This is a genomic window from Pseudomonas sp. B111 (assembly GCF_026428275.1).
GTDB lineage: Bacteria > Pseudomonadota > Gammaproteobacteria > Pseudomonadales > Pseudomonadaceae > Pseudomonas > Pseudomonas aeruginosa.
Map to the genome: position 1 here is coordinate 2,071,553 of NZ_CP097857.1, position 115,343 is coordinate 2,186,895.

The 115,343-nt window shown below is 67.5% G+C and carries 87 protein-coding genes and 1 tRNA gene (2 of these 88 running past the window's edge); 45 read left to right on the top strand and 43 right to left on the bottom strand.

What is annotated here, in order from left to right:
- Together M6E97_RS09900 and M6E97_RS09905 are read right to left on the bottom strand one after the other, a co-directional pair.
- A protein-coding gene (locus tag M6E97_RS09900; RefSeq protein WP_003113149.1) for a phosphocholine-specific phospholipase C crosses the window boundary here: on the bottom strand, window positions 1-415 show its beginning. 1,664 nt of this gene lie to the left of the window's left edge; only the first 415 of its 2,079 coding nucleotides appear in the window; it begins with the start codon at window positions 413-415; its stop codon lies off the left edge, out of view.
- A gap of 230 nt (window positions 416-645) precedes the next feature.
- The gene (locus tag M6E97_RS09905) at window positions 646-1,101 is read right to left on the bottom strand and encodes a DMT family transporter (protein ID WP_023517851.1); all 456 of its coding nucleotides are present in this window, start codon (window positions 1,099-1,101) and stop codon (window positions 646-648) included.
- An 88-nt stretch (window positions 1,102-1,189) separates the two neighbouring features.
- On the opposite strand from M6E97_RS09905, the gene M6E97_RS09910 reads away from it, so the two are divergent.
- Window positions 1,190-2,104: a LysR substrate-binding domain-containing protein gene (locus M6E97_RS09910; RefSeq protein WP_003110953.1), complete on the top strand. Its 915-nt coding sequence runs from the start codon at window positions 1,190-1,192 to the stop codon at window positions 2,102-2,104.
- Window positions 2,105-2,111: 7 nt separating this feature from the next.
- Here the strand turns inward: M6E97_RS09910 and M6E97_RS09915 are convergent, their stop codons facing one another.
- On the bottom strand, window positions 2,112-2,924 hold the full coding sequence (locus M6E97_RS09915; protein WP_009313699.1) for a MerR family transcriptional regulator: 813 nt from the start codon (window positions 2,922-2,924) through the stop codon (window positions 2,112-2,114).
- Between the two features lie 311 nt (window positions 2,925-3,235).
- Between M6E97_RS09915 and M6E97_RS09920 the strand changes: the two genes are divergently transcribed.
- The 3 genes from M6E97_RS09920 to M6E97_RS09930 are packed head-to-tail and all read left to right on the top strand — an operon-like array spanning window position 3,236 to window position 6,783.
- Window positions 3,236-4,111, top strand: coding sequence for a M24 family metallopeptidase (locus tag M6E97_RS09920; protein WP_003110956.1), 876 nt, complete (start codon window positions 3,236-3,238; stop codon window positions 4,109-4,111).
- Window positions 4,108-5,886: an SDR family oxidoreductase gene (locus tag M6E97_RS09925; RefSeq protein WP_033939278.1), complete on the top strand. Its 1,779-nt coding sequence runs from the start codon at window positions 4,108-4,110 to the stop codon at window positions 5,884-5,886. Before M6E97_RS09920 ends, M6E97_RS09925 begins: the two co-directional genes overlap by 4 nt.
- Window positions 5,887-5,895: 9 nt before the next feature.
- The gene (locus M6E97_RS09930) at window positions 5,896-6,783 is read left to right on the top strand and encodes a metal-dependent hydrolase (protein WP_049310492.1); all 888 of its coding nucleotides are present in this window, start codon (window positions 5,896-5,898) and stop codon (window positions 6,781-6,783) included.
- 341 nt (window positions 6,784-7,124) lie between these two features.
- On the opposite strand, the gene M6E97_RS09935 is transcribed toward M6E97_RS09930, so the two are convergent.
- Window positions 7,125-7,730, bottom strand: a complete 606-nt coding sequence (locus tag M6E97_RS09935) for an ATP-dependent Clp protease proteolytic subunit (RefSeq protein ID WP_003091706.1) — start codon at window positions 7,728-7,730, stop codon at window positions 7,125-7,127.
- A gap of 481 nt (window positions 7,731-8,211) precedes the next feature.
- Between M6E97_RS09935 and M6E97_RS09940 the strand changes: the two genes are divergently transcribed.
- From M6E97_RS09940 to M6E97_RS09985, 10 genes are all read left to right on the top strand, one after another.
- Entirely contained in the window at window positions 8,212-15,270 is a 7,059-nt protein-coding gene (locus tag M6E97_RS09940) for an amino acid adenylation domain-containing protein (protein WP_033939277.1), read from the top strand.
- Window positions 15,267-16,433, top strand: a complete 1,167-nt coding sequence (locus tag M6E97_RS09945) for an FAD-dependent oxidoreductase (protein WP_003091709.1) — start codon at window positions 15,267-15,269, stop codon at window positions 16,431-16,433. Before M6E97_RS09940 ends, M6E97_RS09945 begins: the two co-directional genes overlap by 4 nt.
- Entirely contained in the window at window positions 16,430-17,758 is a 1,329-nt protein-coding gene (locus M6E97_RS09950; protein WP_023443485.1) for a condensation domain-containing protein, read from the top strand. The genes M6E97_RS09945 and M6E97_RS09950 overlap by 4 nt, the downstream gene beginning before the upstream one ends.
- Before the next feature lies 1 nt (window position 17,759).
- Window positions 17,760-18,674 (top strand): SDR family NAD(P)-dependent oxidoreductase, encoded by a 915-nt coding sequence (locus M6E97_RS09955; RefSeq protein WP_003109310.1) that lies wholly within the window; start codon window positions 17,760-17,762, stop codon window positions 18,672-18,674.
- Window positions 18,667-19,923 carry a cytochrome P450 family protein gene (locus tag M6E97_RS09960; RefSeq protein ID WP_003091710.1) on the top strand — a complete coding sequence of 419 codons (1,257 nt, stop codon included), beginning with the start codon at window positions 18,667-18,669 and terminating at the stop codon, window positions 19,921-19,923. Before M6E97_RS09955 ends, M6E97_RS09960 begins: the two co-directional genes overlap by 8 nt.
- On the top strand, window positions 19,920-20,345 hold the full coding sequence (locus M6E97_RS09965; protein ID WP_003091711.1) for a nuclear transport factor 2 family protein: 426 nt from the start codon (window positions 19,920-19,922) through the stop codon (window positions 20,343-20,345). Before M6E97_RS09960 ends, M6E97_RS09965 begins: the two co-directional genes overlap by 4 nt.
- Window positions 20,346-20,348: 3 nt before the next feature.
- Entirely contained in the window at window positions 20,349-21,341 is a 993-nt protein-coding gene (locus tag M6E97_RS09970; RefSeq protein ID WP_003091712.1) for a beta-ketoacyl-ACP synthase III, read from the top strand.
- 13 nt (window positions 21,342-21,354) lie between these two features.
- Window positions 21,355-21,594 carry an acyl carrier protein gene (locus tag M6E97_RS09975; protein ID WP_003106204.1) on the top strand — a complete coding sequence of 80 codons (240 nt, stop codon included), beginning with the start codon at window positions 21,355-21,357 and terminating at the stop codon, window positions 21,592-21,594.
- A 117-nt stretch (window positions 21,595-21,711) separates the two neighbouring features.
- Window positions 21,712-22,464, top strand: coding sequence for an SAM-dependent methyltransferase (locus tag M6E97_RS09980; RefSeq protein ID WP_003130295.1), 753 nt, complete (start codon window positions 21,712-21,714; stop codon window positions 22,462-22,464).
- A gap of 91 nt (window positions 22,465-22,555) precedes the next feature.
- Complete coding sequence (locus tag M6E97_RS09985) at window positions 22,556-23,722, top strand: MFS transporter (RefSeq protein WP_003109309.1); 1,167 nt, start codon at window positions 22,556-22,558, stop codon at window positions 23,720-23,722.
- A 10-nt stretch (window positions 23,723-23,732) separates the two neighbouring features.
- Here the strand turns inward: M6E97_RS09985 and rfaD are convergent, their stop codons facing one another.
- Together rfaD and M6E97_RS09995 are read right to left on the bottom strand one after the other, a co-directional pair.
- Window positions 23,733-24,725, bottom strand: coding sequence for an ADP-glyceromanno-heptose 6-epimerase (gene rfaD, locus M6E97_RS09990; RefSeq protein ID WP_049311285.1), 993 nt, complete (start codon window positions 24,723-24,725; stop codon window positions 23,733-23,735).
- A gap of 95 nt (window positions 24,726-24,820) precedes the next feature.
- Window positions 24,821-25,111, bottom strand: coding sequence for a SelT/SelW/SelH family protein (locus M6E97_RS09995; protein WP_003091717.1), 291 nt, complete (start codon window positions 25,109-25,111; stop codon window positions 24,821-24,823).
- A 68-nt stretch (window positions 25,112-25,179) separates the two neighbouring features.
- Between M6E97_RS09995 and plpD the strand changes: the two genes are divergently transcribed.
- Window positions 25,180-27,366: a patatin-like phospholipase PlpD gene (gene plpD, locus M6E97_RS10000; RefSeq protein ID WP_003091718.1), complete on the top strand. Its 2,187-nt coding sequence runs from the start codon at window positions 25,180-25,182 to the stop codon at window positions 27,364-27,366.
- A gap of 7 nt (window positions 27,367-27,373) precedes the next feature.
- Here plpD and M6E97_RS10005 read toward each other — a convergent pair whose 3' ends face one another.
- From M6E97_RS10005 to M6E97_RS10050, 10 genes are all read right to left on the bottom strand, one after another.
- Window positions 27,374-29,425 (bottom strand): FimV/HubP family polar landmark protein, encoded by a 2,052-nt coding sequence (locus M6E97_RS10005; RefSeq protein ID WP_034005760.1) that lies wholly within the window; start codon window positions 29,423-29,425, stop codon window positions 27,374-27,376.
- Window positions 29,426-29,701: 276 nt separating this feature from the next.
- Window positions 29,702-30,136: a MarR family transcriptional regulator gene (locus M6E97_RS10010; RefSeq protein ID WP_003091721.1), complete on the bottom strand. Its 435-nt coding sequence runs from the start codon at window positions 30,134-30,136 to the stop codon at window positions 29,702-29,704.
- A 117-nt stretch (window positions 30,137-30,253) separates the two neighbouring features.
- Window positions 30,254-31,270, bottom strand: coding sequence for a DUF2804 domain-containing protein (locus tag M6E97_RS10015; protein WP_003109306.1), 1,017 nt, complete (start codon window positions 31,268-31,270; stop codon window positions 30,254-30,256).
- 150 nt (window positions 31,271-31,420) lie between these two features.
- A complete protein-coding gene (locus M6E97_RS10020) occupies window positions 31,421-32,590 on the bottom strand; it encodes a diguanylate cyclase (protein WP_023434615.1) in 1,170 nt (389 codons plus the stop codon).
- 88 nt (window positions 32,591-32,678) lie between these two features.
- On the bottom strand, window positions 32,679-34,817 hold the full coding sequence (gene recQ / locus M6E97_RS10025) for a DNA helicase RecQ (RefSeq protein ID WP_003091724.1): 2,139 nt from the start codon (window positions 34,815-34,817) through the stop codon (window positions 32,679-32,681).
- A gap of 83 nt (window positions 34,818-34,900) precedes the next feature.
- Window positions 34,901-35,251 (bottom strand): two-component system sensor histidine kinase HtpB, encoded by a 351-nt coding sequence (htpB, locus tag M6E97_RS10030; RefSeq protein WP_003091725.1) that lies wholly within the window; start codon window positions 35,249-35,251, stop codon window positions 34,901-34,903.
- 65 nt (window positions 35,252-35,316) lie between these two features.
- Entirely contained in the window at window positions 35,317-37,032 is a 1,716-nt protein-coding gene (gene hsbR / locus M6E97_RS10035; protein WP_003098751.1) for a two-component system response regulator HsbR, read from the bottom strand.
- 1 nt (window position 37,033) lies between these two features.
- A complete protein-coding gene (gene hsbA, locus M6E97_RS10040) occupies window positions 37,034-37,339 on the bottom strand; it encodes an anti-anti sigma factor HsbA (protein WP_003091727.1) in 306 nt (101 codons plus the stop codon).
- Window positions 37,340-37,653: 314 nt separating this feature from the next.
- The gene (gene cheR / locus M6E97_RS10045) at window positions 37,654-38,478 is read right to left on the bottom strand and encodes a protein-glutamate O-methyltransferase CheR (RefSeq protein WP_003091728.1); all 825 of its coding nucleotides are present in this window, start codon (window positions 38,476-38,478) and stop codon (window positions 37,654-37,656) included.
- 76 nt (window positions 38,479-38,554) lie between these two features.
- Window positions 38,555-39,487 (bottom strand): chemotaxis protein CheV, encoded by a 933-nt coding sequence (locus M6E97_RS10050; RefSeq protein ID WP_003091730.1) that lies wholly within the window; start codon window positions 39,485-39,487, stop codon window positions 38,555-38,557.
- Between the two features lie 131 nt (window positions 39,488-39,618).
- Here M6E97_RS10050 and flgA point away from each other — a divergent pair, with 131 nt between their 5' ends.
- From flgA to flgZ, 4 genes are all read left to right on the top strand, one after another.
- Window positions 39,619-40,317, top strand: a complete 699-nt coding sequence (gene flgA, locus M6E97_RS10055; protein WP_003091731.1) for a flagellar basal body P-ring formation chaperone FlgA — start codon at window positions 39,619-39,621, stop codon at window positions 40,315-40,317.
- A 144-nt stretch (window positions 40,318-40,461) separates the two neighbouring features.
- Complete coding sequence (gene flgM / locus M6E97_RS10060; protein WP_003098742.1) at window positions 40,462-40,785, top strand: flagellar biosynthesis anti-sigma factor FlgM; 324 nt, start codon at window positions 40,462-40,464, stop codon at window positions 40,783-40,785.
- A 54-nt stretch (window positions 40,786-40,839) separates the two neighbouring features.
- Window positions 40,840-41,310 carry a flagella synthesis protein FlgN gene (locus M6E97_RS10065; protein WP_003091733.1) on the top strand — a complete coding sequence of 157 codons (471 nt, stop codon included), beginning with the start codon at window positions 40,840-40,842 and terminating at the stop codon, window positions 41,308-41,310.
- A 28-nt stretch (window positions 41,311-41,338) separates the two neighbouring features.
- Window positions 41,339-42,130: a flagellar brake protein FlgZ gene (gene flgZ, locus M6E97_RS10070; RefSeq protein WP_003119635.1), complete on the top strand. Its 792-nt coding sequence runs from the start codon at window positions 41,339-41,341 to the stop codon at window positions 42,128-42,130.
- Between the two features lie 3 nt (window positions 42,131-42,133).
- Here the strand turns inward: flgZ and M6E97_RS10075 are convergent, their stop codons facing one another.
- The 3 genes from M6E97_RS10075 to M6E97_RS10085 form a co-directional block, all read right to left on the bottom strand.
- Complete coding sequence (locus M6E97_RS10075) at window positions 42,134-42,745, bottom strand: TIGR04282 family arsenosugar biosynthesis glycosyltransferase (RefSeq protein WP_003130276.1); 612 nt, start codon at window positions 42,743-42,745, stop codon at window positions 42,134-42,136.
- A 41-nt stretch (window positions 42,746-42,786) separates the two neighbouring features.
- On the bottom strand, window positions 42,787-44,091 hold the full coding sequence (locus M6E97_RS10080) for an MFS transporter (RefSeq protein ID WP_033939275.1): 1,305 nt from the start codon (window positions 44,089-44,091) through the stop codon (window positions 42,787-42,789).
- Between the two features lie 183 nt (window positions 44,092-44,274).
- Entirely contained in the window at window positions 44,275-45,516 is a 1,242-nt protein-coding gene (locus M6E97_RS10085; protein ID WP_003119633.1) for a glutamine synthetase family protein, read from the bottom strand.
- A gap of 325 nt (window positions 45,517-45,841) precedes the next feature.
- Between M6E97_RS10085 and dsdA the strand changes: the two genes are divergently transcribed.
- On the top strand, window positions 45,842-47,188 hold the full coding sequence (gene dsdA, locus M6E97_RS10090; protein WP_023108607.1) for a D-serine ammonia-lyase: 1,347 nt from the start codon (window positions 45,842-45,844) through the stop codon (window positions 47,186-47,188).
- Between the two features lie 56 nt (window positions 47,189-47,244).
- Complete coding sequence (locus M6E97_RS10095; RefSeq protein WP_024914839.1) at window positions 47,245-48,123, top strand: DMT family transporter; 879 nt, start codon at window positions 47,245-47,247, stop codon at window positions 48,121-48,123.
- A 4-nt stretch (window positions 48,124-48,127) separates the two neighbouring features.
- On the opposite strand, the gene M6E97_RS10100 is transcribed toward M6E97_RS10095, so the two are convergent.
- Entirely contained in the window at window positions 48,128-49,138 is a 1,011-nt protein-coding gene (locus tag M6E97_RS10100; RefSeq protein WP_003119630.1) for a DUF2955 domain-containing protein, read from the bottom strand.
- 22 nt (window positions 49,139-49,160) lie between these two features.
- Window positions 49,161-50,219, bottom strand: a complete 1,059-nt coding sequence (locus tag M6E97_RS10105) for an HlyD family secretion protein (protein ID WP_003091742.1) — start codon at window positions 50,217-50,219, stop codon at window positions 49,161-49,163.
- A gap of 465 nt (window positions 50,220-50,684) precedes the next feature.
- Here M6E97_RS10105 and M6E97_RS10110 point away from each other — a divergent pair, with 465 nt between their 5' ends.
- On the top strand, window positions 50,685-51,032 hold the full coding sequence (locus M6E97_RS10110) for a fucose-binding lectin II (protein ID WP_003091745.1): 348 nt from the start codon (window positions 50,685-50,687) through the stop codon (window positions 51,030-51,032).
- Window positions 51,033-51,078: 46 nt separating this feature from the next.
- Here the strand turns inward: M6E97_RS10110 and M6E97_RS10115 are convergent, their stop codons facing one another.
- From M6E97_RS10115 to M6E97_RS10135, 5 genes are all read right to left on the bottom strand, one after another.
- Window positions 51,079-51,753 (bottom strand): DUF3313 domain-containing protein, encoded by a 675-nt coding sequence (locus M6E97_RS10115; RefSeq protein WP_003091746.1) that lies wholly within the window; start codon window positions 51,751-51,753, stop codon window positions 51,079-51,081.
- A gap of 520 nt (window positions 51,754-52,273) precedes the next feature.
- Window positions 52,274-52,864, bottom strand: coding sequence for a transcriptional antitermination factor AmiR (gene amiR, locus M6E97_RS10120; protein WP_003091749.1), 591 nt, complete (start codon window positions 52,862-52,864; stop codon window positions 52,274-52,276).
- Window positions 52,861-54,018: an aliphatic amidase expression-regulating protein AmiC gene (gene amiC / locus M6E97_RS10125; protein ID WP_003091751.1), complete on the bottom strand. Its 1,158-nt coding sequence runs from the start codon at window positions 54,016-54,018 to the stop codon at window positions 52,861-52,863. Before amiC ends, amiR begins: the two co-directional genes overlap by 4 nt.
- A gap of 25 nt (window positions 54,019-54,043) precedes the next feature.
- On the bottom strand, window positions 54,044-55,159 hold the full coding sequence (locus M6E97_RS10130) for an AAA family ATPase (protein WP_003091753.1): 1,116 nt from the start codon (window positions 55,157-55,159) through the stop codon (window positions 54,044-54,046).
- An 83-nt stretch (window positions 55,160-55,242) separates the two neighbouring features.
- Complete coding sequence (locus tag M6E97_RS10135; RefSeq protein ID WP_033939272.1) at window positions 55,243-56,283, bottom strand: aliphatic amidase; 1,041 nt, start codon at window positions 56,281-56,283, stop codon at window positions 55,243-55,245.
- 266 nt (window positions 56,284-56,549) lie between these two features.
- Between M6E97_RS10135 and M6E97_RS10140 the strand changes: the two genes are divergently transcribed.
- On the top strand, window positions 56,550-56,888 hold the full coding sequence (locus M6E97_RS10140; RefSeq protein ID WP_003109297.1) for a hypothetical protein: 339 nt from the start codon (window positions 56,550-56,552) through the stop codon (window positions 56,886-56,888).
- 496 nt (window positions 56,889-57,384) lie between these two features.
- On the opposite strand, the gene M6E97_RS10145 is transcribed toward M6E97_RS10140, so the two are convergent.
- From M6E97_RS10145 to M6E97_RS10180, 8 genes are all read right to left on the bottom strand, one after another.
- A tRNA-Arg gene (locus tag M6E97_RS10145) sits at window positions 57,385-57,459 on the bottom strand.
- Between the two features lie 162 nt (window positions 57,460-57,621).
- The gene (locus tag M6E97_RS10150; protein WP_071534271.1) at window positions 57,622-57,861 is read right to left on the bottom strand and encodes a hypothetical protein; all 240 of its coding nucleotides are present in this window, start codon (window positions 57,859-57,861) and stop codon (window positions 57,622-57,624) included.
- An 8-nt stretch (window positions 57,862-57,869) separates the two neighbouring features.
- Window positions 57,870-60,611: an RHS repeat domain-containing protein gene (locus tag M6E97_RS10155; protein ID WP_267262541.1), complete on the bottom strand. Its 2,742-nt coding sequence runs from the start codon at window positions 60,609-60,611 to the stop codon at window positions 57,870-57,872.
- Between the two features lie 14 nt (window positions 60,612-60,625).
- A complete protein-coding gene (locus M6E97_RS10160) occupies window positions 60,626-62,281 on the bottom strand; it encodes a DUF6531 domain-containing protein (RefSeq protein ID WP_219724810.1) in 1,656 nt (551 codons plus the stop codon).
- A 75-nt stretch (window positions 62,282-62,356) separates the two neighbouring features.
- Window positions 62,357-63,490: a DUF6531 domain-containing protein gene (locus tag M6E97_RS10165; protein WP_369700459.1), complete on the bottom strand. Its 1,134-nt coding sequence runs from the start codon at window positions 63,488-63,490 to the stop codon at window positions 62,357-62,359.
- 513 nt (window positions 63,491-64,003) lie between these two features.
- Window positions 64,004-64,531: a GNAT family N-acetyltransferase gene (locus tag M6E97_RS10170; RefSeq protein ID WP_003136315.1), complete on the bottom strand. Its 528-nt coding sequence runs from the start codon at window positions 64,529-64,531 to the stop codon at window positions 64,004-64,006.
- A complete protein-coding gene (locus tag M6E97_RS10175; RefSeq protein WP_003089732.1) occupies window positions 64,528-65,379 on the bottom strand; it encodes a class I SAM-dependent methyltransferase in 852 nt (283 codons plus the stop codon). The genes M6E97_RS10170 and M6E97_RS10175 overlap by 4 nt, the downstream gene beginning before the upstream one ends.
- A gap of 53 nt (window positions 65,380-65,432) precedes the next feature.
- A complete protein-coding gene (locus tag M6E97_RS10180) occupies window positions 65,433-65,654 on the bottom strand; it encodes a YgdI/YgdR family lipoprotein (protein ID WP_003089729.1) in 222 nt (73 codons plus the stop codon).
- A gap of 156 nt (window positions 65,655-65,810) precedes the next feature.
- Between M6E97_RS10180 and M6E97_RS10185 the strand changes: the two genes are divergently transcribed.
- From M6E97_RS10185 to M6E97_RS10195, 3 genes are all read left to right on the top strand, one after another.
- On the top strand, window positions 65,811-67,391 hold the full coding sequence (locus M6E97_RS10185; protein WP_019681958.1) for an alpha/beta hydrolase: 1,581 nt from the start codon (window positions 65,811-65,813) through the stop codon (window positions 67,389-67,391).
- Between the two features lie 202 nt (window positions 67,392-67,593).
- Window positions 67,594-68,511, top strand: coding sequence for a hypothetical protein (locus M6E97_RS10190; protein WP_033938550.1), 918 nt, complete (start codon window positions 67,594-67,596; stop codon window positions 68,509-68,511).
- Between the two features lie 81 nt (window positions 68,512-68,592).
- Window positions 68,593-70,128, top strand: a complete 1,536-nt coding sequence (locus M6E97_RS10195; protein ID WP_003105794.1) for a sigma-54-dependent transcriptional regulator — start codon at window positions 68,593-68,595, stop codon at window positions 70,126-70,128.
- Window positions 70,129-70,135: 7 nt separating this feature from the next.
- Here the strand turns inward: M6E97_RS10195 and M6E97_RS10200 are convergent, their stop codons facing one another.
- Entirely contained in the window at window positions 70,136-71,878 is a 1,743-nt protein-coding gene (locus M6E97_RS10200) for an amidohydrolase (RefSeq protein ID WP_033938552.1), read from the bottom strand.
- Window positions 71,879-72,000: 122 nt separating this feature from the next.
- Here M6E97_RS10200 and M6E97_RS10205 point away from each other — a divergent pair, with 122 nt between their 5' ends.
- The 6 genes from M6E97_RS10205 (at window position 72,001) to gcvT (ending at window position 80,494) form a co-directional block, all read left to right on the top strand.
- Complete coding sequence (locus tag M6E97_RS10205) at window positions 72,001-72,924, top strand: LysR family transcriptional regulator (protein WP_003089722.1); 924 nt, start codon at window positions 72,001-72,003, stop codon at window positions 72,922-72,924.
- Between the two features lie 258 nt (window positions 72,925-73,182).
- On the top strand, window positions 73,183-73,566 hold the full coding sequence (gene gcvH / locus M6E97_RS10210; protein ID WP_003089718.1) for a glycine cleavage system protein GcvH: 384 nt from the start codon (window positions 73,183-73,185) through the stop codon (window positions 73,564-73,566).
- A 10-nt stretch (window positions 73,567-73,576) separates the two neighbouring features.
- Window positions 73,577-76,456 carry an aminomethyl-transferring glycine dehydrogenase gene (gene gcvP / locus M6E97_RS10215; RefSeq protein ID WP_031760965.1) on the top strand — a complete coding sequence of 960 codons (2,880 nt, stop codon included), beginning with the start codon at window positions 73,577-73,579 and terminating at the stop codon, window positions 76,454-76,456.
- A gap of 142 nt (window positions 76,457-76,598) precedes the next feature.
- The gene (gene glyA / locus M6E97_RS10220) at window positions 76,599-77,855 is read left to right on the top strand and encodes a serine hydroxymethyltransferase (protein ID WP_023094711.1); all 1,257 of its coding nucleotides are present in this window, start codon (window positions 76,599-76,601) and stop codon (window positions 77,853-77,855) included.
- A 47-nt stretch (window positions 77,856-77,902) separates the two neighbouring features.
- Complete coding sequence (locus tag M6E97_RS10225) at window positions 77,903-79,279, top strand: L-serine ammonia-lyase (RefSeq protein ID WP_003125878.1); 1,377 nt, start codon at window positions 77,903-77,905, stop codon at window positions 79,277-79,279.
- A 93-nt stretch (window positions 79,280-79,372) separates the two neighbouring features.
- The gene (gene gcvT / locus M6E97_RS10230; protein ID WP_003136335.1) at window positions 79,373-80,494 is read left to right on the top strand and encodes a glycine cleavage system aminomethyltransferase GcvT; all 1,122 of its coding nucleotides are present in this window, start codon (window positions 79,373-79,375) and stop codon (window positions 80,492-80,494) included.
- Between the two features lie 45 nt (window positions 80,495-80,539).
- Here gcvT and M6E97_RS10235 read toward each other — a convergent pair whose 3' ends face one another.
- Both M6E97_RS10235 and M6E97_RS10240 read right to left on the bottom strand, forming a co-directional pair.
- Window positions 80,540-81,415 (bottom strand): hypothetical protein, encoded by an 876-nt coding sequence (locus M6E97_RS10235; protein WP_003139207.1) that lies wholly within the window; start codon window positions 81,413-81,415, stop codon window positions 80,540-80,542.
- Window positions 81,412-82,383 carry a polysaccharide deacetylase family protein gene (locus tag M6E97_RS10240; protein WP_003139209.1) on the bottom strand — a complete coding sequence of 324 codons (972 nt, stop codon included), beginning with the start codon at window positions 82,381-82,383 and terminating at the stop codon, window positions 81,412-81,414. The genes M6E97_RS10235 and M6E97_RS10240 overlap by 4 nt, the downstream gene beginning before the upstream one ends.
- A 688-nt stretch (window positions 82,384-83,071) precedes the next feature.
- Here M6E97_RS10240 and hflK (M6E97_RS10245) point away from each other — a divergent pair.
- The 6 genes from hflK (M6E97_RS10245) (at window position 83,072) to M6E97_RS10270 (ending at window position 90,299) form a co-directional block, all read left to right on the top strand.
- On the top strand, window positions 83,072-85,072 hold the full coding sequence (gene hflK / locus M6E97_RS10245; RefSeq protein WP_034005097.1) for a protease modulator HflK: 2,001 nt from the start codon (window positions 83,072-83,074) through the stop codon (window positions 85,070-85,072).
- An 11-nt stretch (window positions 85,073-85,083) separates the two neighbouring features.
- On the top strand, window positions 85,084-86,121 hold the full coding sequence (gene hflC / locus M6E97_RS10250; protein ID WP_019484597.1) for a protease modulator HflC: 1,038 nt from the start codon (window positions 85,084-85,086) through the stop codon (window positions 86,119-86,121).
- A complete protein-coding gene (gene hflK, locus M6E97_RS10255) occupies window positions 86,118-87,158 on the top strand; it encodes a protease modulator HflK (protein ID WP_003162246.1) in 1,041 nt (346 codons plus the stop codon). The genes hflC and hflK (M6E97_RS10255) overlap by 4 nt, the downstream gene beginning before the upstream one ends.
- A 153-nt stretch (window positions 87,159-87,311) precedes the next feature.
- Complete coding sequence (locus tag M6E97_RS10260) at window positions 87,312-87,746, top strand: hypothetical protein (RefSeq protein WP_003089693.1); 435 nt, start codon at window positions 87,312-87,314, stop codon at window positions 87,744-87,746.
- A gap of 28 nt (window positions 87,747-87,774) precedes the next feature.
- Window positions 87,775-89,757 (top strand): cation-translocating P-type ATPase, encoded by a 1,983-nt coding sequence (locus M6E97_RS10265; RefSeq protein WP_015502866.1) that lies wholly within the window; start codon window positions 87,775-87,777, stop codon window positions 89,755-89,757.
- Window positions 89,754-90,299, top strand: coding sequence for a DUF4946 domain-containing protein (locus M6E97_RS10270; RefSeq protein WP_003116899.1), 546 nt, complete (start codon window positions 89,754-89,756; stop codon window positions 90,297-90,299). The genes M6E97_RS10265 and M6E97_RS10270 overlap by 4 nt, the downstream gene beginning before the upstream one ends.
- A gap of 134 nt (window positions 90,300-90,433) precedes the next feature.
- Here the strand turns inward: M6E97_RS10270 and M6E97_RS10275 are convergent, their stop codons facing one another.
- Entirely contained in the window at window positions 90,434-90,703 is a 270-nt protein-coding gene (locus tag M6E97_RS10275; protein WP_003089681.1) for a hypothetical protein, read from the bottom strand.
- A gap of 114 nt (window positions 90,704-90,817) precedes the next feature.
- Window positions 90,818-91,732 (bottom strand): LysR family transcriptional regulator, encoded by a 915-nt coding sequence (locus tag M6E97_RS10280; RefSeq protein ID WP_003136351.1) that lies wholly within the window; start codon window positions 91,730-91,732, stop codon window positions 90,818-90,820.
- Window positions 91,733-92,132: 400 nt separating this feature from the next.
- Here M6E97_RS10280 and M6E97_RS10285 point away from each other — a divergent pair, with 400 nt between their 5' ends.
- Genes M6E97_RS10285 through M6E97_RS10295 form a run of 3 tightly spaced genes read left to right on the top strand, consistent with a single transcriptional unit; the run spans window position 92,133 to window position 95,507 of the window.
- Complete coding sequence (locus M6E97_RS10285) at window positions 92,133-94,307, top strand: FUSC family protein (protein ID WP_004355463.1); 2,175 nt, start codon at window positions 92,133-92,135, stop codon at window positions 94,305-94,307.
- Window positions 94,297-94,506, top strand: a complete 210-nt coding sequence (locus M6E97_RS10290) for a DUF1656 domain-containing protein (RefSeq protein WP_003102972.1) — start codon at window positions 94,297-94,299, stop codon at window positions 94,504-94,506. Before M6E97_RS10285 ends, M6E97_RS10290 begins: the two co-directional genes overlap by 11 nt.
- Window positions 94,503-95,507, top strand: coding sequence for an HlyD family secretion protein (locus tag M6E97_RS10295; RefSeq protein WP_004355465.1), 1,005 nt, complete (start codon window positions 94,503-94,505; stop codon window positions 95,505-95,507). The genes M6E97_RS10290 and M6E97_RS10295 overlap by 4 nt, the downstream gene beginning before the upstream one ends.
- A gap of 36 nt (window positions 95,508-95,543) precedes the next feature.
- On the opposite strand, the gene M6E97_RS10300 is transcribed toward M6E97_RS10295, so the two are convergent.
- Window positions 95,544-95,789, bottom strand: a complete 246-nt coding sequence (locus M6E97_RS10300) for a hypothetical protein (RefSeq protein WP_003089668.1) — start codon at window positions 95,787-95,789, stop codon at window positions 95,544-95,546.
- A 261-nt stretch (window positions 95,790-96,050) separates the two neighbouring features.
- Between M6E97_RS10300 and ppk2 the strand changes: the two genes are divergently transcribed.
- Together ppk2 and M6E97_RS10310 are read left to right on the top strand one after the other, a co-directional pair.
- Window positions 96,051-96,965, top strand: coding sequence for a polyphosphate kinase 2 (gene ppk2, locus M6E97_RS10305; RefSeq protein ID WP_003089666.1), 915 nt, complete (start codon window positions 96,051-96,053; stop codon window positions 96,963-96,965).
- Between the two features lie 175 nt (window positions 96,966-97,140).
- Window positions 97,141-98,154, top strand: a complete 1,014-nt coding sequence (locus M6E97_RS10310) for a GNAT family N-acetyltransferase (protein ID WP_003136357.1) — start codon at window positions 97,141-97,143, stop codon at window positions 98,152-98,154.
- Between the two features lie 79 nt (window positions 98,155-98,233).
- Here M6E97_RS10310 and pvdS read toward each other — a convergent pair whose 3' ends face one another.
- The gene (gene pvdS, locus M6E97_RS10315) at window positions 98,234-98,797 is read right to left on the bottom strand and encodes a pyoverdine signaling pathway sigma factor PvdS (RefSeq protein WP_003089661.1); all 564 of its coding nucleotides are present in this window, start codon (window positions 98,795-98,797) and stop codon (window positions 98,234-98,236) included.
- A 408-nt stretch (window positions 98,798-99,205) separates the two neighbouring features.
- A complete protein-coding gene (locus M6E97_RS10320) occupies window positions 99,206-100,186 on the bottom strand; it encodes an IS5-like element ISPst7 family transposase (protein WP_014595514.1) in 981 nt (326 codons plus the stop codon).
- 450 nt (window positions 100,187-100,636) lie between these two features.
- Between M6E97_RS10320 and pvdG the strand changes: the two genes are divergently transcribed.
- Window positions 100,637-101,401, top strand: a complete 765-nt coding sequence (pvdG, locus tag M6E97_RS10325; RefSeq protein ID WP_034005095.1) for a pyoverdine biosynthesis thioesterase PvdG — start codon at window positions 100,637-100,639, stop codon at window positions 101,399-101,401.
- A gap of 73 nt (window positions 101,402-101,474) precedes the next feature.
- Window positions 101,475-114,503, top strand: a complete 13,029-nt coding sequence (gene pvdL, locus M6E97_RS10330) for a pyoverdine non-ribosomal peptide synthetase/polyketide synthase PvdL (protein ID WP_034005094.1) — start codon at window positions 101,475-101,477, stop codon at window positions 114,501-114,503.
- A 485-nt stretch (window positions 114,504-114,988) separates the two neighbouring features.
- Here pvdL and M6E97_RS10335 read toward each other — a convergent pair whose 3' ends face one another.
- A protein-coding gene (locus tag M6E97_RS10335; protein ID WP_004355475.1) for a Bro-N domain-containing protein crosses the window boundary here: on the bottom strand, window positions 114,989-115,343 show its 3' portion. The gene runs 158 nt beyond the window's last position; 355 of the gene's 513 nt are visible here — the last part of the coding sequence; its start codon lies off the right edge, out of view — the gene reads right to left on this strand; the stop codon is at window positions 114,989-114,991.

Genomic DNA, 115,343 nt, shown 5'->3' on the forward strand with positions numbered 1-115,343 from the left:
TGGCCGGCAGCCACTTGTCCATGCGCCCTTCGTTCCAGGCCTGCTGGGCGTCCGGCCAGGTGTGCGGGGTACCGTCGACGCGCTGGGCGCTGGTGGTGCTGGTGTCGAAGTGGTAGGGCAGGATCTCGCCCTTGCTGCCCTTCTGGTGCCAGACCCGCTGGCCATCGGGCAGCGGGATCGCCATGCGGTCGCCGAAGCCGCGGACGCCCTTGAGGGTGCCGAAATAGTGGTCGAAGGAGCGGTTCTCCTGCATCAGGATCACCACGTGCTCGACGTCCTTGAGGTTGCCATGCCGGCGGTGCGCGGGAATCGCCAGGGCCGCCTGGATGCTCGACGGCAGCATGCTGGTGGCGACGGTGGCGCCGACCGTACCGGCGGCCAGGCGGATGAAGCTTCTTCTGCTTTTCGAAATCATCGGGGGACTCACCAGGTCAGGGTGTGGCACAGGGCTGCCGAGCGCATCCATGACGCCCGCAGGCTCACTCGGCAGCAAGCTGTTCGAACCCCGACGACGCTAGTGAGGGAAAAAGACGCTTTGGTTTCAACACGCTTTGCAACAACTATTCATGCCAACTTCATCACAATTTCAGATCAAGATTTTGGTCTAGGCCAGATTCCACTTGACAGCCTTCGCCGGCACTCTCCTCACACTCTTCCCCGCCATTGCAGGAGCAATACCCCCGCCACCACCAGCGCCAGGCCGAGATAGCCCTCCCAGGACAAACGGCGCACCGGGAAACCGGCCCAGCCGAACTGGTCGCAGAGCGCCGAGACCAGCATCTGCCCGGCCACCACGCACGCGATGAAAGTGGCGGCGCCCAGGCGCGGCGCGACCAGGATCGCCACCGTCAGGTAGGCCGCGCCGAACAGCCCGCCGAGCCAGCTCCACCAGGGCGCGCCGCCGAGGCTGGCGGTAGCCGGCAGCGGCACCCGCACCAGCAGCAGGCCCAGGCTGACCACCCCGAGGCTGACGCCCAGCGAAGTCAGGCTGGCGCTCAGCGGATGGCCGAGCAGGCGCCCGAGCAAGGCGTTGCTGCCGGCCTGCAGCACCACCATGCCGCCCACCGAAACTGCCATCAGTACCATCAGATAATTGGGCATGCTGATTCTCCTCCTCCGGCCATTGCCTCTGGAGCGGAGTTTTTGCTATCCACTTCGCGAATGGAAATCGATAGTTGGTACATCCTCCATGCAGCAGATTCATGACCTACGCCGTATCGACCTCAACCTGCTGGTGGTGCTCGACGCGCTCCTCAGCGAGCGCCACGTGTCCCGCGCGGCGCAGCGCCTGGCCATGTCGCAGCCGGCGGTCAGCCACGCCCTCGGGCGTCTCCGCGAACTGTTCGGCGATCCGCTGCTGGTGCGGGTGAAAAGCCGCATGCAGTTGACCAGCCTGGCGCTGGAGCTGGCGCCGAAGCTCCAGGCCAGCCTCGACCAGGTGCGCGGGGTGATCGGCGGGCCGGCCTTCGAGCCGGAGCGCAGCCGGCGCCACTTCCGCCTGGGCATGTCCGACTACGGCGCCTGGGTGGTGCTGCCGGCGCTGCTGCGCCAGCAACAGGCGCTGGCGCCCGGGGTGAGCTTCGGGATAGTCCAGGAACCGCGCCTGGAAACCGCCCGGCAGGTCGCCGAAGGACAACTGGACTGCGCGCTGGGGGTATTCCCCCTGCTTCCGGAGGGCGTGCGCGCCAGGCGCCTGTTCGAGGAGCGTTTCGTCTGCGTCTGTCGGCGCAGCCTGTTCGACCGCCCCGACGGCCTGTCCCTCGACCGCTACCTGGCGGCCCGCCACGTGCGCGTCTCGCTACAGGACAACCCGGCCGAGGAAGTCGACAGCGCCCTGGAAAAGCGCGGCCTGCGCCGGCAGGTGGCGCTGACCCTGCCGCACTTCACCGTGGCCCCGGCGCTGCTGGCCGGCACCGACCTGGTACTGACCATCGCCGAGCGCATCCTCGAACGCCTGCGGCTACCCGAGGAACTGGCGGTCTGCGAGCCGCCGCTGGCGATCCCGCGCTTCGACTACGTGCAGATCTGGCGCGGCGACGCCGAGCGCGAAGCGGCCGGCGCCTGGCTGCGGGAACAGATCCAGGCGGCGGCGCGGAAGATCTGAAGAAGAGTCAGGAAGGCTTTTCCAGCTTGCGCAGCATCTCGCCGACACGCTCGCCGAGCATTTCGTTGGCCGACAGCTTGAGGCCGCGCGCCAGTTCCACCTGGACCACGTGTTCCGCCAGCGGGCGCAGGCGCAGGAACACCTTGGCCAGCTCCTGCAGGTCCGGCGCCCCGGGCAGCAGGTCGGTGCCGCGGCCGTCCACCAGGTGGGTGACGATCAGGCGGACGATCCCCGCCGCCAGGTGCTCGGTGTCGCTACGCAACTCGCCGAGGTGATCGAGCAACGCCTCCAGCGGGATGCCGCTGCGGTACAGCTCCAGCCCGGCCTGGAACAGCCGCGGACTGGGGATCTTCATGCACTCGCCGTCGAACAGCAGCAGGCCCAGCGCCTGGGCCTTGTCGATCACCCGGTCGTTCAGTTCGTCGCCGAAGATCGCCTGGAGTTCGTCGAAGCCGATGCTGCCGGGCGTCTCCAGGTTCCACTCGCCGATGATCGCCTGGTCCAGGCCGAGCACGTGGTCGAGGTCGCGGCCCTGTTCCCAGGCCTCCAGCAATTCCTTGATGTTGGCGCTGGAATAGCCGCGTTCGAGCAACTGGTTGATCAGCCGCAGGCGCTTGAGATGGCTGTCGAAATACACGCCGACCCGGCCGCGCCGCTCCGGCGGCGGCAGCAGGCCGCGGTCCTGGTAGGCGCGTACGTTGCGCACGCTGCTGCCGGCCGCGCGAGCCAGTTCGTCGACGCTGTATTCGCGGGCATCCTCGGCGGACGGCTGCTCGCCACGTTGCAGCAGGCGCTGCAGGAGGGTCAGGGGTGTGCTCATGGAGGCGGATCATAACGAGGCCCGCCGAACGGCCACAACCTCCGGGGGCGCAACGCTCTTTGCCGGCGTCCGGATGCGCGGGCGCCAACCAAAGACTGGACTCGTCGGTCAGCCGCTCCTCCGGCACCGCCGCCACAACCCGGGGGAAACGTCCCGAGCCTTCTGCCCCGGGCCTTCCGGCGCCGGTAGCAAGTGCCGTAACACCGGCGTGAAGAGACTTCCCAGGGCTGGCGCAACGCCTGCTTATGGGCCAGCATCAACCATGACATCAATCAATGTCACAATAACGACAAGCCAGCCTGGAGAGAGCCATGTCCCAAGGCGCCTGGGTACCCACTCCCGACGATCTCGATCACTTCCGCCAGGTCCAGCGACTGGCCTATACCTGCTGCGAAACCATCCACGGCGAACTGCGCCCCGGCATCAGCGAGAAGGAAGCCGCGGCGCTGATGAAGACCTGGCTGCAGGATCACGGCGTCGACGACTGGTTCCACCAGCCCTTCGCCTGGTTCGGCAGCCGTACCTCGTTCAAGGGCTTCGACGGCCTGCGTCATCTCGGTGGGTTCAACCTGGCCTTCTACCCCGGCAAGCAGCGCCTGGAGGAAGGCATGCCGTTCATCCTCGACTGCGCGCCGACCCTCGGCGCCTATACCGCCGATGTCGGCTACTCCGGCGCGCTCGGCCACAACCTGTTGCAGGAGCGGCTGATGGACGACCTGCTGATACACCGACGCACCATCCTCGACCTGGTCCGCGAACGGCGCCCCCTGGCCGAAGTCAGCCAGGCGGTCGACCGGCTCTGCGTGATCCAGGGCACCCTGCCACGGCACAAGGCCTATCCCTTCGAAGTGCTCGCCCATCGCGTGGAAAAGCTCGGCAACCGCCGCGGTCCCTCGGTGGCGCGCTTCGGCGTGCGCAACCTGTACACCCTGACGCGCAACGCGCTGGTCACCGGCAAGCGCGAAGGCTGGTCGCCGCTGTGGTCCAGCGGCAAGCGCTCCGAGCACCCGCCGACGCCCGGTCTCTGGGCGGTGGAACCGCACCTGGGGCTACGCGGGGTGGGCGCCAAGTTCGAGGAACTGCTGGTGGTCACCGAAGACGACGCCTACTGGCTCGACGACGACCTGCCGCACGTCCGCCGCTGGCAGGCGCGCGGCCTGCTGCCGCAAGCACGGGAGGCCGCATGAACGCGCTCCTCGCCCTCCCCGACCTGCAGCCGGAACGGCTGTTCGTGCAGTCCGGCGACGTGCGCCTGGCGGTTCATTGCTGGGGCGCGCCGGACAACGACAAGCCGACGCTGCTGATGGTGCATGGCTACCCGGACAACCACGAGACCTGGCTGCCGCTGATCCGCCAACTGGCTGGGCGCTACCGCATCGTCGCCTACGACGTGCGTGGCGCCGGCGCTTCGGACAAGCCACGCTGGAGCCGCGACTACCACCTGCAACGGCTCAGCGAAGACCTGCAGGCGGTGATCCGCGCCACCAGCCCGGATCGCCCGGTGCACCTGCTGGCCCATGACTGGGGCTCGATCCAGACCTGGGAAAGCGTCACCGATCCGCAGTGCCGCCCGCTGATCGCGTCCTATACCTCGATCTCCGGGCCCTGCCTGGACCATGTCGGCTTCTGGATGCGCGAACACCTCAGGCAGTGCAGTCCGAAGGCCCTGAAAGCGGTATTCGGCCAGTTGCTCCACTCCTGGTACATCGCCTTCTTCCATACCCCCGTCGTACCCGAGCTACTCTGGAGCGTCGGCCTGGCCCGGCTCTGGCCGCAGTTCCTGAAGCGCGCCGAAGGCGTCCGCCATCCGCAGGTCAACCCGACCCAGGCCAGCGACGGCCGGCACGGGGTCAAGCTGTACCGCGGCAACTTCATCCGCAGCCTGTTCCGTCCGCGCAAGCGCCACACCGAAGTGCCGGTGCAACTGATCGTACCGACCCGCGACCGTTACGTCGGCGCCCAGCTGTTTCAGCACCTCAGCCTGTGGGCGCCACGCCTGTGGCGGCGCGAGGCGAGCGTCGGCCATTGGCAACTGCTGGCCGAGCCGGAGCAACTGGCCGGCTGGCTCGGCGAGTTCATCGACGCCCAGGAAACCGGCGAGTCGCCGCCGGCCCTGCAACGCGCACAGGTCCGCCCCGACGCGCGCTCGATGAGCGGCAAGCTGGTGGTGGTCACCGGCGCCGGCGGCGGCATCGGCCGTTCGACCCTGCTCAGCTTCGCCGAGCGCGGCGCCAGCCTGCTCGCCGCCGATCTCGACCTGGAAGCCGCCGAACGCAGCGCCGAACTGGCCCGCGCCCTTGGCGCCACGGCCCATGCCTACCAGGTCGACGTCGGCGATACCCAGGCCATGGAGCGCTTCGCCGAGTGGGTCCGCGACACCCTCGGAGTCCCGGATGTGGTGGTCAGCAATGCCGGCATCGGCATGGCCGGACCGATGCTCGACACCTCGCCCGCGGAATGGGAGCGCCTGCTGCGGGTCAACCTGTGGAGCGTGATCGACGGCTGCCGCCTGTTCGGCCGGCAGATGATCGCGGCGAACAAGCCGGGGCACCTGGTCAATGTCGCCTCCGGCGTGGCCTTCGCGCCGTCGCGCAACTACCCCGCCTACGCCACCAGCAAGGCCGCGGTACTGATGCTCAGCGAATGCCTGCGGGCGGAACTGGCCGGACGTTCGATCGGAGTCACCGCGGTGTGCCCGGGCTTCGTCGATACCGGCATTGTCCAGGCCACCCGCTTCGTCGGCATGGACGCCGAACGCCAGGCGCGGCACCAGGCGAAGATCCAGCGCTTCTACAAGCGACGCCGGCTCAGCCCGGACACCGTTGGGGAAAAGCTGGTGCGCGCCGTGGAGCGCAACAAGGCGGTGGTCTCGGTGGGCAGCGAGGTGCACCTCGGCGCCCTGCAATGGCGCTTCGCGCCCTGGGCCACGCGGTTTCTCGCGCGCTTCGACCTGACTTCCTGAGAGCCTGCCATGAGCGAATTCCACCACAAGCTGGTCCAGCGCAAGGTCCGCTTCGACTTCAGCGATACCCCCCTGCACTGGGTTCCCGGCGAAGCGGAAGCGTCCCAGGTGATGAACGTCCTGCACATGCTCCTGCCTTCGGGCGAACTGTGGTTCTGCCGCCTCTACAACAAGGCCCTGCCGTTGGTTAGCGACGCCCGCCTGCGCGACGACGTGCAGGGTTTCATCCGCCAGGAAGCGATGCATTCGCGGGCCCACGACGGCGCGATCCAGCGCTACCTGAGCAGGTTCGACATCGACTCCAAGCCGTTCACCGACAAGATGGATTTCCTTTCCGAACGCCTGCTCTGCGACTACCCGCTGGGGCAGAACCGCCTGACCCGCGCCCTCGACGGCTGGTGGCTGCGCCAGCGCTGCGCGATCATCGCCGCGGTGGAGCATTTCACCTGCGTGCTCGGCAAGTGGGTGCTGGAGGCCCGGGAGCTGGATCGCCGCGGCAGCGACCCGGTGATGCTCGACCTGCTGCGCTGGCATGGCGCCGAGGAAGTCGAGCACCGCAGCGTCGCCCACGACCTGCACGTGCATCTGGGCGGCAGCTTCGTCACCCGGCAACTGACCATGCTGTTGGTCATCGCGATACTGGTCTACCTGCTCGCCGACGGCACCCGCACCCTCCTCGACCAGGACCCGAGCCTGCGCGGCGCCAAGCGCCAGGGATTCCTACGAACCTGGTGGCGGCTCGGCAAGCAGGGCCTGCTGCCGAACCTCGCGCACACCTTCCGCGACGTCGCCCGCTACTTCAATCCCTGGTACCACCCCGAGCACGAGGCGAATACCCAGGAAGCCCTGGAATACCTGGCCAACTCGCCGGCGGCCCGGCGCGCGGCGAACGCCTGAAAACAATTCACTGGAAATACCGGCAAGCGCCGCGGAAGCTGGAACTTTCCCGGCGCTTGTCCATTGTTACGTCAGGTCGAGTCAAACAAGCCGGCAGACGGAAGGTAATTTCCATAAGCCTGAAAAATGGCGCTCGATAGAATGATTGAAAATAACGGGCGCGCGACGTGAGACTTTGCAAAAGCCAGCCACTCTTGCCGATGGCACTTTGAAAGCAAGCAAAATAAAAGTAAGAAAAGTTACCCTATCGATCGGAAATTAAAGAAAGAAAAGCGAGCGAGAAGAGAATCGAGAAATACGCTCTTCGCGCCCGCCTTCGTATTTATCCGGCCTGCGGAAACTCACTGGCCAGGCAGCGTGATCTCCCGTTCCGAAACGATGATCTTGTTGACCAGGCCGTACTGCACGGCTTCTTCCGCGTTCAGCCAGAAGTCGCGCTCGGTGTCGGCGCTGATCTTCTCCGGCGTCTGCCCGGTGGCTTCGGCGAAGATCCGGTCGAGGCGTTCCTTCATCCGCACGATCTCGCGGCGGTAGATCTCGATGTTGCTCGCCGGCCCCTGGATGCCGCCCGACGGCTGGTGCAGAAGGAAGCGGGTATTGGGCAGCGAATAGCGGTTTTCCTTGTCCGCCGCGGCGTAGATCAGCGCGCCGGCGCTGGCTACGCTGCCGGAACCGATCATGATGACCTTCGGTGTGATGAAGCGGATCGCGTCGAAGATCATGTCGCCGGACTCGACGTGGCCACCCGGGGAATTGACGAACATGTAGATCGGATCGTCGCTGATCGAGGCGAGGATGTGCAGCTGCTGGACGACGTCCTTGGCCATCTTCTCGTCGACCCCGCCGGTGACGAACACCTTCCTGACCTTGAGCGCGTACTCCATCAGCTTGGCGCCGATGGCGCCGTGGGAGTCGCCGCCTTCGCGGTCCTTGTCATCGGTTTTCATGCAACCTCCTGGAACTGTTGGTAATCCATCCGGCAAACCTTTCAGGGCATGCGTTCGTTGTTCGCCAGGGCGCGGATATATATCCGTTAATGCGCCTCTTCCGAGCGGCCCATTATGCATCAGCCAGGCACTTTCGAAAGGCTTGCTTCAACTTCGAAAAGACCGGCGAAGGTAATCTCGTGAAGCATAGTCATGCAGGGCCGCGACGCACGTTTCCCGGAACCTAACAGATTTGTAAGTTGCCTCGTAATTACCTACCAGAATTAACAGTTAACAACGCGGCTACCCTGCAAGAATTAACAGCTATTTCTTCGAGCCTGCCAAAAGTAATAGTACACACCGCTCTTGCTTCGGGTGCCGCCGCTTCCCTGCCAACCACGCTGGCTACGGCGCGCTGAACCGTCGACGGGTGGAACCTGTCCGGCGAGGCGTGCGGTGCCCGTGTTCGACGAATCGATGGATTGTTGAAGAGGACGCAGGGATGGTTCGTTTCGCTCGCTTGCCGCTATCACCCTACCAACGGGACATCTGGGTCGCCGCCGCGCAGTTTCCGGAACTCGACCAGTACACCATCTTCAGCTACGACCGCTTCACCGGCGAGGTCGATACCCAGGCCCTGGAACGGGCGCTGCTGCAGGCGGCGCGAGACACCGAGGCGTTCCGCCTGCGCCTCGGCGAGACGGACGGTACGCCGTACCAGTGGCTGGACACAGATGCCGAGTTCGAGGCGCGCCACGTCGACCTGCGCGCCGACCGCGACCCCGAGGCCGCCGTGCGATCCTGGTTGCGCGACGCCTTCCGGCACGCCTACCCGCTGGACGGCCGCAGCCTGGTGGACCTGGCCCTGCTGCATAGCGACCAGGCGCTCTACGTCTACGTGCGCACCCACCATATCGTCAGCGACGCCTGGGGCCTGCAGCTATTCCTCAGCCGGGTGCGCGCCGGCTACCTGGGCGAGCTAGGCGAGCCACAGGCGCAGATGCCGACGGCTTCCCTCCTGGCGCAACTCGAGACCGACGACTACTCCGGTTCGGAACAGTACCGCGGCGACCGCGCCTATTTCGCCGAGGCCCTGGAGGGCCTGGAGCCGGCCCTCTTCACCCGCAGGCGCCCGGCCGGGCTGCGCCGCACCGCGCGCCACAGGCTGACGCTGGAACGCGCGCTGCTCGACGCGATCCGCGATCGCGGCGAATCGCCCTTCCTGTTCCTCTCCGCCGCCGTGGCGCTGTACCTGGCGCGGATCCACCAGAACGACGACGTGGTCCTCGGCGTACCGGTGCTGAACCGCGCCGACCGCGCGGCCAAGCAAGTGGTCGGGCACTTCGCCAATACCCTGCCGCTACGCATCCGCACCGTGCCGGAACAAACCGTCGACGAGTTCCTGGCGCAGTTGCGCGAGGCGACCCGGACGCTGCTGCGCCACCAGAAGATGCCCCTCGGCGACCTGTTGCGCGGCGCCTCGCCACTGTTCGACACCACCCTTTCCTACATGCGCTGGCCCGCCGCCCAGGCGATCCCGAACGCCAGCGTCGAGACCGTGGCGCAGACCCACGCCCATGACCCGGACGCGTTGGCCATCTGGGTCTCCGAGTTCGACGGGCACAGCGACGCGCAGGTGGATTTCGAATACGCCTGCGATGTGTTCGACGCCGACTTCCCCATGGACGCCGCGGCGCGGCATATCGAAACCTTCCTGCGCGCCCTGGTGGAGGGCGGCGAGCGCCGCCTCGGCGAACTCGATCCGCTGTCGGCCGCCGAGCGCGAGGAACTGATCCACACCCGCAACGCCACCGACCAGGCATTCCCCGAGCAGGCTACCCTGCCCACGCTGTTCGCCGAGCAGGTGGCGCGCACCCCGCAACGCACCGCGCTACTGGAAGCCGACGGCGGCACGCTCAGCTATGCCGAGCTGGACGCCAAGGTCCAGGCCGTGGCCGACGCCCTGCGCGCAGCGGGTGTGAGGACCGACGAGCGGGTAGCGCTACTGGTCGCCCGCGGTCCCCACCTGCTGCCGGCGATCCTTGGCGTGCAGCGCGCCGGCGGCGCCTATGTGCCGATCAATCCCGACCATCCCCTGGAGCGCGTCCGCCTGCTGTTGGAAGACTGCTGTGCCCGCGTGGTGCTGGTGGACGAGCGCGCAGCGACACTCGGCGAGAGCCTCGGCGAGACGCGCGTGCTGCACCTCGAACGCCTGCCGCAGAGCACCGGCGACCTGCCGGCGGCCAACGTGGCGCCCGGCGACCTGGCCTATGTCATCTATACCTCCGGTTCGACCGGCATGCCCAAGGGCGTCATGGTCGAGCACCGCTCGGTGGTCAACCGCCTGAACTGGATGCAGCGTCGTTATCCGATCGGCGAACGCGACGTGCTTCTGCAAAAGACTCCGGTGACGTTCGACGTATCCGTCTGGGAACTGTTCTGGTGGAGCTTCACCGGCGCCCGCCTGTCGCTGTTGCCGCCCGGCGCCGAGAAGGACCCGCGGGAAATGCTGCGGAGCATCCAGCGCGACGCGGTCACGGTCATCCACTTCGTGCCGTCGATGCTGACGCCGTTCCTCGACCTGCTCGACGGCGACCCGACCGCCCGCGCGGCGGCAAGCTCGCTGCGCCTGGTGTTCTGCAGCGGCGAAGCCCTCGCGCCGTTGCAGGTCGCGCGCTTCCGCCGGCTGTTCGGCGACGCCGTGCGACTGGTCAACCTGTACGGACCGACCGAGGCCACCGTCGACGTGTCCGACCATGAATGCGCCAGCGACAACCCCACGCGGGTCCCGATCGGCCGGCCGATCGACAACCTGCGCCTGTACGTCCTCGACCGCGCGCTCAGGCCGCAGCCCCTCGGCGCCGTCGGCGAGCTATATATAGGAGGCGTCGGCGTCGCCCGCGGCTACCTGAACCGGCCGGAGCTGAACGCCGAGCGCTTCCTCGCCGACCCCTTCGTCGCCGGCGGCCGTCTCTACCGTACCGGCGACCTGGCCCGCTGGCTGGCCGACGGCAACCTCGAATACCTCGGCCGCGCCGACGACCAGGTGAAGATCCGCGGCAACCGGGTCGAACCCGACGAAGTACGCGACCGCCTCGCCGCGCTTCCCGGCGTACGCGACGCCGCGGTCGTGGCACGCGATTCGGCGGTACGCGGCACGCACCTGGTCGGCTACTACGTGGCAGCGGCGGAACTCGACGCCGGTCAATTGCGCGCCGGACTTTCGGCGACGCTGCCGGACTTCATGCTGCCAGCCTTCTTCGTGCGCATCGACAGCCTCCCGCTCAGCGCCAACGGCAAGCTCGACCGCCGGCAACTGCCGGCACCGCCGGAACAGGTGGCGGCGGTTGCGCCGCGCACGGCGACCGAGGCCGAACTGGCGGCGGTGTGGGCCGATGTCCTCGGCGTGGCGGAGGTCGGCGTGCACGACGACTTCTACGCCCTCGGCGGCGACTCGATCCTGATGCTGCGCATCCGCGCCGCCGCACAGCGGCGCGGCCTGGGCTTCGAACTCGCCGACCTGATGCGCAACCCGACGGTGGCGGGCCTCGCCGAGCGCCTGGTGCGTCCGCTCGCGGAGCGAAGCTACCAGCCGTTCGAACTGGTTTCCGAAGTCGACAAGCCGCGCCTGGAAGGGCTGGAGGACGCCTTCCCGACCAGCCGGCTGAGTCTCGGCCTGCTCTTCCATAGCCGCCAGCGCCCCGACTCGTCGGTCTACCACGACGTGTTCCACTACCGCTTCGACCTGGCCTGGGACGAAGCCGCGTTCCGCCACGCGCTGGACCGGGTGGTCGCCGCCTATCCCGCGCTGCGTTCGTCGTTCGACCTCAGCGGCGCATCCGAACCGCTGCAACTGGTGCATGCCCAGGCGCGCAGCGAACCGCTGATCCTGGACCTGCGCGGCAACCCGGAGGCCGGGACGGTGCTCGACGAGCACATCCGCCAACGCCGCTTCCATCGCTATTCGCTGCAACAGCCCGGGCTGTTCCTGTTCGCCGCGTTCGTCCGCGAGGACGGCCTGGACCTGGTGTTCAGCTTCCACCATGCGATCCTCGACGGCTGGAGCGTGGCCAACCTGATCGTCGCGCTGGTCGCAGCCTACCGTGGCGAGCCGCTGCCGGGCCCGGCGCCGGCGCTGGCCTGCCATGTCCGCGAAGAGCTGGCCGCGCTGGCTTCGCCGGCCGCCGTGGGGTACTGGACCGGGCTGCTGGAGGGCGCGAGGATGACCCGCCTCGACGGCTTCGGCGCCCACGAGCCGCAAGCCGCGCAAGGTCCGGCCAGCCATCGCGAAGCGCTGCCGGACGGGCTGCTCGAACGACTCAAGGCCACTGCGGCGCAACGCGGACTGCCGTTGAAGTCGCTGCTGCTCGCCGCCCATTGCCTGACCCTGCATCTGTTCTCCCGCAGCGACAGCGTGGTCACCGGCGCGATCAGCAACGGCCGCCCCGAACTGCCCGACGCCGACCGCATGGTCGGCCTGTTCCTGAATACCGTGCCGGTCCGCTCGGAGATTGCCGGGTGTAGCTGGATCGAGGTAGCCGATGCGCTGTTCCGCCAGGAGCGCGACGGACACGCCCACCGCCGCTATCCGCTCAGCGCCATCCAGCAGATCGTCGGCGACGAACTGAGCAGCGCCTTCAACTACGTCAACCTGCATGTCCTCGAACCGCTGTGGCAATTGCGCGACTTCCGCGTCTGGGAAGAAACCAACTTCGCCCTGCTGGTCAACGTGATCGCCACGCCCAGCGACGGCATGTACCTGCGCATCGACAGCGACGGCCGCGGCATCAGCCGCAGCCAGGCCGCGCTGATCGGCGCGACCTTCGTCGAACTCCTGTGGCGCCTCGCCGAGCATCCCGACGAAGCCGCCGACTTCGCCTTCCTCGCCCCTCGCCGCGACGCCGCTTCCCAGCCCGAGCCGCTGGTCGACGTCGTCAGCCTGTTCGAACGCCAGGTCGAGGCGCTGCCGGGCAGCGCCGCGCTGGCCTTCGAGGAGCAACGCTGGACCTATCGCGACCTCGACCATGTGGCGCGCTGCGTGGCCACCCGCCTGGTCCGCGCCGGCGCGCGCCGCGGCGATGCGATCGGAGTGGCGCTGAACCGTTCGCCGGAGATGATCGCGACGATCTGGGGCATCCTGCGCGCCGGCCTGGTCTGCGTGCCGCTGGACGTCAGCTATCCCGCGCAGCGCCTGGCGCTGATCCTGGAGACCGCACAGCCGTTCCGGGTGGTCGCGCATCCCGAGCACGCCCATGTAGCCGCGGCGGAACGGGTGCTGCCGGTAGAGGAACTGGTCACCGACATCGAGCCCGAGACCTTCGCCGCGCCGCAGCTCGACGAGCTGGCCATGCTGCTGTTCACCTCCGGTTCCACCGGGCGGCCGAAGGGCGTCGAGCTTAGCCACCGGATGTGGGCCAACTACACCCAGTGGCAATTGCGCGTCGCCAGCGGCGTACCGGGGCTGCGCACCCTGCAGTTCGCGCCGCTGAGCTTCGACATGGCCTTCCAGGAGATCTTCTCCACGCTGTGCGGCGGCGGCGAGCTGCAACTCATCTCCAACCGCGAGCGGATGGACCCCTCCGCGCTGCTGCATGTCCTCGAACGCCGCCAGGTCCAGCGCGTGCTGTTGCCCTTCGTCGCCCTGCAACGCCTCGCCGAGGCCTCCAACACCCTGGGCGTACGCCCCGGCGCCCTGCGCGTGGTGGTGTCCTCCGGCGAGCAGTTGCGCATCACCGAAGACGTCCGCACGTTCTGCGCGGCGATGCCCGGGCTGCTGCTGGAGAACCAGTACGGTCCCACCGAAACGCACCAGGTCACCTACCACTCGCTGAGCGGCGATCCGGCGCACTACCCGGACCTGCCGCCGATCGGCCGGCCGCTGGACGGGGTCGAGGTGCAGGTGCTCGACGCCGCGCTGCGCCCGGTACCGGTCGGCGTTACCGGCGAGCTGTACTTCGGCGGCGACTGCCTCGCGCGCGGCTACCACCGCGCCCCCGAACTCACCGCCGAGCGCTTCGTCGAACATCCCTGGCGCCCCGGCGCCAGGCTCTACCGCACCGGCGACCTCGGTCGCATCCTCGGCAACGGCGAGATCGTCTGGCTCGGCCGCGCCGATACCCAGGTCAAGGTCCGCGGCTTCCGCATCGAGCCGGCCGAGGTCGAGCTGGCGATCATGCGCCAGGCCGAGCGCCAGCCGGGCCTGCGCGGCGCGGCGGTGGTGGCTCGCGAGCGCCAGGGCAACGATGCATTCCTCGCTGCCTTCCTGCTCGGCGAGCCCGAGGCGGTGGATCTCGCCGAACTGAAGCAGGCGCTGCGCAGCGAACTGCCGGAACACATGGTGCCGGCACACTTCGCCTGGGTCGACGGCTTCGCCCTCACCCCCAGCGGCAAGCGCGACGACGCCGCCCTGCGCGCGCTGCCGCTGGAGCACGGGTCGAACATCGAGTACCTGGCCCCGCGCGATGACTACGAGCGCACCCTGGCCGGACTCCTCGGCGAGTTGCTGGATCGTCCCCGGGTAGGCATCCGCGACAGCTTCTTCGATCTCGGCGGCACCTCGCTCAGCGCGATGCGCTTCATGCTGCTGATCGAGAAGCGCTATGGCGTCGACCTGCCGATGGCCGCGCTGATCGAGACGCCGACCGTGGAGGGCCTGGCCGAACGCCTGCGGGAACGCTCGGCGGTGCGCGCCTTCGACCCGCTGGTACCGATCCGTGCCGGCGGCAGCCGCCCGCCGCTGTTCCTCGTCCACCCGCTCGGCGGCCACGTACTCTGCTACCTGCCGCTGGTCCGCGCACTGCCGCCGGACCAGCCGGTATATGCCCTGCAGGCGGCCGGCACCGGCCAGGGCAGTACGCCGCTGGCGGTCCTCGAGGAAATCGCCGCCAGTTACCTCGCGGCGATCCGCCGGGTGCAGCCGGAAGGCCCCTATTACCTCGGCGGCTGGTCGTTCGGCGGCTTCGTCGCCTACGAGATGGCCCGGCAACTGCGCGCGCTCGACCCGCAGGCGGTCGCCCAACTGATCGTGCTCGACTCCATCACCGTCGACCGCAACCACGCCGGCAGCGCCAGCGACGAAGCCCTGCTGCTGTTCTTCTACTGGGAACTGGTCTGGTTCGAGCGCAGCGACGAGGAGGTCGAGCCGCTGCCTGAAGGCGCGAGCCTGGAGCAGAAACTCGACCACATCGTCGAACGCGCCATCGAGGCCGGCGTACTTCCCGCCGGCACCCCGCGCGCCACCGTGCAGCGGCTCTACGAGCTGTTCCGGGCGAGCTGGCAGGCACTCATCGGCTATCGCCCGGAAGTCAGCGACCAGGACATGACCCTGCTGCGCGCGGACGGCCCGCTGCCGCTGGCGCTGAAGCCGATGCACGACGCCGCCGGCACCCACTACGGCGACCCGAAGAACGGCTGGCAGCACTGGACCAGCGGCCGCCTCGATGTGATCGACGTACCCGGCGACCACCTGGTGCTGATGAAAGAACCCTATGTCGAGACGGTCGCGGCAGAGATCGCCGCGTTGCTCGAACCCTCCACCTCCAGCGAACGGACCCGCCCATGAGCAGACACCCCCTGAAGATCGTCATCGCCGGCGCCGGCATCGGCGGGCTCGCCGCGGCCGCCTGCCTGAAGGCCGCCGGCTTCGAGGTCGAGCTCTACGAGCGGGCCAGGGAGCTGCGCGCGGTCGGCTCGGCGCTGTCGCTGATGCCCAACGCGCTGACCGCCCTGGAGAGGGTCGGCGTGCGCCCTGACCTTACCCGCGCCCAGGCCTTCGACTCGCTACGGTTCCTCACCCGGCGCGGGCGACCGATCCGCGCCATCGACTTCGGCGGCCTGGCCCGTCAGCTCGGCCAGCCGAGCCTGGCGATCCACCGCGCAAGCCTGCAGCAGGCGCTGCTGGAACAGGCCCGCGACTGCCGCATCGAACTGGGCGTGAGCGCCACCGGCTACCTGCGCCACGCCGACGGCGAAGGCGTCACCGTGCTCTGCAGCGACGGCCGCGAAGTGCACGCCGACGTGCTGATCGGCGCGGACGGCTTCAACTCGGCGATCCGCGCCACCATGACCGGCCCGGAGCGTCCCACCGACTGGCACTACGTGATCTGGCGCGCCACGCCGGCGTTCCGCCATCCGAAGGTGACGCCGGGCTACGTCGCCCATTACTGGGGTCGTGGGCAGCGCTTCGGTCTCGCCGACATCGGCGAAGGCAACGTCTATTGGTGGGGCACCCGCAACATGCCGGCCGAACAGGCGAAGGACTGGCGCGGCGGCAAGGCGGGCATCCAGCGCCTCTACGCCGGCTGGGCCGACGAAGTGCAGGCGGTCATCGAGGCGACCCCGGAGGCCGACATCAGCAGCCTGCCGGCCCAGGACCGACCGTTCCTCGAGCGCTGGGGCGACGGCCCGGTGACCCTGCTCGGCGATGCCGCGCATCCGATGCTGACCAGCCTCGGCCAGGGCGCCGCCATCGCCATCGAAGACGCCGCGGTGCTGGCCCACTGCCTGGCCACCATCGACGACCCGCAAGCCGCCCTGCGCGCCTACGAGAACCGCCGTCGCGACCGCGCCAGGGCGATGGTCGAGACCTCGCGGGCGCTGAGCCGCATCGAGCAGTTGGAGCATCCGCTGCGCACCGTCGCCCGCGATCTCTACTTCCGCTTCGCTCCGGAGCGAACCTTCGCCCGGCAGAACGAACTGGCACTGACCTTCCCAGGAGTCGAATGATGGCCGAGATACGACGCCCGCTGTCCGCGGTGGAACGCTGGTACTGGCTCAGCGACCAGTTCTCCGCGCTGAACGTGATTTCCCGGGTGCGGGTCCATGGCCAGTTGTCCATCGACGACCTGCGCCGCGGCCTCGACGCGCTGCAGGCGCGGCATCCGCTGCTGCGCGCGCGGATCGAGCACGATGCCGGGCTCGACCCGCGCTGGGTGCCCTGCGAGCGGCCCATCCCGCTGCGCGAGGTGCGCGGTGGTGGCGAGGAGCAATGGCTGCGGGAAATCAACGAGCGCGAATTGCCGGAACGCATCGATCCGGACAGCGGGCCACTGATCCGTACCGTGGCGATCGCCACCGACGCCGGCGCCCACGACCTGCTGGTCGTGGTACCGCACATCATCGCCGACGGCACTACCGTGCTGACCCTCGCCGAACAATGGCTGACCCTGGCCGCCGACCCCGCCGCGCAACCCTGGACCGCCAGCGCCCTGCCGCCGGCGGAGGATCTGCGTCCGCGCCGCTTCACCGGCGACGAAGGCGCGGCGCGCCTGGCCGAGCAGACCGCCCAGGACGAAGCGCTGGTCGGCCGCCACCGCCCGGGCCGGATCGAGCCGAGCAACCCGGTGCCGCTGGAAGCGCGGCGTACCCGCCTGCTGCACCGGGAGCTGGACGGCGCGCAGCTGGAACAGCTGCAACGACGCGCCCGCGAACACGGCACCACGGTACACGGCGCGCTGACCGCGGCGCTGGCCATCGCCGCCGGCCACGACCACCAGCGCCGCCCGAGCCACATCGCCATCGGCTCGCCGATCGACTTCCGCGACGAACTGGAGCCGCCGGTGCGCCCCGACGAAGTAGGCACCTACGTCGCCACGGTACCGGTGGTGCTGGACATCGCCCGACCGTTCTGGGAGGTCGCCCGCGCGCTCACCGACGACCTCGGCGAACGCCGTCGCCAGGGCCATCATTTCAACCTGGTCACCCTGGTCGCCAGCGCTGCGCCGCGCTGCATGGCCGACGCGCGGCCATTCATGGCCTTCATGGAAGCCGAAGGGCCGATCAACCTGTGCTCCTCCAACATCGGTCGCTATCCGTTCCCCGAGCGGATCGGCGCCTTGCGCCTCTCCGACGCGCAGTTCCTCACCGGCATCTCGGTGAACGGCTATTTCGTGGCCGCCATCAACTCCAGCCATGGCCGGCTGTTCTGGAACTTCACCTACATCGACGAAGCGGTCCCCGGCGAACGCGCCGAACGCCTGGCCGAAGATTGCCTGGGCACCCTGCTGTCGGCGATCCACGCCCCCCAACGATCCGCCCTCGAGGAGCAATGACATGTTTTTCACCAGCAAACCTCTCTCGCCCCAGGGCCGCCACGTGCTGATCACCGGCGCCTCCAGCGGCCTCGGCCGGGAAACCGCGCTGCACCTGGCCGAACAGGGTTTCCAGGTGATCGCCGGGGTGCGCCGCCAGGAGGATGGCGAGCGCCTGGCGAACGCCTGCCCGTCCGGCCGGGTCAGCACGCTGCTGATCGATGTCACCGACGAGGAATCCATTGGCCGGGCCGCCGCGCAGGTGGCGGAGAAAGTCGGCGATACCGGGCTCTGGGGCCTGGTGAACAACGCCGGGATCTGCATTTCCGCGCCGCTGGAATGCGTCTCCAGCGACCTGCTGCGGCGCCAGCTGGAAGTCAACCTGATCGGCCAGCTCGCGGTGACCCGGGCGATCCTGCCGCTGCTGCGCCGTGGCGGCGCGGCGCGCCTGGTGAACGTCACCTCGGGCCTCGGCTCGGTCGCCATTCCCTACCTGGGCGCCTACTCCGCCGCGCAGTTCGCCAAGGAGGGAGTGAGCGACGCCCTGCGCCGCGAGCTGGCGCCCATGGGCATCCAGGTCTCGGTGGTCAGCCCCGGGGCGATCTGGACGCCGATCTGGGGCAAGATCGCCAGCGAGGGCGAGCGCGCCCTGGCCGACGCCCCCGACGCCGTCGCCGACCTCTATCGCGATACCTACCTGCGCTTCCTCCAGGCCAACGAGGACGGCGCGCGCAACAGCGCGACCAAGCCCGCCGACGTCGCCGCCGCGGTGCATGCCGCGCTCACCGCGGCCAAGCCGCGGACCCGCTACCGGGTCGGCGCCGACGTGCGCCGCGGCACCCTGCTGGCGCGGCTGCTGCCCGATAGCGTGATCGACGGGATGTTCCGCCCCATCGTCACCGCCGCCCCGGCGGCGAAGGAGGAGCAACGTGCCTGATCGCAAACTGAGACTGGGCGAGGAACTGATCTCGCCACTGCACGCGCTCTACGACGGCCTGCAGGTGGACGGCGCGCCGCGTCCCGCGCATCGCGCCGCCGAGCATCCGGTGTGGGTGGTGACGCGCTACCGCGACGCGCGCAAGGTCCTCAACCATCCGGGCGTCCGCCGCGACGCCCGGCAGGCCGCCGAACTCTACGCGAAGCGTACCGGCAGCCCGCGCGCGGGGATCGGCGAGGGACTCAGCCACCACATGCTCAACCTCGACCCGCCGGACCATACCCGCCTGCGCTCGCTGGTCGGCCGCGCGTTCACCCCGCGCCAGGTGGAGCGCCTGCAACCGCATATAGAACGGATCACCGAGGAATTGCTGGACGCCATGGCCGGCCGCGAACAGGCCGACCTGATGGCCGACTTCGCGATCCCGCTGACCATCGCGGTGATCTTCGAGCTACTGGGCATTCCCGAGGCCGAGCGCGAACACGCCCGCCAGTCCTGGGAGCGCCAGGCGGAACTGCTGTCGCCGGAGGAGGCCCAGGCCCTGGCCGATGCGCAGGTCGACTACCTGCGCGTGCTGCTCGAGGCCAAGCGCCGGCAGCCGGCCGACGACGTCTACAGCGGGCTGGTGCAGGCCGCCGACGAGAGCGGCCAGCTGAGCGAGGCGGAACTCGTCTCCATGGCCCACCTGCTGATGATGAGCGGCTTCGAGACCACCATGAACATGATCGGCAACGCGCTGGTCACCCTGCTGGTCAACCCGGAGCAACTGGCGTTGCTGCGGGCGCAGCCGGAACTCCTGCCCAACGCCATGGAAGAACTGGTCCGCCACGACAGCCCGGTGCGCGCCTCGATGTTGCGCTTCACCGTGGAAGACGTGGAACTGGACGGGGTCACCATTCCCGCCGGCGAATACATCCTGGTCTCCAACCTGACCGCCAACCACGACGCCGAGCGCTTCGACGATCCCGACCGCCTCGACCTCACCCGCAACACCGATGGCCATCTCGGCTACGGCTTCGGCGTGCACTACTGCGTCGGCGCCTCGCTGGCCCGGCTGGAGGGGCGGATCGCCATCCAGCGCCTGCTCGCGCGCTTCCCCGACCTCCAGTTGGCGGTGCCCCACGCGGAACTGCAATGGCTGCCGATCACCTTCCTCCGCGCCCTGATCAGCGTGCCGGTGCGCACCGGATGCAGCGCCCCGGCGAACACCGCCTCCCACGCCAACCCGATCGAGAGGATCGCCCAATGAATGCCAAGGAAATTCTCGTCCACAGCCTGCGCCTCCTGGAAAACGGCGATGCCCGTGGCTGGTGCGACCTGTTCCATCCGGAAGGCGTACTCGAATTCCCCTACGCCCCGCCAGGCTGGAAGACCCGCTTCGAGGGCCGCGAAACCATCTGGGCGCATATGCGCCTGTTTCCCGAGCACCTGACCGTGCGCTTCACCGACGTGCAGTTCTACGAGACCGCCGACCCCGACCTGGCCATCGGCGAATTCCATGGCGACGGCGTGGCCACCGTTTCCGGCGGCAAGCTGGCGCAGGACTACATCTCGGTGCTGCGCACCCGCGACGGACAGATCCTGCTCTACCGCGACTTCTGGAATCCGCTGCGGCACCTCGAGGCCCTGGGCGGGGTCGAGGCCGCCGCCAAGATCGTCCAGGGAGCCTGAGCCATGCCGCGCGCCGCCGTGGTCTGCGGCCTGGGCAGCTACCTGCCCGAGGCCGTGCTCAGCAACGACATGCTCGCCGCCGAGCTGGACACTTCCGACGCCTGGATCAGCAGCCGCACCGGCGTGCGCCAGCGGCATATCGCCGGCGACCTCGGCAGCGGCGACCTGGCCCTGCGGGCGGCCTCCGCCGCGCTCGCCTCGGCGGGGCTGGAGCGAGTCGACGCGGTGGTGCTGGCAACCAGCACCGGCGACTTCTGCTGCCCGGCCACCGCGCCCAGGGTCGCAGCGCGCCTGGGGTTGGTCGGCGCGCTCGCGTTCGACCTGTCCGCCGCCTGCACCGGCTTCGTCTACGGCCTGGCCAGCGTCGGCTCGCTGATCAGCGCCGGGCTGGCGGACAGCGCGCTGCTGGTCGGGGTGGACACTTTCAGCCATACCCTCGACCCCGCCGATCGCTCGACCCGCGCACTGTTCGGCGACGGCGCCGGAGCGGTGGTGCTGCGTGCCGGCGATGCCGAGGAAGAAGGCGCGCTGCTGGCCTTCGACCTCGGCAGCGACGGCCACCAGTTCGACCTGCTGATGACCCCCGCCGTCAGTCGCGCCGAACGCAGTTCCGGACAGGCCTCCAACTACTTCCGGATGGACGGCAAGGCAGTGTTCGGCCAGGCGGTGACGCAGATGAGCGACTCGGTGCGGCGGGTGCTCGACCGGGTCGGCTGGCAAGCTTCGGACCTCCATCACCTGGTCCCGCACCAGGCCAACACACGCATCCTCGCGGCGGTCGCCGACCAGCTCGACCTTCCCGTCGAGCGGGTGGTGAGCAACATCGCCGAGGTGGGCAATACCGTCGCCGCCTCGATTCCCCTGGCCCTGGCCCACGGCCTGCGCCAAGGCATCCTGCGCGACGGCGGCAACATGGTCCTCACCGGTTTCGGTGCCGGACTGACCTGGGGTTCGGTCGCCCTGCGCTGGCCGAAGATCGTTCCGACAATGGACTGAAGAGGGAAGAACAATGCCCAACGACATGGAAGACCATCTCCTCACCGTGCTCAGCGTCGCCAGCGGCGTGCCGAAGGAGGAAATCAGCCGGGACAGCAGGATGGAAGACCTGGCTTTCGATTCGCTGGTGGTCAGCGAGCTGTCGCTGAAGCTGCGCAAGGAGTTCGGCGTCACCGGGGTCGACGACGAACTCGACCTGCTGGAAACGGTGGACGAACTGTTCCAGCTGGTCGAGAAGCACCGCGCCGCCTGAGGCCAGCGAACGCCGGCGTTCCGTCGCTTCTCTGCCAGGCGAAGGCGGTGCCGGGACATGGGAACGCGCATCGCCTTCGATCAACCAACACCAGAGCGAGATTCGCTGGAGGAAGAGGTGAGTCAGAACATGGATCTCACGATCGGGACGCATCGGGAGTCGGCTTTCTACGAGCTGGAGTTCGGACCGAGGACGATAATGACCCTGGCCAACTTTCCGGACGACGTGCTGCCGTTGTTGCAAATGGAAAGCCTGATGACCTTCGAGGCGATGGCCTACCTGCGCTGCGACGCACTGGTCGAGCTAGGCTGCTACGACGGCCGGGCGCTGGAAATCGCGCGCCTGCTCAATGCCCGCTATCTCGGCGTCGACCTCGACCAACGGGCGATCGAGACGCTGCGCACGCGGATCGAGCGCGAGGGCATGAGCGATCGCGCGGACACGGTGGTCGACGACATCCTCAACCACACCAGGCGCGGTGCCTCGGTCGGCTCGCGCGCACTCTACCTGCTGCCGTTCAACCTGCTGGGCAACTTCCGCGAGCCGAAACGGCTGCTCGACTCCCTCGCCGAGCGCAGCGTGGCGGCGGTGGTCTCGGTGTTCGGCGACAGCGCCGAGGCCACCCGCGTCCGCCAGAGCTACTACCGCCGTTGCGGGGTGCAGGGCCTGGAGCTGCACGCGCGGGACGACGGCACCGTGTTCACCGGCAGCGACGGCTTCTACTCGCGCTCGTATTCGCGCGCCTGCCTCCACGCCCTGCTCGCCGAGTGCGGGCTGACCGTGGTGCGCAGCGCTTCGAACCTGTTCGCCCACTGCGTGACGGTGCTGCCCGAAGGCGCCGACCAGGGCTTCGGTTCGTCGGCGGCATGAGTCGCCGTCGTGCATTCATCGCGCGGCCACGGCACGGGCAGGTCGCCGTGGCTCGCTTCATCGTCGTCTGAACCGCTCGGGAGCTGGAAACATGCCTTTGATTGTCTACGTGCTCGGTGCCGCGATCTTCGCCCTGACCACCAGCGAATACATGGTCGCCGGGCTGATGCCGGCGCTGGCCGCCGAATTCGGCGTGTCCTTCGCCGCGATCGGCTACCTGGTCACCTTCTACGCCGGCGCGATGGCGCTCGGCGGCCCGCTGCTGACCACCGCCCTGCTCCGCGTGCCGCGCAAGAACGCCCTGCTCGGCCTGATCGCGCTGTTCGTGGTCGGCCAGGTCATCGGCGCCCTGGCGCCGGGCTATGCGGTGATGGTGGCGGCGCGACTGGTCACCGCGGTCGCCGCCGCGGCCTTCTTCGGCGTGGCGCTGACCGCCTGCGCCGAACTGGTCGAAGGCAACCAGTTCGGCCGCGCGTCGTCGCTGGTGCTCGGTGGCCTGATGGTCGGCACCGTGCTCGGCCTGCCCGTCGCCACCTGGCTGGGCGAATGGTACGGCTGGCGCGCGAGCTTCTTCGCAGTGGCGCTGGTAGCGGTGCTGGTCGGCCTGCTGGTGTTGCAGCTGATGCCGGCGATCCCGGGGTCGGCGGGCAGCGGTTCGCTGCGCGAGGAACTGAAGGTGTTCAGGAACGCCCATCTATGGTGGGTCTACGCCACCAGCCTGCTGCTGATCGGCGCCACCTTCGCCGGCTTCACCTATTTCGTGCCGATCCTCACCGAGGTCAGCGGCTTCTCCGCCTCGACCGTACCGCTGCTGCTGGTGGTCTACGGCCTGGCGACGCTGGTGGGCAACAACATCGTCGGCCGCCTGGCCGACCGCCATACCATCGCGGTCCTGGCCTTCGGCCTGCTGGCGGCCATCGCCGCGATGGTGGCCTTCGCCCTGTTCGGACAGGTTCCGGCGGTGGCGGTGGCGGCGCTGGTGGTGATCGGCCTGACCGGGGTGTCGATGAACCCGGCGCTGGTGACCCGCGGCGCACGGGTCGGCCATAACAACATGCTGGTCAACTCGGTGCACACTGCCTGCATCATGCTCGGCGTGATGGCCGGTTCCTGGATCGGCGGCCTGGGCATCGCCGGCGGATTCGGCCTGCAGGGCGCGCTCTGGGTCGGCGCGGCCCTCGGGGTGCTGGCGCTGCTGACCCTGCTGCCGGAGCTGCGCTTCGCCCGCGCCCCGGTAGGCGGGGCGCTGGGCCGCTGAGCAGGATCCCTCAGGCGCTGCGCGCCGGCCAGCGGCAGTAGCCGGCGACGCCCTCTTCCAGGCTCTGGAAATCGTCGCGGTAGCCCGCCTCGCGCAGCAGCTCCAGGTCGGCGCAGGTATGGCTCTGGTAGCGCGCCCGCAGCGACTCGGGGAACTCGCGGTAGCCGAGCAGGCCGCTTTCCACCGCCTGCTGCAGCGACAGGGGCGGCTGGTCGGCGTTGGCGCGGACGCTATTGATCACCGCCAGGGCGACCTCGTTGAAGGTCCGCGCCTGGCCGCTGCCGAGGTTGAAGATTCCCGAACGCTGCGGATGATCGAAGAAATGCAGGTTGACCCGCGCCACGTCCTCCACCGCGACGAAGTCGCGCAGGTGGCCGCCGGGCGGGAAGCCGCCGTGTTCGCCGAACAGTTCGACCCGCCCGTCGCGGCGCAATTGCTGGTAGCAGTGGTAGGCCACCGAGGCCATCCGCCCCTTGTGTTCCTCGCGCGGCCCGTAGACGTTGAAGTAACGCAGGCCGACCACCTGGCTGCGCGCCTGCGGCAGCGCCCGCCGCACACGCTGGTCGAAGAGGAACTTGGAATAGCCGTAGACGTTCAGCGGCCGCTCGTACTGGCGCGCCTCGCGGAAGGTCCGGCCGGCTCCGTAGACCGCCGCCGACGAGGCGTAGAGGAACGGCACGCCGAGTTCCAGGCTGCTTTCCAGCAGGCGGCAACTGTAGCGGTAGTTGTTCTCCATCATGTAGCGGCCATTGCTTTCCAGGGTGCTGGCGCAGGCACCCTGGTGGAACAGCGCGCGGACCGTGCCGAAGTCGCCGCGGGCGTAACGCTCGAGGAAGTCGTTCTGGTCCAGGTAGTCGGCGATATCGGCGTCCGCCAGGTTGCGGAACTGCTCGCCGTCGGTGAGATCGTCCACCGCGATGATGTCGGTCTCGCCGCGCCGGTTCAGTGCCTGCAGCAGATTGCTGCCGATGAAGCCGGCGGCGCCGGTGACGATGATGCTCATGGGCACTCCCTTCGACAGGATGAATGCCCCCAGGCTATGCCTATGCGCCGCGCCGCCCGTTGACCTGCAACAAGCCATGGGCGGACGGCAGCGGTTCAGCGGGAAGGACGATCGTTGTGCCCGAGGTCGCGTTGCGGGTCGATGCGGTCGCGAACCCGCTGTTTGAGCGCCTTGGCCTCGGGGAAGCCGCCGTCGGCCTTGCGTTCCCAGACCTGCACGCCGTCGCAGGTGATACGGAAGACGCCACCGGTTCCGGGCTCCAGGCAGACTTTTCCGAGATCGTCGGCGAAGGTGCTGAGCAGTTCCTGGGCCAGCCAGGCGGCACGCAGCAGCCACTGGCACTGGGTGCAATAGGTGATGACGATTTCGGGCTTGGCGGTGGGCATGTCGGCGGCTCAGGGAAAACGGTCGCGCCTATAATAGCCGCCTTTTCACCCGGCTCCGGATCGTTCTCATGCGCCGCCTGCTGCTCGTACTGCTGCTCCTGCTTCCCCTGTCCGCCCTCGCCACGGAGGCCCGGCCGAAGATCGGCCTGGTCCTCTCCGGAGGTGCCGCCCGTGGCCTGGCCCATATCGGCGTGCTCAAGGCCCTCGACGAACAGGGCATCCAGATCGACGCCATCGCCGGCACCAGCATGGGCGCGGTGGTCGGCGGCCTGTACGCCTCCGGCTACACCCCCGCCGAACTGGAGCGCATCGCCCTGGAGATGGACTGGCAGCAGGCACTGTCCGACGCACCGCCGCGCAAGGACGTGCCGTTCCGCCGCAAGCAGGACGACCGCGACTTCCTGGTCAAGCAGAAGATCAGCTTCCGCGACGACGGCACCCTCGGCCTGCCGCTGGGGGTGATCCAGGGCCAGAACCTGGCGATGGTGCTGGAAAGCCTGCTGGTGCACACCAGCGACAACCGCGACTTCGACAAGCTGGCGATCCCCTTCCGCGCCGTCTCCACCGATATCGCAACCGGCGAGAAAGTGGTGTTCCGCAAGGGCCACCTGCCCCAGGCGATCCGCGCCAGCATGTCGATCCCCGCCGTGTTCGCCCCGGTGGAGATCGACGGCAGGCTGCTGGTGGATGGCGGCATGGTCGACAACATCCCGGTGGACGTGGCGCGCGACATGGGCGTGGACGTGGTGATCGTGGTCGACATCGGCAACCCGCTGCGCGACCGCAAGGACCTGAGCACCGTGCTCGACGTGATGAACCAGTCGATCACCCTGATGACCCGGAAGAACTCCGAAGCCCAGCTGGCCACGCTCAAGCCCGGCGACGTGCTGATCCAGCCGCCGCTGTCCGGCTACGGCACCACCGACTTCGGCCGCGTGCCGCAACTGATCGACGCCGGCTACCGCGCCACCACGGTGCTCGCCGCGCGCCTCGCCGAGTTGCGCAAGCCGAAGGACCTCAACAGCGAAGCGCTCGACGTGGCGCGCACGCCGAACCAGCGCAAGCCGGTGATCGACGCGATCCGCGTGGAGAACAACTCGAAGGTCAGCGACGAGGTGATCCGCCACTACATCCGCCAGCCGCTCGGCACGCGCCTCGACCTCGGCCGCCTGCAGGACGACATGAGCACCCTCTACGGCCTCGACTACTTCGACCAGGTGCAGTACCGGGTGGTCAAGGAGAAGAAGCTCAACACCCTGGTGATCCACGCCACCGGCAAGAAAGGCGGCACCGACTTCCTTCGCCTGGGCCTCAACCTGTCCGACGACATGCGCGGCGAAAGCACCTTCAACCTCGGCGGCAGCTACCGCATGAACGGCCTCAACCGGCTCGGCGCCGAGTGGCTGACCCGGGTCCAGCTCGGCGACCGCCAGGAACTCTACAGCGAGTTCTACCAGCCGCTCGACGTCGGCTCACGCTACTTCGTCGCGCCCTTCCTGTTCCACGAGGCACAGAACGTCGACGTCACCGAGAACAACGACCCGCTGCTGCGCTATCGCCTGGAGCGCTACGGCTACGGCCTCAACGTCGGCCGGCAGATCGCCAACAACGGCGAAATCCGCCTGGGCGCGGTGCAGGCCTACGGCAAGGCCGACGTACGCATCGGCGACCCGAGCCTGCCGGACATCGACTTCACCGAGGGCTACTACGAACTGAAGTACTCGTTCGACACCGTCGACGACGTCAATTTCCCCCACGAGGGCGAGGAGATCGGCCTGACCATGCGCCGCTACGACAAGTCCCTCGGCTCGGACGACAGCTACCGGCAGTGGGACCTGCGGCTGAACAAGGCGCTCAGCTTCGGCGCCGACACCTGGGTGTTCGGCGGCGGCTACGGGCGCACCCTGGACGACGCCGAGGTGGTCACCTCCAGCTTCACCCTCGGCGGCGCCCGCGAGCTGTCGGGCTTCCGCCGCGATGCGCTGTCCGGGCAGAACTACAGCCTGGGGCGGATCGTCTATTACCGGCGCCTCACCGAACGTTCCTTCCTGCCGCTGGACTTCCCGCTGTACCTGGGCGGCAGCATCGAGCGCGGACGCATCTGGAACAACGACAACGAATACGACAGCGGCTACATCAACGCCGCCAGCCTGATGATCGGCTTCGATACGCCGCTGGGGCCGCTGACCTTCAGCTACGGGATCAACGACGAGAACTTCAAGGCGTTCTACCTGAACCTCGGGCAGAACTTCTGAGCGAAGTTCAGGCGATCAGCGCCAGCAACTCGCGCGCCTCGGCCTTCTGCCACGGGTCGCCGTGCGCCACCACCAGGCGCAGGATGCGGCTGGCCTGGTCGAGATCGCCGCTGTCGATGCAGGCGCGGGCCCGGTCCAGGCTGGCCGAGGCCTCCTCCGGCGGCACCGTGGCCGGCTCCGGCTGGTCGAGTTCGAGGTGTTCGTACTCGGCGACATCCGGCAGTTCATGGAGATTGCTCTCGAACGCCAGGGGCTCCTCCTCCGCCGGTTCCGCCTTGCCGGCAGCGGCGCGGCGCGGCAGGTCGGGGTTGTCCAGGGGATTCTCCAGGGCGCCCCAGTCGAGATCGAGATCGAGGTTGAGGTCGCCGAAGCCGTCGGCGCCCGAGGTCGCATCCGGTTGCTGCGCGGCGGGCGGCTCGGCCAGCGGCAGGTCGCTCCAGTCGTCGTCCTTGGTTGTTGCCGCCGGCGTCTCGGTCGCCGGCATCTGTAGCAGCGCCGGGTAGCGTCCGCGCAACTCGTCGATGGCCTCCGGGTTGCCGCCAGTGGCCAGGGTTTCCTCGGCCAGCGCGTCGAAGCCGGCCGCATCGCCCAGCTCAGCCAGCACCAGCAACAGCTTCATCCGCGCGCTCAGGCGCTGCGGCTGCTCGGCGAGTACCTGACGCAGCAGGTCGCGGGCCTGTCCGTAGCGACCGTAGGCGATATAGATGTCGGCGCCGTCCAGCTTGTCCGCCGCAGCCATGGCGGCGCGCGGAGCGGCGGCCGGAGCAGGCGGAGGAGACGGCGGCGGGCTGGAGGGAACGGCGACCGGCGGCCTGGCCTGTTCCTCGACCTTTGCCGGCGCCGGTGCGGCCGCCGGGGGGCGCGGCGCACGGCGCAGCGGCAGGTTCAGGGCGACCCGGCGCTTCGGTTCGTTCGCCGGGACAGGAGCCTCTTCGCGGCGGCGACGCAACAGCAACACGCCGAGCAGGGCGAGGACCAGCAGCAGGACGATCATCCAGCGCCAGTACTGCGGGTCCGTCGGCGTTTCAACCGGTTGCGCAACCGAAGGCGCGGCCGCGGCGGGCGGCGGCGCTGCGGGCCGCACCACCTGGCGCCGGGCCAGTTGCTGTTGCAGTTCGGCGACCTGGCGATCGCGCTGCAGCAGTTGTTCCTGCAAGGCCTGCAACTGGCGTTGCAGATCGTCCATCCGCTGGCTCAGTTCCTCCCGTTGCCGGGCCAGCGCCTCGGCCTCGGCATCCGCCTGGCGCTGCGCCTCGACGAGAGCCGCCGGAGCGTTTTCCACCACGGCGGCATCGGCTGGCGGCAGGACTTCCACGGCCGCCTCCTTCACGGCGCCGGGCGCGCCTCGCTCCGGCTGGTAGCCGGCCGGCAGGCGCAGGCGCGCGCCGGCCTTGAGCCGGTGCCGGTCGGCATTGACGAAGGCCTGCGGATTGAGCTGGTACAGGGCCTCCATGAGTTGCGCGCGATCGGCGTTGCCGGCACCACGCAGGCGTCCGCTGATGGCCCAGAGGTTGTCGCTGGGGCGAGTCAGGTAGTCGTCGCCCGGCTCCAGCAGTGCCGGGTCAACGACGACCGCGGTACTACGCGGCGCAGGCACCGGCGTCGAGGATTGCCGCTGCGGCTCGATCCCGCTGCGCGCGGCCGGAAGCATGCGCGGCGTATAACCGAGCGGATCGAGCAGTACGGTGAATTCGCGGACGATGCGGCCGTTGGGGCGGGCCACCTCCACCAGGAAATTCAGGTAGGGCTCCTGCACCGGTCGGCTCGAGGACACATGGATGCGATTGCCACCGCGCCCCTGGAGCACCAGACTGAAACGCAGCTCGTTGAGGAACTGCAAGCGTTCCACCCCGGCCGCGGCGAAGACGTCGGCGCCCGCCAGGCGGACCTCGATCTCGTCCGCGCCGAGATCGCCGACGTCGAGCAGTTCGATATCCGCATCCAGCGGCTGGTTGAGCGCCGAATGCAGGGTGATGTCTCCCACTCCCAGGGCGCTCGCCTGCCCGGCCAACAGGCACGACCAGGCACACAACATGACACGCAAGGCTTTACCGGGCATTCCGTTCTTTTCTCCGCACTTCGAGCACACAGCCGGCCAGCGGTCGACTGCTACATCTATTTCACGTTAGCCCGAATTTCGCCCCGTACAGGGCTGAACGCACCACATGGCGCAAGACATGGCTTTTTGCCATCACTGAATAGAGGAATGCCGTGAAAACGGTCAAGATTTTTCGTCAGAAAACCGACGAAAACCTCTGTAGAGGGCTTTCGGACGAAAGCCCAGGAGGTGATGCCATAAAAATGGCGATTCTAGCGGAATTTCGTGACGCAGTGCTCAGCGCTTTTCCAGGTTCGCCAGGATTCGCAAGAGCACCTGCTGGCACAGCGCCTGCTCGGACTCGTCGATGCCGGTCAGTACGTCGTTGCGAACGCTGGCGGCGATGGCCTCGATATCGGCGATCAGCACATCGGCCTTGGGCGTCAGCACGATGTGCTTGGCCCGCCGGTCCTCCGCCACCGCCAGGCGTCGTACCAGGCCCTGGGACTCGAGGCCGTCGAGCAGTCGCGCCAGGGTCGGGCCTTCGACCCCGACCGATTGGGCCAACTCGCGCTGGGTGGGCGAATCGCGATGGCGCGCCAGATGCAACAACACCAACCAGCGCGCCTGGGACAGGCCGAGGTGACTGAGGCGGCGGTCGAGTTCAGCGCGCCAAGCACGGGAAGTCTGGGCTAGCAAGGTGCCGAAATAGTGCTTGTCTGTCTGAGCCATAGGAAAAAGGAGGTCCGATATTTCATTTGACTAATTATTAGTCGGCTAATAATGCCCGTCCAATTTTCCCTCGTACAATGACAAATTGTCGCACGATATGCCCAGGCCAGGCCCCGTCTACCACTTGGCGTACTGGTCCTCGACGAAGCCCCAGAGCCGCTCGATCCTCACCTCGGCACGACCTCGCGGGCGCAGCACACCGCTGAAACAACCGAAGATCTGCTTGAAGTTGCTCGCCAGCAGACCGAGGTTCAGCCGCTCCTGGTGCATGCCGTGGGCCTCGAAGCGCAGCTCTACCTGGCCATCGTATGAACGGATGGTCCAGGGCCGCAGCGGCTGGTCGCGGTCGAAGTCGAAGCGCACGCTGTCGACCTTCAGCAGTTCGCCGTCCAGCCAGTAGCAGTTCTCGGTGAAGCTGGTCTCGTTGACCCCGCACGACAGGTTCAGGCCGACCCGCAAGCCGTCCGCCTCGCCGGACAGGCAAGCCCAGTTCCAGAAGGTTTCCGGGCGCATGTAGCCCGCCGACCAGTCGTGATGGGCGAAGGCGTCCAGCGCCTGCAGGTCGTGGTCGCCGAGGGCGCTGCGCACGTCGCCGCGACAGCGCACGCCGGCCACCTTCTGCGCATAGACCCAGCCGTTCACCGCGGTCGGCGTACACAGGCACATAGGCTGGAAGCTCGGCGCCTCCTCGCTGAAGCAGGCGTCGATGCGGGTGCCATCGTCGAGTTCCACCAGCAGGCGTTTCTCCCGGGGAGCCGTACGGTTCTCCAGGCGTAGCAGGTTGCGCCCCTGGCGCAGTTCGCAGACGCCGTCGTCCGGGGTCTGGGAAAACCGGGTTCCGAACCCCAGCGGCAGCTTGAAGCGCCGCTCCAGCATGCGTCCGCTGGAAGGCTGGTAGAGGTAGACGAAGCCGACGCCAAGCAAGCTCAGCTGGGCCAGGGCGCAGCCGCCGATCAGCTCCGGGCTGATCAGGCCGAAGTACTGGAACTGATGGAAGCGTCGCCATTTGCCCAGGGCCCCCACGCGCCGGCCCATCGGCGAACGGAAGTCGAAATCGCGGTAATTGATGTGCTGCGGGGCACTCGGGAAGATGCCGTAGTGCGGTTGGCCGTTGGCCTGGATCAAGCGCTGCATGGGGTCCGTCCGGAAGTCGTCTCGCGGCGGGGCCGGCAGCTCTGCGAAGAGCGGCCGTGCCTGCCATTTTTTCCTGTCGAACCTAGCATTCGCCGCTTCGTCCCGCAGTCACCGGCGGCGCCAGCCACAGGGACAAAATCGGCCATGGACTCAGGCCACCACCTGATTGCGGCCGAATGCCTTGGCTTCGTAAAGCGCGCGATCGGCATGCTCGTAGAGATCGTAGAGGCGCTTCAGGTCGTTGCCCGGGGTCGGCCACAGGCAGGACACGCCGACCGACAGGGTCACTTCGCGCGCCGTGTCCGACGCCTCGTGCTCCATGCGCAGCGCCTGCACCTGCGCGCGCAGCGCTTCCGCGCGCAGCCTCGCCTCATGCTCGTTGGCGCCGTACAGCAACAGGGCGAACTCCTCGCCGCCCAGGCGCACCGCCATGTCCAGCGGACGCCTGGCATTCGCCTCGAACACCGCGCCGATACGCTGCAGAACCGCATCGCCGGCCTGGTGGCCGTAGCGGTCGTTATAGGCCTTGAAATGGTCGACATCGCAAAGCAGCAGCGCCAGGGTCTTCTGTTCGCGCTGGGCCTGGCGCCAGAGGCGGTCCAGGTGCTGGTTGAAGCTGCGCCGGTTGTGCAGGCCGGTCAGGCTGTCGTGATCCGCCATCACCCGCAGCAGACGGCTGATGAGGAAATGCTCGCGCGACTTGAACTCCAGCAGGTAGCAGCCGACCGCGCCGATCAGGTTGCCGAACAGCAGGAACAACAGGTTGTAGCCCAGCGGTTCCTGGGCCCCCGCCCACCACTCGAAGCCCAGGTAGGCGAGCAGCACCACCAACGCGCAGCTCAATGCCTGCGACAGACGCAGGCCGGCGAGGAAATAGGCGGCGAAACTGACCAGCAGCAGGCCTTCGTAGGGATAACCGGGATCGGCCCGGTGCGCCAGGCCGACCACCGCCGCCGCACCGACGCCAAGGGCGAGGACGCAGGCGATGCTCAGCGGCACCATCAGCTGGATGTGCCGGCGCAGCATGATCAGGCAGCCGCAGACCAGCAGCAGGACCAGCACGCCGAAGCGCACCGCCAGCACGCCCCACAGCGGGGGGCCAGCGAGGATCAGCAGGTCGATGCCGATGAACGCCAGCCAGACGAGCATGCCGACGCTGAGGGCGATGCGTTTCAGCGCGAAGCTGTCCTCCAGCATGTAGCGCCGGTAGTCACGCTCCAGTTCGGGAAGGAAACGCAGGCCGCGGAAACCGCGGTTCAATTGGTCCGCATAGAGGTTGGAACGGGAGTCGTCCAACCGGTCCTTCTGTGTCACGCACACCTCTTCTCTTGGAGGGCTTGGCGTCACAGTAGACGCTTGCGAAGGACGTCACAAGATTGGCGTCAGAAAATACCGGCAAATGGCCATATCACGACTCCAGTTCCACCTGCAGGGCGGCGCGCACGCAGTGCAGCACGCCACTCGGCACCCGCTTGCCGAAACGCTCCTCCAGCGCCGCCACCGGCGGCAGTTCGCCGTCTTCCTCGAGGAAGGCGTCCTGGATTTCGCCGAGGAGTTCCTCGGGCAGATCCAGCGCCTGCTCCAGGCTCACCTGCTGACCGGCGATGGCCTCGGCGAGCATCGCGTAGACGTTCTTCTCGCTGCAATTGAGCTGGCGGGCGATCTGCGCCGGGGTCATCCCCGCACAGGCCAGGCTGGCCAATTCGTGGCGCAGGTCCTGCGGCGGCGCGGCGGGCGCCGCCGGCGAGTCGGTGAGGACATCGAGGAAGGCCTGGCCGTAGCGCTCCAGCTTGCGCGCGCCGACCCCGCTGACCTGGGCCATGTCGGATAGCGAGCGCGGCTGGCTGCGGAGCATTTCCAGCAGGGTCGCGTCGGGGAAGATCACATAGGGCGGCACCGAATGCTCTTCGGCCAGCTTGCGCCGCAGCGCGCGCAGGGCCTCCCACATTTCCCGCTCTTCGCTGCGCACCAGTTGGCTGGCGGCGCTGGCGCCGCCGCTGGAGGAGCCCTTGGCGCGCTGTGGCTTGAGGTCGCGGCGCAGCTCCAGCCGCACCTCGCCACGCAACAGCGGACGACAGGCCTCGGTCAGGCGCAGGCCGCCGAAGCCGTCTAGGTCGACGTCGGCCAGGCCGCGCGCGACCAACTGGCGAAACAGGGTCCGCCACTCGTCTTCGCCGCGCCCCTTGCCGATCCCGAACACCGCCAGGTGCTGGTGGCCGAGACTGCGGATCTTCTCGGTCTCGCGGCCGAGCAGGATATCCACCAGATGGCCGACGCCGTAGCGCTGGCCGCTGCGGTAGATCGCCGACAGCGCCTGGCGCGCGGATTCGGTGGCATCCCAGGTTTCCACGCCGTCCACGCAGTTGTCGCAATGCCCGCAGGGCTGCGGCATCTCCTCGTCGAAATAGGCCAGCAGCGCCTGGCGCCGGCAGCGGGTTTCCTCGCAGAGCGCCAGCATGGCTTCCAGCTTGTGCCGCTCGACGCGCTTGTGCCGCTCGTCGCCCTCGGAACTCTGCATCATCTGCCGCAGCAGCAGGACGTCCTGCAGGCCGTAGGCCATCCAGGCGTCGGCCGGCAGGCCGTCGCGGCCGGCGCGGCCGGTTTCCTGGTAATAGGCCTCGAGGCTCTTGGGCAGGTCGAGGTGGGCGACGAATCGCACGTTGGGCTTGTCGATGCCCATGCCGAAGGCGATGGTCGCCACCATGATCAAGCCTTCCTCGTTGAGGAAGCGCTTCTGGTGGTGGGCACGCAGTTCGTTGGACAGTCCGGCGTGATACGGCAGCGCGGGGAAGCCCTGGTTGCCGAGGAATTCCGCGACCTCCTCGACCTTCTTCCGCGACAGGCAGTAGACGATGCCGGCATCGCCGCGCCGCTCGGAGAGGAAGCCGAGCAACTGCTTGCGCGGCTGCTCCTTGGGCACGATGCGGTAGAAGATGTTCGGCCGGTCGAAGCTGGAGAGGAACTGCTCGGCGTTCTGCAGGTGCAGGCGCTGGATCATCTCCTCGCGGGTACGCATGTCCGCGGTGGCGGTCAGGGCGATCCGCGGCACCTGCGGGAACAGCTCGGCAAGCTGGCCGAGCTGCAGGTATTCGGGACGGAAGTCATGGCCCCATTGCGACACGCAGTGCGCTTCGTCGATGGCGAACAGGCCGACCGGCAGTCGTTGCAGGAAGGCCAGCATGCGCGGCTGGACCAACCGTTCCGGTGCCAGGTAGAGCAGCTTGATCTCGCCGCGCTGCAGGCGCTCGGCGATGTCCCGCTGCTGCTCGGGGTTGAGGGTGGAGTTCAGCGCCACCGCCGGCACGCCGAGTTCGTCCAGGGTGGCGACCTGGTCCTCCATCAGCGCGATCAGCGGCGACACCACCACCGTCAGGCCTTCGCGCAGCAGCGCCGGGACCTGGAAACACAGGGACTTGCCACCGCCGGTGGGCATCAGTACCAGCGCATCGCCACCCTCGGCCACCCGCTCGATGATCCGTGCCTGGTTGCCACGGAAGGCGTCGTAACCGAAAACGTCTTTGAGGATGCGTAGGGCTTGCTCGCGCATGAAGGACTCCAAATCGAGCGGCGCATTATACGCCAGGGAGGCTCGATCGGGCCGGTACCTTGTCGCCGGAAAGGACGAAAACCTCAGCGATAGCGCTGACGTTCCTGTTTGAAAAGGATGCGGACGATGGCGAATTCGCGCTCCATCTGTTCGATCAGCGCCGGCGCCCGTTGCAGGTCACCGCGCCTGGCGCTTTCTTCCAGCTCCTTGCAGTAGCCGGCGAGGAGTACCGCGCCCATGTTGCTGCTGCCTCCCTTGAAGCTGTGTGCGGTATGCCGCAAAGCCTGGGCATCGCCGGCCTGGAGGGCGGCATGCAGGCTGCGCAGGCGCTCCTCGGAGTCGAGCACGAAGGTATCCAGCAGGACCGGATATTCGTCCTCCATGACCTCCTGCAACGAAGCCAGAACACGATCATCGAGATGCGGCGCGGACATTCGATCGCTCCCTGAAGTCGACTTCCGATGCCCTACCCATTAGGAGCACCGCGACGAAAGCGCGATTATGCCTGAGGCGACCAGAAAAACTCCACGGACACCACCTTTCCGTCGGCCGACCACTGGCAACGATCGGACAATTCGCGGATCAGGCGCAAACCCCTGCCGCAGAGGCGTTCCTGACGCTCCACGGCATTCAGCGCGCGCTCCACGTCGAAACCTTCGCCGCTGTCCTCGACCCGCACCAGCAGACGCCCCCCCGCGCCATGCGGCGCCAGGTCCAGGTGCAGCCGCACGTAGCCGTCGCGCAAGGCCTGCAGGCGGCTGACCCGCTCCTGGTAATAGCGGGCGAATCCCGCCGCGTCGCTCTTCATCGTCGAATCGAGGCCGATGACGCCATGTTCCAGGGCGTTCGAATAGAGTTCGGCGAGTACCGTATACAGCGCACCGCCGCGCGCGCGCAGGTCGTGGACCTCGAGCAGCAGTTGCAGCACATGGGGCAGCGGGTTGAAATGCTTGAGGGTTTCGGCGCGGAATTCGAAGCTCACCGACCAGTCCAGCGGACTGCTCACGCCGCTATCGGAAAACGCCAGCGGCGGGCATTGCAGGCCGCTATCCGGCTGCAGCCGCACTTCGAGCATGCTCACGTCGTCCTGCACCGCGCCGCGGAACTGCGCCAGGCTGCGCTGGATCTCGTCGAACAGCGCGGACGGCTGGCGATTGCGCTCGAACAGCTGGAGCAGCCGCGCCTCGCCGAACATCTCGCCAGCCTTGTTGCTGGCCTCGAGGACACCGTCGGAAAACAGGAATATCCGATCTTCGATATCCAGCGGATAGGTTTCGCAACGGTCGCTGAACGCCGCCGGCTCGAGGATTCCCAGCGGCAGGTGGCGGGACACCAGGGCGACCCGCTCGCCGCTGGCGGCGCGCAGCAGGTAGCCGTCCGGCAAGCCGCCGTTCCAGACCTCCACCAGTTCGCGCTGGAAGCTCAGGTTGAGCAAGGTGGCGCAGCAGAACACGCCGACCGGCAGGATGCGCTTCAGCTTGGCGTTCATCTCGCGGAGGATGTCGGCCATCGGATAGCCCTTGGCGGTCATCCCGTAGAACACCTCGGCCAGCGGCATCGCGCCGATCGCCGCCGGCAGGCCGTGGCCGGTGAAGTCGCCGAGCAGCACGTGCATGCCGCCGGACGGCTTGTAGGCGGCCAGCAGCAGGTCGCCGTTGAACAGCGCGAGGGGCGATTGCAGGTAGCGCACGTTGCTGGCGTTCAGGCAGCCGGAATGGGCCACCTTGTCGAACACCGCCTTGGCCACCCGCTGTTCGTTGAGCAGGTGCTCGTTGTGCCGGACGATCAGGTCGCGCTGCTCCAGCACCGTTCGTTGCAGCAGGTGCAGGCGTCCCATGGCGTTGATCTTGGCTTCGAGGATCACCCGGTTGTACGGCTTGGAGAGGAAGTCGTCGCCGCCCGCCTCCAGGCTCTGCACCAGCGCCTCGGTTTCGCTGAGGGAGGTGAGGAAGATGATCGGCACCAACTCCTCGCCGGCCTGCTGCTTGATCCGCCGGGCCGCCTCGAAGCCATCCATCACCGGCATCATCACGTCCATCAGGACCAGTTGCGGCCGCTCGGTCTCGAACAGCGCCACCGCCTCCAGGCCGTTGCCGGCGGTCAGCACGCGATGCCCCTGGCGGCTGACGATGGTCGATAGCAGCAGGCGGTCGGCCGCGTTGTCCTCGGCGATGAGAATCGTCAGGCTCTCGATCCGCGCCGCCGGGGGATTCATCTCAGCTGATCTTGAACAACTGCTCGAAGTTGGAGATGGCGAGGATCTTGCGCACTTCCGGGCTGCAGTTCGCCAGGCTGATCTGCGCGTTCTCGCCGCCGGCGTGGTCGCGCAGCAGCAGGAGCATGCCGAGGGCCGAGCTGTCCAGGTAGGTGGCGTTGCGCAGGTCGACGACATAGCGTCGCGGAGTGATCGCGACGCGCTCGTAGGCGTCGCGGAAATCCTGATGGGCCCCGAAGTCGAAGCGCCCCTGGATCTGGATGGTCAACTCTTGCCCATCGGCCGAGGGCAGCGCAGTGATGGCCATGGAAGTCTCCTGGTAGGCGTGGCGGATCGAGGGAACGCTTGAATCATGTAAGCAGTTCCCCGGCAAAGCGGCAACTTGCCAGATCACCTGACTATCAGAAATATCTGTCAATACAACTAGATCGCGCAGTCCTAAACTGCCCCGCTCCGAGCCAGCCGTCCTGTGCCGAGCGGGCTGCGACGGCGCCGCCGCGCGTGGCGCTCGGAGCCTGGGCAGTGGGCGAAAGTCTCGTCCCACCTGCCCGTCCCAAGCGGACCCGCGCCAGGCTGCCAGGTCACCCCCGGCGCAACCTGGCGCGGGTCCGCTTCCTTGCGCTACTTGGCCCGGTAGATGATGCCCGGGCTGCACTGCACCATCTGGTAGTGGTCGGGCAGGTTGTTCAACGCCTCGGAGGCGCCGAGGAACAGGTAGCCGCCAGGCTTGAGCGTGCCATGGATGCGCAGCAGGATGTCGCGCTTCACCTCGGCGGAGAAATAGATCAGCACGTTGCGGCAGAACACCATGTCGAACTTGCCGAGGCTGGCGTAGCTGTCCAGCAGGTTCAGGGCGCGGAACTCGACGCGGCTGCGGATCGCCGGCTTGACCGCCCAGCGCCCCGGTCCCTTGGCGTCGAAATAGCGTTGCAGACGCTCCGGGGACAGGCCGCGGCCCATCGCCAGGGTGTCGTATTCACCGGCCTTGGCGGCGGTGAGCATCGACCCCGACAGGTCGGTGGCGACGATCTGCACACCCGCCTTCAACTGCCCCAGGTTGGTCTTCTCGAACTCGTCGATGGCCATCGACAGCGAGTACGGCTCCTGGCCGGACGAACAGGCCGCCGACCAGATCCGCAGGCGCTGCCCGCCGTTGGCCTTGATCAGTTCGGGAAGAACCCGCTGCTTGAGCACCTCGAACGGGTAGGTATCGCGAAACCACAGGGTCTCGTTGGTGGTCATCGCGTCCACCACCATCTCGCGCAGGCCGCCGCGCTGGGTCTGGATGCGCTGCACCAGCTCTCCCAGGCTCTTGATGCCCTGCTGCTCCATCAGCTTGTTCAGCCGGCTCGAGACCAGGTACTGCTTGTTGCTGCCCAGCACAATGCCGCAGGTCTTCTCGAGGAAGACCCTGAACAACTCGAAATCCGCATTAGCTGCCGACACGCATAAGCCTCTTCGCCCTGGGCGACCGGAACGCAGCCGGTCGCCCGTATTCACATTGTTGTCGAGGGCCGATCGCTCAGCCCGCGTCCACCGCCTTGATCCGCTCCACCACCCGCGCCGCCAGATCGTCCGGACGGAACTTGGCGAGGAAGTCGTCCGCACCGACCTTCTTCACCATCGCCTGGTTGAAGACCCCGGACAACGAAGTATGCAAGAGAATGTGCAGTTTCTGCAGGCGGGGATCGCTACGGATTTCCGCCGTCAGGGTATAACCGTCCATTTCCGGCATTTCGATGTCGGAGATCAGCATCAGCAGCTCGTCTTCCGGACGCCGTCCCTCGGCGAGCATGTTCTGCAGGTACTCCAGGGCCTGGCGCCCGTCGTTGAGCGCGGTCATTTCCACGCCGACCGCCTCCAGGCAACGGGTCACCTGCTTGCGCGCCACCGACGAATCGTCCACCACCAGCACCCGCTTGGTCACCGCGCGGCTCTGGGTCTCGGCGTCCACCACGCCGTGGGACACTTCCTCGGACGTCGGTGCGACCTCCGCGAGCACTTTTTCCACGTCGATGATTTCCACCAACTGCTTGTCCACCCGGGTCACCGCGGTCAGGTAATGCTCGCGGCCGGCGCCCTTGGGTGGCGGATGGATCTCTTCCCAGTTCATGTTGACGATGCGCTCCACCGAGCGCACCAGGAAGCCCTGCACCTTGGTGTTGTACTCGGTGATGATCGCGAAGCTGTTGGTCAGGTCCTGCAACCCGCGGCGGCCGGTGGCCAGCGCCAGGTCGAGGATCGGAATGGTGCCTCCGCGGATGTTCGCCACCCCGCGCACCACCGGGCTGGACTTGGGCATCACCGTCAGGCGCGGGCACTGCAACACCTCTTTCACCTTGAACACGTTGATGCCGTAGAGCTGGTTACCGTCCAGACGGAACAGAAGCAGCTCCAGACGGTTCTGTCCGACCAACTGCGTGCGCTGGTTGACTGAATCCAAAACACCGGCCATTGGCGCTCCCCTCAGACGGTCGTACCGGACTCCGGCACGACCATTGCTTAACCCGTTGCATGAAACAGGCAACGACAGTTTTTCGACGAATAATGGCCCGTAGCCATACTTCTCTACGGTTTTTACCCGTTTTGCTCGGGCTCGGCTACCTGTGCGCGGCTAACAACAGCCAGGCCCAGGGTTTTACCGCTCCCGAGGTACTTATCGGCTCCACCCAGGGGTTTCTTGAATTCAAGGTAGAAGAATATCTGCAGAATAGCGGACTCGACGGGCGCTACCAGATTCAGGTCAATCGCGTCGACCCGCGCTTGCGCCTGGCCGAATGCGACAGGGACTTGACGCTCAGCCAGGAAAGTCCGGCACAACCGATCGGCAGGGTCACCGTACGCATCGGTTGCGAAGGCAGTGCGCCCTGGACCATCTTCATGCCGGCGCAGGTGAAGCTGTTCCGCCAGGTGGTGGTCGCAGTGCAGCCTCTCAAGCGCGCGCACGTGCTGGAGGATGCCGACATCGCCCTGGTCGAGCGCGACGTCGGCCTGCTGACCCAGGGCTACCTGACCGATCCGGCCCGCGTCGTCGGGCAGAAGCTGCGCCGACCGGTGGTCAACGACCAGGTGCTGGCGCCGGTCTTCCTCGAGCAGGCCGAAGCCGTGCGCAAGGGCGATCAGGTGGTGATTCTCGCGCGCACCGCCACCATCAACGTCAAGATGCCCGGCGAGGCGCTGTCCGATGGCGCCCCGGGCCAGCAGATCCGCGTGCGCAACCTGCGCTCGCAGCGGGTGATCAAGGCCCGCGTGATAGAGCCCGGCACGGTCGAGGTGAATATGTAGAGGGAAAGCCGTGGCCGGTAGCGCTGGCGCTACCCCGGCGGGTTTCTCTAAACTGGGAAACGACGCACGAAAATAAGTCCTAAAGTTTTTCAAGCCTTCGCCGAAAAGCTAGGCAAGCGTCCAATACCTTCGAGGTTTACAACCATGGTCATCGACTTCAACCGGCTGAATCCCGGCAGCACGCCAGCCACCACCGGCCGTACCGGCAGCACCGCCGCGGGGCGTCCCGACGCCACTGGCGCCGACAAGGCAGGCCAGGCCGCGACTTCCGCTCCGAAGAGCGGCGAGTCGGTGCAGATCAGCGAAACCGCCCAGAACATGCAGAAAGTCACGGACCAGCTGCAGACCCTGCCGGTGGTCGACAACGATAAGGTTGCCCGGATCAAGCAAGCGATCGCCGATGGCACTTATCAGGTCGACAGCGAGCGTGTTGCCAGCAAGCTGCTCGACTTCGAATCCCAGCGCTGACCTCGAAGGACGCGCTGGAGGACATTGGACGCCGAATGAACTCCCGAGCCCGAGATGCCTGACTCCCCTACCCTGCTCGATCTGTTCGCCGAGGATATCGGCCACGCCAGCCAACTCCTGCAGTTGGTCGACGAAGAATTCCAGGCCCTGGAACGGCGCGAGCTGCCGGTCCTGCAACAGCTTCTCGGGGCCAAGCAGCCACTGATGCAGCAACTGGAGCGAAATGGCCGGGCCCGCGCGGAAATCCTCCGCGAAGCCGGCGTTTCCCTCGACCGCGAAGGCCTTGCCCGCTACGCCCGCGAGCGTGCGGATGGCGCCGAGCTGCTGGCGCGCGGCGACGAACTGGGCGAACTGCTGGAGCGTTGCCAGCAGGCCAACCTGCGCAACGGGCGGATCATCCGCGCCAACCAGGCTTCCACCGGCAGCCTGCTGAACATCCTCCGCGGCCAGGACGCCCCTAGCCTGTACGACAGCCGCGGCGGCACCGCCTCGAGCAGCCGGCAACGCCCGCTCAGCCAGGCCTGAACCCGACCAGCACACGTATCAAGGCACAGTGCTATCATTGAGGCATTCGTGCCCCAGGAGAGCATTGAAGGTGCCCAACCCGTTCGTCGAAGAAGCGGGGCCGCAACCCCCGAAGGTGCTCAAGGCCCCCGTGGAAATCCAGGCCAACCTGCGCCTGCTGCAGGATAGCCGCGACTCCCTGCTGATCACCTTTGCCGATCGCAACCAGCGCTTCCAGAGCTTCCTGGTAGACATCGACCGCGACCGCGGGATGGTCGCGCTGGACGAACTCATCCCCAACACCGGCGAACGTTTCCTGCAGAATGGCGAGGCGTTTCGCGTCGAAGCCTTCCACGAAGGCGTGCGTATCGCCTGGGAATGCGAGCGCCCGGTGCAGTTCGGCGAACACGACGGCGTTCCCTGCTACTGGGCCGCCCTTCCCGCCGAAGTGCTCTACCACCAGCGCCGCAACGCCTACCGCGCCAGCATCAAGCAGAGCCAGCCGATCGCCGCGGAAATCGCCGGGGAAAAACTCCGCGCGCCGCTGAGCGGACAACTGCTGGATATCTCCGCCACCGGCGCCAAGCTACGCTTCGCCGGCAATGTCGCCGAACGCCTGCATCCCGGCGAGATCTACGAAGACTTCAGCGCCCAGTTGCCACAGGGCGCGATCAGCAGCGCGATCGAACTGCGTCACGTGCGCTTCGACGAAAAGCTCGACGCGACCTTCGCCGGCGTCCGCTTCAGCGAGATGAGCGGCCTCGCCCAGCGCCAGGTGGATCGCTTCGTCTACCAGTTGCAACGCGAAGCCCGGCGCTTCGAGAAAGACGAACTGTTCTGAGTCTCACAGGACCACTCCCAGCGCCGCCAGGCGCGGCAGGTCCTCGGGACGGTCGACGTCCCAGAGCGCCGGCAACAGGTGATGCTCCCAGCCCAGTTGCCGGAGACGCTCGCAGGTCAGCGCCAGCAGGCGGTCTCCGCCCCAGGGCATCGACTCGAACAACAGCGGGTCGACCCGGGTCAGGCCGAGCAGCGCGTAGCCGCCCCGCTCCACCGGCCCCAGCACCGCCTGGTGGCGGCCCAGGGCGGTGCAGGCCGCTTCCAGGTAGTCGCCGTCCAGCACCGGGCAGTCGTGGCGAATCAGCAGTACCGCCTCGCTTTCCGCCAACCCCAGCGCCGCGATACGCCGCATGCGCTCGCCGGGATCGCCGGCCGGCTGGCTCATCAGGCTCCAGCCCAATGCCATAGCCAGCGTCTGCAGATCGCTGTCCAGATCGTCGTCGAACCAGAGGATGCGGGCACTGAAACCGCGATCGGGCAGGCGCAGGGCGCGTTCCAGCAATACTCGCTGCAAGCGTCCCGCGCTCTCCTCGCCGATGGCCTGGGCGATCTTCGGCCGCCGCTGCCCTGGCGGCAGGTTGCGCACCATCAGGTGAAGGGAAAGCGTCGGACTCATCGCAACCTCTCCTGCCTATCGGCTCCCGCGGCGAGCGGAATTCAGTTCTGCATCGCGCCGTCGGCCTGCGGCGCGTCGGGCTCGCCATCGACCATCTGTTCCTGCACCGCCTGTTCGTCTACCCGCGGATCGAGCGCCGCGACCAGCGGGGAGCTGGTCATGTTGTCCGGAGTCGGCACGTGGTGCAGCGGCGCGTCGTCGACCCGGTGCAGGCCGCTGACCTTCTCCGGATGGACCCGCCAGACCAGGATCAGCGCGCAGGCGCTGACGAACGCATATAGCATGTTAGCGCCAAACAGCCGCATCAGCGCGCCGGCCGCCAGCGGCCCGATGCAGGCGCCGACGCCGAAGGTCACCAGCAGCATGGCGGTTAGCGAAACCCGTCGCTCGGTCTCCACGTGGTCGTTGGAAAAGGCCACTGCCAGCGGATAGAGGGTGAACTGCAACATGCTCGCGGCGATTCCCAGGGCCAGCAGCAACGCCAGTGGCATCTGTTGCAACAATGCCAGCGGCAAGGCGAACAGGCACAGCAGGATGGCGCAGGCGCGGATCAGCCAGGCGCGGTCGCGACGGTCGGACAGCCAGCCGAGCGGCCACTGCACCAGCAGCCCGGCGAAGATGCAGGCGCCCATGTACAGGCCGACGTCCTCGTTGGGCAACCCCAACTGGTTGGCGTACAGCGGCGCCAGGCCATAGAAGGAGCCGACCACCAGCCCCGAGACCAATACGGTGGTCAGCGACTGCGGCACCCGGCGGATGAAGAAGCGTGGTTCGAGCGGCGCCGGGCGCAGCGCCGCGGGGTGGATCTTGTGGGTCAGGGCCAGCGGCACCAGGCACAGGGCGAAACAGAAGGCCACCAGCATCAGCAATTCCGGCCCCAGTTGCGGATGCGCCACCAGGATCATCTGGCCGAGCACCAGGCCCAGGTAGGAAGCCGCCATGTAGCCGCCGAACACCGCGCCGCGCTGGCTGGCATCGGCCTGCTCGTTGAGCCAGCTCTCGATCACCATGTACTGGCACATCAGGCCCAGGCCCATCACCATGCGCAAGGCGATCCACGCCGGCAGCCAGGGCAGCAGGCCATGGCCGAGGACCGCGGCGGTGACCACCCCGGCGCAGGCGACGTAGGCGCGGATGTGGCCGACCCGGGCGATCAGCCGGTGACCGACCTTGCCGCCCAGCACCAGGCCGAAGTAGTTGGCTGCCATCAGCGCGCCGACCCACAGGCCGTCGACCTTGTCCGCCGCCAGGCGCAGCGCCAGGTAGGTGCTGAGCAGGCCGGAGCCGGTGAGCATCAGCAGGGTAGCGAAATAGAGAGCGCGAAAAGAGAAGAAAATCCGCCGCATCGGACCTCCGGTCCCGTACAAGGGAGCCGGCGCCGCTCGCGGACTGCCCGGCTCGCACAGCGTTGGAGTCCCGGGGAGGCCCCGGGACAGGACGCGGGATGCCGAAGCCGGCACCCGACACCACGACCCTGCCGCCGCGAGGCGGCAGGGGGTGACACAGGGCTAGGAAAGTACCACGGTGGATCAGGCCTGGGCTGCCAGGACACGACGCTCCCAGGGGCTGATCTCGTCGAAGAAGCTGGTCAGTTCCATGCTCTTGGTCGCCACGTAGCCTTCGACGAACTCGCTGCCGAACAGTTCGCGCGCCAGCGCGCTGCCTTTCAGACGCCGCAGGGCATCGTACATGGTGCAGGGCAGGGTCAGTTCCTCCGGTACCTCGAACTCGCCCTGGATCGCCGGGCTCGGCTCCAGTTCGTGCTCCAGGCCGTAGAGACCGGCGGCCAGGCTGGCGGCGATGGCCAGGTAAGGGTTGGCGTCGGCGCCCGGCAGGCGATTCTCGACGCGCCGCGCGGAGGCTCCGCTGGCCGGGATGCGCAGGCCGGCGGCGCGGTTGTCGTGGGACCAGCAGGCGTTGTTCGGCGATGCGTAGGGATGGCAGAGGCGCTGGAAGGAGTTCACGTGCGGCGCGAAGAAGGGCGTGAAGTCCGCCAGGCAGGCCTGCTGGCCGCCGATGAAGTGGCGGAACGCGGCGGAAGGCTCGCCATCGGCTTCGCTGAAGATGTTTCGCCCGCCGTCCAGTTCGACGATGCTCTGGTGGATGTGCATCGAGCTGCCCGGCGTCTTCGCCAGCGGCTTGGCCATGCACACCACGATCAGGCCGTGCTTGAGCGCGACCTCCTTGAGCAGGTGCTTGAACAGGAAGGTCTGGTCGGCCAGCAGGACCGGGTCGCCATGCAGGAAGTTGATCTCGAACTGGCTGGTGCCCATCTCGTGCATGAAGGTGTCGCGCACCAGGCCCAGCGCATCCATGCAGCGGTAGACGTCCTCGAAGAACGGCCGCAGGCCGTTGTTGGAAGACACGCTGAAGGCCGAATAGCCCAGCTCGCGCCGGCCATCCGGCCCCAGCGGGGCCTGGAACGGCTCGTTGGGATCGGTGTTCGGGGCGAAGACGAAGAATTCCAGTTCGGTGGCCACCACCGGTTGCCAGCCGTGGGCGGCGTAGCGCGCCACCACCTGCTTGAGCAGGCCGCGGGTGGACAACCCGGACGGCGTGCCATCCAGTTCCTGCGCGTCGCAGATGGCGAAGGCGCGCGGAGTGTTGCTCCAGGGCAGGCGATGGACCTGGGTCGGCTCGGCGACCAGCGCCAGGTCGCCATCGTCGCTGCCATAGAAGCGCGCCGGCGGGTAGCCGCCCATGATGCATTGCAGCAGCACGCCACGGGCGAGCTGCAGGCGCCGGCCGCTGAGGAAGCCCTCGCCGGTCATCACCTTGCCGCGCGGCACCCCGTTGAGGTCGGGGGTGACGCATTCGATTTCTTCAACTCCAGCCAGCCGTTCGGCGAGTGAGCCTTGGCCTTCGATAGTCATGACTTCTTATCCTTGTTGGTATCGCGGATGCCGCACCGGGCGGCGGCCGCGTACAAAATACGCATCGCTTGTTCAAGATATCAAGCATGCGGCACATTCTCGCGTGTGCAAAGCCTTTCGCCGCAGAGGCGTTCTGCCTTGCCTGCCGGGTACGAGGAAAAACGCCGGCCAGGCGTATATCCTCTGTGCCTTCGCCGCCCTACCCGCCACAGGAGTACTGCCGTTGATTCTCGGAACACCCAAGGCCGACTGGCTCGCCGAATTCCCGCGCCTGGCCGACCTGATCGCCCTGCGCCCGAGCGAGTGGTTCAACCCGGCCATCGCGCCGAGCGCCGAAGCCCTGGCCGACGTCGGCCTCGGCGCCGCCGACGTGGCCGACGCCAGCGCCCGCCTGCAGCGCTTCGCCCCGCTGATCGCCCGGCTGTTTCCGGAAACCGCCGCCAGCGGCGGCATCATCGAGTCCGACCTGGTCGAGGTCGCCGCCTTCCACGATGCCCTGCGCCAGCATTACGCCGCCGAACTGCCCGGCCGGCTCTGGCTGAAACGCGATAGCCACCTGCCGATCTCCGGCTCGATCAAGGCCCGCGGCGGCATCTATGAAGTGCTCGCCCATGCCGAGCGCCTGGCCCTGGAGCACGGCCTGATCGGCCTCGACGACGACTACTCGCGGCTGGCCGAGGCGGATTGCCGGGCATTCTTCGCCCGCCATCGGATAGCGGTGGGCTCCACCGGCAACCTGGGCCTTTCCATCGGCATCATCGGCGCCGCGCTGGGCTTCCAGGCCAGCGTGCACATGTCCGCCGACGCCCGCCAGTGGAAGAAGGACAAGCTGCGCGCCCACGGCGTGACGGTGGTGGAGTACGCCTCCGACTACAGTGTCGCGGTGGAACAGGGCCGCCGCGAAGCGGCCGGCGATCCCTACACCCACTTCGTCGACGACGAAAACTCCCGCGACCTGTTCCTCGGCTATGCCGTCGCCGCCGAGCGACTGCGCGGCCAGCTGGACGCCGCCGGCATCCGCGTCGACAGCGAGCACCCGCTGTTCGTCCACCTGCCCTGCGGGGTCGGCGGCGGTCCCGGCGGGGTGGCCTTCGGCCTCAAGCTGGCGTTCGGCGACGCGGTGCACTGCCTGTTCGCCGAGCCGACCCATTCGCCCTGCATGTTCCTCGGCGTCTATACCGGCCGCCACGAGCAGGTTTCGGTGCAGGACTTCGGCATCGACAACCGCACCGCCGCCGATGGCCTGGCGGTGGGGCGTCCGTCGGGCTTCGTCGGCCGCGCCATGCAGCGCCTGCTCGACGGCTACTACACGGTGGACGACGACGAACTGTTCCGCCTGCTCGCCTTGCTCGAGCGCAGCCAGGGCATCCGCCTGGAACCCTCGGCCCTGGCCGGCGCGCCGGGCATCGCCCGGGTTACCCGTGAGCCGCAGGGCTATCGCGAACGCATGGGGCTGACCTCGGCGCGCCTGGCCAATGCCACCCACCTGGTCTGGGCCACCGGCGGCGGCATGGTGCCCGAGACGGAAATGCGCGCCTACCTAGAGCGAGGCCGCTCGCTGCTGGACTGACACCGACACGCGCGGGGCGCCACGACCGTCCCGCCACCTCCCGACGAGGACCTTGCATGCGCACACCCGCCTGGCTCGGCAGCGGCATGCCGCTGCTCTTCGTGCTGCTCTGGAGCACTGGATTCCTCGGCGCCAAGTTCGGCCTGCCGTACGCCGAGCCCTTCACCTTCCTGGCCATCCGCCTGCTCCTCGCGGCCGCCCTGCTGGCCGCCTTCGCCCTGCTCAGCGGTGCGCCCTGGCCGGGCTCGGCACGGCTGGCCGGGCATGTCGCGGTCGCAGGCCTGCTGGTCCATGGCCTGTACCTGGGCGGGGTGTTCCTCGCCATCGAGCACGGCATGTCGGCCGGCCTGACCTCCCTGTTGGTCGGCCTGCAACCGCTGGCTACCGCGGCCCTGGCCGGCATCTGGCTCGGCGAGCGGGTCAGCCGCCGGCAATGGCTGGGCCTGGCGCTCGGCCTGGCTGGCGTAGCCCTGGTGGTACTCGGCCGCATCCACGGTGGCGCCGACGGCCTGGCCTGGGCCGCGGTGCTGGTGGCACTGGCGGCGATCACCTGCGGCACGCTGTACCAGAAGCGCTTCTGCGGCGGCATGGACCTGCGTACCGGCGGCGTCGTCCAGTACCTGGCCAGCGGCGCCCTGCTCGGCCTCGCCGCCCTGCTTTTCGAAAGCCGCGAGGTGCAGTGGAGCACGCCGTTCGTGCTGACCCTCGGCTGGCTGGTGCTGGGACTCTCGTTCGGCGCCGTCGGCCTGCTCTACACGCTGATCCGGCACGGCGCCGCATCGAAGGTGGCGAGCCTGTTCTACCTGGTGCCGCCAGTGACCGCGCTGGCCTCCTGGCTGCTGTTCGACGAGCGCCTGGCGCCGGCGGCGATCGGCGGCATGCTGCTGGTGATGCTCGGCGTCGCGCTGGTCAACTGGCCGGGCCGGCGCGCCTGAGGCCTCAGTGGCTGTAGTGCCGAGTGGCGGCGAAGCGGTTGAGGAACAGGTGGATCACCAGCACCGTCATCAGCGTGATCAGCACCGCGAAGCACACCGAGGTAAATCGGTAGAGCACGCTGTACATCATGTCGTGGGTTGGCGTCAGGTACTGGCCGAGGACGATCGCCAGGGTGGTCAGCGCGCCGAAACCGATCCCCGGTACGCCGTTCTCCAGCATGTGGATGCGCGCGCAGAACATCGCCGAGATCCACAGCAACAGGGCGACGAAGGGCAGGATGTCGTAGTGATCGTAGAGCAGCACCTGCAAGCCCACCGCCAGCGCACAGCCGAGCAGCGTACCGAGGGCGCGGATGCGCCCGGCGAAGTGCACGCCCTTCCAGTGCATGGGGAACAACACCAGGATCGAGGCGATCTGCGCCGACAGCGAGTCCTTCAGGTCGAAGGTCTGGAAGACCACGAAGGACAGGGTCGCCACCGTGGCCCCGAGCAGCGTCTCGTGGCGCCGGCTGGGGGCGTCCTTGGCCGGCGCCTGGCGCGGCGGCCGCGGTTCGACGTCGGGGAACAGGTAGAACATCAGCACGGCGATGGCCACCGTCAGCCAGGTGGCGACCATGTTGCTGGCGAGCATGTCGAACAGATCGACGTCCGGATAGCTGGCAAAGTGCAGCAGCATCGAGAGGAACACCGAACTCAGTGCGCCGAAGAAGAACAGCGGGCCGCGCGCCATCAGGGCGAAGCGGTAGACGAAGAGGCCGAAGACGATAGGCGTCATCAGCAGCGGCCGGTCGCCGAACAACCCGTACAGCACCAGTACCTCGACGCTGATCACCACCGAGTTGGCGAGGAACTGGCGGACGATGTGCAGGTTGATCACCGGCGTCAGGCCGAGCAGCAGCATCGGGTAGACGCCGAAGAACGAGCCGTAGTCCCAGTTCATCAGCTTGCAGACGAAGAACCCCAGGGTGCCGCCGCCGGCGATGCGCAGGCACTGACGCAGGTCGTTGGCGGACATCGCGAGCTTGGCCGGCATGGCGTCAGTAGACGTAGTGCAGCAGGCTGATGGCGACGATCTGCGCGCGACCGAGCAGGTGGCTCAGGCCGTCGCCGGGATACAGCTGCACGGTGGCCTTGGCACCGGTGGGCAGCAAGCCTTCGGGAAGTTCGTCGAGCACCACGTGCAGGCGCTGGCGCTGAGCGTCGCGGACCCAGCGGTCGGAGGTGACCGGCGCGGCGAGGTCGCCGTTGGCGTCCAGCTGGCCCTCCTTGACCCCGGCGTCGATGGCCGCCACCCGCGCGCCGAACACTTCGCCGGGACGCGCGTCGAACACCACCGCCGCACGGTCGCCAGGGCGCACGTAGCGCAGCGATTTCTCGCGGAAGTCGGCGACGATGTCGATGCGGTCGTCCACCAGCGCCGCCACCGGCGTACCGGCCGGAACGTAGGTGCCCGGGGTCAGTTGCAGGTTGCTCAGGGTCCCGGCGCGGTCGGCCCGGACGCTGCTGTATTGCAGTTGCAGACGGGCCTGGGCCAGGGCGTTACGCGCCTGGCGCAGGCGCAGGTTGTCCTCGCCGGCCGTGCCGCGTCGCGCGGTCAGCTCGCCGATCCGCGCCTGGGCCGCGGCGACCCGAGCACGGGCGGCCTGGGCCTGGGCGCTGACCTGCTCGTGCATCTGCTGCGACACATGGTGGCGCTGCACCAGTTGGGCGGTGCGGCGCGCCTCGCTGTCCAGCTCGCCGGCGCTGCTGCGCGCGGCCAGGAGGTCGGCCTTGGCCGAGGCGATGGCGGCATCCAGCTCGCGGTTGGTGCGCTCGGCTTCCTCCAGTGCCAGTTCGGCCTGGCGCACGGCCAGTTGGAACGGCTCGGGATCGAGGCGGAACAACACTTCGCCGGGCTGCACGTGGCCGTTGTTGGACACCAGCACCTCGGCGACCTGACCGCTGACACGCGGCGCGACGCGCACCACCGGCCGGGTCAACTGGGCCTGCGGGGTGAGCGGCATCCACAGGTCGGCGACCAGGAAGTAGACGAACAGCAACACGAATACCGCGATAGCGACTTGAACCCAACGGGCAAATCGTTGATCGGGAGTCATAGGGTACGAGCCTCGAATCCAGCGGGAATGCAGTCGCCGCAGCGGGGCCTGAATGCGGGGGTTGGCGCGGCCGGGATGGAACCGGCGACCCGGACGACGGCCAGTGGGTAGCCGTCGCCGCTGCGGCGACCAGGTGACGCAGTATATTTCGAGACAATCGCCCCTGGCCTGCCGGCATCGGCAATAGATCATTACAGACAGCGTAACAATCGAACGAGCGGGCCGGCAGGCGGCTGCCATAGACCGGCACCGGGCCATGCATCGCCAGTGCCAGGACCCCCTGTAGCCCTCCTACGAACTCTAGCAGTGGTCGCGCCCGGTCGACGGCGTAGATTGGCTGAACGATGCGTCCTTCCTGCCTGCGCATCGCCTGCCGCCAAGGACTGCGGATCTCTCCCGACACGCCATACCGCGCGCCAGACGGCTGCCTGAAAAGGCAGGCCAGGTATTCAGTGGAGATACATCATGGCAACACAAGGAGTGTTCACCCTTCCCGCCAACACCCAGTTCGGCGTCACCGCCTTCGCCAACTCGGCCGGAACCCAGACGGTGAACGTGCAGGTCAACAACGAAACCGTCGCGACCTTCACCGGGCAAAGCACCAACAACGGCATCATCGGCAGCAAGGTGCTCAACTCGGGCGGCGGCGGCAAGGTGCAGATCCTGGTCAGCGTCAATGGCCGCTCTTCGGATCTGGTTTCGGCGCAGGTGATCCTGGCCAATGAGCTGAACTTCGCCCTGGTCGGCTCTGAAGACAGCACCGACAACGACTACAACGACGCCGTCGTGGTGATCAACTGGCCGCTCGGCTAGCGTCGGAAAAGGCGGCGGGGACGCTTAGCCAGTTCCCCGCCGACCGTCATCGACGAGAACCGAGAGTCTTCTCGTACGACATGCGCATGTCGGCCGCCCAACCGTCCAGCACCGCCTTGACATCGTCTCCCGTGATCGGCTGATCGGAATCGTCCAGCGCCTTGCCGGTGCCCTGGCGCACCATCTTCGCCAATACCTTGTTGTCCCCACCGTCGAGCAGCATGGCCTCGGTGGCGATCTGGGTATCCTGGTCGCGAATCCCGACCGCCGTGCTCATCCCAGCAGCGATCAGCGCGATGGGGATGACCTCGTAGGGCCGTAGACCCTGGGTATGGCTGGAAACTGCGGTGATCGCCGGTTTCAGCACCAGGATACCCGGGCCGGGGGCGCTGGCCAGCGGCAGGCTCTTGCCCAGCTCACGGCGCAATGCCTGATCGTAGTAGGTCGTGATGTCCGCAAGCGTCTTCGCGGAAACCTTGTCGTTCGGTTTCGGGACCGGATAGAACCTGCTGGGCTCGATGTAGATCCGCTGGTAGCGCCGCACGTCCGCCTGCGGGTCTACCCAGCGCAGGAGCGGCGCTCCGGAAGGCGCGGTGGCAGGCGCCAGCGTCGAATAGTCACCGATGAAGCCCGAGTAGTTTTCCGGCTTGACCTGACCATTGGAACAACCCACCAGCGCCGCCAGCAGCGCGCAGGAAACGGCAACTCGAAGTCGTTTCATTAAGAGCCTCGAACAGGGAAAGGAATGTCGCCGAACAATGGAAAACGCTCAGTCGAGAGCGAGTCGCTCAGAATATAGGCAGAAGTTGCAAAAACGGAAATCGCTTGCCGACGCTATATTCGGAATTGCTCCGCAACTCTCGAAGAGCGAATACCTTTTCATTTCAGAACTGTTATGAATGCGCAGGAAAACCCAGCTCCGGAATATTGAGAAGCCCTAACCGCGGGAGCCGCAGCTCATCTGCGCCTCTTCGCACAGCGACGGCCCGCAGGCGCGCCGCCCCCCGTCTGTCCAGGGCAAGCCTGCGCTTTCCCGCCCGAACGCTACCGAACTTCCGGGCATATTAAAGTCGCACTGGACAGCGGCTTCGAATTCTACCCGAGCGCCTGCGGAAGACGATCCACTCCCAAACAGAATCGAAGAACTTGGAGAGAATCGCCGCAACCCAAGGAAGATGCTTCGACGAACGTTCCGACATCGGCATGCCCCAGCCTGTTGCCAGAAAACAGGCCGGTATCGCTCAGGCGGACGGCTCGTCTCCCAGCAACTCCCGGGCGATCTTCAGGATCGGCTCGCGTCGCTTCATCGCCTCCCGTGACAGGTACTGGTGCGCCTCGCGCTCGTCCCAGCCATGGCGCTGCATCAGCAACGCCTTGGCCTGGTTGATCCGGGCCTGGCCGGCAATGCGTTCCTGGAGCTGCTCGGTCTTCTGCTTCAGCTTCGCCATTTCCTCGCTGATGCGCCGCGCCGATACCAGCACAGGCAGCACCCGGTGGGCGTCGAGCGGCTGGGTGATCACGCCGTGGCACTCCAGTTCGATGATCTGCGAGAGCACCGCGGGGCTTTCGTACTCCACCAGCGCCACCAGGGTAGTGCGCGGAGTCCCGGCGGCGAGCAGCGCAGCGATCTCGTCGTGGTGGCGATTCTGGAAAATGCTGGTGAAGACCACGTCCACCGGCACGTCGAAAGCTTCCGGCGGCGGCCAGCACTGGCGCACCGAACAACCGATGCGGATCAGTTGCAAGACCAGGGCGTCGCTGACCTCTCCCGGCGGGTTGAGTACCAGCACCTGCAACTCGCGCAGGCTGCCGAGCAGCGAGTTGGCGCTCATGGGAGCGCTCCCCCGCCCATGCTGGCGGACCAGTCGTCGAGGTTATGCACGACGACATAAGGATCGGGGCGAATCGGTTCGGGCGACTGCCAGCGGACCTGGAACACGCCGCGCGCATCGATTTCCGCGATGCGCGAAGACAGGCGGCTGTGGTTGTTCTGGCGCTCCACCCGGACCGGCCCCTGCGGCGCGTCGATGCAAATGTCGTACAGGTGCCGCTGCACGTCTTCCACTCGCCAACTGCCTGCGGCCTGCGCGGCGCGGCCAAGCAGCAAGGTCTGCCAGTAGGCCGCCTCGGCCCAGGCGGTGATGGTCGCGTTTTCCGGGAAGAAGCCATGGCAGGCCTGGACGAAGGCGCGGCTGGCGGCCGTATCGATGCTGGAGAAGTACGGCGCGACCACCACCTGCCCCTCCGCCACGTCGCTCTCCATCTTCGCCACCTCCGCCTCGCTGGTGGTCAGGCTGGCGATCGGCGGCCGCCTGCCATCGCCGTAGCGACGGGCGATGGCGCGATACAGCTCGGCGGTGCCGGTGCCCACCACGGTGGAGAAGACCACGTCGGCGCGCGCCTGGTAGATGCGCTCGACGGCGCGCTGCACGTCGTCGTCGGAGGGATACAGCGGAATGTAGATTTCCTCGAGCACCGTGCCGCCGTGCTGGCGGTACAGGTGGCGCATCACATGGTTGCTTTCCCGCGGATAGATGTAGTCCGAGCCGATGAACACCACCCGCTCGCCGTAGTGACGGATCAGGTACGCCGCCAGCGGCGCACTGTTCTGGTTCGGCGCCGGACCGCCGTAGACGATGTTCGGCGAATACTCGAAGCCCTCGTAGGGGGTCGGGTAGCAGAGCAGCGCGTCGGCGCGCTCGACCACCGGCATCACCGCCTTGCGCGTATGCGACATGTAGCAGCCCACGAGGAACCGTACCCCCCGGTTGCGAATGAAGTCCTCGGCGCACAGCCGATAGCGGTCCGGATCGCCGCCGGGGTCCTGGGACAGCGTTTCGATCGGGCGACCGCCGACGCCGCCCTCGCGGTTCAGTTGCTCGACCGCGAGCAATGCGCCATAGCGCTGCGAGCGCTCGATATCGGCGGTGACGCCGGTTTCGGAGAACAGCAGGCCGATCAGCGGCCGCTCCTGGTGCGATCCCATCCGTTTCCTCTCCTGTGACTGTCGCTCAGCGCCGCACGAAGCGAACCCGCTCGTGCTCCAGGCTCGCCAGGTAGGTCGTGCAGTTCCCGTCGCCCGGCTGGTGGTGGTCGAGCAGATGCTCGGCCAGCGGTACCTCGAGATGATGACGGACGCTGCGGCGCAACGCACGGGCGCCGAACTGCCGGTCGAAGCCGGCGCGGGCGATCTTCGCCAGCACCTCCGGGGTCGCCTCCAGGCGGCAGCGATGCTTCTCCAGGCGCCGGTTGAGCCGCTGCACCTCCAACTCGACCAGGCGCGCGACGACGTTGCGTTCGATCCAGTTGAAGGTGACCACGCTATCGAGACGATTGACGAACTCCGGCGAGAAGGTCTTCAGCAGCCGGGCCCGGACCATCCCGTCGATGTCCCGCCGCCGGCGTTCGCCGCCGACCGGCAGCAGGCGCCAGGGCAGGCGTTGGCGACGCTCGTCGTAGCGCTGGATCTCATGGGCGCAGAGATTGCTGGTCATGAACACCAGGGTGTTGCGGAAATGGTAGGTGCGTTCGCCGGAAGCGACCCGCAGCAGGCCGTTGTCGAGCACGTTGAGCAGCGCATGGACCACTTCCGGGCTGGCCTTCTCCAGTTCGTCGAAGAGAACGATGCCGGGGCGCCCGGGACTGCCGTCCAGCTTGTCCTGCTCCAACAGGGTGGTGCCCTCCTTCGCCCCGACGTAGCCCGGCGGCGCACCGGTGAGGGCGGCGGCATAGTGCTCCTGGGACAGGGTGTTCATGTCCACCCGGCAGAACCCCTCGGCGTCGCCGTGCAGGGCCCTGGCCAGGGCGCGCACGATCTCGGTCTTGCCGACCCCAGTGGGGCCGAGGAACAGCGCGCTGAACAGCGGACGGCGCGGGTCGGCGATGTCCGCGCGAACCACCTTGAGCATGTCCTCGACGGCCTGTAGCGCCGGTTCCTGGCCGAGCACCTCGGCGCGCAGGCAGTCCATCACCGCCGCCGGGTCGAAACGGAAGCGGCTGTGCAGGGCGCTGCGGTGGCTCAGGTGGGCCTGGAGCAGACTCGCCTCGGCGAGATTCTCCCGCGCCAGGGCCTGTTCCTCGTCCTGCTGCCGGCGGGACTGGTCGAGCATGTCGCTCAGAAAAGGCATGGATGAAACTCCTTCTGCCACAGGGGGGAAATGGCGGAGACGGCGTGCCGCGCGACGGCACGCCGGGCTGGCGGCGTCTGCCGTCAGGCCTCCTTCTCCAGTCCCTCGTAGGGCAGCCGGCCGACCGGGCATTGCGCCACGCCGGTAGTCGAGCGGGTCAGACGCTCGACATTCTCGCGCGCCTTCTCGGCGTCGGTGACCCAGGTGCGGTAGAACTCGAAGGGACATTCCGCCAGGCCCCGGTCGCCATCGCCGGACGCCTGCAAGCCGCTGTAGCCGCGGTGGAGGATCTTGAACAGGTGGTTCTGCGACTGATCGTTGGCGCGCGCATCGCGGATCTGCGAAAGCGACAGCTGGGCGTACTGGATACCCATTTCCTCCTCGCCGCACTCACCGAGGGTACGACCGTCGAAGCCGATGATCGCCGAGTGGCCGAAGTAGGAATACACGCCGTCGAAGCCGGCGGCGTTGGCCACCGCCACATAGCAGTTGTTGGCCCAGGCCATGGCCTTGGCCATCATCACCTGCTGGTCCTTGGCCGGATACATGTAGCCCTGGCAGCGCACGATCAGCTCGGCGCCCTTCATCGCGCAGTCGCGCCAGATTTCCGGGTAGTTGCCGTCGTCGCAGATGATCAGGCTGATCTTCATGCCCTTCGGCCCTTCGCTGACGTAGGTCTGGCCACCGGGATACCAGCCCTCGATGGGGCACCAGGGAATGATCTTGCGGTACTTCTGGAGGATCTCGCCGTGGTTGTCGATCAGCACCAGGGTGTTGTACGGCGCCTTGCGCGGATGCTCCTCGTGCCGTTCGCCGGTGAGGGAGAATACGCCCCATACGTTGGCCTTGCGGCAGGCGCGGGAGAATATCTCGGTTTCCTCGCCGGGGATCGCCACCGCGGTTTCCATCATCTCCGCCGGATCGTACATGATGCCCTGCAGGCTGTACTCGGGGAACACCACCAGGTCCATGCCGGGTAGGCCCTGCTTCATGCCGACGATCATGTCGGCGATCTTCCGGGCGTTGTCCAGGACCTCCGCCGCGGTGTGCAGGCGCGGCATCTTGTAGTTGACCACCGCTACTCCGACGGTGTCGTTGCTGCTGGAAATATCGCCGTGACGCATGGATATCACCTCTTGTTGTTATTTTTTCGGGACGAAAAAAGGCCCTCCCGGGTAACCCCGGGAGAGCCCATTTGCTCTGTACGTATGCGTTAGGTTCGGTCCCGCGACATCGACGCTGATGCGCATGACCTGATGGCGCCACTTATAAGCCCCGTTGAAAAGACCTGTCAAGGCTCGGGTAAGACCATGTAATCGGCGCGCTCGCGAAAGCGCACGGCGCGCGCCTGAGATAGCATGCAGCCATCATTCGCACGGAAGCTTCGCCAATGAAATTCGGACTCTTCGCCTCGATCGCCCTCTTCCTCCTGTCGGTCTGCGCACTTCCGGCGCTGGCCGCCAATAGCCCCTGCTCGGGAAAGAAAGGCGGTATCGCCGGTTGCGACGGCGATATCTTCCTCTGCAACGACGGCTCCATCAGCGCCTCGAAGCGCAGTTGCGCGGCCTACTTCGGCAACGCCGGCGGACGTACCGGACAACCCGCCGTACAGCGTCTGCAAGGCACGACGCAGGGCTGTGCCTGTGGCAGCGGCTCGTTCTGCACGGGCCCGCGCGGAGGGGTGTACTGCCTAACGCCGGGCGGCAAGAAAAGCTATCGGAGAAAGTGACGGCAAGCGGACTGTCGAAGCGGCGAGGGAAGCTGGAGCAGAGCATGAAATGGCGTCCCAAAAGGCGCACCTTGGGACGCATAGGCGTACTGACGCTCAATCAGGTACAAAAGAAGACGCTCGGGGCCTGCAAGCATGTAGAGCCCCTAATAGTGACTCAGGGGCAAAGGACCATAAAGGGGACAGATTTATTTTCTCTACTCTAATTTTTCTAGCATGGAGACTCCAGCGCAGATGCCGTAAAGGAACTTCGCGATGCCTAGGCAAAGGCGCATGGTTTAGCGAGTTATTTGCTTTGAGTAGTTCAGCGTGGGCACAGTCGCTGAAATTAGAGTAGTAAAAATAAATCTGTCCCCTTTTCTCGGAAAAGACCTGTCAAGGCTCGGGTAAGGCCATGTAATCGGCGCGCGACGCCGGGCGGTAAGAAAAGCTATCGGAGAAAGTGACGGCAAGCGGACTGTCGAAGCGGCGAGGGAAGCTGGAGCAGAGCATGAAATGGCGTCCCGGAGAGGGGGCGAACCTCCAACCTTCCCCTTAGGAGGGGGATGCTCTATCCAATTGAGCTACGGACCATAAAGGGGACCGGGCCGGCGCCACAGCTCCCCCAGTTCGATATCGAGGTTTGACTTAACTAAGCCTGCCAGCATGCTTGCAAGCTCGCCGTAATTAGCATCAAAGACACCATCTGGAATGCGACAAGGTTTAAGTTGGTCTTAAAGATGGTTGGAGACCTTCAATTTACTTGGCTTTTTCTGCTTATTAGTTTTATCTCGTCTTCTATTTTTGGGTAGTGGAGTAGTGTTGAGTCTCTTGTGAGCATCAATAGTCCTGATTTTAAGTATTCCCAATCACTTTTGGGGTATTCTTCTGAGTAGAGATTCTCATCAATGATTCCGACAATTATAGCTGTATCTCCGTCGCCAAGATCAATTTTGTCTCCCAGCTCTACTTTTTTTCCATTTGAATATCTCATGAGTAACCTCAGTTTATAAACGGCTCTACTGGAACTGCGTTTTTCGGAAGCTGCTCAGGTTTTAATACGTAGTTTTTCTTCTGCCAGAAGCATCGGCAATTGTTGGGGTTCTGATTGGCAACAAACATGTTGTGATGAGATCCATAAACCCCGTGTTGCATTTCGTCGTCTGGAATAATGTCTAATGGTCTATAGCCCAAGGTTCCAACAGGAATGATCCTGCCGCTAATTGTCTTGCACGGCGGGCAGTCTTTTGGGCAGTTTTGCTCTTTTGTATCGCTGTCAGCTTGTGGCGTAGCTCCGGAAATACTAGCCACCAGCAATGCTCCCCCTAACAGTCTTCCCGCAGGTAATCGAATATTTTCGGGTATCCAATCGTATGCTGATTTAGGAATATCAATCTCTATTGCTGCTAGACCTAAAGGATCAATACGGTTGAGGGGGGCTCCCTGTACATATCCGTATGTGTTCACTCCCCCACTTAGTCCAATCGGATCACTCTCCACATACCGCCCAGTCTCCGGATCATAGTCGCGGAAGTAGTTGTAGTGCAGCCCGCTTTCCGCATCGTAGTACTGCCCGGGGAAGCGCAGGTTGACCTGGGTGCTGCCCTGGCTCAGCGCTTCGCCGCGGCCGAAGGCGTCGGACTGCCACTGCCAGGCGATCTGGCCGCTGGCGTCGGTGGCCAGGCGCGGGGTGTCGAGGTGGTCGCCATGGAGGTAGAGCAGGGTCGGGTTGCCGACCTTGCCCTGGGCGTCGTAGTCGGCGTCGATGGTGGCCAGCGGCAGGCTGTCCAGCCACAGGTAGTACTGGGCTCGCAGTTTCCGGCCGCTGCCGTCGTGTTCGGCTTCGCCGAGCAACTGGCCGTCGGGACCGTAGAGGTAGGTGGTGACGCTCTCGGGGGTGAGCTTGACGATGCGCTGGCCGAGGGCGTTGTAGCGGTATTCGGCGACCTGCTGGCCGTCGCGGCTGACGCTTTGCAGGCGGCCCTGGGCGTCGTAGGCCAGTTTGCGCGCGGCGCGGTCCTGGGTGAGGTTGCCGGCGGCGTCGCTGGTCACCGCTTGCGCGCCGATGGCGGTCAATCGGTTGCTGTCGGGCGCGTACTGGTAGTCCTGGCTGCTGGCGGTGCCGCCTGAGGCGGGGTTGTCGCTGCGTTGGGTGCGGTTGCCGACCGCGTCGTAGGCATAGCTGCGCCCGCCCTGGACGCCGCGTTCCTCGGTCAGGCGGTCCAGCGGGTCGTACTGGTAGTCCAGGGTGCCCCAGAGGCTGTGGCGGTGCTGCTGGATATTGCCATTGGCATCGTGCTGGTAGTCGCTCTGCCAGGGGCCGACCTTCTGCCGCAGCAGTTGGTAGTCCTGGTCGTACTCGCGGCTGAGAGTGATGCCGTTGCCCCAGGTCAGGCGCAGCAGCGGGCCGAAGGGCAGGTAGGCGATCTGCCCGACCAGGGTGCTCGGCGCCTTGTCGCCTACTGCCAGGGTCACGCTGGCGACCTGGCCGCCGGCGTTGCGCGGGTAGCCGATGGCGAGGCCGGAGGGGTAGCCGATCTCCAGCAGTTGGTTGGCCGCGTCGTAGCGGTAGGTCACGCGGTCGAGCAGGGTCTGCTGGTCGAGGCGGATGCTGCGTACCTGCTCGACCAGGTTGCCGCGCTCGTCGTAGCGGTACACCAGGCTGTCGCGGGCACCTTCGATGGCGCCCAGGCGGCCGATGCCCTGGTTGCCGTCGGCGGTGAGGTCGTAGCGGTACTGTACGTCGAGGCTCGGGTCGCTCGGCGAGCGGCGCTCGACCAGCCGATTGAGGGCGTCGTAGCGATACTCGGTGACCGCACCGCGAGCGTCGGTGCGGCGGATGACGTTGCCGGCGGCGTCGTGCTCGAAGGTGGTGGTGCCGCTGTCCGGGCTGACCAGTCGGGTCAGGTTGCCGAGGCCGTCGTATTCGTAGCGGGTGGTGACGTCGCGCGGGTCCTTGACCTCGGTGAGGTTGTCCTGGGCGTCGTAGGCGAGTCGGGTCTTGCCGCCGAGGGGATCGCTCTGGCCGACCAGCCGGTCGAGGGCATCGAAGGCCTGGCTGTGGGCGAACTGGCGCGGGTTGGTTTCGCCGACCGGATTGTCGTTGAGGTCGTAGGCGAAGCTGCGTGTCTGGCCGCCGGCGCCGACCGCACGGAGCAGCCGGCCAAGCTCGTCGTAGGCCCATTGCTGCTGGCGCACCAGGCTGCCGCTGGCGTCCTTGATGCGCTGGGCGGTGCGATTGCCCTTGGTGTCGACGTCGTATTCGAGGCGTTCGCCGAGGTTGTTGCCGATCGCCACCAGGCGCCGTGCGTCGTCGTATTCGTAGCTCAGCCAACTGCCGTCGCCACGGGTGACGCGGGTGATCTGGCCGACCGCGTCATAGTCGAAGCGGGTGGTGCTGCCGGCGGTGCTGACGGAGGCCAGCCAGCCGTCGACGCCGGTGTAGGCGAGGCTGCTGGTGACGCCGTTGGCATCGGTGATGCTGCCGGGCTTGCCGCGCTCGTCATAGTCGCCGAGGCGGGTGACCTGGCCGAGGGCGTTGGTCACCTGGGTCAGGTTGCCGCGACTGTCGTAGGCATAGAGGGTGACGTCCTGCACATCGGTGCGCGGACCGTCGGCGCGCTCGATCAGGCCGAGGGCGTTGTAGCTGTAGCTCCAGGCGCGCTCGGCCGCCTGGGCGGGCAGGGCGAGGGCGCAAGCCAGGGCGAGGGCGCCGAGACGAGGGAAGTATGGGGGGATGCGCATGGGTGTCGTCCTTGTCAGCGGGTGGTGACGGTCTCGCCGGTCTTGCGTCCCTCGGCGTCGTACTGGTAGCGGGTGATCCGGCCGGGCTCGCTGACCTGCACCGGGAGGAACAGGGTCGGGTGCCAGTCGGTTGTGATGGTGCGCGCCTGCGCAGTGCCGGCGGCCTCGGTGCGCGAGGTCTCCAGGCCACGGGCGTTGTACTGGTAGGTGGTCAGGTTGCCGTTGTTGTCGCGTTTGCTGGCCAGTTGACCGCGGCTGGTATAGGTGAAGGATGAGTTGCTACTGGGGCAGTCGACCGAAGGCTCGCCAATTATCGCGATGATACGTTGGAGACCCTGTAGGTTTTGGAATCGATAACGGGTCACTTTGCCCAGTTCGTTGGTAACGGTAGTCGAACCATCATTGTTGTAGACGATTTGAATCTTCTCCATGCCGCCGGCATGTTCGCTCGAAATAGCTCTGCCTTGATCGTCGTAGGACCAAGTCGCGAATCGTATGCCGCGTTCATCGGTGAGGCCGGTTAGTAGTCGAGGATTGTGCTCGTCCTCGTAATGATAGAGACGTGTTTTGCTCACGCCATTCAAGGTGACTTGGGACTTGATCAACTGCCCACTCGTACTGTAGTCGTAACGCCCTTCAACAGAGCTTGATCGGAAACCAAGTGGCTGGTTGTTCTCGTCTTGAGTGAGTTCAAGAGAATTTCCGAAGTTGTCTGTCACGAAGACCTTGTTCTGACTATAGGAGATGCTGCGCTGTACTCCCGACTGTAGGTTCTGTCGTATCAGAGCACCCCTGTCGTTGAAAATGAACTGGTCGTTGTTTTTCGCGGAATATATCCAGCGATTGTCTAGCTTGATCAGGCTGCCCAGTTCGGTTGCTTCTGCCGTAATAGTTCCGTTGTTCAGGCTGAAAGTATTTAGCCTGCCGGTCTCTCTGGTGAGATAGATGGTACTCCTCGGTAGGTCAATGTCCAAACGCATGGAGAAGTTGTGCCGCCAGTAGCCATCAAGACTGTTGTAATTTCGGCTGAGGATCAGGGCGTTCCCTCTACCGCCCCGCAGATCTATTTCTTCCTGATATTTATTGCCAATAGCGAAATTTATAGGGTTTCCTCCGTACGGCGATGGGCAAGATATATCAGAAGGACCTTTGTTCTTGGCGGGCTGTGTTTTGATAACGCAAGTTTTCCTGATCTGCTTGGGAGCGATAGTCTCAGATCTAGGCCAATAATCTTCGGGGCATGTCCATACTGTTTGAGTGCCCAGGGAGCCTGCTGGGGCTGGTGGGTTAATAGTTACGATGCCGGCAGCATTTATGCTTTGACTAATGGAGTGTCTTATTAGTGAGTGGCTATTGTATTCTCCATTGGTTTTTCCGAATATCTCACTGCCTTCTGCATGGGTGATGATGAACTTGGTACAGCTATATACTGCTTTGCTTGTGCATTGCTTGAATATTTTTTCTTGTTTTTCGTTTATCTTTAGTATTACTTCTGTTAATGTTTCTTCGATGATGGTAAGGAAGGTGTCGTTGGCGAATTTATATTTCTTTTTTGGTTCAAGAATTGCGCCGGGAGATGCGTATGTCATTGTCGAAAAAGCGGCAGCTATGCACAAGACAAGGCTTGAGTAGGTGCGAGGTGGCTCTGAGTCTAGAGGAGGTTTCGTCATGTCAATTTCTTTTGGAGTAAGCTTGTTTTAGTTTAAGGTCACTGCTGGTTCGTCTCGCATACCGAAAAGAAGTCTTCATTGGTTCGCCATGATTCCTTCACTGGTTCTGCGTCCCTCGGCGTCGTACTGATAGCGGGTGCTCCGGCTGGGCTCGCTGACCTGGACCGGGAGGAACAGGGTCGGGTGCCAGTCGGTTGTGATGGTGCGCGTCTGCGCAGTGCCGGCGGCCTCGGTGCGCGAGGTTTCCAGACCGCGGGCGTTGTACTGGTAGGTGGTCAGGTTGCCGTTGTTGTCGCGTTTGCTGGTGAGCAGACCCTGGTCATCGTAGGTGAAGGTGGAATTGCTGCCGGGGCAGTTGGGCGAGGGTTCGCCTTCGATGGCAACGATGCGCTTGATGCCCTGGATCACTTGGAAGCGGTAGGTGGCCTGCTTGCCGTATTCGTTGGTGACGGTGGTGGAGCCGTCATCGTTGTAGGCGAGGGTGACCTTTTCGGCGCCGTTGGCGTGTTCGCTGGAGATGGCGCGGCCTTGGTCGTCGTAGGTCCAGGTGGCGTAACGCGTGCCTTGTTCGTCGATGATTCCAACCATTAACCCGGCATTGCCACTGTCAGCATAGAGATACTTCCGGGTGCGGTTGAGTCCTTGGGACGTGGTTTTCTTCGAAACCAGCCTGGCGCCCCCGTCATATAGATATTCCACTTTCAGGGAACCGTTGTAATCGACGAGGTAGGGTTGTTTCGTTGCGTTCCAGGAAACGGTTAGGGTGTTTCCGAACCCATCTTTAGCCTTGGTGGTGGAGAGGTTCGGATAGGTTATCGTGATGACCTGCCCCCTGACTTTCCTCTGGATAAGCCGGCCCTGGACATCGAAAAGTGAGCTGGTTCCGTCCCTATAGTCATACCTCCAGCCTGCCTGGTCTTTTGAAAGTGTACCCGTCGTTGCGTCGGACGATATTGCGCCGTCAGTCAGCCTGAATAGTTCCTGACGACCATCGGGTAGAGATAGGGAAATATTTTCGCCTACTATTTTTAAGCCTTCCTGGAAGGTGTTCGTCCACATTCCGGTAATGCTGTTGTAGTATCTCTCGAACTGGAGAGGGGAGTGCGACGGATCTATATCGGTTTCACGTTGAAATTTATTGCCGATACTGGCATTTATAGGGTTTCCCTGGAAAGATGAGGGGCCTTGGCATCCGTTTTCGTTGGGGATTCCCGCGTTCTTTCGATCGGAGACGTCAGTGGGGCACTCGTACCGGCCATTGAAAAGGTTGTATGGGCAGCCAGTTGGAGGAGCCTGAGTAACGTTTACAGCCGTGCCGGAGGCCCCCCACCAGTTAGGATTTCCGTAGGTAGCAGTGCCGGATGTAGCTGCTAGCGGAGACTTTCTGAATATGCTGATGCTGCAAAAAAATGAATTGTATCGGGCATCTATAAGTGTTTTTCTGCTGATGTACCCTAGAACTACGTGACCACCCTTCAGATTGCTATCTATATAGTACCTGTCGCTGGCCGCGCAAGCGGCTTCGAGCGAGGGTTGTCGCCTATCTGGATATGGCACGTGTCCAGGTTGTCCAGGGGCTGGTCCTGAAACTGAAAGCTCCCAGCCTTCCTCCGCATGCACTACGGCGATGAATGTATTTAACAGGAGAAAAGCGAGAGCTTTGTACATTTCCATTCCTTGAAGTCTATTTGCACTGCTGATTATCAACGAGACTCAGCATCACTATAGATTGAACACCAGATGAACATCCTCCGGCTCCAACCGATACAACTCCTCATCCGGTTCCATGCACAGCCGGCATCCGAGTCTCGTATAAAAATCCACCGTGTTCTGCGACGGCGTAGCCGAAACGTAGAGCGCGCTGGCGCCGAGGTGGCGGGCCTGGGTGGCGGCGAGGTGGAAGAGGTGGGCGCCGAGGCCGCGGCGGCGGTAGGCGTGGCTGAGGTGGAGGAACTTCAGTTGCAGCCAGTCGCGCTCGGGGCCGAGGTGGCGCGGGTCGAGGACTACCGCGCCGATCAGGTGGCCCTGGTCGAACAGGCCGAGGAACCAGCCGCCGCGGTCGAAGCAGTCGAGCAGGATCGGCGTGTAGTGCTCGGCCTCGCCCTCCGGCCAGCCGCGCATGTCGTAGAACTCGGGGCGCAGCACCAGTTGGCCGGCCTCGACGGAATACAGGTGTTCGATCACTTCGCTGCGGTCGATCTCCCAGACCAGGGGGATTTCGTCGCGGCGCAGCAGGCGTTCTTCGGTCATCGTGGTTTCCTTGCGCTGAGGCCGTACATCAGCGGCAGGCGCGGACGATCGGCGGGCGGCAGCATGCGTCCGCCGCCGCCGTCGCGCATGCCGTCGAAGCCGGCCCAGCCGTTGGCGTAGGGGTATTCCTCCAGCCGTTCGAGTTGCAGGCCGGCGCCGAGCAGGGCGCCGATCACATCGGCCAGGCCCCACTGGAACTCGTAGCTGGGATGAGGGTTGCTGAAGTTCTCGACGCCGGCGCGGTAGCCGGAGGGCGCCAGGCTGGCGCCGGACTCGGCGACGTAGTCGCTGACGCCGCTCTCGGCGATCGGCTCGCGGCTGAAGTAGTCGTAGGCCGGTTGCCAGTGTGGGTCGAAGTACAGGGCGAAAGGGTGGAACTCCACCAGGACGAAGCGCCCGCCGGGAACCAGTACCTGGGCGATGCCGTCGGCCCAGCGCTTGAGGTCGGAGAGCCAGACCAGCGTGCCGTAGGAGGCGAAGACCCGTTCGAAGCGTTCGCCGCGAGTGGCGGCGACGGGCAGCCAGCGGAGGATGTCGTCGCGCTGGAAGTCGGCGGCGATGCCGCTGTCGCGGGACAGCTGGCGGGCGAAGTCGATGGCGCTGTCGGCGATGTCGACCCCGGTGACGCGGGCGCCAAGGCGCGCCAGGCTCAGGCTGTCCTGTCCGGCGTTGCATTGCAGATGCAGCAGGCGCAGGCCGTCGAGATGGCCGAGCAGTTGCAGTTCCTCGGGATAGAGCGTGGAACCGCCGTTGCGGAAGAAGGCGGCCTGGTCGGCCTTGTGGCTGTTGTGCGCCCGGGTGGCGGCGTTCCACGACAGCCGGTTGGCCTCGTGCAGGTCGGATCGCATGGTTCGACTCCTTCCCTGGAGTGCGCCACCGCGCGGATGGCGGGTCCGGGGGATTACATGTCCTTGATGCTGCGCACCTGGTCCTTGTTGACGCGGGTGCGCTTGCCGTCCAGTTGCTCCAGTTCGTAGAAGCCGGAACTACGATCATAGCGCGGGGTATCCACCGCCTGGATCTCGCGGCCATCGTTGAGGGTGACGATGGTCGGGGTGGAGCAGCCGGCCAGGACGGCGAATGCGGACGAGAGCAACAGGGCGGGCAGCAGACGGGAGGTCATCGGAATTTTCCTTCGGACGGTTTTCGAGGCGGCGGATTCTACTCCAGTCGCGGCGCAACCGCTCTAGCCTGGATCACAGCGGCAAATTTCCGCTGTGATCGTACGTCTCTTCCGGTGAGCCGCCCGGATGGCGGCGCCTATTCGAAGGGAGATTCCATGTCTGCCGTTTCCACCTCGTTGTTGCTTTTCCTCAACCTGCTGACCCCGGCTCAGGCCGCCCAGCCCGTGCCGCTGGCCGATGGCCGCATCGAGATCGCTGCCGGCGAGAGCCGCCAGCGCTACCTCGACCTTGCCCCCGGCGAGTTGCAGTTGCTCGACCTGGAGGTCGACCGCGGCCGCGTCCGCCTGCGCGCCACCACGCCCGACGGCAAGGCGTTGCGCGCGACGGAGCTGGCCGGACGCCAGTCGCTCGGTCTGCAGGCCGGCGAGCGCCAGGGCCTGCGCCTGACCTTCAGCGCCGACGAAGACACCGCACTGACCCTGATCCCCACCCAGCGCCTCACCCCGCAGACCCCGGCGCTTGATTCGCCGGCGCCGCAGAGCCCGACCCTGCAACGCCTGCAGGCGGAGCTTGCGGAAAAGCGCCCCGGCGCGCTGAAGGCGTTCTGGAAGCAGGTAGCGAAGCAGGGCACGCCGTTGGTGGAGCCGCTGGATGCCGAACGTGTGCTGGTCACCTTCCTCTGGCGCCAGCAGCGTCCCGGCGACGTGCGCCTGCTGTGGCCGACCCCGGAGGTCAACACCCGCCGCTTCGAGGCCCTGGCCGGCAGCGACGTGCGCTACCTGAGCCTGCCGCTGCGCCGCGACGCGCGGGTTTCCTACCAGCTCAGCGCCGACCTGCCGGACCTGCAACAGGCCGATCGCGGCACCTTGCGCCTGGCGTTGCAGGCGGCGGCGCGGCCGGACCCGCTGAGCCGTACGCCGTGGCTCAACAGCCGCGCGCTGCCGCGGGCCGAGCAGGCCTCGCTGGTGCAGCTCGGCGGCGCCCCTGCCGAGACCTGGGACCAGCCGCGCAAGGACGTGCCGCGCGGCAAGGTGGAGCGCCTCGGCTATAGCAGCCAGGCCCTGGCCAACCAGCGCCAGCTGACGCTCTACACGCCGCCGGGCTACGACCCCGAGGGCCAGCGCTATCCGCTGCTGGTGCTGTTCGACGAGGACCACTACGCGCGCGACGTACCGACCCCGACCATCCTCGACAACCTGATCGCCGCCGGGCGCATCCGCCCGACCCTGGCGGTGATTGTCGGCAATGTCGACGCCAGCAGCCGGGGCCGTGAGCTGCCCTGCAACGAGGCCTTCGCCGACATGCTCGCCCATGAGCTGCTGCCCTGGTTGCAGCAGCGCTATGCATTGAGCGAGGAGCCTGCCGATCGCGTGCTTTCCGGTTCCAGCTACGGCGGACTGGCCTCGGGCTGCATCGCCTACCGTTATCCGGAACGCTTCGGCAAGGTGCTGAGCCTGTCCGGCTCGTTCTGGTGGGGGCCGGACGAGCAGCAGCCGCAGTGGCTGGTACGGCAGTTCGCCGCTGGCGAGCGTTTGCCGCTGACGTTCTTCCTCAGTTCCGGCCTGCTCGAGGAGCCCGAGGCGGACGGCATTCTCGGCAGCAACCGCAGCCTGCGCGCGGCGCTGCAAGGCAAGGGCTACCCGCTGCACTACCGCGAGTTCCCCGGCGGTCACGACTACGCGGCGTGGAGCCTGGAGCTTGCCGAAGGGTTGCAGGCCTTGTTGCCGGCGCATTGAGCCGGCTGGCTGGCGTGGGGCGGATAGCCGCTTGCGGTTATCCGCCGTGCCGCGGCCTGGAGATGGGGGAAGGCTGTCCGGAGCGTATTCGCAATGCCCACCGCGTTGCGGAATCGGAAAAAATCGTCCAGGGCCATTTGCCAGCGTCGGCGGATAGGGGACAATCGGCGTTCGCCTCAATCGAACGACAAGGATGTTCTCGATGCGCCGACTCTTGCGCCCGGTATTCTGCGCCGCGCTCTTCTGCCTGTACCCAGCGCTGGTCCAGGCTGCCGCAGAAAGCGAAATCCTCGGCCTGTTCCAGCGCTGGCAGGCCGCCCACGGGCAGCGCAGCGGCAAGGCCCTGGAAGGGGTCTATGCGCCGCGCCTGGACTACTATGGCCGCGCGCAGACGCGCGAGCGCACCCTCTCCGCCAAGCAGGCCTTCTTCGCCCGCCATCCCGACTTCGAGCAGCGCATCGTCGCTGCGCCGCAGATCGTGCCGGGCGACCAGGAAGGCCGCTACGAGGTGCGCTTCGTCAAGCAGGTACGCCTCGACGGACGCCTGCGCAACTATCCGGGGCTGCTCCTGGCCGAGCGCGCCGGGCCGGGCGATACCTGGCGCTTCGTCGGCGAGAGCGACGAGATCACCCGCTACGCCGTCGACCCGCGGTACACCCCGCTGGCTCGCGGCCGCTTCGCCGGTACCGAGGCGGATTTCGCCTGGGTAGTGGCCCACGCGCCGAACAGCGCCGCCTTGTGCGACGAATACGAGGATTGCCGCTGCGACCTCTGGAGCGCCGACGCGCGCGTCCCGCCCAAGCCGCTGGGCAGTTGCACCGGCGCGGTGCTCAGCGTCCTCGGCGACCTCGACGACAGCGGCCGCGAGCGCCTGCAACTGCTGCGTACCTGGTGGACCAGCACCTGGACCAAGTCGTCGCTGCTGGAAATCCGCGACGGCCAGTGGGTGCGGATGCTGCCGGACATCTCCACCACCTGGGACGATGCCGAGGCCGAGCTGGTGCTGTACAAGGCCGACCCGCAGCAGCCGGGCCGAGTGCTGGTGACCGAAACCGTGATGGACGACGAGGGCGACTGGAGCCACCGCACCCGCAGCGAGACGCTGCGCCCCGTACCCTGACGCCGGCCCCTTGGGCTGGGCGGCGCCAGGCCGTACAATCGACGGCTTTATGGCGAGCGTCGCCGCAGTCCAGGTTCCCGCATGCGCATCCACGTCTCCTTCATCGACCGTGTCGGCATCACCCAGGAGGTGCTGGCGCTGCTGGGCGGGCGCAACCTGAACCTGGATGCGGTGGAAATGGTGCCGCCGAACGTCTACATCGACGCGCCGACCCTCAGTCCCGAAGTGCTGGAGGAACTGCGCGCAGCGCTGCTGGGCATCCGTGGCGTGCAGGCGATGACCGTGGTCGACATCCTTCCCGGCCAGCGCCGCCGCCTGCAGCTCGATGCGTTGCTGGCGGCGATGGCCGATCCGGTGCTGGCGGTGGACGGCAAGGGCCTGGTGCTGCTGGCCAACCCGGCCTTCAGCGAGCGCTGCGGACGCGACCCGGCCGGCGAGCGGCTGGCCAGCCTGTTCGACGATGAAACCCTGGAGGATGCGCTGGTCGAGCAGGGCTTCCGCCTGCCGCTGCGCGAAGTGACCTTCATGGGCCAGGCCCTGCTGCTCGATGCCACGCCGATCACCGAAGGGCCGGGCGAGGGCGAGCGGCACCTGGCCGGCGGCCTGTTGACCCTCTACGAACCGAACCGCATCGGCGAGCGCCTGGCGGCCTTGCACCATGACCATGCCGAGGGGTTCGAGATGCTCCTCGGCGATTCCCAGCCGATCCGCACCCTGAAGACCCGTGCGCAGCGCGTGGCGGCGCTCGACGCGCCGCTGCTGATCCACGGCGAGACCGGTACCGGCAAGGAACTGGTGGCGCGCGGCTGTCACGCCCTGAGTGCGCGGCACAACTCGCCGTTCCTGGCGCTGAACTGCGCGGCGTTGCCGGAGAACCTGGCCGAAAGCGAGCTGTTCGGCTACGCCCCCGGCGCCTTCACCGGCGCCCAGCGCGGCGGCAAGCCAGGCCTGCTGGAGCTGGCCCACCAGGGCACGGTGTTCCTCGACGAGATCGGCGAGATGTCCCCCTATCTGCAAGCCAAGCTGCTGCGCTTCCTCAGCGACGGCAGCTTCCGCCGGGTCGGCGGCGACCGCGAGGTGAGGGTCGACGTGCGGATCCTCAGCGCCACCCACCGCAACCTGGAGAAGATGGTCGCCGAGGGCAGCTTCCGCGAGGACCTGTTCTACCGCCTCAACGTGCTCAGCCTGGAAGTCCCGCCGTTGCGCGAGCGCGGCCACGACATCCTGCTGCTGGCGCGGCACTTCATGCAGCAGGCCTGTGCGCAGATCCAGCGCCCGGTGTGTCGGCTGGCGCCGGGCACCTACCCGGCGCTGCTGAGCAACCGCTGGCCGGGCAACGTGCGCCAGTTGCAGAACGTGATCTTCCGCGCCGCTGCGATCTGCGAGAGCAGCCTGGTGGATATCGGCGACCTGGAGATCGCCGGCACCGCCGTGGCGCGGCAGAACGACGGCGAGGTGGGCAGCCTGGAGGAGGCGGTGGAGGGCTTCGAGAAAGCCCTGCTGGAGAAGCTCTACGTCAGCTATCCATCGACCCGCCAGTTGGCGGCGCGCCTGCAAACCTCGCACACCGCCATCGCCCACCGCCTGCGCAAGTACGGCATCGGTCCGCGCGCCTGAAGCGGGCTCAGCCCTCGCTGGAATACACCGGCTTGCCGGCGAACCAGGTCTTCAGCACCTTGGTTTCGCCCAGTTGCGTCTCCGGCACCTCGAACACGTCGCGGTCGAGGACGATGAAGTCCGCCTGCTTGCCCGGCTCCAGGCTGCCGATCCGGCGCTCCAGGCCGATGGTCCGCGCAGCGTTGCGGGTGTAGGCGTAGAACATGGTCTGGCGGTCCAGGCGTTCGCCGGCATTGAGCACGCCCTGCGGGCCCTTGCGGGTCACCGCCTGCTGGATGGCCTTCCACGGCGACAGGCTGGACACCGGCCAGTCGCTGGCCCCGGCGATGGTCGCGCCCTTGCTCAGCAGGGAGTGCGCCGGGTACTGGTAGCGGTAGGCGAAGGCGCTGATGTAGGGCTTCATCAGGTCCACCGTGGTTTCGTCGGCGGCGGCCCAGTACAGCTGCATCGAGGCGATCACGCCGAGCGGCCTGAAGCGCTCGAATTCCTTGGGATTGACCAGTTGCAGGTGGGTGATCGAATGGGCGATGCCGCTGTCGCGGTCGCGCCGCGCCTGCTGCATGCCGTTCAGCGCCTCGCGCACCGCGCGGTCGCCGATGGCGTGGACGTGGACCAGCCAGCCGCGGGCGTCGGCGGCGCTGACCAGTTCGCCGAAGTGCGCCGGGTCGATCAGCAGTTCGCCCGTCTTCCTGCTGTTGCGGTAGGGCTCGAGGAGCGCGGCGGTCTGCGCCGGGTATTCCGGTACGCCGTCGGCGAACACCTTGATTCCCGGCAGGGTCAGGTTGGGGCTGCCGAGGAAGCGCTGGCGCACCTTGTCCAGCACCTCGAGGTCGGCCGGCCGGCTGCGTGGGTTGGCGACCAGGAGGGCGGCGACGTGGGCGCTGAGTTCGCCGCCCTTGGCCAGCCGCTGGTAGACCGGTAGCACGCCGACGGTGTTCTCGTCGGGCCTGAGGCTGAACAGGGCGTCGCCCGGCGAGCCATTGGCGGCCGGGTCCATCCATGCGGTCAGGCCCAGCGAGTTGCTGTAGCGCACCGCGCTGCGTCCGGCTTCTAGCATCTGTTCCGCGTTCGGCGCCGGCAGTACCGCGAGCACCGCGTCGAGACCGGCATCGGCGAGGAAGCCGTTGGGGGTGGCGTCGGCGTCGTGGCCGATGGTGTTGCGCTGTTCCTCGGGCAGGGCGCGGACCCGCGCGGCGTCGATGCCGGCGCGTTTCAGCATGGCGGCGTTGGCCCAGCCGGTGTGGTGGTCGCTGCCGATGAAGGCCAGCGGCTGGTCGGCCCATTCGCCGTGGTCGAAGCGCGCGCGGAAGTCCTTGACCTGGCTCCAGTAGGCGGTATGCATGCCGCTGACATTGAGCATGTCGCCATGTCGCGCCTTGCCGTTGTCGCGCCAGGCGCGCAGGCGCCGCTCCAGTTCGTCGAGGCCGACCTGTTCGTTGCCCATGTCCGCGCCGGCCAGCTCCAGGCCGCCGAACACCGCGTGCGAATGGGTGTCGATCAGGCCGGGCATCAGGCGCTTGCCGCCGAGATCGACGACCTGGCTGTCGCCATCGGCCAGGGCGCGCAGCCCGGCCTCGACGCCGACCGCGAGGATCCGCCCGTCCTCCACCGCCAGGGCCTCGGCGAAGGGTTGCTGCGGATTGGCGGTGAAGATCCTGGCGTTGACCACCAGCAGGTCGGCGGCGCCGAGGGCGTGCAGGGGGATGGCCAGGCAGGCGCCGGCGAGGAGGGTGGGAATCCGTTGCTTCATGGTGGTTTCCTTTGCTTCTTGGTCTTGTGTAGCGTGGCCCGGGCAAGGCGAGACTAGCCAAAGCGCCGGCCCGGCAGAACCGGGCGCGGCGCACAACACTTGTGCCGGAACGGAAGGAGTCGATGGACAAATTGAATGCCCTGGCGATGTTCGTCGCCACTGCCGAAACCGGTAGCTTCAGCCGTGGCGCCGAGCGCCTGGGCAAGACGCCCTCGGCGCTGACCAAGGCCGTCGCCCACCTGGAAGCGGAACTCGGTGCCCGCCTGTTCGAGCGCACCACCCGCAGCCTGGCGCTGACCGAGGCCGGTCAGATCTACCTGGAGGCGGCCCGCCAGTCCCTGGAAACGCTGCGCACGGCAGGGCAGGAGATCGAACTGCTGGAGTCGGAGTTGCGCGGCGAACTGCGCCTCGCCGCGCCGCCGTCGTTCGCCGCGGCGTTCCTCCAGCAGGCCTGCGCCAGCTTCCTCGAGGCGCATCCGCGGATCAGCCTGCGGGTGGACCTCGACGAAACCTTCCTCGATCTCAGCGAAGGCGGCTACGACCTCGGCCTGCGCGACGGCCCCATCGACCTGCCGGGGCTGGTGGCGCGGCCGCTGGCGCCCAACCAGATCGTGCTTTGCGCCAGCCCCGCCTACCTGGCGCGGCAACCCGCGCCGCAAGGCCCGGAGGACTTCGAGCGGCACGCCTGGCTGGTCTTCCAGCACCCTTCGCTGAACCAGAACTTCTGGTGGATGGAACGCGACGGCGCCCGCCAGCGTATCGACCAGCCGCGCCCGCGACTGGCCAGCGACAACTACGACTTCCTGCTCGCCCACCTGCTGGCCGGGCTGGGCCTGCAGTTCTGTCCGCAGTGGAGTGTCGCGCCGCTGCTCGGCGAAGGGCGGCTGGTGCGCCTGCTCGGCGACTACCACTTCGACCCGGGGCCGTTCGGGCCCTCCATCCATGTCCTCTATCCGGGGCACCGGCGCAACACGCGGAAGGTCCGCGCGTTCCTCGAGCACCTGCGCGCCAGCTTGCAGCGACAGGGGCTGTGCCATCGGCTGTAACGCTTCGGTTACGAGTGGAACGAATTCGTTCCGATTGCCGGAAAAACCTTTGCTATCAGGCGTTTGCGCTCTGGTTCGGGAAATGTCCGGCGGGTCTGTAACGAAAGCGTTCCATGGCGGCCCTGTCCGGGTTTCCCCCGCGCCCGGCCACGCCCCGTGGCGACAGGGCCGGGGCCGCTTGGCACCCTGCTTGCTACGGGCTGCCGCAGAACAAAGTCCCGTCCCGACCGGGCGACCCGCTGACAATGAGGATCCAGCATGAGCAAGTTGCGCTTTACCACCGACCACGAATGGCTGCGCCAGGACGACGACGGGCTGCTGACCGTCGGCATCACCGCCTACGCCCAGGACGCCCTCGGTGACGTGGTATTCGTGCAGTTGCCGGAACTCGGCGAACACGCCGCCGGCAGTGAAGTGGCGGTGCTGGAGTCGGTCAAGGCCGCCAGCAACATCCTGATGCCGCTGGACGGCGAGGTGGTGGCGATCAACGACGCGCTGCCGGACGCCCCGGAGCTGGTCAACCAGGACCCGCTCGGCGAGGCCTGGTTCTTCCGCTTCCGTCCGGCCGACGCCGGCGCCTGGGAAAAGCTGCTCGACCAGGCCGCCTACGACCGCCTGCTGAACGCCAACGCCGACGCCTGAGGATCCCGTCATGACCGATAACCTGAACCTCGGCGCCATCGACCTGGGCACCGACGACGAATTCATCGCCCGCCATATCGGCCCGCGTGCCGCCGACACCCAGGCCATGCTCCAGCGCCTGGGCTACGACTCGCTGGACACGCTGATCGGCAACGTGATCCCGGACAGCATCAAGGGCAGCAGCGTGCTCGACCTGCCGGCCGGCATGGGCGAGGCCGAGGCGCTGGCCAGCCTGAAGGCCATCGCCGCGCGCAATCGCGCGTTGCGTTCCTTCATCGGCCAGGGCTACTACAACTGCCACACCCCGGCGCCGATCCTGCGCAACCTCCTGGAGAACCCGGCCTGGTACACCGCCTACACGCCGTACCAGCCGGAAATCTCCCAGGGCCGCCTGGAGGCGCTGCTGAACTTCCAGACCCTGGTCAGCGACCTGTCCGGCCTGCCGATCGCCAACGCCTCGATGCTCGACGAGGCGACCGCCGCCGCCGAGGCCATGACCTTCTGCAAGCGCCTGTCGAAGAACCGCACCAGCCAGGCATTCTTCGCCTCCCGCCATTGCCACCCGCAGACCCTCGACGTGCTGCGCACCCGTGCCGAGCCGCTGGGCATCGAGGTGGTGGTCGGCGACGAGAGCGCCATCGAAGACTTCTCCGCCTATTTCGGCGCGTTGCTGCAATACCCCACCTGCGACGGCGAGATCGTCGACTATCGCGAACTGGTCAGCCGCTTCCATGCGGTCGATGCGCTGGTCGCGGTGGCCGCCGACCTGCTGGCGCTGACCCTGCTGACCCCGCCGGGCGAGTTCGGCGCCGACGTGGCCATCGGCAGCGCCCAGCGCTTCGGCGTGCCGCTCGGCTTCGGCGGCCCGCACGCGGCCTATTTCGCCACCCGCGACGCCTTCAAGCGGGACATGCCGGGACGCCTGGTCGGCGTCTCCATCGACCGCCACGGCAAGCCGGCCTACCGCCTGGCCATGCAGACCCGCGAGCAGCACATCCGCCGCGAGAAAGCCACCAGCAACATCTGCACCGCCCAGGTACTGCTGGCCAACATCGCCAGCATGTTCGCCGTCTACCACGGCCCGCAGGGCCTGCTGCGCATCGCCCGGCGCACCCACCGGCTGACCGCGATCCTCGCCGCCGGCCTGGAGCGCCTGGGCGTGGCCGTCGAGCAGAAGCATTTCTTCGACACCCTGAGCCTGGCCACCGGCGCGCGTACCGTGGCGATCCATGCCAAGGCCCGCGCCGCCGGGATCAACCTGCGCGAGATCGATGCCGGCCGTCTCGGCCTGTCGCTCGACGAGACCGTCCGCCAGGCCGATGTGGAGACCCTCTGGGGCCTGCTGGCCGAAGAGGGCCAGGCGCTCCCGGACTTCGCCGCCCTTGCCGCCAGCAGCGGGGACCGCCTGCCAGTCGAGCTGCTGCGCCAGTCGGCGATCCTCAGCCACCCGATCTTCAACCGCCATCACTCGGAAACCGAGCTGATGCGCTACCTGCGCAAGCTGGCGGACAAGGACCTGGCGCTGGACCGCACGATGATCCCGCTGGGCTCCTGCACCATGAAGCTGAACGCCGCCAGCGAGATGATCCCGGTGACCTGGGCCGAATTCGGCAACCTGCACCCGTTCGCCCCGGCCGAGCAGAGCGAAGGCTACCGCCAGCTCACCGACGAACTGGAGGCGATGCTCTGTTCCGCCACCGGCTACGACGCCGTGTCGTTGCAGCCCAACGCCGGCTCCCAGGGCGAGTACGCCGGCCTGCTGGCGATCCGTGCCTACCACCAGAGCCGCGGCGACAGCCAGCGCGACATCTGTCTGATCCCGTCCTCCGCCCACGGTACCAACCCGGCTACCGCCAGCATGGTCGGCATGCGCGTGGTGGTGGTGGCCTGCGACGCGCGCGGCAACGTCGACGTCGAGGACCTGCGCAACAAGGCCAGCGAGCACAAGGAACGCCTGGCCGCGCTGATGATCACCTATCCGTCCACCCACGGCGTGTTCGAGGAAGCGATCCGCGAGATCTGCGCCATCGTCCACGACTGCGGCGGCCAGGTGTACATCGACGGCGCCAACATGAACGCCATGGTCGGCCTGTGCGCCCCGGGCAAGTTTGGTGGCGACGTTTCCCACCTGAACCTGCACAAGACCTTCTGCATCCCCCACGGCGGCGGCGGCCCGGGCGTCGGCCCGATCGGCGTGCGCGCGCACCTGGCGCCGTTCCTCCCCGGCCACGCTCGCGGCGAGCGCAAGGAAGGCGCGGTGAGCGCGGCGCCGTACGGCAGCGCGAGCATCCTGCCGATCACCTGGATGTACATCCGCATGATGGGCGGCGAAGGCCTCAAGCGCGCCTCGGAAATGGCCATCCTCAATGCCAACTACATCGCCCACCGCCTGGAGGAGCACTACCCGGTGCTCTACGCCGGCGGCAACGGCCTGGTCGCCCACGAATGCATCCTCGACCTGCGTCCGCTCAAGGACAGCAGCGGGATCAGCGTCGACGACGTGGCCAAGCGCCTGATGGACTTCGGCTTCCATGCGCCGACCATGTCCTTCCCGGTGGCCGGCACGCTGATGATCGAGCCCACCGAGAGCGAGTCGAAGGCCGAGCTGGACCGTTTCTGCGACGCGATGATCCGCATCCGCGAGGAAATTCGCGCGGTGGAACGCGGCGAGCTGGACAAGGAAGACAACCCGCTGAAGAACGCGCCGCACACCGCCGCCGAACTGCTCGGCGAATGGAACCATGCCTACAGCCGCGAGCAGGCCGCCTATCCGCTGGCCAGCCTGGTGGAGGCCAAGTACTGGCCGCCGGTGGGCCGCGTCGACAACGTCTACGGCGACCGCAACCTGACCTGCTCCTGCCCGCCGATCGAGGCGTACAGCGAGGAGTGACGGACGAGGAGGGCGCCGCCAGCGGCGGCGTCCTCGCGTTTCCGGCGATACCCCTTTCCCGGCGCCGCGCTTGCGTAGCGGCGCCGCGGCCACGCTCGCGCCAGCGAGCGTCCTGACACCGACACGACAAGAGGCCAGCGCCATGTTCAGCAAGCACGACCAGCTCCAGGGCTACGACGACGAACTGCTCGCCGCGATGGACGCCGAAGACCGGCGGCAGGAAGACCACATCGAACTGATCGCCTCGGAGAACTACGCCAGCAAGCGGGTCATGCAGGCGCAGGGCAGCGGCCTGACCAACAAGTATGCCGAGGGCTATCCGGGCAAGCGCTACTACGGCGGCTGCGAACACGTCGACAAGGTCGAGCGGCTGGCCATCGACCGCGCCAGGCAGCTGTTCGGCGCCGACTATGCCAACGTCCAGCCGCATTCCGGTTCCTCGGCCAACGCCGCGGTGTACCTGGCGCTGCTCAACGCCGGCGACACCATCCTCGGTATGAGCCTGGCCCACGGCGGCCATCTCACCCACGGCGCCAAGGTGTCCTCCTCCGGCAAGCTGTACAACGCCGTGCAGTACGGCCTGGACACCGCTACCGGGCTGATCGACTACGACGAAGTCGAGCGCCTGGCCGTGGAGCATAAGCCGAAGATGATCGTCGCCGGCTTCTCCGCCTACTCCAAGACCCTCGACTTCCCGCGCTTCCGCGCCATCGCCGACAAGGTCGGCGCGCTGCTGTTCGTCGACATGGCCCACGTCGCCGGGCTGGTCGCCGCCGGCCTCTACCCGAACCCGATCCCCTTCGCCGACGTAGTCACCACCACCACCCACAAGACCCTGCGCGGCCCGCGCGGGGGCCTGATCCTGGCGCGCGCCAACGAGGAGATCGAGAAGAGGCTCAACTCCGCGGTATTTCCCGGCGCCCAGGGCGGCCCGCTGATGCACGTGATCGCGGCCAAGGCGGTGTGCTTCAAGGAAGCGCTGGAGCCGGGCTTCAAGGACTACCAGGCGCAGGTGATCCGCAACGCCAAGGCGATGGCCGAGGTGTTCATCGGGCGCGGCTACGACGTGGTTTCCGGCGGCACCGACAACCACCTGATGCTGATCAGCCTGGTGAAGCAGGGGCTGACCGGCAAGGCCGCCGACGCGGCGCTCGGAGCGGCGCACATCACGGTGAACAAGAACGCCGTGCCGAACGATCCGCAGAGCCCGTTCGTCACCTCCGGCATCCGCATCGGCACCCCAGCGGTGACCACTCGCGGTTTCCGCGAGGGCGAGTGCCGAGAACTGGCTGGCTGGATCTGCGACATCCTCGACGATATCGACAATCCCGAGGTCGGCGAACGGGTCAGGGGCCAGGTCGGCGAATTCTGCCGGCACTTCCCGGTCTACGCTGATTGAACAGGAACGCCGCCGTGGTGGCGGCCAATCCGCAAGCGGAGACGAGCATGTCCCTGAGTGTCTTCGATCTGTTCAAGATCGGCATCGGGCCGTCCAGCTCCCACACCGTGGGGCCGATGCGTGCCGCCGCGCGCTTCGCCGAGGGGCTGAGGCGCGAGGGGTTGCTGGAGGCCACTGCCAGCGTCAAGGTCGAGCTGTACGGCTCGCTCGGCGCCACCGGCAAGGGCCACGGCAGCGACAAGGCGGTACTGCTCGGCCTGGAGGGCGAGCAGCCGGACACGGTGGATACCGCCGCGATTCCCGCCCGGCTCGATACCATCCGTTCCAGCGGCGAGCTGCGCCTGCTCGGCGAGCGGCCGATCCGCTTCGTCGAGAAGGAACACCTGGCGCTGATCCGCAAGCCGCTGGCCTACCATCCCAACGGCATGATCTTCCGTGCCTTCGACGCCGCCGGCCTGCAGGTCCGCAGCCGCGAGTACTACTCGGTGGGCGGCGGTTTCGTGGTCGACGACGAGGCCGCCGGCCTCGACCGCATCGTCGAGGACCGCACGCCGCTGGCGTTCCCCTTCAAGACCGCGCGGCAACTGCTCGACCATTGCGTCCGCGAAGGCCTGTCGATCAGCCAGTTGATGGCCGAGAACGAGAAGGCCTGGCGCCCCGCCGAGGAAACCCGCGCCGGCCTGCTGCGTATCTGGCAGGTGATGCAGGATTGCGTCGAGGCCGGCTGCCGCAACGAGGGCATCATGCCCGGCGGACTGAAGGTCAGGCGCCGCGCGGCGGCGCTCCACCGCCAGTTGTGCCAGCGGCCGGAGGCCGGCCTGCGCGATGCTCTCAGCGTGCTCGACTGGGTCAACCTCTACGCCCTGGCGGTGAACGAGGAGAACGCCAGCGGCGGCCGCGTGGTGACCGCGCCGACCAACGGCGCGGCGGGGATCATTCCGGCGGTGCTGCATTACTACGCGCGCTTCATCCCCGGGGCCGACGACGACGGCGTGGTGCGCTTCCTGCTCACCGCTGCGGCGATCGGCATCCTCTACAAGGAAAACGCCTCGATCTCCGGCGCCGAGGTCGGTTGCCAGGGTGAGGTCGGGGTGGCCTGCTCGATGGCCGCCGGGGCGCTCTGTGAAGTGCTCGGCGGTAGTGTGCAGCAGGTCGAGAACGCCGCCGAGATCGGCATGGAGCACAACCTCGGGCTGACCTGCGACCCGGTCGGCGGGCTGGTCCAGGTGCCCTGCATCGAACGCAACGCGATGGCTTCGGTGAAGGCCATCAACGCGGCGCGCATGGCCCTGCGCGGCGACGGCCAGCACTTCATCTCTCTCGACAAGGTCATCCGCACCATGCGCCAGACCGGCGCCGACATGAAAAGCAAATACAAGGAAACCGCGCGCGGCGGCCTCGCCGTGAACATCATCGAATGCTGAACCGCGCCGCTGCGCCGGCGCTTCTTTTTTCTTTCCCGACAATCGATCGCGGCTCTCCGGCAGACAGGAGGCCGGGATGCCATGGAGTGAAACATGACCGCAGAAACCCTCGCCAAGACGCCCCTGCACGCCCTGCACCTGGAACTGGGGGCGAAGATGGTGCCCTTCGCCGGCTACGACATGCCGGTGCAGTACCCGGCCGGGGTGCTCAAGGAGCACCTGCACACCCGTGAGCAGGCCGGTCTGTTCGATGTCTCGCACATGGGCCAGATCCGCCTGGTGGGCGCCGATGCGGCGCTGGCCCTGGAAAGCCTGGTGCCGGTGGACATCCTCGACCTGCCGGTGGGCCAGCAGCGCTACGCGTTGTTCACCGACGAGCAGGGCGGGATCCTCGACGACCTGATGGTGGCCAACCTCGGCGATTGCCTGCTGCTGGTGGTCAACGCCGCCTGCAAGCACCAGGACCTGGCGCACCTGCGTCGTCACCTGGAGGGCCGTTGTAGCGTCGAGCCGCTGTTCGAGGAGCGTGCCTTGCTCGCCCTCCAGGGACCGGCGGCGGTGCGGGTGCTGGAGCGCCTGGCGCCGCAGGTGGCGCAGATGACCTTCATGCAGTTCGCCCGCGTCGAGCTGCTCGGCCAGGACTGCTACGTCAGCCGCTCCGGCTATACCGGCGAAGACGGCTACGAGATCTCCGTGCCCGCCGCCCATGCCGAGGCCTTGGCGCGGCGCCTGCTGGCCGAGCCGGAAGTGGCGCCGATCGGCCTCGGCGCGCGCGACTCGCTGCGCCTGGAAGCCGGCCTGTGCCTCTACGGCCACGACATGGACAGTGCCACCACGCCGGTCGAAGCCAGCCTCGGCTGGGCCATTTCCAAGGCGCGTCGCGCCGACGGCGTGCGCGCTGGCGGCTTCCCCGGCGCCGAGCGGATCTTCGCCCAGCAGGCGCAGGGCGTTGCCAGCAAGCGCGTCGGTTTCCTGCCGCAGGGGCGGATGCCGGTGCGCGAGGGCGCCGAGATCGTCGATGCCCAGGGCCGGGCGATCGGCAAGGTCAGCAGCGGCGGTTTCGGTCCGAGCCTCAACGCGCCGTTGGCCATGGGCTACGTGCCGAACGAACTGGCCGGCCTGGGCAGCGAGGTGACGGCGATGGTGCGCGGCAAGCCGGTGACCCTGGTGGTCAGCAAGATGCCCTTCGTGGCGCAGCGCTACTACCGCGGTTGAGCCCTGGCCCTCTCTCGCTTCGGCGGGAGAGGGCGGCGACCGGCCTCACGGGTGTTTCGGCCGCTGCCGTTGCAGGCCGAGCTTCTTGGCCCGGTGGAATACCGCCGCGCGGGTCTTGCCGGTCTGCTGCGCGCACCATAGCGAACCGCGCTGCTGGTAGTGCTGGCGCAGCAGGTCTTCCTCGGACTTGCTCCAGATCGCATTGTTGCGGTCGCGCTGGCTGTGCGGGGAAAGCTCCTCGGCCTTGCTGGCGACACTCTGGTAGCTGCGGCCGAGCATGTAGGCGCACCAGGCCAGGCTGCGCTTGCTGCCGTGGCGGCGGATGAACTCGACCTCTTCGCTGGACCAGGCGGCCGGTGCCTTCGGCGGCGCCTTGCGGTCCAGCGAGCGGGCGAGGGCGGCGCGGGCGCGCGCCACCGCCTGGTCGCCGGGGTTGTTGCGGCGGGTCACGCCGAGGGCGCGGCGCCAGCGTCCCACCAGGCTCGGACTGAAACCCCACCAGAACTGCACCGACTCGGCGCATTCGGTACGTACCGCGCGCAGCAGGTCGCCGCAGAGAATCGGCGAAGGGCGGCCGCTGCGCTTGCGCGTCGGCCAGCGGAACAGGCCGTCGGTGAAGCCGCCGACTTCCACGGCGCCTTCCAGTTCGTCGACCAGCCAGTCACCGGGGATCACCAGTGGGCTGGTGTAGGGCGCGCCGAGCAGCAGGTGGTTGATGGTAGCGACAGAGGTAGGGGTGTCTGCAGTCATGGGACGATCCTTGCTGATACCGGGCCAGCTGGGCTGGCCATATCCCTGAGAGCGGCGTCGCTGCGGCGTGGCGGGCGACGGCGCGTTCGCTTCCCGTGGTTCGGGCGGTCTTCCGGCGGAGGGCGACTGCCTGTCGCGCCTCCTTGGGAATGGGCTGGAGGCCGTGCTCATGGACGGGCTCCACGATAGATGCGCCAGGCCAGCCGGCCGGGACGGGCGGCGATAGCCGCGTCCACCTCGATGCGCGGCAGGTCCAGCGGGTCGCAGCGGGTATCCACCAGGCCATTGCGCGCGCCGAAGGCGAAGCGGTAGCCAAGCCGGCCGAGGGCGGCGCGCAGGCCGGGTTGCGCAGGCGTCGCGGCGGGCGTGGCGCGAGCTTGGCAGAACACCGGCAGAGGGGCGGCGCAATGCTGCTGGAGCTGGCGGTGGGCGCGGCCGAGACAGTCCTCGGCGCAAAGGCCTGTCGCTGGGTGCGGGTCCTGGCCGTGCAGGCCGAAGCGAACCAGGCCGCTGTTTTCCAGGCGGCGGACCCGTTCCCAATCGCCCGCGCCGTACGCCGCGGGGGCCGTGCAGGCCGCGCGCAAGGCCTGCTGCGAAGCCGGGTCGAGGCGTTCCAGCTTGCGCAGGAGGAGGTCGAGGCTACGGCTGCGACGCTGGTCGTCGCCGGTGCGTTCGAGCACCCGCATGAGCGCAGCGCCGCCGTAACGCTCCAGCAGTTCCAGCAATGGCTCGGCGGTAGCCGCATCGGCCTGCCAGAGGGTGTCGGCGACCGCTTCGCGCCAACTGCGCGGGTCGCCGCCGATGAAGGCGCTCGCTGGCATTTCGTAGCGCTCCAGCAGCGGGTAGACCAGCTCGGCCAGTTCCGCAGGGTTGCCGTCGACGCTCAGGGCGATCCGCAAGCAGGCTGGAGCGGGGCTCTCGAGCAGGTGTTCCAGGGGCACGCAGAGGAAGTGCCGCTGTAGCCACAGCAGCAGGGTCTCCAGGCCCTGGCGGTCGAGGCAGCGCCCTTGCCGGTGCGGCAGGGCCGCGCGCCGGCGATCCGCGACTACCCGTCCCAGGCGCAGCACGATGCCGTTCTGGCGCAGCCGGCGCTGGCCCACGGAGGAGTTCAGGAACGTCATCCCGATCAGGCTTCGCATGGCATCCCCCGGCTCATCGACGATCCGTCACCGGCGATGGTTCCGCGTGCGCGGCAGGGCTTTCGCCAGCCTGTCCGGACGCTGCGCCGTGAACTCCGGCCCCGGCGGTCGATTCGGTCATGGGCGAGCCTCCTGGGTAATCCGCACAAACGTTTGCTGCGGCCACGCCAACGCGTGGCTCGAACCGGGGCTTGGCGGGGACCCGGCGGGTGTTCGGTAAGGACTGCATGGCACCGGATAACGCTGCAAAGGATCGATGTGATTCTTTTTTGACGCTACCACAGTCGATAGTCGAATTATTGACGCTTTGCCGCTGTTATAAAACCGTCAGGCTATGCGAAAAGTCCTGCTGGCTACGCGTGGAGGCCCGGAGCGGCGTGCCTTTGAGGGGGAAGCGGGGGAGCCGGCAGGCCTATGCGGATTGGTTATAAGAAATCCGTTTCGAATGAAAATTGCCGACGAATGGTCGTTTGCGCGGATCTCCGGTGGTTTTTCCCGGCTGCTTAGAACCTTTCGGTTGGACGGGGGCTTGCCAAGTGGGTTGCCCCCAGTCTTTCGTCTTCCAGTCAAGAGCCTGGGGATGCAGACTGTTTTTCAAATCATGACAACTTCTTAACGCGCATTGTTATAAAGTTGCGGACGTTTGCGCCGGCCTGGCCGGCACCTTCGAGTTTTGCCTGGAGTGAAGATGAGAGTCGACCTGGACGCCGAGGGCGTCGCCGCCGAATCGCTGCCGCGTTTCCAGCAGGCGCCCCGGCAGTTGCGCCAGTTGTGGCGATGGGCAGCGGCCAGCGTCGCATTGGCCGCCGCCTGCGCCGTGCTGGGGTTCTTCATCGGCCTGTTCGCCGCCGACTCGCTCTGGCCGCCGCTGCTGTACAACCTCGGCGCGGCCTGGCTGGTTCTGTTCGCCGGTCTGCACGCGGCCTACCGGGTCGCGGCCTGGCGTTGCGTGGTCCTCGGCGCGGAGGCCAGCGCGCGGCCTGCCTGGCTGCGCTGGCAGCGGGGCGAACCCGACGCCGCCGCCGACAGCGCCTATGAACGGCTGCTGGAGCGCCTGGGCCAGGCCATCGCCCACGGCCTGGCCCAGCTCGGGCACGCTGCGCTGTGGCTGGCGGCGAGCGCGGCGCTGGCGTTGTGCCTGGTAGCCGCCGGCTGGCGTCTCGACCTGCCGCCGGCCAGTTCCGGGCAAGCGGCCGACCTCGCCATCGGGATCTGCCTGCTGCTGGCCTTCGCGGTGCTGGTGCTGGAACGTCGCTTCGCCAGCCAAGGGCCGGCGCAGTGGCCGGAAGCCCCGGCCCTCGGGCAACTGGCGCGGGCGCTGATCGGTACCCTGGTGCTGGCCGCCCTCTGTCTGTTCCTGGCTCGCCAGGGACACCCCTGGGCCCCGCGCCTGGCGGTACTGCTCGGCCTGTTGCCGGCGGCGCTGGCGTTGGAGTTGCTGGGCAGGGCGATCCTGGCGATGTTCGCGCCGCAGCGTGCCGGCCTCGAACCGCGCCTGGTCGCCACCAGCCTGCTGGCCGACCTGTTGCGCTGGCCGCCGCGTCCCCTGCAGCGTCTGCAGCATGAGTTGCACCAGCGCTTCGGCATCGACCTGCGCCAGGTCTGGGCCTTCGGTTTCATGCGGCGGGCGTTCCTGCCGGTGCTGGCGGTGGTGTCGCTGAGCGGCTGGCTGCTCAGCGGCGTACGCGAGATCGGCATGGATGCACGGGGCGTCTACGAGCGCTTCGGCAAGCCGGTCGCGGTGCTCGGCCCCGGCCTGCACCTGGGGCTGCCCTGGCCGCTGGGGCGGGTGTTGGCGGTGGAGAACGGGGTGGTCCACGAGTTGGCCACCAGCGTCGCCGCCGGCGACGGCGGAGCCGAGCCGCTCGCGCCCGCCGAAGGTCCGGCCCCGGATAGCGCCAACCGCTTGTGGGACGCCTCCCACGTCAGCGAGAAATCGCAGGTCATCGCCAGCCTGGCCGACCGCCGGCAGAGCTTCCAGATCGTCAACATGGACGTGCGCATCGTCTACCGCATCGCTCTCGACGACGCGGCGGCGCTGGCGGCGACCTACCGCAGCGCCGACGTGCCGACGCTGGTGCGCAGCACCGCCAGCCGCGTACTGGTGCATGCCTTCGCCTCGCGGACCCTCGATGAGGTCCTCGGCGAGCAGCGCGCGGGCCTGGCCGAGCAGATCGGCCAGGCCGTGCAGGCCGATCTCGACCGCCTCGGCAGCGGCGTCGAGGTACTGGGCGCGGCGGTCGAGGCGATCCATCCGCCGGCCGGTGCGGCGAACGCCTACCACGCGGTGCAGGCCGCGCAGATCACCGCACAGGCGCTGATCGCCCGCGAGCGCGGGCAGGCTGCCGCGCAGCGCAACGAGGCGCAACTACAGGCCAGCGTGGCGCACGACCGGGCCAGCGCGCAGGCCCGCGAGACCCTGGCCGCCGCGCAGGCCGCCGACCGGCGCTTCGCCGCGGAGCGGGAAGGCTATGCCGACGCCGGCCAGGCTTTCCTGCTGGAGGCCTACTACCGCCAGCTCGGGCTCGGCCTGGGCAAGGCCAACCTGCTGCTCATCGACCACCGCATCGCCGGCGCCGGCGCGCCGACCATCGACCTGCGCAGCTTCGGCCTCGGCCGCCTGGATTCCCCGTCTTCGTCCCGTCCGTCCGCCGTTCCGGCGTCCGCGGCCGGGCAATCCGCACCATGAGGAGAGCGCTCTTGAGCCTCGGTCACTCCCACTCGCACAGCCACCACGAGCATCATCACGATCACGATCACGATCACGATCACGATCACGATCACGGCCATGGCGCACAGGCCGCGCCGCCCTGGCGCCGGCTGCTGGTCGCCGCGCTGCTGGTGCTGTTCGCCGTCGCCGCCGCTTGCCTGGTGCAGGTGCGTTCCGGCGAGGCGATGGTCATCACCCGTTTCGGCAACCCGGCGCGGGTCCTGCTCGAACCGGGTCTGGCCTGGCGCCTGCCGTTGCCGTTCGAGAGTGCGATCCCGGTCGACCTGCGCCTGCGCACCACCTCCAGCGGCCTGCAGGATGTCGGCACCCGCGATGGCCTGCGGATCATCGTCCAGGCCTACGTGGCCTGGCAGGTCCAGGGCGACGCCGACAACGTGCAGCGCTTCATGCGCGCGGTGCGCAACCAGCCGGACGAGGCTGCCCGGCAGTTGCGCACCTTCGTCGGCTCGGCGCTGGAAACCACCGCCAGCGCCTATGACCTGGCCGACCTGGTGAATACCGAGGCGTCGCGGGTGCGTATCGGCGACTTCGAAGCGCGCCTGCGCGAACAGATCGACAATCAGTTGCTGGCGACCTACGGGGTCAAGGTGGTGCAGGTCGGCATCGAGCGCCTGACCCTGCCCAAGGTGACCCTCGGCGCCACCGTCGACCGCATGCGCGCCGAGCGCGAGACCATCGCCACCGAGCGTACCGCCGAGGGCCGTCGCCAGGCCGCGGAGATCCGTTCGGCGGCGGAGCGCGACGCCCGGGTGATCCAGGCCGAGGCTTCGGTGAAGGCCGCGGAGATCGAGGCCCAGGCGCGGGTCGAGGCGGCGCGCATCTACGGCAAGGCCTACGCCGGTTCGCCGCAGCTGTACAACCTGCTGCGCTCGCTGGACACCCTCGGCACCATCGTCAACGGCGATACCCGCCTGGTCTTGCGCACCGATGCCGCACCGTTCCGCGTGCTGGTCGACGGGCCGCCGGCGCTCCCCGCCGAAGCGCCGGCCAACGGGCGCCGGCCATGAGCGACGAAGCGCACGAGGGGCTGCGCAGCCCCTGGCTGCAGGCCGGACGCCTGGCGTTCCTCGCACTGTTCGGCGTGACCCTCCTGGCGGCGCTGGCCTGGGCGTTTTCCAACGTCCGCCAGATCGGCCCGGAGAACCGCGCCGTAGTGCTGCGCCTGGGCGCGCTGGAGCGCCTGGCCGGTCCCGGCCTGCTGCTGGCCTGGCCGCAGCCGCTGGAGCAGGTGGTGCTGCTGCCGTCCGCCGAACAGGTGATCGAACGCCGCGTCGAGGGCCTGCTGCGTTCCGAGCAGGCGCGTCGCGCCGATCTCGACGTCAGCCTGTCCAGCGACGCGCTGGCCGGCTCCGGCTACCTGCTGACCGGCGACGCCGGGGTGGTGCAACTGGACGTGCGGGTGTTCTACAAGGTCGACGACCCGTACGCCTACGTCCTCCAGGGCGCCCACGTGCTGCCGGCGCTGGACCGCCTGGTGGCGCGCAACGCCGTGCAGGTCTGCGCCGCGCGCGACCTGGACACCATCCTGGTGGCGCGCCCGGAGTTGCTCGGCAACGACAGCGCGGTCGCCGAGCGCCGCGAACGCCTGCGCGGCGACCTGGTGCAGGGCATCAACCACAGCTTGGCGGCGCTGGCCGCGGCCGGCAGCGGGCTGGGCATCCAGGTGGTGCGGGTCGACGTGCAGTCGAGCCTGCCGCGCAATGCGGTAAGTGCTTTCAACGCGGTGCTGACCGCCAGCCAACTGGCCGAGCAGAACGTCGCCAAGGCGCGCACCGAGGCGGAGAAACTCACTCAGGCCGCCACCGAGGGGGCCGACCGCACCCTGCAGGTCGCCCGCGCCGAGGCCGGCGAACGGCTGGCCCAGGCGCGCCGCGACACCGCCAGCATCGTTGGCCTGGCCCCGGCGCTGGGCGCGACCGATCCCGGCCTGCTCTGGCGCCTGTACCGCGAGCGGGTGCCGGCGATCCTCGGCAAGGCCGGTTCGGTCGGCAGCGTCGATCCGCGTGATGACGGCCGCCTGATTCTGCAAGGCGGGCAGCCATGAGCCGCTGCCCGACGGCGCCCTTCGCGGGCTGTGAAACAATGGACGGACAAGCGAACGTGAAACGGCTACCCTGCGTCGGCATCAACCTTCGGTACGCGCTTCCGCCAGCGGAACGCGGCGCCGAGTCGAACAACCAGGCGAACGGGACGGGCAATGACGGCAGGCGGTATTCCATTCACGGGCAACGGTGCGCGGCTATCACCCGGCAGGGCCCTGCTGTGCGGGCTGGCGCTGTTGCTGTGCGGCGGCGAGGCGCTGGCGCGGCAGTTGCCCAGCGACATGCTGGTGGGCTTCGTGGCCAGCGCGCAGTACCCGGTCATCACCCTGAAGAAACCCAAGCAGAGCCTGCTGCGCAGCGTGCTTACCCTGGGGCTGGGGAAGAAGACCGTCAGCTATTCGGTGGCGCCGTCGGTGCGCATCCGCACGGCGCAGAACCTGTTCATCGTCTATGGCCGCATGCCCCAGCTCAAGGGCAGTTTCGTCGGCCTGAAGAGCGACAACAACGGGCAGGTCAAGCAGATCTGGGAACTCACCGAGAAGGAAGCCCTGGACTACGTACGCCGGCCGGACGCGCGCTTCCCGCAATAGCCGCCGCGGCTCGCCCCGGGAGGTGCGCATGAGCGAGCCGACCGCCCACGGCAGCCATGGCGGCTGCGCGCATCATCATCACCTGCCGTTCGGCGGCGGCCTGCTCAGCCGCGACGAGCAGCGCCGCGCCGCCCGCCAGCTGAGCCTGGCGATGCTCGCCCTTGGCCTGTTGCTGCTCGGCCTGGCCTGGCGCTGGCTGGCGGCGGACCAGGCCGGGGTCAGCCAGATCCTGCTCGGCGTCGCGTCGCTGCTGGTGGCGCTGCCGGTGGCCCGCTCGGCCTGGGACAGCCTGCGGCATCCGAGCCTGCACGGCGTCACCGACCAGTTGATCGCGCTGGCCATGCTCGGCGCCTGGGCCAGCGGCGACCTGCTGACCGCCGCGCTGCTGCCGATCATCATGATCTTCGGCCACGTGCTGGAGGAGCGTAGCGTGATCGGCTCCCAGGAGGCCATCGCCGCCCTCGGCGAGCTGACCCGCAGCCATGCCCGGCGGATCGAGGCCGACGGCAGCCTGAGCGAGGTGGACAACGCCAGCCTGCGGCCGGGCGACCAGGTGGAAGTGCGCGCCGGTGACCGGGTTCCGGCCGACGGGCGGGTCCTGCAAGGCCAGGCCAGTCTCGACACCGCGCCGATCACCGGCGAGTCGGTGCCGCTCGAGGTGGCGCCGGGGATGGAGGTCTACGGCGGCGCGATCAACCTCGACGGCCTGCTGCGCATCGAGATAACCCGTACCGGCGAGGCCTCGACCCTGGGCAAGGTGATCGGCCTGATGCAGCAGGCCGAGCGCGCCAAGCCGCCGATCACCCGCCTGCTGGAGCGCTACGCCGGGCAGTACATGTTGCTGGTGTTGCTTATCGCCGCGGTCACCTGGTTCGTCACCAACGATGCCCAGGCCATGCTCGCCGTGCTGGTCGCCGCCTGTCCCTGCGCCCTGGTGCTGTCCGCCCCGGCCACGGCTATCGCCGGGATCGCCGTGGCCGCCCGTCATGGCATCCTGATCCGCAGCTCGGCCTTCCTCGAGGAACTGGCGGACCTGACTTCGCTGGTGGTCGACAAGACCGGCACCCTGACCCACGGCAGCCTGCGTCTGCAGGCGCTGCGCCTGGCCGATGCCGCCGAGGAGGCGTCGGTGCTGCGCCTGGCCGCCAGCCTCGGCGCCGCCAGCAGCCATCCGGTGAGCCGAGCGCTGGCGGCCCTGGCGGCGCACGATGCCTATCATCCATTGAGCGATATCCGCGAACGTCAGGGGTTCGGCGTGGTCGCACGAACAGCGGCGGGCGAAGCCGCCCTCGGCCGGCCCGAGCTGTTCCAGCAACTGGGCATCGACGCCGGCGAGGTGCCGGCGCACGAGGGACCGATCGCCGGAATCGCCCTGGACGGGCGCTTCCTCGGCTGGCTGCTGCTGGCCGACAGCGTACGCGCGGAGGCCGCCGAGGCCCTGGCCGATCTACGCGAACTGGGTCTGGGCCGGCAACTGTTGCTGACCGGCGATCGCCAGGCGGTGGCCGACGCCGTGGCCAAGCAGGTGGGGATTCGCCAGTTGGTGGCGCAGGCGTTGCCGGAGGACAAGTTGCGCCAGGTCGGCGCGGAGATCGGCAGCGGTTTCCGGCCGATGGTGGTCGGCGACGGCATCAACGATTCGCTGGCGCTGAAGGCCGGTGTGGTCGGGGTGGCAATGGGTGCCGGCGGCGCCGACATCGCCCTGGCCTCGGCGGATATCGTGCTGATCGGCAGCGACCTGCGCCGGCTCGGCACCTGCGTGCGGCTCAGCCGGCAATGCCGGCGGACCCTGCAGGTCAACGTGGCGATCGGCCTCGGCTGGACCCTGGCGATCGTCGCCGCGGCAGCCTTTGGCCTGCTCGGCGCGGCCGGGGCGATGGTCGCGGCGCTGCTGCACAACCTCAGCACCTTGCTGGTGCTGGGCAATGCCGGACGCCTGCTGCGTTTCGAGGAGCCCCTCGGGCAGCCCCGGCCGGCCGTGGAGGGACGCGAAGAGGAGGGTACACCGTGAGGCAGGCGCAAACGCGACGCAACGGCTGGCGCTGGCTGGCCCTGGCGGTCGGCACGCTGTCCGCGCTGAGCCTGGCCGAGGCGTCGATGGCGCGCTGGCCGGCAGGCTGGCAGGTCAGCGACCTGCCCGCCGCGCAGCCCGGCCAGGCCGGCGCCGGCCAGCGCCAGCGCGCGGTCAAGTTGCAGGCAGACGGCTCCCAGGCACTGGTGATGGAAGTGACGCGGATGCCCCTGCAGAGCGGGCAGGCAGTGAACCTGGAGAAAGTCCTCGGGCACATGCGCAAGCTGGTGCAGATCGAGTTCCTGCGCAACGGCCTGCAGACCGCCTGCACCTCGCCGCAGCCGTCCACCACCGGCGGGCTGGCGGCGCTGGAGACCACCTGCACCATTCGCCAGCGCGGCGCCGTGGTGATGAAGCAGACCTTGCTCACCGCGGCCGGCAAGACCTCGGCCTATTCGCTGTCCTATGCCGGCCTGGCCGAGGCCTACGACGCCAGTCAGGCGGAAATCCGCGCGGTACGGGAAAGCCTGCGCTTCGAGTGAGCGAAATCGGACGCGGTCGGGGCGGGGCTGGAGTGTCGGCGGATACCGCCTGCGGCGCTATTCGCCCTACGGAGGGTTGCATTGGGGTAGGGCGGATAACCGCTTGCGGTTATCCGCCTTGCGTCTGTCGCGGATCATTTCTTCCCGGCGTTCTGCAGGATCTGCAGGGCCTGGGTGGTGGCGGTGATGCAGCCCTTGGTGTCGCCGCTGGCCTGGTCCTGCCTGGCCTTGGCCTGGAGTTCCTTGACCTCGGTGACCCGCGCACCGGTGACCGAGGTCTTGCCGCGCACGGCGAGGATATCGTCCAGCTTCTGCAGGTTGGCGCCGCACAGGTCGGTGCTTTCGGCGGCTTGGGCGGTACCGCCGAGCAGGGCGGCGGCGATGAGCAGGGTACGCACGATCATGGCAGTTCTCCTTTGTGGGCCGGGTGGCCGGACGGGGGAGAGACGACAGGCTCCTGGGAGTCTTCTCCGCATGCCCAGTATCTGACCGGAGCGTCGCCGGAATGGTTCGGTCGCTCAGCCGTTGCCCCAGGGCGGGATCGACAGCGCCTGCTGGAGATGCTGGATGAACGCCTTGACCTTCGGCGACATCGCCGCCGCCCGCGAATACATCGCGTAGATCACGTCGTCGAGTGGGCGCAGGCTGGGCGCGGCGTCCACCAGGCGGCCGTTCTTGAGGTCCTCGGCGACGATGAACAGCGGCAGCAACGCCAATCCCTGGCCGCGCAGGGCGGCGTCGCGCATGGCCTGGCCGTTGTTGCTGCTGAAGCGTCCGCGTGGCGAGACGGCGCGGGGCTTGGCACCGGGGAACGCCGGTTCGAAGGTCCAGACCTGGCTCGGCGTGGCGTTGTTGTAGCCCAGGCACTCGTGCTGCATCAGTTGTTCGAGGGTGTCCAGCGTGCCGTGGCGTTCCGCGTAGTCGGGGCTGCAGCAGACCACCCGCTGGCTGTTGGCCAGCGGCCGGGCGATCAGCGAACTGTCGTCCAGGCGGGTGACGCGGATGCTCAGGTCGTAGCCTTCCTTCTCGAAGTCGGTGAGGCGGTCGTCCATCTGCAGGACGATCTCCAGGCGCGGGTGCTGGCTCATGAAGTCGGCGATGATCGGCGACAGCCAGAGGGTGCCGAAGCTCATCGGGGTGACGATGCGCAATTCGCCGCACAGGTCGTTCTCGCGCAGGGCGACGATCTCCGCGGCGTTGTTGAGTTCCTGCAGCGAGGCCTTGGCGGCCTTGTAGAAGAAATGCCCGGCCTCGGTCGGCTCGACGTTGCGCGTGGTGCGATAGAGCAGGCGGACGCCGAGGCGTCGTTCGAGATCGCTGACGCGCTTGCTGATCACCGACTTGGACAGGCTCATGCGCTCGGCCGCCGACGTCACGCTGTTGAGTTCGGCGACGTTGAGGAAGGCTTCGATATCGTCGAAGCGCAGGCTCATCGGTGGGCCCACGATACAGTGGCAATCGCTCGACGCATTCTCGGCTCCTCCTGGTCGTTTTCCTTGGGCTTTCTATCCGCTTGATTCGCAAGCTAAATCGATCCAGCCCTGAGCAAGCTTACCCAATCGAAAGGCGCCGCAGCGTTCGTTCTCAGCGAAAACGGTTTTCGCCTGGACGCGCTACCGGGAAGGCCGCCGGGGCTTTTACCCTGTAGTCGCGACTCGTCGCTCCGTGGCCGACCGCACCTGCCCGCCCCCGTAGGCGGCCACGGATTTCCTTGCGCCTTCTAGACTGGAAGCCAACCCGCCGCATCAACCCCGAACGAGAAACCAGCATGTCGAGTCGCTTCATCGCCGCCTGGTCCGCGGCCAACCGTTGCCTGGAGGTGCGGGGCCGGGCATGGAAGGGCTGAAACTCTACGCCCGCTTGCTCTGGCGGCCGCCGCGGGAAACCCTGCTGTTCGCCCTGCGCACCGTCGCCGCCGGGCTGCTGACCCTCTACCTGGCCTTCCTCTTCGACCTGGAGCAGCCGAAGTGGGCGCTGATGACCGTGGTCATCGTCAGCCAGCCGCTGGCCGGGATGGCTCTAAAGCGCAGCTTCGCCCAGGTCGTCGGTACCTTCGCCGGCGCCGTGGTGGCGGTGCTGATCATGGCGCTGTTCGCCCAGCAACCGTTGCCGTTCTTCGTCGCCCTGGGACTCTGGCTGGCGCTCTGCACCGCCGGCGGCACCTTGCTGCGCTACACCGACTCGCACGCCTTCGTGCTCAGCGGTTTCACCGCGGTGATCGTCGCCGTGCTGTCGATTCCCGATCCGGAAAACACCTTCATGCTCGCCGTGGTGCGGCTCACCGAGACCCTGCTGGGCGTCGCCTGCGTGGCCCTGGTCAGCCTGCTCAGCGCGCGTCCGCAGGCGGTGGCGAAGGGCTACTTCGCCCAGGTCGACGGCCTGATCCGCAGTACCGCGCGGCACGCCGCGGCGGTGATCCGCGGCGACGAGGGCGACGAGTCGTTCAACCAGCGGCAGATGCAACTGGTCGCCAGCATCACCGCGCTGGACGGCCTGCGCCGGCACCTCTATTTCGACGCGCCGAACCTGCGCCGCGCCGATGGCCTGGTGCAGTTGCTGGGCAACCTGCTGGTGCTGATGGCCTCGCGGCTGTTGCTGCTGCGCCAGCATCGCCTGCTGGTGCGGGCGCACTGGGTCGGGCCGTTGCCGGCGGATATCCAGGCGCTGCTGGATCGTGCGCTGCGGGTGCTGGACGCGCTGGCCGAGCAGGGGCGGGCGGTACCCTCCGAGGTGCTGGAGGAGTTCCAGGCGGTGCGCCAGGCCTTCGATGCCGCGGCGACGCGCGCGGAGTCCTACGACGAGGCGCTGAGCCCGGCGCTGCGCCCGCAGGTGGCGATCCTGCGCTGGGAATACGCGCGGCTGTTCCAGCGCCTGGGCGAAGTGCTCGAACTCAACGATGCGATCCAGTCCGGCCGCCAGGCCAGCAGTTTCTACCGCCGTGGCCAGGCGCAGGCGCTGCACCTGGACTGGGCGCTGGCCTCGATGAACGCCGTGCGCGCTTTCGTCGCCTTGTCCTGCGCCGCCTGGCTGTGGATCACCAGCGCCTGGAACGGCGCCCTCAGCAGCCTGCTGCTGGTCGGCGTGATGTGCTCGCTGATGGCGACCTTCCCGCGTCCGCTGCTGGCGGCGCAGAACTTCCTGCGCGGGCTGCTGCTGGCGATCCTGATCTCGGCGGCGCTGCTGTTCGTGCTGTTGCCGGCATCCGCCGACTTCGAGTGGCTGGCGCTGTGGATGGCGTTGCTGCTGTACGTGGTCGCGGTCGGCCTGAGCAGCCCGCTGAGCGCCGGGATCGCCATGGGCATCGGCCTGGAGACCCTGCTGATGGTGGCGCCGCAGAATATCGCGGTCTACTACAGCAACGCTTCGCAGTGGTTCGAGTTCGTCGGCGGCTTCCTCGCCGCGGCGGTCCTCGCCGTGCTGGTGTTCGCTCTGGTCTATCCGTTCCGCGCCGACCCGCGCCTGCGCCGGCTGCTCTACCTGTCGCGCCAGGACGTCGCGGAAATGTCGCGCTGCGAGGCCAGCGAGGCGCAGCGCTTCGCCTTCGAGACGCGGATGATCGATCGCCTGGCGGTGATGGTCGGCCTGCTGCCGGCGAGCCAGGAGCCGGCTGCGGCGGAACGTTTCCAGTGCGCCCTGGGCTGCGTGGTGATGGGCGTGGCGTTGAACCGCCTGCGCGAGCCGCTGCATGACGCCGGGGTGGTGCCGCTGGAGTTGCAGCCGCTGCTGGGCGAGGCGCTGCGCGAGGTCGCCGCCTACATAGCCGGCGGCGCGGACGCCCCGCGGCAGGACCTCGCCCTGGCCGCCCTGCGGCGTTTCGGCCGGGGCCTGGAGGCCTTGCTGGCGCAGCCGTCGAAGGACCTCGGGGCGACGCGGCAGCGCTTCATCATGAATGTCGCGGTACTGATCCTGCAGCAGTCGCTGCAACGCTATCGGACGCTGCTGGAGGAGGACCGCGGCGCACCGGCGGTCGTCGAAGAACCAGAAGAGGAGGGCGGACATGCCCGCTGATGTCGAGATCGGGGGCGCCTACCTGCCGCCGATCGCCCAGGCGCTGCTGCTGGCCTGGCTGATCCTGCTGCTGCTCAACCCGCTGTTGCGGCGCTTCGGCGTGTTGCAGCGGGTCTGGCACGAAGCGCTGTTCCAGGGCGCGTTGTACTGCGCGATCTGCGCCGGTCTGATCCTGTGGATGGGGGAGATGTCCCGATGAACCTGTTGCAAGGCAAATGGCCGCGCCTGGCCACCCTGCTGGTGGTGCTGGTGGCGGCGGCACTGGTGTTCCTCGCCTGGGAACGCTACACCCGCACGCCGTGGACCCGTGACGCGCGGGTCCGCGCCGATGTGGTGACGCTGTCGGCGGACGTTTCCGGGCTGATCACCCGGTTGCCGCTGAGCGACAACCAGCCCGTGGAGAAGGGCGAGCTGCTGCTCAGCATCGATCCGGCGCGCTATGAACTGGCGGTGCTGCGCGCCGAGCGCGCGGTGAACGTGGCGCGGGCGGCGCTGGGCGAGTCGCGCGCGGCGATCGAGGCCAGCCAGGCCCAGTTGCGCCAGCGCCGCAGCGAGGCGCAGCGGCGCTCGGCATTGCAGAAGCGCTCGATGCTATCGGTGGAAGAGAACGAAAAGGCCCAGACCGACGTCAGCCTGGCCCAGGCCGAGTTGCTGAGGAACCAGGCCAGCCTCGGCCTGGCCCAGGCCAACGTGGAGCTTGCCGAAGCCGCCTTGCAGCAGGCCCGTCTCGACCTCGAACGTACCCAGGTACGCGCCCCGGTCAGCGGCTACGTGACCAACCTGCAGACCCGCGAAGGCGACTACGCCCACGCCGGGGTGCCATTGCTGGCGCTGGTGGACCGCGATTCGTTCTATGTCAGCGGATACTTCGAGGAGACCAAGTTGCCGGGCATCCGCGTCGGCAGCCGGGCGCGGGTGGAACTGATGAGCGGCGAGCGCTTCGACGGGCGCGTGCAGAGCATCGCCCATGCCATCACCGACCGGGAGAATGCCGAGGGCTCGCGCCTGCTGGCGAACATCAACCCGAGCTATACCTGGGTCAAGCTGGCCCAGCGAATTCCGGTGCGCATCGCCATCGATCCCGCCTATCGCCAGCGCAACACCTTGCGCGCCGGCGTGACCGCGACCATCCGGGTGCTGCCCGCGGAGGACACCGCGAAAGTCGATTCCGCGGCGCCCGGGACTGCCGTGCGGCCTTGAGTCAGGCCGAACCGGTCAGTCTGTGCCGGTCATGGCTCAGGGTTGTTCGCGGACGATTTCCGCCAGTTGCAGGATCAATCGCTCGTCAGCCTGGTTGCCGCTCTGCTGGCGGAATTGCCTGGCCTCCTCGCGGGCGCGCTGGAAGGCCGCATCGACGCTGGCCTGGCCATGGCTGTCGCGAATCCACAGGTAGAGGCCCATGACCAGGCTCTGCAGGGTGGCCAGGTCGCTGCTCTGGGCATTCAGCGCATCGATGAGTTGCTGTTTGGAAAACGCTTGCATGGTTGATCTCCGATCAATGGCGCCGCAAGGGCGCGGTTCGCCCCGGCGGTCGCCGGGGTGCGCGGAGCATGTGGAAAGTGCGGAGAGGCTGGCCAGCTTAGGCCAAGTCATTCAAATGATTAGGGAATTTTCTGACTTTCAGTGACCTTTCGACTGTTTTCGACGGCGGGCGATCGCTACGTTTTCATCGAACCGTCACCAAACCGTCATGAAGACGCGCCTAGCATTCGCGGTATTTCGGCATGACGTGGAGAGCAGCGCATGGACTCCTATGGCGATACCTCGGGCCGCATCGGTCGCGACTGGCTCGATCGACACGACGAAGAGCTGGAGCAGGAACTGCTCGACGACGAGCTGAACCTGGACGAGCTGTTCGGTCCCGAGCAGGAGGATGCGCCCGGCGAATTGAGTCGGCGCCGCTATTTCCGCGAACTGTTCCGCCTGCAACGGGAACTGGTGAAACTGCAGAACTGGGTGGTGCACACCGGGCACAAGGTGGTGATTCTCTTCGAGGGGCGCGACGCGGCGGGCAAGGGCGGCGTGATCAAGCGCATCACCCAGCGCCTCAACCCGCGGGTCTGCCGGGTCGCCGCGCTGCCCGCGCCGAACGACCGCGAGCAGACCCAGTGGTATTTCCAGCGCTACGTCTCGCACCTGCCGGCCGGCGGCGAGATCGTCCTGTTCGACCGCAGCTGGTACAACCGTGCCGGGGTCGAGCGGGTCATGGGTTTCTGCAACGACGAACAATACGAGGAATTCTTCCGCAGTGTGCCGGAGTTCGAAAAGATGCTGGCGCGCTCGGGCATCCAGTTGCTCAAGTACTGGTTCTCCATCTCCGACGCCGAGCAGCACCTGCGCTTCCTCAGCCGTATCCACGATCCGCTCAAGCAGTGGAAGCTCAGCCCGATGGACCTGGAGTCGCGGCGGCGCTGGGAGGCCTACACCAAGGCCAAGGAAACCATGCTCGAACGCACCCACATCCCCGAGGCGCCCTGGTGGGTGGTACAGGCCGACGACAAGAAGCGCGCGCGGCTGAACTGCATCCACCACCTGTTGCAGCAGATGCCCTACCGGGAAGTTCCGCAGCCGCCGGTACACCTGCCGGAGCGCCTGCGCCACGCCGATTACGTCAGGCATCCGACGCCCGGCGAGATCATCGTGCCGGAAGTCTACTGAGCCAGTAGGCGCCGCGTACTTCGCTCACTCGGGTTCTTCCTTGTTCCTCCGGCCGCGCCTGTGGATGACGCTGGCGCCTCGACCGCGCGCGTTGCCGCCTGGCTCGCGCGAGCGCTTAAATTTCCTCCTTCACATGACGTTCCTCTGAGAACAACTCCGTGTCTCGAGTCCGATCATGCCCCTGTTGAATTCCCTGACTGTATTGCCGTTGCCTGGCGGGCAGCGTTTGAGTGGCGACGAAACCGATAGCCGGCTCAGCCTTGCCCTGGATGGTGCGTTGCTGTTGCGCCTGCGCCTGGAGCGCACAGACACGGAAATACGGCTGGCGGTGGAGGAGCTTCCCGGCGGCGATGCCGAGCATGCGTTGTGGGCCGCCAGCTACTGGCTGTTCGCCCGCGATCCGGATTGCCAGCGGCTCGTCTGGTCGCTGTCCTGGGAGCCCGAAGAGTCCCTGGCGAAGGGGATGCTGACAGGAGCCGCCGCAGCGGGCACCTATGTCTGCGAGAGGGGCCGGTTCTGGCAGTTGCCATGGCCCTGGCTGCCGCTTGCCCAGCCGTGCTATCCCCAGTCGATGCAACTTACCGATGGAAAGCGTCATCCACTGCGCCGGCCGAAGCCCAGGGGAGAGGTCTATCGGCGCTTCGATGCGCGATTGGGGTGCTGGATATCCTTGCGTACCTTGGACATCGAGAGGGACCTGGAACGTTTTCATCGCTGGCAGAACTCGCCCAGGGTGGCGGAGTTCTGGCAGGAAGATGGAAGCCTGGAACAACATCGCGAGCGTTTGCGCCAGCTCGAAGCGGATCCTCATGCACTGGGGCTCATCGGCTGTTTCGACGATGAGCCCTTCGCCTATTTCGAGGCTTACTGGGCGAAGGAGGATCGCATCGCGCCGTTCTACGCGGCCGAAGACTACGACCGCGGGATCCACATGCTGGTCGGCGAGGAGGCCCACCGGGGGCCGCACAAGGTCGCCTGCTGGCTATCGGCACTGGTCCACTACCTGTTTCTCGACGACCCGCGCTCGCAGCGAGTGGTGGCGGAACCGCGCGCGGATAACGCGCGGATGATCGGTCACATGCACAACCTGTGCTTCCACTGCGAGAAGGAGTTCGACTTTCCGCACAAGCGGGCGGCACTGATGATCATCGGCCGCGAACGGTTCTTCGAGCGCTGTCGCCTGGCCTGACGGGGCGGGAAGAAGAAGGTCGAGGCGTCCGGCGGACGCCAACAGAAGAACGGGCAGGCGCAATGCCTGCCCTTGTGTCTCAGCGACGCGCGCTCAGGTTCGTCAGATTGTCGCCCTGGCGCTCGGCGGTGACCTTGCGGCAGTGCACCAGGGCGTCGCGGATCATGAAGTTGACCAGGGTCGGCGAGACGCCCAGTTCCTTGGCGATGTCCTTCTGCGGCACGCCGTGCAGGCGGTACATCTCGAAGGCGTAGCGGGTGCGCTTGGGCAGCTCGGTGAGGGCATCCGCGATGTGTTCGAGGGTCGCGTAGTTGATGTGCGAGGTTTCCGGCGAGGCGCCCTGGATCACCACGTTCAGGCCTTCTTCCTCCGGCCCCGAGTATTTCTGTTCGAGCGCCTGCTTGCGGTAGTGATCGATGGCCAGGTTGCGGACGATCTGGAACAGGTAGCTGAGCTGTGCCTTGAACGACGAAGTGATCTGCGGCGCCGACTGGAGCCTGAAGAACGCATCCTGGACCACATCTTCGGCTCGCGAGCGGCAACCGGTAATGCGGGCGGCGATCTTCACCAGGATCGTACGGTTATCGACGAATGCCTGGAGGAGCGGGGTATCGCATCTGCGGGTAGACAGTTGTTCCGACATGGAAATCACCTTGCTGCGGAGGGGGCTGCAGAGCACTGGCGGTGGGGTAAGACCCACACATGGCGCAACAAATTATGTTGAATGATAATGATTGTCAATTACGAAGAAATAACCAATCTCACCTTTATTCGTGAATGGTCCGCATGCTGGCAAATAGCCGCTGCGAATGATGGAGGGGAGAAATTCTTCGGCGTTTCAGAAGGATGGCCGCGCCAATGTTGCAGTCATGCGTCGCAGACGAAATTTTTTTAATAATCTTTAGGGATGGTCTGAAGTAGCCATGCATTTCCGGCTGACTTCAGCCTCCGCCGATTTTGAAAGCGGCAAACCGATCAAAAACGATCAGATAACCAGCTCATTTCGGTGTTTCTAGCCGCCGAGAACACCTCGCGGCGGCCATTTCCTGCATTACAGGCGCACCTCTCCTGCATTGGTCAGCAAATGTCGGCGTGCCATCCACAGGTTCGACAACGCGAACAGCGTCACCAGTTGCGCAGTATTCTTGGCCAAGCCACGGAAGCGCGTCTTCACATAACCGAACTGCCGCTTGATCACCCTAAACGGGTGCTCAACCTTGGCCCGTACCTGAGCCTTGGCTTTCTCGATCTTGCGTCTGGCTTTGTACAGCGCGCTGCTCTTGCCCAGCTTTTTGTAAGTGCTGCGCCGTGCTGCCACCTGCCAAATCACTTCGCGGCCATCATGCTCGGCACGCTTCTCGACGCCGGTATAACCCGCATCGGCGCAGACCACGTTTTCCTCGCCATGCAGCAACTTGTCGACCTGGGTGACGTCCGCCACGTTAGCCGCCGTACCTACCACGCTATGCACCAGGCCCGATTCGTCATCGACGCCGATGTGGGCCTTCATGCCAAAGTAATACTGGTTGCCCTTCTTGGTCTGGTGCATCTCTGGGTCGCGCTTGCCGTCTTTGTTCTTGGTCGAACTCGGCGCATTGATCAGCGTGGCATCGACGATGGTGCCTTGGCGCAGCGACAGGCCACGGTCACCCAGGTAGCCATTGATCACGGCCAGGATGCCAGCAGCCAGTTCGTGTTTCTCCAGCAGGCGACGGAAGTTGAGGATGGTGGTTTCGTCGGGGATACGCTCCAGGCTCAGCCCCGCGAACTGCCGCAGGATGGTGGTCTCGTACAGTGCCTCCTCCATCGCTGGATCGCTATAACCGAACCAGTTTTGCATTAGATGAACCCGCAGCATTGCCATCAACGGGTACGCCGGACGGCCACCTTCACCCTTGGGGTAATGCGGCTCGATCAGGGCAATCAACCCCTTCCACGGCACCACCCGATCCATCTCGATCAGGAACAGCTCTTTGCGGGTCTGCTTGCGCTTGCCGGCGTACTCGGCATCGGCGAAGGTCATCTGCTTCATCAGAAAACTCGGTGGGTGGCGTTCGGCTATTTTGCCAAAATCAGAAAGTCTTTTTCAGACTGTCCTTAGGAATCAGCTAGTTAGAAATCGGTATTGACCGCCTCGCCGCTCCTGCCGGCGTTCCGCGCAAGAACTGCGCGAAGGCGCTGCGACAACCGTTCCCGGCTGCTCCATGGCGTACATCGCTATCGCCGATGCGGCGATAGCGCCGGGCACAACCCATCAGAATGGATAGGGGTTGGCGTCCTTTCGCACAATGCTCCGCGGTTGCCCGGAGATTGCGGTTACATGCGCTAATTATTTGCCGTTGTTATCCGTTCCCCTCTGTGACAGCGCGGGCAGGTGCCCGGCGCCCCGGCGTGCGCAGCAGGAGACGGAAATGCCGATCGATCATGGGAAAGCGCTCTGCCCCGGACGAGGGCCACGACAGCGGCGCAAGGAGGTCGGCAGGTGAGCCCGGCCGTTTCCCTGCAATTGTTCTGCCTGCCTTATTCGGGGGCCAGCGCCACGCTGTTCCGCCACTGGCAGCCCAGCCTGCCGGGCTGGATCCGCTTGTTGCCCCTGGAATTGCCGGGGCGCGGCCTCCGCTTCGGCGAGGCCCTGCATACCGATGCCGCCAGCCTGGTCGCGCAATTGGCCAGCGAGCTGCAAGGCACCCTCGACAGCGCTTCTCCCTACGCCTTCTTCGGCCACAGCCTGGGCGGGCTGCTGGCCTTCGAACTGGCCCATGCCATGCGTCGGCGCGGCCTCGAAGGGCCGCTGGCGCTATTCCTCTCCGGTGTATCCCCGCCCGCCGAAAACGATGTCAGCGGCTACCGGCGCGCCAAGGCCGACGCCGAACTGGTTGCCGCGTTGCGCGACTACCGGGGTACTCCGGAGGCCGTCCTCAACGATCCGTCGCTGATGCAGATGCTGTTGCCAGTGGTGCGAGCGGACTTTCTCGTCACCGGCAGCTACCGCTACCAGGCGCATGGGCCGCTGGACGCGGCGCTGCACCTGTTCGGCGGACGCGAGGACAGCCTGCGCAGCGCCGAGTTGCTCGGCTGGCTGCATGAGGCCGGGGGCGACTTCACCCTCGACCTGCTCGACGGGCAGCACTTTTTCATCCGCGAACAGCAGGGGCAGTTGCTGCGCCTGCTGCGTCGCTACGCCGGCCAGCATCTGCTGCGCTGGCACAAGGACAAGGTCCGGGGAAGCATGCGCGCCGCCAGTTGAGGGGTGGCCGCGACGACTGTTTCCGGAGACTCACTAGAACTCGATTGCAAGCCGAATTCAGGCAGGAAAACACATGATGGACGCCTTCGAACTTCCCACCACCCTGGTCCAGGCCCTGCGTCGCCGCGCCGTCCAGGAGCCCGAGCGCCTGGCGCTGCGCTTCCTCGCCGAGGACGATGGCGAAGGCGTGGTCCTCAGCTATCGCGATCTCGACCTGCGCGCGCGGAGCATCGCCGCGGCCCTGCAGGCCCATGCGCAGCTGGGCGATCGCGCGGTGCTGCTGTTTCCCAGCGGCCCCGACTACGTCGCGGCGTTCTTCGGTTGCCTGTATGCCGGGGTCATCGCGGTGCCGGCCTATCCGCCGGAGTCGGCGCGCCGCCATCACCAGGAACGCCTGTTGTCGATCATCGCCGACGCCGAGCCGCGCCTGGTCCTGACCACCGCTGACCTGCGCGAGCCATTGCTGCAGATGAACGCGCAACTGTCCGCCGCCAACGCCCCGCAACTGCTCTGCGTCGACCAGTTGGACCCGGCCGTTGCCGAGGCCTGGGACGAGCCGCAAGTGCGTCCCGAGCACATCGCCTTCCTCCAGTACACCTCCGGTTCAACCGCACTGCCCAAGGGCGTGCAGGTCAGCCATGGCAACCTGGTCGCCAACGAGGTGCTGATCCGCCGAGGCTTCGGCATCGGTGCCGACGACGTGATCGTCAGCTGGCTGCCGCTGTACCACGACATGGGCCTGATCGGCGGCCTGCTGCAACCGATCTTCAGCGGCGTACCCTGCGTGCTGATGTCGCCGCGCTACTTCCTCGAACGTCCGGTGCGCTGGCTGGAAGCCATCAGCCAGTACGGCGGCACCGTCAGCGGCGGTCCCGATTTCGCCTACCGGCTGTGCAGCGAGCGGGTCGCCGAGTCGGCCCTGGAGCGTCTCGACCTGAGCGGCTGGCGGGTAGCCTTCTCCGGTTCCGAGCCGATCCGCCAGGACAGCCTGGAACGCTTCGCCGAGAAATTCGCCGCCAGCCGCTTCGAGGCGTCCAGTTTCTTCGCCTGCTACGGCCTCGCCGAGGCGACCCTGTTCGTCACCGGCGGCCAGCGCGGCCAGGGCATTCCCGCCCTGGCGGTGGATGGCGAGGCGCTGGCGCGCAACCGCATCGCCGAAGGCGCAGGCAGCGTGCTGATGTGCTGCGGCCGCAGCCAGCCGGAACACGCCGTGCTGATCGTCGACGCGGCGAGCGGCGAGGTCCTCGGCGACGACAACGTCGGCGAGATCTGGGCCGCCGGGCCGAGCATCGCCCACGGCTACTGGCGCAACCCGGAAGCCTCGGCGAAGACCTTCGTCGAGCGTGACGGGCGTACCTGGCTGCGCACCGGCGACCTCGGTTTCCTCCGCGACGGCGAACTGTTCGTCACCGGGCGCCTGAAGGACATGCTCATCGTCCGCGGCCACAACCTCTATCCGCAGGACATCGAACGCACCGTCGAGAGCGAGGTGCCGTCGGCGCGCAAGGGCAGGGTCGCGGCCTTCGCGGTCACGGTCGATGGCGAGGAAGGCATCGGCATTGCCGCCGAGATCGGACGCGGCGTCCAGAAATCGGTGCCGGCCCAGGAGCTGATCGACTCGATCCGCCAGGCGGTGGCCGAGGCCTACCAGGAAGCGCCGAAGGTGGTGGCGCTGCTCAATCCCGGCGCCTTGCCGAAGACATCCAGCGGCAAGCTGCAACGTTCCGCCTGCCGCCTGCGCCTGGAAGACGGCAGCCTGGACAGCTATGCGCTGTTTCCCGGCCTCCAGGCCGTGCAGGAAGCGCAGCCGCCGGCAGGCGACGACGAACTGCTGGCACGCATCGGCGAGATCTGGAAGGCCCGGCTGGGCGTGGCGCAGGTAGCGCCGTGCGATCACTTCTTCCTGCTTGGCGGCAATTCCATCGGCGCCGCCCAGGTTGTCGCACAGGTGCGCGACAGTCTCGGCGTTGCCCTCGACCTGCGCCAACTGTTCGAGGCGCCGACCCTGCAGGCCTTCAGCGCCACGGTGGCCCGCCAACTGGCCGCCGGCCTGCCGGCCGAGGCACCGATGGCGCACCTGCCGCGCGGTGTCGACCTGCCGCAGTCGGCGGCGCAGCAGCGTCTCTGGCTGACCTGGCAGATCGATCCGCAGAGCGCCGCCTACAACATCCCCGGCGGCCTGCGCCTGCGCGGAGAGCTGGACGAAGCGGCGCTGCGCGCCAGCTTCCAGCGCCTGGTCGAACGCCACGAAGCGCTGCGCACGCGTTTCCTCGAGCGCGACGGCGCGGCCTTGCAGCGTATCGATGAGCGGGGCGAATTCGCCTGGCAGTTCGTCGACCTCGCCACCCTGGCCGAGCACGAACGCGCCGCGGCTGCCGCGCAGCGCCGCGAAGCCGAGGCGCAGCAGCCGTTCGACCTGGAAAAGGGGCCGCTGCTGCGGATCAGCCTGGTGCGCCTGGACGAACAGGAGCACCAGCTCTGGGTCACCCTGCATCACATCGTCGCCGATGGTTGGTCGCTGAACCTGCTGCTCGACGAATTCTCGCGGCTCTACGCCGAAGCCTGCGGTGGCCAGCCGGCCGACCTGGCGCCGCTGGAACTGCACTACGCCGAATTCGCCGCCTGGCAACGGCAGTGGCTGGACGCGGGCGAGGGCGCCCGCCAACTGGCCTACTGGCGGGAGCGCCTGGGCGACGCGGCGCCGGTGCTGGAACTGGCCACCGACCATCCGCGCACGGCGCGCCAGGCGTCGCCCGCCGCGCGCTACAGCCTGCGGGTCGACGAAGCCCTGGCGCGGGCTATCCGCGAGGCCGCGCTGGACCATGAGGCGAGTGTCTTCATGTGGCTGCTGGCGGCGTTCCAGGCGCTGCTGCATCGCCACAGCGGGCAGGGCGAGATCCGCATCGGCGTGCCCAGCGCCAACCGCCAGCGCCTGGAGACCCAGGGGCTGGTTGGCTTCTTCATCAACACCCTGGTCCTGCGCGGCACGCCCCGGGCGCGCCAGCCGTTCGCCGCGTTGCTCGGCGAGGCTCGCGAGGCGACCCTCGGCGCCCAGGCCAACCAGGACCTGCCGTTCGACCAGGTGCTCGCAGCCTGCGGCCAGGGCGGCCAGTTGTTCCAGGTGTTGTTCAACCACCAGCAGCGCGACCTGTCGGCGTTGCGCCGGCTGCCTGGCCTGCTCGCCGACGAGCTGCCCTGGCACAGCCGTGAAGCCAAGTTCGACCTGCAACTGCAGAGCGAGGAGGACGCTCGCGGTCGCCTGACCCTGAATTTCGACTACGCCGCGGACCTCTTCGACGAGGCCAGCATCCGGCGTTTCGCCGCGCAATACCTGGAGTTGCTGCGCCAGGTCGCGGAAGACCCGCAGCGCTGCCTCGGCGATATCGCCCTGGTCGACGCCGAGCAGGCGGCGCGCCTCGCCGAATGGGGCAGCGCGCCCTGCGAGCCGGCGCGCGCCTTGCTGCCGGAGCTGCTGGAGCGGCAACTGGCGCAGTCCGCCGAACGCGTCGCCCTGGAGTGGGACGGTGGCAGCCTCGGCTACGCCGAACTGCACGCCCGGGCCAACCGCCTGGCCCACTACCTGCGCGACAAGGGCGTCGGCCCGGACGTGCGGGTAGCGATCTGCGCCGAGCGTTCGCCGCAACTGCTGGTCGGTCTGCTGGCGATCGTCAAGGCGGGCGGCGCCTACGTGCCGCTGGACCCGGACTACCCCAGCGAACGCCTGGCCTACATGCTCGCCGACAGCGGCGTCGAGTTGCTACTGACCCAGGCCCATCTGTTCGAGCGCCTGCCTGGCGCGGAGGGCGTCACGCCGATCTGCCTGGACAGCCTCAAGCTCGACAACTGGCCGAGCCAGGCACCGGGCCTGCACCTGCACGGCGACAATCTCGCCTACGTCATCTACACCTCCGGTTCCACCGGCCAGCCGAAGGGCGTGGGCAATACCCACGCGGCGCTGGCCGAGCGCCTGCAATGGATGCAGGCCACCTACGCCCTCGACGGCGACGACGTGCTGATGCAGAAGGCGCCGGTGAGCTTCGACGTGTCGGTGTGGGAGTGCTTCTGGCCGCTGGTCACCGGTTGCCGGCTGGCCCTCGCCGCCCCCGGCGAGCACCGCGATCCGGCGCGCCTGGTGGAACTGGTGCGGCAGTTCGGGGTGACCACGCTGCACTTCGTGCCGCCGCTGCTGCAACTGTTCATCGACGAACCCGGCGTCGCCGCCTGCGGCAGCCTGCGCCGCCTGTTCTCCGGCGGCGAGGCGCTTCCGGCGGAGCTGCGCAACCGCGTGTTGCAACGCCTGCCGGCAGTGGCCCTGCATAACCGCTACGGGCCGACCGAGACCGCCATCAACGTCACCCACTGGCAGTGCCGCGCGGAAGACGGCGAGCGGTCGCCGATCGGCCGGCCGCTGGGCAATGTGGTCTGCCGCGTGCTGGACGCCGAGTTCAACCTGCTGCCGGCCGGCGTCGCCGGCGAGCTGTGCATCGGCGGCCTGGGCCTGGCCCGTGGCTACCTGGGGCGCCCGGCGCTGAGCGCCGAGCGCTTCGTCGCCGATCCGTTCTCGGCCGACGGTGAGCGCCTGTACCGCACCGGCGACCGCGCGCGCTGGAACGCCGACGGCGTGCTGGAATACCTCGGCCGCCTCGACCAGCAGGTCAAGCTGCGTGGCTTCCGCATCGAGCCGGAGGAGATCCAGGCACGCCTGCTGGCGCAGCCGGGGGTGGCCCAGGCGGTGGTGGTGATCCGCGAAGGCGTGGCCGGCAGCCAGTTGGTCGGCTATTACACCGGCGCTGCCGGCGCCGAGGCGGAAGCCGAGCAGAACCAGCGTCTGCGCGCCGCGCTACAGGCCGAACTGCCGGAATACATGGTTCCGGCACAGTTGATGCGCCTGGCGCAGATGCCCCTTGGCCCGAGCGGCAAGCTGGATACGCGGGCGCTGCCGGAGCCGGTCTGGCAGCAGCGCGAGCACGTCGAGCCGCGGACCGAGCTGCAACGGCGCATCGCCGCGATCTGGAGCGAAGTGCTCGGCCTGCCGCGGGTCGGCCTGCGCGACGATTTCTTCGAACTCGGCGGGCATTCCCTGCTGGCCACCCGCATCGTCTCGCGCACCCGCCAGGCCTGCGACGTCGAACTGCCGTTGCGCGCGCTGTTCGAGGCCAGCGAACTGGAGGCCTTCTGCGAACAGGTCCGCGCAGCCCAGGCCGCCGGACGTACCGACAGCCACGGCGCGATCCGCCGCATCGACCGCGAGCAGCCGGTGCCGCTGTCCTACTCGCAGCAGCGCATGTGGTTCCTCTGGCAACTGGAGCCGGACAGCCCGGCCTACAACGTCGGCGGCCTGGCGCGCCTGAGCGGGCCGCTGGACGTGGCGCGCTTCGAGGCCGCGCTACAGGCCCTGGTGCAGCGCCACGAGACCCTGCGCACCACGTTCCCCAGCGTCGACGGCGTGCCGGTACAGCGCGTACATGGCGATGGCGGCCTGCACATGGACTGGCAGGACTTCTCCGCGCTCGACCGCGACAGCCGCCAGCAGCACCTGCAGACCCTCGCCGACAGCGAGGCGCACCGGCCCTTCGATCTTGAGAGCGGGCCGTTGCTGCGGGTCTGCATGGTGAAGATGGCCGAGCGTGAGCACTACCTGGTGGTGACCCTGCACCACATCGTCACCGAAGGCTGGGCGATGGACATCTTCGCCCGCGAACTGGGCGCGCTCTACGAGGCCTTCCTCGACGACCGCGAATCGCCGCTGGAGCCGTTGCCGGTCCAGTACCTGGACTACAGCGTGTGGCAGCGCGAGTGGCTGGAGAGCGGCGAGCGCCAGCGCCAGCTCGACTACTGGAAGGCCCAGCTGGGCAACGAGCATCCGCTGCTCGAACTGCCGGGCGACCGGCCACGCCCGCCGGTGCAGAGCCACCAGGGCGACCTCTACCGCTTCGACCTGAGCCCCGAGCTGGCCGAGCGCGTGCGGCGCTTCAACGCCGCCCGCGGACTGACCATGTTCATGACCATGACCGCCACCCTTGCGGCCTTGCTCTACCGCTACAGCGGCCAGCAGGACCTGCGCATCGGCGCGCCGGTGGCGAACCGCATCCGCCCGGAGAGCGAAGGGCTGATCGGCGCCTTCCTCAATACCCAGGTGCTGCGCTGCCGGCTCGACGGACAGATGAGCGTCGGTGAGCTGCTGGAGCAGGTGCGGCAGACCGTGATCGATGGCCAGTCGCACCAGGACCTGCCGTTCGACCACCTGGTGGAAGCCCTGCAACCGCCGCGCAGCGCCGCCTACAACCCGTTGTTCCAGGTGATGTGCAACGTTCAGCGCTGGGAGTTCCAGCAAACCCGGCAACTGGCCGGGATGACCGTCGAGTACATCGCCAACGATGCGCGGGCGACCAAGTTCGACCTCAACCTGGAGGTCACCGACCTCGACCAGCGCCTCGGCTGCTGCCTGACCTACAGCCGCGACCTGTTCGACGAACCGCGCATCGCGCGGATGGCCGGACACTGGCAGAACCTGCTGGAGGCGCTGCTGGGCGACCCGCAGCGGCGCATTGCCGAATTGCCGCTGTTCGCCGCCGAGGAGCGGAAGCAACTGCTGCTCGCCGGCACGGCCGGCGAGGCAGGGCTCCAGGACACCCTCCATGGCCTGTTCGCCGCCCGCGTGGCGGCCAGCCCCCAGGCCCCGGCGCTGACCTTCGCCGGACAGACCCTGAGCTATGCCGAACTCGATGCCCGCTCCAACCGTCTGGCGCGCGTCCTGCGCAGTCACGGCGTCGGCCCGGAAGTGCGGGTCGGCCTGGCCCTGGAGCGTTCGCTGGAGATGGTCGTCGGCCTGCTGGCGATCCTCAAGGCCGGCGGCGCCTACGTGCCGCTGGACCCGGAATATCCGCTGGAGCGCCTGCAATACATGATCGAGGACAGCGGCGTACGCCTGCTGCTCAGCCACGCGGCGCTGTTCGAGGCTCTCGGCGAGCTGCCGGCGGGCGTGGCGCGCTGGTGCCTCGAGGAGGACGGCCCGGCGCTGGACGCCGAGGACCCCGCGCCGCTGGCAGCGCTGAGCGGTCCGCAGCACCAGGCCTACCTGATCTATACCTCCGGCTCCACCGGCAAGCCGAAGGGCGTGGCGGTCTCCCACGGCGAGATCGCCATGCACTGCGCCGTGGTGATCGAGCGCTTCGGCATGCGCGCCGAGGATTGTGAACTGCACTTCTATTCGATCAACTTCGACGCCGCCAGCGAGCGCCTGCTGGCCCCGTTGCTGTGCGGCGCCCGCGTGGTGCTGCGGGCCCAGGGCCAGTGGGGCGCGGAGGAAATCTGCGAGCTGATCCGCGCGGAGGGCGTGAGCATCCTCGGCTTCACCCCGAGCTACGGCAGCCAGCTCGCCCAGTGGCTGGAGAGCCAGGGCCGGCAGTTGCCGGTGCGCATGTGCATCACCGGCGGCGAAGCGCTGACCGGCGAGCACCTGCAACGGATTCGCCAGGCCTTCGCCCCGGCGTCGTTCTTCAATGCCTACGGACCGACCGAAACGGTGGTCATGCCGCTGGCCTGCCTGGCTCCCGAACGCCTGGAGGAGGGTGCCGCCAGCGTGCCGATCGGCAGCGTGGTCGGCGCGCGGGTCGCCTACATCCTGGATGCCGACCTGGCCCTGGTGCCGCAGGGCGCGACCGGCGAACTCTACGTCGGCGGCGCCGGCCTGGCGCGCGGCTACCATGAGCGTCCGGCGCTCAGCGCCGAGCGCTTCGTGCCCGATCCCTTCGCTGCCGAGGGCGGCCGCCTGTACCGCACCGGCGACCTGGTGCGCCTGTGCGACAACGGCCAGGTGGAATATGTCGGCCGCATCGACCACCAGGTGAAGATCCGTGGCTTCCGCATCGAACTGGGCGAGATCGAGGCGCGCCTGCTGGAGCATCCGCAGGTTCGCGAAGCGCTGGTCCTGGCGCTCGACAGCCCGAGCGGCAAGCAGTTGGCCGGTTATGTCGCCAGCGCGGTGGCCGAGCAGGACGAGGACGCCCAGGCGGCGCTGCGCGAGGCGCTGAAAACGCACCTCAAGCAGCAATTGCCGGACTACATGGTGCCGGCCCACCTGCTGTTGCTCGCCAGCCTGCCGCTGACCGCCAACGGCAAGCTCGACCGCCGCGCGCTGCCGGCGCCCGACCCGGCGCTCAACCGGCAGGCCTACGAGGCCCCGCGCAGCGTGCTGGAGCAGCAACTGGCCGGGGTCTGGCGCGAGGTGCTGAACGTCGAGCGGGTAGGCCTCGGCGACAACTTCTTCGAACTGGGCGGCGATTCGATCCTGTCGATCCAGGTGGTCAGCCGCGCCCGCCAGCTCGGCATCCACTTCAGCCCCCGCGACCTGTTCCAGCACCAGACCGTGCAGAGCCTCGCCGCGGTGGCCCGGCACAGCCAGGCCAGCCAGGCCGAGCAGGGGCCGGTGCAGGGCGACAGCGCGCTGACGCCGATCCAGCACTGGTTCTTCGACCTGCCGCTGGCGCGCCGCGAGCACTGGAACCAGTCGCTGCTGTTGCAGCCGCGGCAGGCCCTCGACCTCGGCCTGCTGCGCAAGTCCCTGCAACGCCTGGTCGAACAGCATGACGCCCTGCGCCTGGCGTTCCGCCAGGTCGACGGCGAGTGGCTGGCGCAGCATCGTCCGCTGCGCGAACAGGAACTGCTCTGGCACGTTCCGGTGCAATCCTTCGACGAATGCGCCGAGCTGTTCGCCAAGGCCCAGCGCAGCCTCGACCTCGAACAGGGGCCGCTGCTGCGCGCGGTGCTGGTGGACGGCCCGGCCGGCGAGCAACGCCTGCTGCTGGCGATCCACCACCTGGTGGTGGACGGGGTGTCCTGGCGGGTGCTGCTGGAGGACCTGCAACAGGTCTACCGTCAGCTCGACGAGGGCGCCGAACCGGCGCTGCCGGCCAAGACCAGCGCCTTCCGCGACTGGGCCGGACGCCTGCAGGCCTACGCCGGCAGCGAATCGCTGCGCGAGGAGCTGGGCTGGTGGCAAGCCCGGCTGGGCGGGCAGTCGGCCGAGTGGCCATGCGACCGCCCGCAGGGCGACAACCGCGAGGCGCTGGCGGAAAGTGTCAGCCTGCGGCTCGACCCGCAACGTACCCGGCAATTGCTGCAACAGGCGCCGGCGGCCTACCGCACCCAGGTCAACGACCTGCTGCTGACCGCCCTCGCTCGCGTGCTCTGCCGCTGGAGCGGGCAGCCGTCGACGCTGGTGCAGTTGGAAGGGCATGGCCGCGAGGCGCTGTTCGACGATATCGACCTGACCCGCAGCGTCGGCTGGTTCACCAGCGCCTACCCGTTGCGCCTGACCCCGGCGCAGAGCCCGGGCGAGTCGATCAAGGCGATCAAGGAACAGCTCCGCGCGGTGCCGCACAAAGGCCTCGGCTACGGCGTGCTGCGCTACCTCGCCGATCCGGCGGTGCGCCAGGCGATGGCCGCGCTGCCCACGGCGCCGATCACCTTCAACTACCTCGGACAGTTCGACCAGAGCTTCGCCGACGCCCTGTTCCAGCCGCTGGACCAGCCCACCGGGCCGATCCACGACGAGCAGGCGCCGTTGCCCAACGAGCTGAGCGTCGATGGCCAGGTCTATGGCGGCGAGCTGGTGCTGCGCTGGACCTACAGCCGCGAGCGCTACGACGCGCAGACGGTGAACGAGCTGGCGCAGGCCTATCTCGCCGAACTGCAGGCGCTGATCGAGCATTGCCTGGAAGACGGCGCCGGCGGCCTGACCCCGTCCGACTTCCCGCTGGCGCAACTGAGCCAGGCGCAACTGGACGCCCTGGCGGTGCCGGCCGGCGAGATCGAGGACGTCTATCCGCTGACCCCGATGCAGGAAGGGTTGCTGTTGCACACCCTGCTGGAACCGGGCACCGGCATCTACTACATGCAGGACCGCTACCGGATCGACAGCCCGCTCGATCCCGAGCGCTTCGCCGCCGCCTGGCAGGCGGTGGTGGCCCGCCACGAGGCGCTGCGCGCGTCGTTCGTCTGGAATGCCGGCGAAACGATGTTGCAGGTGATCCACAAGCCCGGTCGCACCCGCATCGAGTTCCTCGACTGGAGCGAGCTGCCGGAGGACGGCCACGAGGAGCGCCTGCAAGCGCTGCACAAGCGCGAGCGCGAGGCCGGCTTCGACCTGCTCGAACAGCCGCCGTTCCACCTGCGCCTGATCCGCCTGGGCGAGGCGCGCTACTGGTTCATGATGAGCAACCACCACATCCTCATCGATGCCTGGTGCCGTGGCCTGCTGATGAACGACTTCTTCGAGATCTACGGCGCCCTCGGCGAAGGCCGCCCGGCGAACCTGCCGACGCCGCCGCGCTACCGCGACTACATCGCCTGGCTGCAACGCCAGGACCTGGAGCAGTCGCGCCGCTGGTGGAGCGAGAGCCTGCGCGGCTTCGAGCGGCCGACCCTGGTGCCCAGCGACCGCCCGTTCCTCCGCGAGCACGCCGGCGAAAGCGGCGGGATGATCGTCGGTGACCGCTACACGCGTCTGGACGCCGCCGACGGCGCGCGCCTGCGTGAACTGGCGCAGCGCTACCAGCTCACCGTCAACACCTTCGCCCAGGCCGCCTGGGCGCTGACCCTGCGCCGCTTCAGCGGCGAGCGCGACGTGCTGTTCGGCGTCACCGTGGCCGGGCGTCCGGTGGGCATGCCGGAAATGCAGCGCACCGTCGGCCTGTTCATCAACAGCATCCCATTGCGCGTGCAGATGCCGGCCGCCGGCCAGCGCTGCACGGTGCGCGAATGGCTGAACCGGCTGTTCGAGCGCAACCTGGAGTTGCGCGAGCACGAGCACCTGCCCCTGGTAGCCATCCAGGAAAGCAGCGAGCTGCCCAAGGGCCAGCCGCTGTTCGACAGCCTGTTCGTGTTCGAGAACGCTCCGGTGGAAGTCTCGGTGCTGGACCGCGCGCAGAGCCTGAACGCCAGTTCCGACTCCGGGCGTACCCACACCAACTTCCCGTTGACCGTGGTCTGCTATCCGGGCGATGACCTCGGCCTGCACCTGTCCTACGACCAGCGCTACTTCGAGGCGCCGACCGTCGAGCGCCTGCTCGGCGAGTTCAAGCGCCTGCTGCTGGCCCTGGCCGACGGTTTCCACGGCGAACTGGAGGCCTTGCCGCTGCTCGGCGAGGACGAGCGTGACTTCCTCCTCGACGGCTGCAACCGCAGCGCCCGCGACTACCCGCTGGAGCAAGGCTACGTGCGGCTGTTCGAGGCGCAGGTGGCGGCCCATCCGCAGCGCATCGCCGCCAGTTGCCTGGAACAGCGCTGGAGCTACGCCGAGCTGAACCGCCGGGCCAACCGCCTCGGCCACGCCCTGCGCACCGCCGGCGTCGGCATCGACCAGCCGGTGGCACTGCTGGCCGAGCGCGGCCTCGACCTGCTCGGCATGATCGTCGGCAGCTTCAAGGCCGGTGCCGGCTACCTGCCGCTCGACCCCGGCCATCCGACCCAGCGCCTGACCCGGATCGTCGAGCTGAGCCGCACGCCGGTGCTGGTCTGCACCCAGGCCTGCCGCGAGCAGGCGCTGGCGCTGTTCGACGAACTCGGCTGCGTCGACCGGCCGCGCCTGCTGGTGTGGGACGAGATCCAGCAGGGCGAGGGCGCCGAGCATGATCCGCAGGTCTACAGCGGGCCGCAGAACCTCGCCTACGTGATCTACACCTCCGGCTCCACCGGACTGCCGAAGGGCGTGATGGTGGAGCAGGCGGGAATGCTCAACAACCAGTTGAGCAAGGTCCCGTACCTGGAACTGGACGAGAACGACGTGATCGCCCAGACCGCCTCGCAGAGCTTCGACATCTCGGTCTGGCAATTCCTCGCCGCGCCGTTGTTCGGCGCCCGCGTGGCGATCGTGCCGAACGCCATCGCCCACGATCCGCAGGGCCTGCTGGCGCACGTCGGCGAACAGGGCATCACGGTGCTGGAAAGCGTGCCGTCGCTGATCCAGGGCATGCTCGCCGAAGAGCGCCAGGCCCTCGACGGCCTGCGCTGGATGTTGCCCACCGGCGAGGCGATGCCGCCGGAACTGGCGCGCCAGTGGCTCAAGCGCTACCCACGGATCGGCCTGGTGAATGCCTACGGGCCGGCGGAGTGTTCCGACGACGTGGCGTTCTTCCGCGTCGACCTGGCCTCCACCGAGAGCACCTACCTGCCGATCGGCAGTCCCACCGACAACAACCGCCTGTACCTGCTCGGCGCCGGCGCCGACGACGCCTTCGAACTGGTGCCGCTGGGCGCGGTGGGCGAGCTGTGCGTGGCCGGCACCGGCGTCGGTCGTGGCTACGTCGGCGATCCGCTGCGCACCGCCCAGGCCTTCGTCCCGCATCCGTTCGGCGCGCCGGGCGAGCGTCTGTACCGTACCGGCGACCTGGCGCGGCGGCGCGCCGACGGAGTGCTGGAGTATGTCGGGCGGATCGACCACCAGGTGAAGATCCGCGGCTTCCGCATCGAACTGGGCGAGATCGAGGCGCGCCTGCACGAACGCGCCGACGTCCGCGAGGCGGCGGTGGCGGTCCAGGAAGGGGCGAACGGCAAGTACCTGGTGGGCTACCTGGTTCCCGGCGAGACACCGCGTTCCAGCGCCGACTCGCCGGCCGGACTGATGGTGGAGCAGGGCGCCTGGTTCGAGCGGATCAAGCAGCAACTGCGCGCCGACCTGCCGGACTACATGGTGCCGCTGCACTGGCTGGTGCTGGACCGGATGCCGCTCAACGCCAACGGCAAGCTCGACCGCAAGGCGCTGCCGGCGCTGGACATCGGCCAGATGCAGAACCAGGCCTACCAGGCCCCGCGCAACGAACTGGAGGAAACCCTGGCACGGATCTGGGCCGAGGTGCTGAAGGTCGAGCGGGTCGGGGTGTTCGACAACTTCTTCGAACTCGGCGGGCATTCGCTGCTGGCCACCCAGATCGCCTCGCGGGTGCAGAAGGCCCTGCAACGCAACGTGCCGCTACGGGCGATGTTCGAATGCACCACGGTGGAAGAGCTGGCCAGCTACATCGAGTCCCTGGCCCCGAGCGAGATCAGCGAGCAGAAGGCCGAGCGCCTGAACGACCTGATGTCGAAGCTGGAAATGCTCTGAGGCACGCGCCCCGCCACAGGCCGGATACCTGTGCGGGGCGCGTGGCGGAAAGGCATGAAAAAGGCCCGCCGAAGACGCCCGGGCGTCCTTGGCGGGCCTTTCTACAAATCCGTTCTAGGCAAACCAGCCCTCTGACCTTGAGGGAGAGGGGCGTTCGGAGCGGCGAACCCGCCCGCTAGGCGAGCGTAGCTCCTACAGGGGACGGTCCGGCCGGGAGTCGCGCAGCGTTCGCTTGCGCGGCTTCTCCTTGGTTTCACGACGCATCTTGCGAGGCTGACGGAGGCCCGTCAGGTCCTGGCTGCCCTGGTCATCCGTGTAGAGATCGTCCAGAAGGTTTCGCGTTATCTTCATGCCAGCGGTTTCGTGCTGTCCGTGGGAAAGGAGAGGCTAGGCCCGAGTCGTTGCTCTATTGTTAATGGATGGCGCCGCGCCGCTTAAGCTGGCAGATCTGACAGGCCCCGCCCAACACGACGCCAGAGCGGCGCCTAGAGCGGCCGCAACTTGCTCAACCAGCGTCGCCAACCCAGTTGCACCATGGGCTCGCCCTGGCGTTCGAGGAGGTCGGGCATCTCGCTGAAATTCACCCAGAGCTTGCCCTGCCAGTCGAGCATGTGCACCACCTGGCGCTCCCAGCGCAACTTGACGTAGCGCGGCATGCCGCTGTCGTCGGTGGCGCTGCGCAACTCCGGCACCACCTCGCCACTGAGCCAGCGGCGCAATTCGCCGCCATCGCCGCGCTGCTGGTAGATCAGCGCGGCATACGCGCCGGACTCGCTGATCAGCCACTGCGCCTGGTCTTCGCCACGTTCGGAACGCAACGACTCCCGGCGCGCCTGGTCG

Bases quoted from the DNA above. Each gene is read 5' to 3' on its own strand.
- M6E97_RS09905 (WP_023517851.1), bottom strand. From the start codon at position 1,101: ATGCCCAATTATCTGATGGTACTGATGGCAGTTTCGGTGGGCGGCATG.
- M6E97_RS09910 (WP_003110953.1), top strand. From the start codon at position 1,190: ATGCAGCAGATTCATGACCTACGCCGTATCGACCTCAACCTGCTGGTG.
- M6E97_RS09915 (WP_009313699.1), bottom strand. From the start codon at position 2,924: ATGAGCACACCCCTGACCCTCCTGCAGCGCCTGCTGCAACGTGGCGAG.
- M6E97_RS09920 (WP_003110956.1), top strand. From the start codon at position 3,236: ATGTCCCAAGGCGCCTGGGTACCCACTCCCGACGATCTCGATCACTTC.
- M6E97_RS09925 (WP_033939278.1), top strand. From the start codon at position 4,108: ATGAACGCGCTCCTCGCCCTCCCCGACCTGCAGCCGGAACGGCTGTTC.
- M6E97_RS09930 (WP_049310492.1), top strand. From the start codon at position 5,896: ATGAGCGAATTCCACCACAAGCTGGTCCAGCGCAAGGTCCGCTTCGAC.
- M6E97_RS09935 (WP_003091706.1), bottom strand. From the start codon at position 7,730: ATGAAAACCGATGACAAGGACCGCGAAGGCGGCGACTCCCACGGCGCC.
- M6E97_RS09940 (WP_033939277.1), top strand. From the start codon at position 8,212: ATGGTTCGTTTCGCTCGCTTGCCGCTATCACCCTACCAACGGGACATC.
- M6E97_RS09945 (WP_003091709.1), top strand. From the start codon at position 15,267: ATGAGCAGACACCCCCTGAAGATCGTCATCGCCGGCGCCGGCATCGGC.
- M6E97_RS09950 (WP_023443485.1), top strand. From the start codon at position 16,430: ATGATGGCCGAGATACGACGCCCGCTGTCCGCGGTGGAACGCTGGTAC.
- M6E97_RS09955 (WP_003109310.1), top strand. From the start codon at position 17,760: ATGTTTTTCACCAGCAAACCTCTCTCGCCCCAGGGCCGCCACGTGCTG.
- M6E97_RS09965 (WP_003091711.1), top strand. From the start codon at position 19,920: ATGAATGCCAAGGAAATTCTCGTCCACAGCCTGCGCCTCCTGGAAAAC.
- M6E97_RS09970 (WP_003091712.1), top strand. From the start codon at position 20,349: ATGCCGCGCGCCGCCGTGGTCTGCGGCCTGGGCAGCTACCTGCCCGAG.
- M6E97_RS09975 (WP_003106204.1), top strand. From the start codon at position 21,355: ATGCCCAACGACATGGAAGACCATCTCCTCACCGTGCTCAGCGTCGCC.
- M6E97_RS09985 (WP_003109309.1), top strand. From the start codon at position 22,556: ATGCCTTTGATTGTCTACGTGCTCGGTGCCGCGATCTTCGCCCTGACC.
- rfaD (WP_049311285.1), bottom strand. From the start codon at position 24,725: ATGAGCATCATCGTCACCGGCGCCGCCGGCTTCATCGGCAGCAATCTG.
- M6E97_RS09995 (WP_003091717.1), bottom strand. From the start codon at position 25,111: ATGCCCACCGCCAAGCCCGAAATCGTCATCACCTATTGCACCCAGTGC.
- plpD (WP_003091718.1), top strand. From the start codon at position 25,180: ATGCGCCGCCTGCTGCTCGTACTGCTGCTCCTGCTTCCCCTGTCCGCC.
- M6E97_RS10005 (WP_034005760.1), bottom strand. From the start codon at position 29,425: ATGCCCGGTAAAGCCTTGCGTGTCATGTTGTGTGCCTGGTCGTGCCTG.
- M6E97_RS10010 (WP_003091721.1), bottom strand. From the start codon at position 30,136: ATGGCTCAGACAGACAAGCACTATTTCGGCACCTTGCTAGCCCAGACT.
- M6E97_RS10015 (WP_003109306.1), bottom strand. From the start codon at position 31,270: ATGCAGCGCTTGATCCAGGCCAACGGCCAACCGCACTACGGCATCTTC.
- recQ (WP_003091724.1), bottom strand. From the start codon at position 34,817: ATGCGCGAGCAAGCCCTACGCATCCTCAAAGACGTTTTCGGTTACGAC.
- htpB (WP_003091725.1), bottom strand. From the start codon at position 35,251: ATGTCCGCGCCGCATCTCGATGATCGTGTTCTGGCTTCGTTGCAGGAG.
- hsbR (WP_003098751.1), bottom strand. From the start codon at position 37,032: ATGAATCCCCCGGCGGCGCGGATCGAGAGCCTGACGATTCTCATCGCC.
- hsbA (WP_003091727.1), bottom strand. From the start codon at position 37,339: ATGGCCATCACTGCGCTGCCCTCGGCCGATGGGCAAGAGTTGACCATC.
- M6E97_RS10050 (WP_003091730.1), bottom strand. From the start codon at position 39,487: ATGGCCGGTGTTTTGGATTCAGTCAACCAGCGCACGCAGTTGGTCGGA.
- flgM (WP_003098742.1), top strand. From the start codon at position 40,462: ATGGTCATCGACTTCAACCGGCTGAATCCCGGCAGCACGCCAGCCACC.
- M6E97_RS10065 (WP_003091733.1), top strand. From the start codon at position 40,840: ATGCCTGACTCCCCTACCCTGCTCGATCTGTTCGCCGAGGATATCGGC.
- M6E97_RS10075 (WP_003130276.1), bottom strand. From the start codon at position 42,745: ATGAGTCCGACGCTTTCCCTTCACCTGATGGTGCGCAACCTGCCGCCA.
- M6E97_RS10080 (WP_033939275.1), bottom strand. From the start codon at position 44,091: ATGCGGCGGATTTTCTTCTCTTTTCGCGCTCTCTATTTCGCTACCCTG.
- M6E97_RS10085 (WP_003119633.1), bottom strand. From the start codon at position 45,516: ATGACCGGCGAGGGCTTCCTCAGCGGCCGGCGCCTGCAGCTCGCCCGT.
- M6E97_RS10095 (WP_024914839.1), top strand. From the start codon at position 47,245: ATGCGCACACCCGCCTGGCTCGGCAGCGGCATGCCGCTGCTCTTCGTG.
- M6E97_RS10100 (WP_003119630.1), bottom strand. From the start codon at position 49,138: ATGTCCGCCAACGACCTGCGTCAGTGCCTGCGCATCGCCGGCGGCGGC.
- M6E97_RS10105 (WP_003091742.1), bottom strand. From the start codon at position 50,219: ATGACTCCCGATCAACGATTTGCCCGTTGGGTTCAAGTCGCTATCGCG.
- M6E97_RS10110 (WP_003091745.1), top strand. From the start codon at position 50,685: ATGGCAACACAAGGAGTGTTCACCCTTCCCGCCAACACCCAGTTCGGC.
- M6E97_RS10115 (WP_003091746.1), bottom strand. From the start codon at position 51,753: ATGAAACGACTTCGAGTTGCCGTTTCCTGCGCGCTGCTGGCGGCGCTG.
- amiR (WP_003091749.1), bottom strand. From the start codon at position 52,864: ATGAGCGCCAACTCGCTGCTCGGCAGCCTGCGCGAGTTGCAGGTGCTG.
- amiC (WP_003091751.1), bottom strand. From the start codon at position 54,018: ATGGGATCGCACCAGGAGCGGCCGCTGATCGGCCTGCTGTTCTCCGAA.
- M6E97_RS10130 (WP_003091753.1), bottom strand. From the start codon at position 55,159: ATGCCTTTTCTGAGCGACATGCTCGACCAGTCCCGCCGGCAGCAGGAC.
- M6E97_RS10135 (WP_033939272.1), bottom strand. From the start codon at position 56,283: ATGCGTCACGGCGATATTTCCAGCAGCAACGACACCGTCGGAGTAGCG.
- M6E97_RS10140 (WP_003109297.1), top strand. From the start codon at position 56,550: ATGAAATTCGGACTCTTCGCCTCGATCGCCCTCTTCCTCCTGTCGGTC.
- M6E97_RS10150 (WP_071534271.1), bottom strand. From the start codon at position 57,861: ATGAGATATTCAAATGGAAAAAAAGTAGAGCTGGGAGACAAAATTGAT.
- M6E97_RS10155 (WP_267262541.1), bottom strand. From the start codon at position 60,611: ATGCGCATCCCCCCATACTTCCCTCGTCTCGGCGCCCTCGCCCTGGCT.
- M6E97_RS10160 (WP_219724810.1), bottom strand. From the start codon at position 62,281: ATGACGAAACCTCCTCTAGACTCAGAGCCACCTCGCACCTACTCAAGC.
- M6E97_RS10170 (WP_003136315.1), bottom strand. From the start codon at position 64,531: ATGACCGAAGAACGCCTGCTGCGCCGCGACGAAATCCCCCTGGTCTGG.
- M6E97_RS10175 (WP_003089732.1), bottom strand. From the start codon at position 65,379: ATGCGATCCGACCTGCACGAGGCCAACCGGCTGTCGTGGAACGCCGCC.
- M6E97_RS10180 (WP_003089729.1), bottom strand. From the start codon at position 65,654: ATGACCTCCCGTCTGCTGCCCGCCCTGTTGCTCTCGTCCGCATTCGCC.
- M6E97_RS10185 (WP_019681958.1), top strand. From the start codon at position 65,811: ATGTCTGCCGTTTCCACCTCGTTGTTGCTTTTCCTCAACCTGCTGACC.
- M6E97_RS10190 (WP_033938550.1), top strand. From the start codon at position 67,594: ATGCGCCGACTCTTGCGCCCGGTATTCTGCGCCGCGCTCTTCTGCCTG.
- M6E97_RS10195 (WP_003105794.1), top strand. From the start codon at position 68,593: ATGCGCATCCACGTCTCCTTCATCGACCGTGTCGGCATCACCCAGGAG.
- M6E97_RS10200 (WP_033938552.1), bottom strand. From the start codon at position 71,878: ATGAAGCAACGGATTCCCACCCTCCTCGCCGGCGCCTGCCTGGCCATC.
- M6E97_RS10205 (WP_003089722.1), top strand. From the start codon at position 72,001: ATGGACAAATTGAATGCCCTGGCGATGTTCGTCGCCACTGCCGAAACC.
- gcvH (WP_003089718.1), top strand. From the start codon at position 73,183: ATGAGCAAGTTGCGCTTTACCACCGACCACGAATGGCTGCGCCAGGAC.
- gcvP (WP_031760965.1), top strand. From the start codon at position 73,577: ATGACCGATAACCTGAACCTCGGCGCCATCGACCTGGGCACCGACGAC.
- glyA (WP_023094711.1), top strand. From the start codon at position 76,599: ATGTTCAGCAAGCACGACCAGCTCCAGGGCTACGACGACGAACTGCTC.
- M6E97_RS10225 (WP_003125878.1), top strand. From the start codon at position 77,903: ATGTCCCTGAGTGTCTTCGATCTGTTCAAGATCGGCATCGGGCCGTCC.
- gcvT (WP_003136335.1), top strand. From the start codon at position 79,373: ATGACCGCAGAAACCCTCGCCAAGACGCCCCTGCACGCCCTGCACCTG.
- M6E97_RS10235 (WP_003139207.1), bottom strand. From the start codon at position 81,415: ATGAGCACGGCCTCCAGCCCATTCCCAAGGAGGCGCGACAGGCAGTCG.
- M6E97_RS10240 (WP_003139209.1), bottom strand. From the start codon at position 82,383: ATGCGAAGCCTGATCGGGATGACGTTCCTGAACTCCTCCGTGGGCCAG.
- hflK (WP_034005097.1), top strand. From the start codon at position 83,072: ATGAGAGTCGACCTGGACGCCGAGGGCGTCGCCGCCGAATCGCTGCCG.
- hflK (WP_003162246.1), top strand. From the start codon at position 86,118: ATGAGCGACGAAGCGCACGAGGGGCTGCGCAGCCCCTGGCTGCAGGCC.
- M6E97_RS10260 (WP_003089693.1), top strand. From the start codon at position 87,312: ATGACGGCAGGCGGTATTCCATTCACGGGCAACGGTGCGCGGCTATCA.
- M6E97_RS10265 (WP_015502866.1), top strand. From the start codon at position 87,775: ATGAGCGAGCCGACCGCCCACGGCAGCCATGGCGGCTGCGCGCATCAT.
- M6E97_RS10275 (WP_003089681.1), bottom strand. From the start codon at position 90,703: ATGATCGTGCGTACCCTGCTCATCGCCGCCGCCCTGCTCGGCGGTACC.
- M6E97_RS10280 (WP_003136351.1), bottom strand. From the start codon at position 91,732: ATGAGCCTGCGCTTCGACGATATCGAAGCCTTCCTCAACGTCGCCGAA.
- M6E97_RS10285 (WP_004355463.1), top strand. From the start codon at position 92,133: ATGGAAGGGCTGAAACTCTACGCCCGCTTGCTCTGGCGGCCGCCGCGG.
- M6E97_RS10290 (WP_003102972.1), top strand. From the start codon at position 94,297: ATGCCCGCTGATGTCGAGATCGGGGGCGCCTACCTGCCGCCGATCGCC.
- M6E97_RS10295 (WP_004355465.1), top strand. From the start codon at position 94,503: ATGAACCTGTTGCAAGGCAAATGGCCGCGCCTGGCCACCCTGCTGGTG.
- M6E97_RS10300 (WP_003089668.1), bottom strand. From the start codon at position 95,789: ATGCAAGCGTTTTCCAAACAGCAACTCATCGATGCGCTGAATGCCCAG.
- ppk2 (WP_003089666.1), top strand. From the start codon at position 96,051: ATGGACTCCTATGGCGATACCTCGGGCCGCATCGGTCGCGACTGGCTC.
- M6E97_RS10310 (WP_003136357.1), top strand. From the start codon at position 97,141: ATGCCCCTGTTGAATTCCCTGACTGTATTGCCGTTGCCTGGCGGGCAG.
- pvdS (WP_003089661.1), bottom strand. From the start codon at position 98,797: ATGTCGGAACAACTGTCTACCCGCAGATGCGATACCCCGCTCCTCCAG.
- M6E97_RS10320 (WP_014595514.1), bottom strand. From the start codon at position 100,186: ATGAAGCAGATGACCTTCGCCGATGCCGAGTACGCCGGCAAGCGCAAG.
- pvdL (WP_034005094.1), top strand. From the start codon at position 101,475: ATGATGGACGCCTTCGAACTTCCCACCACCCTGGTCCAGGCCCTGCGT.